The following is a 115343-nucleotide window of genomic DNA, read 5'->3' on the forward strand; positions in this document are numbered from 1 at the left end:
ACGATGGCCAGCTCGAACACCCGCCAGCTCTGCCAGGCCTCGTCCCACACGTCGCGCCGCGAGAACCTCGCTACCGCCTTCTGGCCACACGTGCCGCAATGCGGGGTGTGGCGTTCGATGCCGCAGTTGCGGCACAACGCCGCCTCGAAGTGCGCGTCGTCGAGCGGCGCATCGGTCTGCGCCAGCTGTATCGCACTCCCGCCCGGCACCAGGCCGCGCAGCATGTGACGCGTGGTGGCACGGATGCGCGCACGCAATGCGCGGCTCGAGTTCGGGATGTGGGCGGCATCGGCCATGCGGCCTCCGGGACTGGACACCGGGGATACGCGCCGACGTGGCCGTTCCTGACATGCGACGGCGATGAACACGCGTGCTGCAGCGGCCTTCCTTCCGCGTCAGGGAATCCCGCCGGTCCGCGTATCTCCCCTGCCACCATCACGGGAGAACCTCCATGCGCCTGCTTGCCGCCGTCTCGCTGACCTTGTTCTGCATTGCCGCGCATGCCGCCGATGCGCCCACGCCGCACCTGCTCGCCCCCGGCGTGCTGTCCACCGGCGACGACGAATGGGGATTCACGATGAGCCCGCAGGGCGATGCGCTGTGGTTCAACAAGGCCGACCGCGGGTATCGCGTGCAGGTGATCATGGAATCCACGAAGGACGCCGATGGCCGCTGGCAGGCACCGCAGGTGGCGGCGTTCTCCGGCCAGTACCGCGACATCGATCCGGCGATGAGTCCCGATGGCCGCACCCTGGTGTTCGCGTCCAACCGGCCCGTGCAGGCCGGTGGCGCGCGACGTCCGGATTTCGATTTGTGGCGGGTGGATCGCTTGCCGAGTGGCGGCTGGAGCGAGCCGCGCCACCTCGGCGATGCGGTCAACAGCAGCGGTTCGGAAACCAACAGTTCCATCGCGGCGGATGGCTCGCTCTACTTCGCGGCCTCCGGACGAGACGGCGTCCTCGGCCAGCGCGACCTGATGCGCGCGCGCGCCACGCCGGACGGCTATGCCCGCGCCGAACCCCTGCCCGCGCCGATCAACACCGACGCCGACGAATCCAACCACTGGATCGCGCCGGACCAAGGCTACCTGCTGTTCCTGTCGAACCGGCCCGGCGGCATCGGCGAAAACGACCTGTACATCAGCGTCCACGACGGCGACGGTTGGAGCGCGCCGCGCAATCTGGGTGCGCCGTTCAACCGACCCGGTGCCAGTGGCGTGTTCACGCCCTTCGTCGACGCGACCGGGGGCTGGCTGTACTTCGCGGAGCGCCGCAGCGCGATGGATCCGTTGCCGGACCGCCCGCTGTCGACCTCGGAACTCGACGCCTACCTGCGGAGCGCCGGCAACGGACAGGGCGATCTGTACGTGATGCCGTGGTCGGCGGAGGCGTATCGCTGAGCGTCACCCGCAAGGGCAACTCCGACGTACAGATTGACAACTGAGATTATCTGTATATATTCGCTATATACAGTTGCCCGGGCAGTGCATGCGCAGCGAATTGCTCCTCTCCCCGCATTCCAGCGTGCCGATGTACGCGCAGATCGTGGAGCAGATCATCGCCAAGGTGATGTCCGGTGCGTGGCAGGCCGGCAATCCGTTGCCGTCGATCCGCGAACTGGCCGCCAGCTGCCAGGTCAGCGTGATCACGGTGAAGCGCGCCTACCTGGAGCTGGAACGCTCGGGCGTGATCGTCACCCGCCACGGCAAGGGTTCGTTCGTCGCCGATGCGCTGGATGCCACCCGCGGTCTGGCCACCGCGGAATTCGACTCACAACTGCAGGGGCTGCTGGACGCGGCCGGAAAACTCGGACTGGGCCGCGACGATCTTCTCGACCGCGTCGGCGAAGCCTTCGACACATCGCAATCCATCACCACTTCGACCGACAAGGGAACACCGGCATGACTCCCGCCATCGCGCTGACCGGCGTGCGCAAACGCTACGACGACTTCGCCCTGCACGACATCGACCTCACGTTGCCGCGTGGCCAGGTGATGGGCCTGGTCGGCGTCAATGGCGCCGGCAAGTCCAGCTTGCTGCGCATGCTGATGGGACTTGTCCGTGCCGACGGCGGCGAGGTCGAGGTGCTCGGCCAACGCCTGCCCCAGGCGCAGGTCGCGGTGAAGCGGCAGATCGGCTACGCCTCCGACGACATGCGCCTGTACCGCGGGCAGACCCTGCGCTGGCACATGGATTTCATCCGCAGCGTGTATCCGGAGTGGGACGAGCCGTATGCACAGACCCTGCTCAAGCGCTTCGACCTGCGCCCGCAGCAGGCGCTGCGCGGGTTCTCGCACGGGCAACGGGTGAAAGCGCTGCTGCTGCTGATCTTCGCCCGTCACCCGCGGCTGTTGCTGCTCGATGAGCCGACCACCGGACTCGATCCGGTCGCGCGTGGCGAAGTGCTGGACGCCATCGCCGAGGTACTGCGCGACGAGGAACGCTCGATCCTGTTTTCCTCGCACAACACCGCCGACATCGAGCAGATCGCCGATTCGATCACCTTCCTGCACGCCGGCAAGGTCATCGCCTCGCGCGATAAGGAAACCTTCCTCGACAACTGGCGACGCATCGTCTGCCGCGGCGCGGTGACGGACGCGCTCCGCATGCTGCCCGGCATGGCATCGATCCGCGACAGCGCGCCGATGGTCGAACTCAAGACCGGCGCGTTCGACGATTCGACGTTGCCTGCCTTGCAGGCGCTGGGACTTTCGGTGGAATCGGAGGAACCGATGCCGCTGGAAGACATCTTCGTCACCACCGTGCGCGGGAGCCACAACGCATGAACGGGTTCGGTACAAACTGGTTTGCATCCGATGCCGCGATGGTCGGCAAGCTGATCGTCAAGGATTGGCAGGTCTACCAGAAGCAACTCGCCGGCTTCGTCGCCGGCCTGCTGCTCGCCCTGGGGCTGGTGGGCATGGGCACGCCGTTGCTGGCCGCTGCCGGTGCGCTGCTGTTGCTGGTGCTGCTGCTGGTGGTCGGTTCCTATGCCATCCAGTCCTCCGTGATGCTCGAACGCAAGGAGCAGACCCAGCCCTTCGTCATGAGCCTGCCGGTGACGCCGATGGACGTGTTCTGGGGCAAGCTGCTGGCCAACCTGGTGATCTTCCTGGTGCCGTTCCTGCTGGTCACCGGCGGTTTGTTGGCGCTGCTGCTGACCACGCCGCGGCCGGACGGTGCGGTGCCGTGGGTGGTCGTGGTGGCGCTGTTCATGCTGGCCCAATTCTGCGTCTCGCTGTGCGTGGTGATCGCGGTGGATTCCGAAGGCTGGAACGTGTTCGCGATGCTGGCGCTGATGACCCTGATCGGCCCCTTCCTGTATTGGGTCACCTGGATGCCGGGCATCCGCGAACACCTGCAGGGCGATGCCATCGTCTGGAGTCGGCAGGTGCTGGGCCTGATCGGCGGCGAACTGGCGGTAATCGCCATCGCGATCCTGATCGCCGGCGTGGTGCATGCACGCAAGACCTCGTTCCTCTGAGCGCAATGCGATGCAGACCGGCGACCGCATCCACCACATGGACAACCTGCGCGCGCTGGCGATGCTCGCCGGCGTGGTGTTCCATGCGGCGCTCGCCTACAGCCCGTTGATGCATCCGATCTGGCCGCTCGCCGATGCGGGCCACTCGATCCTGGTCGATGTCGTCGCGTGGTTCCTGCACCTGTTCCGGATGCCGCTGTTCTTCGTGGTCGCGGGCTTCTTCGCTGCCTTGCTGGTTGCACGTCGCGGGATGGCCGGCCTGTTCCGCAACCGCGGCGTGCGCGTATTGCTGCCGCTGCTGCTGTTCCTGCCGCTGGTGCTGATCAGCATGCATTGGCTGACGATGCAGGCCGTCGCCAACGTCGCCCATCCCTCGCCCGCCTTGGTGTGGATGCGTGATTGGATCGAACAACATGGTGCGCTCCCATCGCTGCCGGGTTGGGCGCATTTGTGGTTCCTGTTCTACCTGCTGCTGTTCACCGTGCTGGTGTGGGTTGCGTCCGCACTCGGACTGCGACGCCTCGGCGAACGCATCGCAACGCTTTCGCCGCTTGCATTGGTCCTGCTGTTTCCGTTGCCGCTGGGGGTCGCCTTGGCCGGCACCACCGCGCCATGGCCCGCGCCGGAATTCGTGCTGCCGTCGCTGTGGGCGATGGCGTTCTTCGGACTGTATTTCGCGCTGGGTTGCCAAATGTTCCAGCAACCGCGCATGCTCGATCACATGCGCCCGTTTTCTTGGCTTTTACTGATCGGCGCAGCGATGGCCTATGCCGTGTTGTTCCGGTTGACCGATGGTTTCGCGCTCACTCGCCCCACGACGTTTCGACACGCCATGCATGCCGCGCTGGAAGCGTATGCCGGCTTGTGGATGACGCTGTGGTGCATGCTCGCTGGCAAGCGCTGGTTGCAGCAACGCAACGCCACGATGCGTTGGCTCGCCGATGCTTCGTACTGGACCTACCTCGTCCACCTGCCGCTGCTGTTCGCGATCCAGTACCGGCTGCTGGATGTGCAACTGCATTGGGCTGCGAAGTTCGCGGTTGCGGTGCTGGTGACGTTTGCGGTGTCGTTGGCGAGTTATCAGTTGTTGGTCCGGCATACCGTGGCGGGAAGGTTGCTCAATGGGAATCCTGCCAAGATGCAGCAGCTGGATTGACGAAAACGAGGTCGCAGATGCCACTTCTCGTTCGCCCTTCGCAGATCCTTGTTTTCCTGACGATCACTGCGTCGGTGTTGCTCACGGCCTGCCGCGAACAACCAACAAACGTGGTCGACCGCCTATCGCATTCGCAACGCGTTCCCCGTGCGCCTTCGCACCCTGCAGTACCACGAGAAATTCCGTTGTGGCCGGAAGGCTCGCGCGTGTTGCAGGAAGGCATGCAGCGACTCACGGGCAAGGAACACGCGGTGACGCAACCGTCGCTGCTGCTTTATTCGCCTGGCGTCCGTTCTTCGGGAGCCGCCGTGCTGGTATTCCCGGGCGGCGGTTTCAAGGCACTGGCCATCGGCGAACACAGCACGCTAGGCCGCGATGGTGCCGATGCATGCAAATGGCTGACCGACGCGGGCGTCACCTGCATCCTCGTGAAGTATCGGGTGCCCAACACCGCCTGCAACTGGAATCGCGACACGCGCAGGCACGAGCAACCCGATGTGCCGATGGCCCTGCAGGATGCGCAACGGGCAATCTCCCTGGTTCGCCACCATGCGGCGGCATACGGCGTCGATCCCGGCAGGATCGGCGTCATGGGCTTCTCCGCCGGCGGCAACCTGGCGGTGCTGACCAGCACACGATTCGGCATCCGGGCCTACGCACCGATCGACGAGATCGACCAAGCGAGCAGCCGCCCCGACTTCGCGATCCCCGTCTACCCCGGGCACATGACGATGGAACACAAGAACAAGACGCCAAAGGACGTTGCCGCACGGGAATTGAATACCGACATCGTCATCTCGGCGCGGATACCGCCCACCCTGCTCATCCATGCCAAGGACGACACCGTCGATCCCGTGCATTACTCCGAGGTCTACGCGAGGGAGCTGAAGAAGGCCGGCGTGGACGTGACGCTCTACCTCTACGAAACCGGCGGCCACGCATTCGGCGTCAGCAAACAGGGCAAGGACACCGATCGCTGGATGGACGATGCTCTGGGTTGGATGAAGGGAAACAAGATCCTCTGATGCGCTCGCGCGCCCGAGGAATATTCCCTGCTACTGCGGCGGTGCTGCCAACTCCCGCGCACTGAGATAGCCATCGCGATTCGCGTCCTGCTTGCGGAAGCGTTCCGCAAGGCGCGTGCGGTGTTGTTCGCGGGTAAGGGGCTGGCCCTTGCCGCCGGGTTGCTCGGACGGTGAGAGCACGCCGTCGCGATCACGGTCCATGCCGTCGAAGGCGTAGGTCAGCCAGTCCTGGTATTCGACCAGCGAGACCTTGCCGTCGCCGTTCGCATCCATCTTCGACAGGTAGTCGCCGGTGCGTTGCACCTGCGCGTTGGCCAGCATCGGCAACGCGCAAGACAGCAAAAGAAAGGCAACGCGCGTCATCACGCAGGCAGCAACGCGTAGCCCTTCAGCCGCGCGGAATACTCCTGCAGCGCGCGCACGCCGCTGGCTTCGGCATCGGCGCACCAGGCCTGCAGGCGCTTGAGGCGTTCGCTGGCGTCGTGGCCGCGGCTTTCCAGCACGTCGGCCAGGCGCTTGCGGTGTTCGATCAGCGACTGGATGCGCGGGCGCTCGGCGACCCAGCGATCCAGCTGCTCGCGCGATTCCGGCGACAGCCAGCGGCCGTCGTCGACGATGCCCTTGCGCAGTTGCCGCGGCAGCATCGCGCGCAGTTTGGCGCCGCGGATCGCGGCTTCCTCGCGCAATGCCGGCATCAGTACCTTGCGCTGGTAGTCGGTCATTGCCTGGAAGCGGCAGGCCAGCAGCGCCCGGACGGTTTCGGTGTCCGGCATCGCGATGTTCGGGCGAATGTCCAGGCTCGGCGCGACACGCAGCACCTTGGCCAGGCGCACCGATTCCAGCAGCTTGATCGCAGCCCAACCGATGTCGAACTCCCACTTCCGCAGGGCGAACTTGGCCGACGACGGGAATGCATGGTGGTTGTTGTGCAGCTCCTCGCCGCCCACCCAGAACGCCCACGGAGTGAGGTTGGTCGCGGTGTCGGTGGTCTCGAAGTTGCGGTAGCCCACCAGTGGCCCAGGCCGTTGATCACACCGGCGGCCCAGAACGGGATCCACGCCATCTGGATCGCCCACGCGGCCACGCCCTTGGCACCGAACAGCACGAAGCTCGCCACCAGCAACAGGACCACGCCGAGCGTCGCGTGGCGGGTGTAGAGATTGCGCTCGATCCAGTCGTCCGGGCAGCCCTTGCCGTACTGCTCGATGCTGGCGCGGTCCAGGCGCGACTCGCGGTACATGTCCGCGCCCTTCCACAGCACGTTGCCGATGCCCTTGTGCATCGGGCTATGGGGATCCTCTTCGGTCTCGCACTTGGCGTGGTGCTTGCGATGGATCGCCGCCCACTCGCGGGTGATCATCGACGTGGTCAGCCAGCTCCAGAACCGGAAGAAGTGGGCGATGACCGGATGGAAATCGACACCGCGGTGCGCCTGGCTGCGATGCAGGTACAGGGTGACCGTGAAGATGGTGATCTGGGTGACCACAAGCAGGTAGGCGAGCATGGCCCACCAACCGAACTGCAACAGGCCACCGGAGAGGAATTCGAGGACGGACGCGGGCATCGCTGGCTCAGGGAATGTGCCGGAAGGACACGTGTGCATCATGCCATGCGATGGCTGACTCGCAGCCTCAGCCAGCAATGGCGGACGGTGCCAGCGCGGCCTGCTCGCGCAGCACCCGGTTGATGTCGTCGATGATCCGCTCCAGCGAGTCCTCGCCGTAGCCGCGGTGGTTGGCGGCGATCTTGCCGTCCAGGCCGATGATCCACAGATTGGGATAGGCACGGATGTCGTAACCCGCGGCGATCTTGCCGTCGCGGTCGCGGGTCATGGTGATGGTGAAGCCCTTCATCTGCCGCATCATCATCCGGTAGTCGTCGTTGCTGTCTTCGACATTGACCGCGATGACTTTCAACAGCTTGTCGCCGGCATGTTTCTGCAGCAAGTCGAGCTGCGGCAGTTCCTTGAGGCAGGGTCCGCACCACGAGGCCCAGAACGACACCACCACCACCTTGCCACGGTATTGCGCCAGGTCGACCAGGTCGCCCTTGCGGTCCTTGCCGAGCAAGGCGGGCGGCACGTCGCCCTTCTTCGGCCCGGCGCTGGCGGCCTTGGCAGGTTCGGCTGCTGGCAACGGCATCGCGCACATGGCGATGCTCAATCCGAGTGCGACGATCAGGTTGCGAAGGGTCAGGGACATGCAGGCGGCATCCGGGGGCGTGGCGCATAGTCTATGCACATCGCCCCGCTGGCCGATCCATGCCTGAACTACCCGAAGTCGAGACCACCCGCCGCGGCCTGCTGCCGCATGTCGCCGGCCGCTCCGTGGAGCATGTGCTGCTGCGCCGGCCCGACCTGCGCTGGCCGATCCCGCACGCGGTCGAAGACCTGCTGCCCGGGCAACGCATCGACGCGATCCGTCGTCGCGCCAAATACCTGTTGCTCGATACCGATGCCGGCAGCGCGCTGCTGCACTTGGGCATGTCCGGCAGCTTGCGGGTGTTGCCGTCGGACACGCCGGTGCGTGCGCACGATCATGTCGATATCGTCCTGGACTACGACCGCGTGCTGCGCTTCAACGACCCCCGCCGATTCGGTTGCCTGCTCTGGCAGTCGCCGGGCGAGCTGCATCCGTTGCTGGCGGGGCTCGGCCCGGAGCCGTTGTCGGACGACTTCGATGGCGACTTGCTGTTCGCATTGAGCCGCGGCCGCAGCGCGCCGGTGAAGGTATTTCTCATGGATCAGGCGGTGGTGGTCGGGGTGGGCAACATCTACGCGGCGGAAGCCTTGTTCATGGCCGGCATCTCGCCGCTGCGCGCCGCCGGCAAGGTTTCGCGCGAGCGCTATGCGGCACTCGCCGACGCCGTGAAGGCGATCCTGGCGCATGCCATCGCCCGCGGCGGCACCACCCTGCGCGACTTCATCAGCCCGGACGGCGCACCCGGTTATTTCGAGCAGGAGCTGTCCGTGTACGGACGTGGAGGTGAGCCGTGCCGACGCTGCGGGCGGCCGCTCAAGCAGGCGATGATCGGCCAGCGCGCCTCGGTCTGGTGCGGGCACTGCCAGCGCTGAGCGCCCCGGCCATGCCCGCGCATCATCGTCCTTTGGTTATAGTGCCGGCTCCCCCGAGTGCCCCTGTTGCCGCAATGACCGAAGCCGGTGAGATCACCGTCCTGCTCGATGCCGCGCGCGATGGCGACCGCGGCGCGCTGGATCGCGTGCTCGCTACCCTGTACCAGGAACTGCACACGATGGCGCGCCGGCAACTGGCCGGCCAGCAGGGCCACACCCTGGATGCCACGTCGCTGGTGCACGAGGCCTACCTGAAGCTGATCGGCCGCGGCACCGGCGCAGCGCAGTTCGACGACCGCGCGCATTTCTTCGCTTATGCGGCATCGGCGATGCGCTCGGTGGTGGTCGATTACGCGCGCCAGCGGCTGGCACAGAAGCGTGGTGGCGACCTGCACCGGGTCACCGACCTGCCCGAGGACATCGAGGGGGGACTGCGCCTTGACGATGACATGCTGGCGCTGGACACCGCGTTGACCCGGCTGACCTCGGTCGATCCGCGGCTGACCCACGTGGTCGAACTGCGCTATTTCGCCGGCCTGTCCGAACTGGAAATCGCCGCGCTGCTGAAGCGTTCCGAGCGCAGCGTGCGCCGCGACTGGCAGAAGGCGCGGATGTTCCTGCTTGCCTCCCTGCGGGACATGCCCGCCGCCTGAGGGCGGGACCGGGCATCGGTGCTGCGCGATGGACGCCGAACGCTGGCAACGCCTTTCGCCGCTGCTCGATGCCCTGCTCGAGTTGACGCCGGAACAACGCAGCGAACACCTGGCCGCCCTGCGCCGCGAGGATGCCGCGCTGGCCGACGAACTGGCGGGCTTGCTCGCCATGGAAGCGGACGACGAAGACTTCCTCAGCGAGCCGGTGGTAGAGCTGCCCACCGGCGCGCGTCCCGGCGCACGCATCGGCCCGTACCGGCTGGACCGGCTGATCGGCGAGGGCGGCATGGGCCAGGTCTGGCTGTCCGCGCGCGCCGACGGCCTGTACGAACGCAAGGTCGCGCTGAAGCTGCTGCGCCCCGGCTTGGCCGACCCCCGGCTGCGCCAGCGCTTCGATCGCGAGCGCGAAATCCTCGCCCGTTTCGCCCACCCGCACATCGCGCGGCTGCTGGATGCCGGCATCGACAAGGACGGGCAACCGTACCTGGCGCTGGAGTACGTGGAGGGCGAACCGCTCACCGACTACTGCCGCACCCGCCAGCTGGATATCGCCGCGCGGCTGGATCTTTTCCGCCAGGTCTGCGAAGCAGTCAGCCACGCGCACGCGAACCTGATCGTGCATCGCGACCTCAAGCCGTCGAACATCCTGGTCACCCCCGCGGGTCACGTACGCCTGCTCGATTTCGGTATCGCCAAATTGCTCGATGTCGATCCGCTGCCGGTCGAGCAGACTCGCACCGGCGTGCGCACCTTCACCCTGCACTACGCCGCGCCCGAACAGATCCGCGGCGAGCCGGTCACCACCATGACCGATGTGTATTCGCTCGGGGTGGTGTTGTACGAGCTGCTGACCGGCAGCAAGCCGTATCGGCTGAAGCGGCAGACCGACGCCGAGTGGGAAGAGGCGATCCTGGATGGCGAGCCGCTGAAGCCGTCGCAGGTGGCCGCGCGGGCGAGCGAAGCCTGCATCCGCCCGTACACGCCGCCACGGCTGGCGCGCGCGCTGTCCGGCGACCTCGACAACATCGTGCTGAAGGCGCTGCGCAAGCGTCCGGAGCAGCGATACGTCTCCGCCGAAGCGTTGTCGCAGGACCTGCTGAGTTACCTGCGCGGCCGGCCGGTGTCGGCGCGCGGCGAAGGCATGGCGTATCGCAGCCGCAAATATCTGCATCGGCATCGCTGGACGATCGGTGCGGCGACTGCCGTGCTGGCGGTGCTGTTCACCGCGCTGGGCGTGGTCGGCTGGCAGGCCCAGCGGGCGATGCGCGAGGCCGGCCGCGCGCAGGCGATGCAGGGCTTCGTAGCCGACCTGTTCGAGAGCGCCGGCACGTCTTCCGCGAGCGAACCGATCGACCTGCGCAAGCTGCTGGACATGGGCATCGTCCGTGGCGAGCGCAGCCTGGTCCGGCAACCGCAGGCACGCGCGGAACTTTACGGCGTGGTCGCGCGGCTGCGGCTTGGGCTGGGCGATTACCGCGAGGCCAACACCCTGCTCGACAAGCAGGAGATATTGCTGGCCAACCTGCCGGACGCGCCGGTGAGCCTGCGCCTGGAAGCGGCCACCCTGCGCGGCAATGCCTATCGCCAGCTGGGCAATCTGCCCGGTTGCCTGCAGGCGATGCAGCGCATGGAAGACGCGGCCCGGCGCGAGGAAGAGCGCCTGCCCCCGCAGGTCGCCGCGTTCTATTCGCAGCAGGGGCGCTGCCATCAGGAACTCGACCAGAGCACGCTGGCCAATCGCCTGTACATGCGCTCGCTGCAACTGCGCCGCAAGGAAGGCGACAACGTGGGGGTGGCCGAGAACCTGCTCGACATCGCCAAGATGCACGCAGCCGATGGCGCACCGGAAGCCGCAGTGCCGATCCTGGCCGATGCACTGGCGGACCTGCGACGCAAGGTCGGCGACCGCCACCCGCTGGTGATCGACATGCTGCGCAGCCTGTGCGCGCTCGATCGCGCGACCGACCAGCTGGACGATGCCGTGCGTCACTGCCGCGAGTCGCAGGCGCTGGCCGAAGACCTGCACGGCCGCGACCATCGCGCCAGCGTGGACGCCAACCGCCAGCTGGCCGCGCTGTACGTGGACCTGGGTCGCTTCAGCCAGGCCGAGTCGATCTTCCTGCAGACCTTCGGCTGGATGCGCACGCGCCTGGACCGCAACCATCCGGATCTGGCGCGCGCCTACAACAGCCTGGCGATCGTGGCCTGGGAACGCGGCGACATCGACCGCGCACTGGACCTCCAGCGACAGGCGGTAGCGGGCTGGAAGACCGGACGCAACGAGGGCATGACCTCCTACGGCGTGTTCAACCTGGCGATGATCCTGCACAGCGCCGGGCGCGACAGCGAGGCCTTGCCGGCGGTGCGCGAAGCGCGCGCGCTGCGGGCGAAACAGTTCGGCGACAGCCACGAACTGGTAGGCGACAGCGACCACTTGCTGGGCGAGATCCTGGCCGCGCTGGGCGAAAAAGAGGCCGCGCGCACGCGCTTGCAGCAGGCGGTGCGACTGACCCTGGCCGGCTACGGACCCGACCATTCGCACACCCGCCGCGCAGAAATCTCGCTGGCCCGGCTGCGCGCCAACGAAGGTGCGCCCGACGCACTGCTGCAACTCACCGCCTACGGCCAGGCCGGCAGCGGCGACATCGAACAGCGCAAGGCCGCGTGGCTGGCCCGCGCGTATGCCGCGGAGGTCGAGTGCAAAACCCAACCGATCGCGGCACGCGCCAGTCTGGATGCCGTACTCACCGAGATGCAGCTGGTCCTGCCCGAAGGCGGCGCCATCCCGCGCGAGATCGCCGCGATCCGCAAGGCATGCACCCTGTAGGAGCCACTGTCTGGATGGCCAGGGGAGGCTTGTGTGGGAGGGGCTTCAGCCCCGACAGAGCAAGGCATCGGGGCTGAAGCCCCTCCCACAAGAGCGGGTTCCGGCCGCGCCTACAGCGGCAGCGGCGTCTGCAGCGGCTCGATCGTGCCCTCGCCGCGCATCACCTTCTTGAACTCGGCGCGACTCACGGAGATGTAGCGCTCGTTGCCGCCGATCTCCACCTGCGGACCGTCCTGCAGCGCGCGACCCTGCGCATCGATGCGCACGTTCATCGTCGCCTTCTTGCCGCTGTGGCAGATCGTCTTGATCTCCTGCAGTTCGTCGGCCCAGGCCAGCAGGTACTGGCTGCCTTCGAACAACTCGCCACGGAAGTCGGTGCGCAGGCCATAGCAGAGCACCGGGATGCGCAACGCATCCACCATTTCGCTCAGCTGCCAGACCTGCGGCTTGGACAGGAACTGCGCCTCATCGACCAGCACGCAGTGCAACGGCCCGTGCGCGGCGATGTCGGCCTTGATGATGTGTTGCAGGTCGTCATTCCGCTCGAACGCGACGCCCTCCGCCTGCAACCCGATCCGCGACGCCACCGTTCCCGACCCGGCGCGGAAATCCAGCTTCGGCGTGAGGATCGCCACCCGCATCCCGCGCTCGCGGTAGTTGTGCGCGGACTGCAGCAGGGTGGTGGTCTTGCCGGCGTTCATCGCCGAAAAATAGAAATAGAGCTTGGCCATGACACGGATTTTACCCGCGCACAAGGCTGGCGAGGGCAGCGGGTGCGCCCGAGAATGGCGCCATGCAGCATCCCGCGTTACATGGCCTGAACCCCCCGCAGCGACAAGCCGTTTTGCACACCGAAGGCCCGTTGCTGGTACTCGCCGGCGCCGGCAGCGGCAAGACCCGGGTGATCATCGAGAAGATCGCGCACCTGATCCACAGCGGACGCTATCCGGCGAAACGCATCGCCGCGATCACCTTCACCAACAAGTCGGCGCGCGAGATGCGCGAGCGCGTGGCCAAGCGCATCCGTGGCGATGCCGCGCAGGAACTGACCGTCAGCACCTTCCATGCGCTCGGCCTGCGGATCCTGCAGATCGACCACGCCAAGCTGGGATTGCGTCGCGGCTTCTCGATCTTCGATGCCGACGATTCCGCTGGCCAGGTGAAGGACCTGCTCGGGCCCGGGACCAAGCCCGATGCGATCGAGGCGATGAAGCAATTGATCAGCCGCGCCAAGAACGCGGGCTTGTCGCCGGAACAGGCCGCCCAGGCCGCGCGCAGCGGTCGCGAACGCGAGGCCGCCGCGCTCTACGCGCGCTACCAGCAACGCCTGTCCGCGTTCAACGCGGTCGACTTCGACGACCTGATCCGGCTGCCGGTGCAGTTGCTGGAAACCGATGCCGATGCGGTCGCCGGCTGGCGCGAGCGCATCGGTTATCTCCTCGTCGACGAATGCCAGGACACCAACGACGCGCAGTACCGATTGCTGAAGGCGATCGCGGGCGATGCCGGCCAGTTCACCTGCGTGGGCGATGACGACCAGAGCATCTATGCGTGGCGTGGCGCGAATCCCGACAACCTGCTGGCGCTCGGCACCGACTATCCGGCATTGAAGATCGTCAAGCTGGAACAGAACTACCGTTGCAGCAATCGCGTATTGCGCGCGGCGAATGCGGTGATCGCCAACAACCCGCACGAACACCCGAAGACGCTGTGGAGCGATGCCGCCGACGGCGAGCGCATCCGCGTCTGGGAATGCCGCGACGCCGCCCACGAGGCCGACAAGGTCGCCGGCGAAATCCAGTTCGTTGCACAGAAGCACACCCCGCCGAACGGCGTGCCGCCGTGGAGCGAGTTCTGCATCCTGTTCCGCGGCAATTTCCAGAGCCGTGCGCTGGAAAAATCGCTGCAGCTGCTGCGCATTCCGTATCACCTCAGCGGCGGCACCGCCTTCCTCGACCGCGGCGAAGTGAAGGACGCGCTGGCGTGGTTGCGCCTGCTCGCCAATCCCGACGATGACGCCGCGTTCCTGCGCGCGGTGCAGTCGCCGAATCGCGGCGTCGGTGCGACCTCGCTGCAGCGTCTGGGCGAACTGGCCAACCACGCGCACCTGCCGCTGTCGCGCGCGGCGGATTCGATCACGTTGTCCAAGCAGTTGCCGGCGCGTGCGGCGAATGCGCTGCAGGGCTTTTCCGACATCCTCCGCGGCCTGCGCATCGACGCGCGCACGCTGCCGCCTGCCGAACTCGTCCGCAAGCTCAACGAACGCTCCGGCCTGCTCAACGCGCTGCGCGTACTGTGCAAGGACGAAGCGCAATTCCAGGCGCGCCGTCGCAACCTGGACGAACTGGCCGACTGGTTCGATGGCCCGAAGACCAGCGGCCCCGGTGAACTCGCCGCCGCGCTCGCCTTGCTCTCGCATGCCGACAAGGGCGATGCCGGCAACCAGGTGCGGCTGATGTCGATGCACGCGGCGAAGGGGCTGGAATTCCGCTTCGTCTTCATCATCGGCGTTGAAGACGGCAACCTGCCGCACGAGGCCAGCATCGAGGAAGGCCGCATCGACGAGGAACGCCGGCTGTTCTACGTCGGCATCACCCGCGCCAAGGACCAGCTGTGGCTGTCGCATGCGAAGGAAGCGCAGCGCTGGGGCGACAAGTTGCGGCTCAAGCCCAGCCGCTTCATCGACGAACTGCCGGCCGCGGAACTGCAGCGTGACGGTGCCGATCCGGTCGCCGACGCCGCGCACAAGGCGGAACGGCGCAGCGCCGGCTTCGCCAACATCCGCGCCCTGCTGGGCGAGTGAAGCCTGTCATCGGCCGCGGGTAAACTCGGCGCCTGCCGCAACCCCGGAGTTCGCCATGCGCCGCCTGATGCCGTTGGTCCTCGTCGCCGTCCTCGCCGCATGCGCGGGGCACGGGGTGCGTCCGCAAGCCGGGGTGGAATCGGATGTGCGCACAAGCCGCGATCTGTCGGACATCGCGCCCGTGCTGGCGGAAAACGGCAGGCGCCGTACCCTGCTGGTGCTGGACATCGACGACACGCTGCTGACCTCGACCCGGTTCTTCGGCAGCGACGCCTGGTACGACTGGCAGGACAAGGGGCTGGCGAAAGACGACCCGGCCAAGCTGCCCTGCCTGTTCGACATCATCTCGCTCAACTACGAAACAGGAAGCCAGCGCCCGACCCAGCCGGATGGTCCCGCCCTGGTGAATGCCCTGCAAGGGGACCGGATGCTGCTGACCTCGCGCAATCCGCTGTCCCGCGGCGGCACCCTGCGGACGCTGGACGATGCCGGCTACGCGCTGCCGCCCGCGCTGCCGAATGCGGCCAATGGCATCAGCTGGGATTTCCGCAAGGCGGACGGCGCCAGGATGTCCCGCGTGGTCTACGACCAGGGGCTGTTCATGACCACTGGCCAGGACAAGGGCCTGGTGCTGCTGGACCTGCTGCGCCGGCTTGGCCTGCGCTACGACCGCGTGGTGCTGGTGGACGACGGCCGCAAGAACATCGACAACATGCAGGCCGCGCTGCGCGATGCCGGCATCGACTATGTGGGCCTGCACTACCTCCGCGTGGACAAGACCGTGGACGAAGCGGATGCCAAGGCGGGATGGCAGGCGTGGCGACAGCTGCTCGCCACCACTTACCCGCAGCGCCTCGAAGCATTCGACAACAAGAAATGTGCTTATTGATCAATAATTTGTAGCAGTTCAATTAATCTATTGCATTAACTGTCGGGCAGCGGTAGCCTGCATCCATCCGGTCTCGACCGGAGCCATGCCACAACTGTTGTCCTCGGCAGGATGCCGAATTTGAAGGAGGCCCCCGGGCCTCCTTTTTTCTTGCCTGCACGATGGCCAGGCGCATTCCCGATCATCGGCCGCTCGCTTGCGCACGGCCGCCGCTGCCGCCGACACTCCGTCCACGCCATCCGCGGCCATCCCATGACGCAACCTTTCTTCGGTCGGCCTCTGTTTGTGCTTGGCATCAGCCTTGGCCTGGTGCTGTTGCCCGCGTGCGAGCGCACGAAGGACACCACCGGCCAGGCCATCGGCGTGGCCAAGGCGACCAGGATCGAAGCCGCCACACGCCCGGTCGATGCCGCCAACCTGCTGCGCGACCGGCTGCTGGCCCATGACGGTGCGGGCTTCGCCCGGCTGGCGGTCCCTGCCGAGCTACATGCGCGACTGGCCGCCGGCTGGAAGGACGGGCGCAGCCGCTGGCCGCTGGACGAGCTGCCGCTGGACGCCAAACTGCCGGGGATGCTGGCGAGCCTGCAGGCACCCGGCGCGGACAAGGCCTGGATGGCGACGTTCCGCCGCCAGTTCGCCGGCGCCGACCGCGACATCGACCAGGCGATCCGCACCCTGGCGGTGTTCGGCGGCGAGTACGTGCAGAACGACGGCGACTACACCCAGGAGGAACGCGCCCACATCGCCCAAACCATTGCTGCGCTGAGTGGATGGGGCCTGCAGGCACCCTTCGCGGAGAAGGCGCGGGCACAACACTTCTTCACTGCGCTGACCGCTGCCGCGCGGCGCAGCGGGATCGACGGCAAAGCCGGCCCGGCCGCGTTCTCCACGCTGGGCATGGAGCCCAGCCTGAAGCGGTTGTCGCCGTTCCTGGCCACCCTGCTCGCGCAACTGCGCCAGCAATACGGGCTGGACATCGACGCCAGCCTGCGTGCGCTGAAGGTGACCCTGCTGCAGCAGACCGGCGACACCGCCCGCCTGCGCCTGCAATACCCGCTGGCTGGCCGCGAGATCGACGCGGTGGTGCCGGCGGTGCGCATCGACGGTCGCTGGTACCTGGCCGATTTCGTCCAGCGCGCGGAGGCCAGCCTGACCGCCGAACCGGCCGAAGCGGGCGGTAAAAAACCCACTCCGCCATAATGGGCGCGATGGAAAGCCGCCCACCCCAGCCCAGCCAGGCCAGCCTGTTCGACGCACCGCCCGCCCCGGAGACCCCGTCGGAGGGTGCTGCACCGGCCATCGACAGCGGCGATACCGAGCCCACCGTCGAGGCCGATCCGCTGCCGTCGCTGCCGCTTCCCGGCTTCCTGGCCGAATCCGAGACCGAACCCGCGCCGGTCGCCGACGAAGCGCCCGCCGGCATCGGGGCAGACATCGAACCCGGCACTGCCAGCCTCGACATCGACCCCACGCCGCCAGCCGATGCCGCCGAACACGCCCAGCCCGACGCCGCGCCCACGCCTCCGCCACTGCGCCCGGCCAAGACCAAGCGGCCGCTGTGGGCGCGGATCCTCGGCCGCATCGTCGATCCCTGGCTGAAGCTGGACATCGAGCCCGGTGATCCCGAGCAGTTCCGGCAGTTCGATGACGGCCGCCCGGTCTGCTACGTGCTGGAGGACTACGGCCTGTCCAACGCGCTGATCCTCGAGCGTTCCTGCCGCGAGGCCGGCCTGCCCTCGCCGCTGCAGCCGATCCCCGGCGATCCGCTGGGCCGCAAGCGGTCCTACGTGGCACTGTCGCGGCGGCATGCGAATGCCCTGCTGTCGCTGGGGCTGGTGCCGGGGCCGGAACACAAGACCCATTCCGGTTCGCTGGCACGGCTGCTGGAGGCGCATCGCGCCAATCCAGCGCTGGACGTGCAGCTGGTGCCGGTGTCGATCTTCGTCGGCCAGGCACCGAACCGCAGCAGCGGCTGGTTCAGCGTGCTGTTCTCGGAGAACTGGGCGATCGTCGGCCGCTTCCGCCGCCTGCTGGCGATCCTGCTCAACGGTCGCGACACCCTGGTGCAGTTCGCGCCGCCGGTGTCGCTGCGCGGCATCGTCGCCGAGGACCTGCCGCCCGAACGCACCGTGCGCAAGCTGTCGCGGGTGCTGCGCACGCATTTCCGCCGCCTGCGCGAGGTCGTGGTCGGTCCCGACCTGTCGACCCGGCGCATGCTGGTCGACAAGGTGCTGGCCGCCGAACCGGTGCGCGAGGCGATCGCCGACCAGGCCCGGCGCGACAAGATCACGCCCGACGCCGCCTGGCAGAAAGCGCACGCCTATGCCTACGAGATCGCCGCCGACTATTCGCACACGGTGGTGCGCTCGGCCAGCTTCCTGCTGACCGGGGTCTGGAACCGGATTTACCGCGGCGTGCTGGTGCAGCACCTGGACGAACTCAAGGCCGCAGCGCCGGGCCACGAAATCGTCTACGTGCCATCGCACCGCAGCCACATGGACTACCTGCTGCTGAGCTACCTGCTCTACACGCACGGGGTGGTGCCGCCGCACATCTTCGCCGGCATCAACCTCAACCTGCCGGTGGTCGGCACCCTGTTGCGCAAGGGTGGCGCGTTCTTCGCACGCCGCAGCTTCCGCGGCAATGCGCTGTACGCGGCGGTGTTCCGCGAATACATGGCGCAGCTGATCGCCGGCGGTTACTCGATCGAGTACTTCATCGAAGGCGGGCGCTCGCGCACCGGCCGCCTGCTGCCGCCGAAGGGCGGGTCGCTGGCGATGACGGTGCGCGCCTACCTGCGCCAGCCGAGCCGGCCGGTGCTGTTCCAGCCGGTCTACATCGGCTACGAAAAATTGATGGAAGGCCGCAGCTACCTGGACGAGCTGACCGGCAAGCCGAAGGAAAAGGAATCGATCTGGCAGTTGCTGGGCGGCATTCCCAAGGTGCTGCGGACCAACTACGGCCAGGTGGTGGTGAACTTCGGCGAGCGCATCCGCCTGGACGAGTTGCTGGCCGAGCAGGCGCCTGACTGGAACGGCAAGCCGGTCGAGGAAGACGAGAAGCCGGGCTGGCTGGCCGACGCCGTCGACGCGCTGGCGCAGCGCATCCAGGTCAACGTCAACCGCGCCGCCGACGTCAATCCGATCAACCTGCTGGCGCTGGCGCTGCTGTCCACGCCCAAGCACGCGATGGGCGAAGCCGACCTGCTCGCCCAGATCGCGCTGTCGCAGACCCTGCTGCGCGAGGTGCCGTACGCGCCGCACGTCACCGTGACCCCGCACACGCCAACCCAGATCGTCGCCCACGGCGAGGAAATCGGCACCCTGATCCGCACCGCGCATCCGCTCGGCGACGTGCTCAGCGTGGACGACGAGAACGCGGTGCTGCTGAGCTACTTCCGCAACAACGTGCTGCACCTGTTCACCGCGCCGGCGTGGATCGCGGTGTGCTTCCTCAACAACCGGCGGATGTCGCGCGCGCAGCTGCAGCGGCTGGGCCGCACGCTATATCCGTTCCTGCAGGCGGAGCTGTTCCTGCCGTGGACCGAGGACGGCTTCGCCGAGCGCATCGACCGCACCATCGACATCCTGGTGCGCGAAGGCCTGCTGCAGCAGGTCAGCGACGAGGACGGCGGCATCCTTGCCCGCAACGTCGGCCAGACCGATGAGGTGTTCCGCCTGCGCGCGATCGGGCATGCGATGCAGCAGGCGTTCGAGCGTTACTACATCGCCATTTCGGTGCTGGTGAAGAACGGCCCCGGCACCCTCGGCGCCGGCGAACTGGAAAGCCTCTGCCAACTCGCGGCGCAACGGCTGTCGCTGCTGTACGCGCCGGCCGCGCCGGAGTTCTTCGACAAGGGCCTGTTCCGCGGCTTCATCCAGAAGCTGCGCGAACTGAAGCTGGTGTGGGCCGACGAGAACAGCAAGCTGGTCTTCGACGATCGCCTCAAGGCCTGGGCGAAAGACGCGCGAGTGGTGCTGGGTCGCGAACTGCGCCACACCATCGAACGGGTCAGCCCGAACAGCGGGCGCAGCACCGGAGAAATGCCGGCGTTGCCGGTGGGATAGACCATCGCTAAGCCGCGGGTGTCGCGAAGCGCTCGTCGGCCGCCGTACAAACGCGGTTGCGACCGCCGCGCTTTGCCTCGTACAGCATGCGGTCGGCCTGCATCAGCGTCTGCTGCAAGCCTGCGCCCTCGCGCGGAGAGGCACTGGCCACGCCGATGCTGACCGTCACCGACAGGCGACGCTCCCCGGAAGCGGCCTCCAGCGCTTGCACCGCCTCCCGCATGCGTTCGGCCAGGCGCGTGGCCGCGTCCGCATCGGCCCCCGTCAGCAGGACCGCGAATTCTTCGCCGCCTATCCTCGCCACCGCGCCCGGCGGGCCGTCGACGGCATCGGTCAGGGTACGCGCCACCCGTCGCAGGCACTCGTCCCCGGCGGTATGACCCAAGCGGTCATTGAGCGCCTTGAAGTGGTCGATGTCGACCATCATCAGCGCCACCGGCCCGCCATCGCGCGCCGCTTGCGCCCAGGCCAGCGTGGACATCTCCTCGAAACTGCGCCGGTTGGCGATGCCGGTCAGGTCGTCGAGCCGGGCAAGCTCGTGCAGGCGCCGCACCGCCGCCTCGGTGCGCACCAGCAGCAACGTGCTGCGGAAGCCGTAGCCGAACACGCCCAGCACGATGCCTGGCATGCCCACGCCCACAGCGCCCCTGGCCACCACCAGGGCCGACATCAGCAGCAGCATCACGGTCACCGCGAGCGGGCTGATGGCACGCGCGAATGGCGCCATCCGTGGCGCGCCGGGCCACATGGCCGGCAACCGCGGCGACAGCACCAGCAGGGTGAACAGCAGGAACGGCAAGCCGGGCAGCAACGGCGCCCACGCCATGACCGGAGCGGGCAGGTCGGATTCCAGGATGCGGTTGTAGGCGGCGGTGGTGGCGAGGCGCAGCAGCAGGAACGGGAACAGCACGCCGAAGAAGCGCCGCTCGCGGTCGTTCTCGGCGGCGGCCCGGCGCATCAGCGCCAGCAGTACCAGGAATCCGTTCTGCATGTCCGCCAGCAATACCGGGTCGACGTCGCCGAATTCCTCGCCAAAGGCGCGCAGCCGGATACCGCAGTACAGCGCGCCCAACGCCGCCACCAGCACCAGGTCGATGCTGCCCAGCACGGGATCGCGCCGTTCCAGGCCCACCAGACTGATCGCCAGCAGCAGCGGCAGGATCCCGAGCAGGTAGAGCACGCCGGCGATCGCCGGGAAAGGCACGTCCACGCCGGATAGCCGCTGCTGCAGGCCCATGGTGGCACCCAGCGCCCACAGACCCCAGGCTGCCACCAGCAGCCCCCAGCCGTGGCCTGGGGCCCAACCGTGCCGGCGCCCGCAGGCCACGGCGGCGACCACCGCCAGCAACGAAGCGGCGATATTCACCAAACTGGGAGCCCACCCGGTACCGGCCAGCACGGCGCCGGCTTGCAGCAGCAGGAGCGCGAGCGCGGCGATGCGCAGCGCTGCGTCCCGGCGTGAGCCCCTGTGCGCATGGATATCCATTTGGCCGCACCATACTGCGTCCTGCGCCGCGCTCACAGCCGTCGCCCGGGTCGCCGCGCAGGCCCGGTCACACCGCGCCCCTGCTGCGGCAGAAACTGCCGCAAGGTGCCAGCGCGGGCGACCGGCAGGGCTGTGGCTCCGCCGATCGCGATTCGCTCATCCCGTATCGCTCAGAGGGTTCCCCAGCACAGGCGCGCGCCGTTCTCGCGGATCGCGCAGCTGTGCTTGTCGCCGGCGGTGACCCGCACGAAGCGGCCGCCCGGCGCATTTGCCTGGCCGCTGGCGTTGCTGCCCCAGCAGGCCAGCTCGCCGCTGTCGCGGATCGCGCAGGCGTGCGAAGTGCCCGACGCCAGCGCCTTGAACGTACCGGTCGGCGGCAGCGTGCTCGCCATGCCGCCACCCCAGCAGGCCAGCTGGCCGTTCGATTTCAGGCCACAGCTGTGCTGCTCGCCGGCGCTGATCGCCAGCCAGCTGCCGGCGGGGACGCTGGTCGCGCTGGTCCCGGCGTAGCCCCAGCAGCTGGCGCTGCCGTTGTCGAAGATGCCGCAGCCGTGGAACGCACCCAGGTTGAGCTGGCGATACGTGCGCAGGAACGGTGGCAGCGCCGGCGTGGCCTGGCCATTGCCGTTGTTGCCCCAGCAGACCGGCACCCCGGTCGCCGCCAGCGCGCAGCCGCCGGCAGAACCGACGTCCATCGAAGCGAACGGCCCGGTCGGCGGCGTGGCGCGGTTGAGATCGTTGAACCCCCAGCACGACAGGCTGCCGGTCACGGCGCGCGCACAGCTGAAGGCGGCCCCCGCGCCGACATCGGCAAAGCTTCCGCCTGGCGGCGTGGATTCACCGCTGCCATTGCTGCCCGCGCAGACCAGCGTGCCATCGCCATCCAGGTCGCAATTGTGGGAGTACCCGGAGGCAACCGCGCCCATGCCGAAGGGGCCGCGCGGCGCATTGGTCTGGCCGTGGGTGTTGTCGCCCCAGCAGACGACGTTGCCGTTCTGGTTGAGTGCGCAGGTGTGGTTGAAGCCGCTCGCCATTGCGATGTAACGGTTCCCTTTCACCAGCGGCGGACTTGCCTGCCCGTAGGTGTTCACGCCGCCGCAGACCGCGGTTCCGTACTGGCTGATCGTGCAGGTATGCACGCCGCCAGCGGCCAGCGCGGTGGACACCTGGCTACCGGCGATGCTGGCGACCTGGCCATTGCCCCAGCACACGCCCACGCCGTTGGCGCGCAAGCCGCAGGTGTGCATGTAAACCGAAGAAATCGCAGTGAACGTCTCGCCGGCGGGTACGGACGATTCGCCCGCGAGGTTGCTTCCCCAGCACACGGCCACACCATCGGCGCGCAAGCCGCAGGCATGCGTATCGCCAGCCACCAGCGCAACGAAACGCACCTTGAGCGGCGGGGTGGCCTGCCCGTAATTGTTGCTACCCCAGCACATGGTCACGCCATCCGCTCGCAGACCGCACGTATGCTGACCGCCCGCCGCGATTGCAGCGAAGATTTCTCCTTGGGGAACCGCAGTCTGCCCTGCGCCGTTGCCACCCCAGCACACCGCCGCACCGTTGGATTGCAGTGCGCAGCTATGGCCATATCCCGTCGTCACGGCAGTGAAGTAGCCCCGCTTGGGTGCAGTCGTCTGGCCGGCCCAGTTGGCGCCCCAACACGCCACCGAGCCGTTGGTGCGCAAGGCGCACGAGTGGTAACCACCCGCCGCAAGCGCCACCACCCGCCCGTCCCCGTCCGGAATCGCCCCGGCGCTGGTCTGCGCCATCGCCCCGCCCGACCAGCTGCCGGCAATGCCCAGCAGAAGCCACAACAGGCCGGTGCCGGCCCACCCGATCGTCTTCGTCGCCATTGCCCCACCCCTTGCCGATGCCGACGCGATGCCGGCCACTCCACCTCTATCGAGATTCGGGAGCGAATGTGGTCACGGGGTCGGGACTTCGCGACGAGCCATCCGCGATCGCACCTGCGACGCTGCGCGTCAGGCGGGCTCGTCCGGGATCAGCGCGTTCTCGATCCAGGCAATCTGGTCCTTCAGCTGCAACTTGCGCTTCTTCAGGCGCTTGAGCGCCAGCTCGTCGGCCTGGATGTCGGCGGCCAGGCGTTCGATGGCGGTGTCCAGGTCGCGATGTTCCTGGCGCATCTCGACCACGCGTCGTGCCATGCGGGACAGTTCGGCGGGATCGCGCGGCTGGTTCATGCGCCGAGCATACCCCGACGCGATGCAGGCGGCAGCGGCATCCCCGCGCCGGTTAAAATGCCTGCCTGATGAATGCCGCCATCCCACTCCCGCTGGCCGAACCGCAACCGCTCGCGCGCACGTGCAAGCAGGATGCCGACAAGCTGGCCAGGCAGCTGCGCCGCCAGGTGGGCAAGGCGATCGCCGACTTCGGGATGATCGAGGACGGCGACAAGCTGATGGTCTGCCTGTCCGGCGGCAAGGACAGTTACGCGATGCTGGATGTGCTGCTGCAATTGCAGAAGAAGGCACCGATCGCATTCAGCATCACCGCGGTGAACCTCGACCAGAAACAACCCGGCTTCCCCGACCACGTGCTGCCGGACTACCTGCGTTCGATCGGCGTGGATTTCCACATCATCGAGCAGGACACCTATTCCGTCGTCAGCCGCGTCATTCCGGCAGGCAAGACCATGTGTTCGCTGTGCTCGCGATTGCGCCGCGGTGCGTTGTACGCGCATGCCGACCGGCACGGCTTCAGCAAGATCGCGCTGGGCCATCATCGCGATGACATCGTCAACACGTTCTTCCTCAACCTGTTTTTCCACGCGAAGTCGGGCGGCATGCCGCCGAAGCTGCTGTCCGACGACGGCAGACACGTGGTCATCCGCCCGCTGGCCTACGTGCGCGAAAGCGACATCGAGGCCTATGCCGAGGTGAAGCAGTTCCCGATCATTCCCTGCAACCTGTGCGGCTCGCAGGAAAACCTGCAGCGCGCGCAGGTGAAGAAGATGCTCGCGCAATGGGAACGCGATACCCCGGGCCGCATCGAAAACATCTCGCGCGCGCTGGGCAATGTATGTCCGTCGCAATTGAGCGACCCGAATTTGTTCGACTTCCCCTCGCTCGGCAAGCGCTGCGATGCCGCGCTGCCGGATGCGCATGCGTGGCTCGCGGGCGATGAGATGAAAATCGATTAACACTCGTCATCCCGGCGAAAGCCGGGATCCAGCCCGGTTCTTGTCTTCCTGGATGAAGGAAAGAACTGGATTCCGGCTTTCGCCGGAATGACGAGCAAAGCAACCCCACCCCAACCCTCCCCTGCTTTGCAAGGGAGGTGGCACAACCAGGATCCTTGATGTTCTTCCGCAATCTCACGCTGTTCCGTTTCCCGACGTCGCTCGACCTGTCCGACCTCGAACAACAACTGGCCGAATGCGCGCTCAAGCCGGTCGGTCCGCTGGAACTTTCATCGCGCGGCTTCGTGCCACCGTTCGGCCACCACGGCGATGCGCTGAGCCATGGCCTGCACGATGCGCTGTGGCTCACCGTGGGCGGTGAGGACAAACTGCTGCCCGGCGCGGTGGTCAACGACCTGCTGCAGAAGAAGCTGGCGGCGATCGAGGAACAGGAAGGCCGCAAGCCCGGCGGGCGCACGCGCAAGCGCCTGAAGGACGACCTGATCACCGAACTGCTGCCGCGCGCGTTCGTGCGGCCGGTGCGCAGCGATGCGCTGTTGGACACGTCGCTGGGCGTGATCGCGGTGGATACGTCATCGCGCAAGAACGCGGAATCGGTGGTCAGCGAAATCCGTCGCGCGCTGGGCAGTTTCCCGGCCTTGCCGGTGAATGCCGAAGTCGCGCCGCGCGCCATCCTGACCGGCTGGATCGCCGGCGACACCTTGCCGGAAGGATTGACGCTAGGCGACGAATGCGAACTGCGCGATCCCACCGACACCGGCGCGGTGGTCAAGGTGCAGCGCATGGATCTGTCGGGAGACGAGATCGCCAGGCACCTGGAATCCGGCAAGCAGGCGACGCGCCTGGCGCTGGTGCTGGACGACCACGTCAGCTTCGTGATCGGCGAAGACCTGGTGGTGCGCAAGTTCAAGTTGCTGGATGGCGCGGTGGATCAACTGGAATCCACCGAGCGCGACGACGTCACCGCAGAACTCGAGGCGCGCTTCGCATTGATGGCCGGCGAGTTCAAGCGCCTGTTCAACGTGCTGGAAAAAGCCTTCAAGCTCAGCAAGGCCGATGCCTGATTCCGCCGCTGGGATCGAGTCGTGCGGACGTACACTGGCGCGGCTTCGACCCTCAACCTGATCGGGACAACGACATGGGCAAGACACTGCTGGTAATCCTGCTTGGCGTGCTGGCCTGCGCCGGCGCGATGGCGCAGTCGCGCGGCGACTGGGTCCTCGGGCAATGGCAGGGCGGCGCTTACTGGTTCCCGGGCGTGGTGCAGGAACGCAACGGCGACAAGGTCACCATCCAATACGACGACGGCACCACCGAAACCGTGTCCTTGAAGCGCATCAAGTCCTACAACTGGGCGCTCGGCACGCGCGTGGAATGCCAGTGGTCGGGCGGCAGCGAGTGGTACTCCGGCAAGATCGCCGGGATGGCCAAGGACGGCAGCGAGATCGACGTCCTCTACGACGACGGCGATCGCGAACGCATCGCGACCGGCGGCTGCCGCTCCCGCTAGGACCTGCATGCAGTCTCTGTTGCGCCTGTTGCAGGCACACCGCACCGTTTCCAAGGCCTCTTCCGTCCAGCGCGACAGCATCGGCTTCGTGCTGGACGACGGCCGCCACGTCGATGTCCTGCGCGTGCGCGATCCGCGTGCGCGCAGGATCAAATTGTCGGTCGATGAACGCGGCGCGCGCCTGAGCTTGCCGCTGCGTGCCAGCCTGGTCGCCGGCGAACGCTTCCTGCACGAACATCGCGACTGGCTGGCCCTGCAGCTGGCCGCGCAGGGCGAACACGCCGGCGAAGGATTGCTGCGCGGCGTCACCGATGCGCTGCCGTTACGCGGCCAGGACGTGCCGCTGCGCTGGACCGGCGGACGGGCGCTGCGAATCGACATCGATGCCGACGCCGGCCTGTCGTTCGCCGCGCCGGTGACGGCCGGCGATGCCGGCATGCGCCGCGCACTGCGCGATTTCTACGAAGCACAGGGCCGCGCCGATGTCGGCCGCTGGTTGCCGGGTTATCTCGAAGACTTGCCGCGCGCGCCGCGGCGCATCGTGTTCAAGCGCACCTCGACCCAATGGGGTTCGCTGGCACCGGACGGCACGCTGTCGCTGGACTTGGCGCTGGTGCTGGCGCGGCCGTCCGCGTTCGAATACGTGCTGGTCCACGAGCTCTGCCACTTGCTGCATGCCGACCATTCGCGACGATTCTGGCGCGAGGTGGAAGCGCGATTCCCGGCATGGCGCGACGAACGCCACTATTTCCACGCCGAAGGCCGGCGATTGAAGGCGCGCCTGCGCGGCCTGCTGGCCGGTTGAGCCGCCCGCCTGCGTTGCCTCGGCAGGACAATCAAGGAAATCCGCCATGACCCACCCTGCCATCCGCCTGTCGATCACCGTCGCACTCACCGCCCTGCTCGTCGCGCCGGGCTGCAAGAAGGCGCAAGACGCCGCCGTGGAGACCGCGATCGAGCGCGCGACCGGTGCCAAGGTGGAAAAGGACGGCGACACGATGACCATCAAGACCGAGCAGGGCGAGGTCAAGGTCGCCACCGCCGAGGACGGAGGCACCGTGGCAATGCCCGCCGATTTCCCGAAGGATGTCTACCTGCCGGCCGACAACAAACTGGCCAGCGCGATGGACATGGCCGGCATGCAGATGCTCAACATGACCACCCCGCAGGAACTGGCCAGGGTCTCCGCCGACATCGAGAAGTCGATGCAGGGCCAGGGCTGGAAGCGCGAGATGGCGATGCAGGCCGGCGACGGCAGCACCCTGATGTACAGCAAGGACAATCGCCAGGTCGTCTACCAGATGCTCAAGGCCGACGAGGGCGGCACCCAGCTGGCCGTCCGCACCGGCACCAACAGTTGATCGCGCCCGCCAACCGCACTCCCTGACGCCGGTCGCAAGAGCGGCGTTTCAGTTCAGCAGGAAGAAATCGCCGATCGCCGCCGCCACTTCAGTCGGTTGCTGCATGTGCAGGTGGTGGCCACCGGCGATGACCTTCAACTCGCCGTTCGGCAACAAGCCGACGCGGCGGCGACGCAGGTCGTCCGGCAAATAGGGCTGCGCGGGATCGGCGAAAATCGCCAGGGTCGGGCATGCGATCCCGGCCACCAGGTCTTCCACCTGCGCTTCGGTCATCCGCACCATCGTCGGCAAGGTCAGCCGCGGATCGCTGCTCCACTCGTGGCCAACGGATTCGCCTTCCACGCGGACCTCGCGCAGGCCGCGTTCCACCAGCAGGCGCACCGATGTTTCATCCAGTCCGCTGCCCGGCACCAGACTGGCGTACTGGCGGGTGCGCACCGCGCTGTCGATGTCGGCGAACACGCGCAGACGCTTGTCCTTGAGCTTGCGATGCGCGACCACCGCATCGCGCATGCGCGCCACCGTGCGTTCGGGAGTCTCGGCCAGTGCGCCCAGTGCCTCGATGGCGACCAGCCGCTCGATCCGTTGCGGACAGGCGGCGGCGAGCATGCTGGCGATGCCGGCGCCCATCGAATGGCCGAGCAGGGCGAAACGTTCCCAGCCCAGCGCGTCGGCGACATCCAGTACCGCGTTCATCGCGCCGACGAACGAGTAGTCGGTGCCCGGCGGCAGGTGCGCGCTGCGCCCATGGCCCGGCTGGTCGATCGCGACCAGGTCGATGCCATGCAGGTGTTCCGCGAGCGGGACGAAACTGGCCGCGTTATCCAGCCAGCCGTGCAGGGCCAGCACCTTCGGCGCATCGAACTCGCCGGTGCGCAAGCCGCCGATGCGACCGAGCGGAATCTCGATGTCGAAGTCGCGCATCACGACCAACCTGCGTCGCCTTGCACCAATGTCGCCAACGCATCCGCATGTGCATCGCCGGCATTCAGGCACGGGATGTAGCGGAGCGTCTCGCCGCCGGCCGAGCGGAACGCATGCGCGTTCTCCACCGCAATTTCCTCCAGCGTCTCCAGGCAATCCACCGCGAAGCCCGGGCAAGCCACGTCGATCGTGCGCACGCCCTCGCGCCCAAGAGCTTCCAGCGTCTGCTGCGTGTACGGCTGCAACCAGCGTTCCTTGCCGAAGCGCGACTGGAAAGTCAGCAGGATGTCGCTGCGCGGGATGCCCAGCGCTTCGGCGATGGCAAGGGTACTGGCTTCGCACTGGGCCGCGTAGGGATCGCCGCCATCGACCAGCCGCTGCGGGATGCCGTGGAACGACAGCAGCAGGCGCCCGCCGCGACCATTCGCATCCCAGTGCGCACGGATCGAATCGGCCACCGCCGCGGCCCAACCGGCATCGCGGTGGTAGTCCTGCAGCATCGAAATCTGCAAGCCTTTTCCGTGTTTGGCGATGGCATCGGCGACGCTGGCGGTGGTCGTCGTCGAATATTGCGGATACAACGGCAACACGCGGACCGAGCGCACGCCTTCCGCACGCAGCGCATCCAGCGCGGCAGCGATCGACGGCTCGCCGTAGCGCATCGCATGCAGCACGCGCCAACCCGGCAAGCGCCTGCGCACGACGTCGGCCAGCGCCGCGGTATGCACCGCCAGCGGCGAGCCGCCGGGCAACCAGACCGACGCATATTTCAACGCGACCTTCGGGCTGCGCAGCGGCAGGATCACGAAGTGCAGCAGCGGGCACCACAGCCAGCGGGTGAGCTGGACCACGCGATGGTCGTGCAGGAATTCGGCCAGGTAGCGGCGCACCGCGGTGGCCGTCGGTGCATCCGGCGTGCCCAGGTTGACCAGCAGCAGCGCGGACGGCGATTCGGGAGCTTGATTCATCGCAACAGGATGACATGCGGATGCGACAAACTCCGCTGGCGACGGCCTCTCGCCAGGGGCACGCTGGTGGTCGGGTTCGGGAGCAGAGTGAGGCGCTGGACATGAGCGAACTTGTACTGGAACACCTGCGTGGCCTCAGGGCTGTCATCGACAGCATCAACGGCAAGGTCGATCAGCTGACGGTGCGCGTCGGTGGCATTGAGCAAGGCATCGCCGTCCTCCACCAGGACGTGTCCAACCTGCGCAGCATCGTCGCCGAACAGGGCATGCGGCTCGACCGCCTGACCGATCGCTTCGGGCGCATCGAACAACGGCTCGAACTGGCCGGCTGAGCCGATTTCTCCCGGCACGGTTCCTTGTCGGTTCATCGCGGCACGCCTAGCCTGAACGCCCCGCCACCGGAAGCCGCCCCATGCCGCGCACGCCCCGTCGCCTTGCCCTCGCCTTTGCGCTGACCATCGCCACCACGGGTGCCTTCGCCGGCGAACGCGAGGACGTCCGCGCCGGCGAGGCTGTGCGCGTGGTCGAGCAGATCCAGGCGATCCCGGAATCCGCCATTCCCGATCGCCTGCTCGATGAAGCAAAAGCGATCGTCGTCGTTCCCGACACCATCAAGGCCGGCTTCGTGTTCGGCGGCCGCCGCGGCCTGGGCCTGATGTCGGTGAAGACCGCCGACGGCACCTGGTCGAACCCGGTGTTCGTGAAACTGGCCGGCGCCAGCTTCGGCCTGCAGGCCGGCGTGCAGTCGGCCGACGTGATCCTGGTGTTCCGCAGCGAGCGCGGGCTGGACTCGATCGTCAACGGCAAGGTCACCCTGGGCGCCGATGCCGGCGTGGCCGCGGGGCCGGTGGGCCGCAACGCCGCCGCCGCCACCGATGGCCAGCTGAAGGCCGAGATCTGGTCGTGGTCGCGCGCACGCGGGCTGTTCGCCGGCATCGCTTTGGACGGCGCGGTGCTGTCGATCGACAACGGGGCCAACCGCAGCACCTACGGCGACGGCACCACCCCGCGCGCTGTATTCGAAGGTCGTGCGCCGCAGGCACCGTCCACCGCGATCGTGGCCTTCCGCGATGCACTGGAGGAAGCCACGGCCTCGGCCCGCCTGGCGCGCGGTGGCACGCCGGCACCGGTCGCCGCACCGGCGGAACCGGGCGCGGCCAGCGTGCAGCCGCTGTACAACGAAAACCCGGCCACCACCACGCCGCTGGATGCCGCACCCGCACCGCCGCCGGTCAAGCCCTGAGGCGATCGGCGTTAGAATCGCAATCCCCTCTTCCCGCAAAGGCACACCATGGGCAGTTTCAGCATCTGGCACTGGCTGATCGTGTTGGTGATCGTGCTGCTGGTGTTCGGCACCAAGCGCCTGACCTCCGGCGCGCGCGATGTCGGCAAGGCGGTGGACGAGTTCAAGAAAGGCATGCGCGGCGATGACGACAAGCCGGCTGCTCGGCTTGGGGGCGACAAGGCGTCGTCCGACAGCGAACAACGCGATCGCGACCGCGACGACGTCGCCCGCTAAGCCGCGTCGCGGCATCCGATGTTCGATTTCTCCTTCGGCGAGCTGATGGTCGTCGCCCTGGTGGCGCTGATCGTGCTGGGTCCCGAGCGCCTGCCCAAGGCCGCGCGCTTCACCGGCCTGTGGGTGCGGCGCGCGCGCGCGCAGTGGTATTCGGTGAAGTCCGAACTGGAGCAGGAACTGGCCAGCGACGAACTCAAGCGCAGCCTGCACGCCGGCCGCGAGGCGATGCGCGAGACCGAAAGCCACCTGCGCGATGTTGCCGGCGACATCGAGCGCAGCGCCTCGCCGACATCGACATCGACATCGACATCGACATCGACGACCGACGATCAAGCCCGCACCCCGGAACCACGCCGCGATGACTGATGCCGGCGACGACAGCGAACGCCCACTGATCGCGCACCTGCTGGAGCTGCGCACGCGCCTGCTGCGTGGCGTGGTCGGCTTGGTCGTGGTGTTGCTGTGCCTGCTGCCGTTCGCCAACAAGCTGTATGCGCTGCTGGCGCAGCCGCTGCTGGACAAGCTACCCAAGGGCGGCCAGCTGATCGCGACGCAAGTCGCCAGTCCGTTCTTCGCGCCGATGAAGCTGGCGTTCTTCGTGGCCCTGGTCGTGGCGATGCCGTGGCTGCTGTACCAGGCATGGGCCTTCGTGGCACCGGGCCTGTACCGTCGCGAAAAAAAGCTGGCGCTGCCGCTGCTGAGTTCCGCGTTGCTGCTGTTCTATTCCGGCTGCGCGTTCGCGTATTTCCTGGTGCTGCCGACGGTGTTCGGCTTCCTCGCCAGCGTGACCCCGGACGGGGTGGCGATGATGACCGATATCAGCAGTTATCTGGATTTCGTGCTGGTGCTGTTCCTCGCCTTCGGGCTGGCCTTCGAGCTGCCGGTGGCGCTGGTGATCCTGGTCCTGCTGGGCTGGGTCACGCCCGCGCAATTGCGCGAGGGCCGCGGTTACGCGGTGGTGGGGATCTTCGTCATCGCCGCGATCGTGACCCCGCCGGACGTGATTTCCCAGCTGATGCTGGCGATCCCGATGTGCCTGCTGTACGAGGCGGGGATCCTGGCGGCGCTGATGGTGGTGCCACGAGCGAATGCCGATGGCGCGCGCACCGACTGAGCGGCCGCTGGCGGGCCTGATGCCGCGCACCGTGGCATGGACGCTCGACGCCGCCTGCCTGCTGCCCCTGGTCGCCTTGCTGGGCAGCGCGCGGATGGCCGACGCCTTCGTCCGGGCACGGGTGGCGATGGACGCGCTATCGGCCGCCTTGCCGCGATTGCTGGAGCAGGCGATCGGCGGTGTACCCGATCCGATGACGCTGGCGCGTGTCTGGCTGACCGACCCTGCGTTGGCTGCCGCCAGCGCCACGCTGCACTCGGCGCTGTGGGATCTGCTGCTGACGCCGCTGCTGCTGTACATGCTGCTGGCCTGCGTGTGGACGGTCGGCTTCGAAGCCTCGTCCTGGCAGGCCACGCCGGGCAAGCGCGCGCTGGGCCTGACCGTGGTCGACCGCGACGGTCGCCGGCTGCGCAGCGGTGGCGCGCTGCTGCGTTTCCTTGCCGCCGGGCTGTCGTGGCTGACCCTCAACATCGGCCATGCGCTGGCCGGGTTCAAGCCTCACCTGGCCCTGCATGATCATGCGAGCGGCAGCCGCGTGCTGGCCGCGCGCGACCGGCCGCCCATGCCGGCATGGGCATGGGCTTGGCTGACGATACTGGGCGTGGCGTTCGTGATTGCGGCGACGTGGGGCTTCGTGTGGATGCAGGCCACCATGCAGGCGGCAATGCAGCACGTCCTCGGCGTGTGACTCAGGCCTCGAAGCCGTGCACCACCGGCGGGGCCGGTGGCAGCGACGACGCATCGCCGAAGGTGTCGCGCCAGGCCAAGTAAGCGGCACCTACCACCAGCACCAGCACCAGTGCAGCGAAGCCAAGCATCACCAGCATGCTCAGCGCACCGCCGACCGCAGCGTGGATCGCACTGCCCAGCATCCCCAACAGGGCGGCGACCAGGGCCACCACGACCGCCGCGACCACCAGCGCACCGACGAACATCACGCCGGCGAGCAGATTGGCACCGACGTTGCGCACCGCCGCGCGCAGGCTGTTGCGCAGCGCCTCACCGAGCTTGTTGCCGGAGAACAGCATCAGCGGGATCGAGAACAGCATCAGCGCGTAGCTGAAATAGTTGAAGGCCAGCTGCACCAGGAACAGCAGCCCCGCATTGGCCGGCTGCGGCATGGTCGGCTGGGTGCCACTCATCGCCTGCTGCATCGCCTGCAGGTAATCGCGCCAGTAATCGCTGCCGGCGATGCCGACCATCAGCACGCCACCGACCACGGTCATCGCGATCTGCACCAGTCCGAGCAGGGCCAGGCTGCGGCCCTGGGCGGTGCGCAGCGGCGCGAACACGTCGCGGGCGCGTACCGGCCGGCCGGCTTCGGCCTCGCGGACCACGTGCATCAGGCCGCCCAGCAGGATCGGCACCAGGAACATCACCAGCAGGGTCAGCGGGATCGCCACCGCCATCACCAGGCGCAGATCCGGTGCCTGACCCGCGGTCGCGCTGCCCGCGCCGACCATCACCGCCAGCACCAGCGCCATCAGCATCGCCGCCGTGTACAGCGCCAGGATCATCAGCATCGCGGCTCCGAACACCGCGCGCGGGTTCCTCCCGCCCAGGTCGATGGCCTGCTTGAACCAGGCAAGGCCCTGGCCGACCGGCAACGCGCGAATGTCCATGAGGATCCTCGGGAAGAGGCGCTCAGGATACCGGAGCGTGGTCCCGGCTCCGCGCGAATGCGACGAAACGACGCAGGATCCGGCGTGCCTGCGGTGCCGCATGCACCTCGCCGGCCAACTGTTTGCCGCAGCGGTTTTCGCGCGCCAACGCGTCATGCCGGGCGCGGATGTAGCCGCGCATGTGCCCGGCGCTGAACTCGGGATGGAATTGCACGCCCCATGCGGCCCGGCCCCAGCGAAAGGCGTGGCAGGCATCGTGGTCGTTGTGGGCCAGCACGATGGCGTCCGCTGGCGGTCGCAGCACGCTCTGCAGATGCGTGGCCTGCGCAGCGAACGGATCCGCCAGGCCGGCGAACAACGGATCCTCCTGCGCCGCCGGATGCAGGTGGATGCGCACCGTGCCCATCTCGCGCCCGGCCTCGTTGGCCCCGACCTCGCCACCCAGCGCATGTGCGATCAGCTGGTGGCCGTAGCAGATGCCCAGCAGCGGCAGGCCGGCATGGGCGGCATCGCGCAACCATTCCGCCGTGCGTTCGCTCCATGGATGGCGGTCGGGGACCATCGCCGCCGAGCCGGTGACGATCACCCCGGCAAACCCCTCGCGCGACGGCAGTTCATGCTCGTGCTCGACATCGACCACCACGGCGTCATCGCGATCCAGCCCGGCGGCGACGCGGATCCAGTGGGCAAAGCTGCCATGCCGACGCATCGAGGCGACGGGCTGGCCGGTTTCGATGATGAGAAAGGGCGTCGTGGTCATCGGCGGTCGGGTTGATGAAACCCTGCGATCAGAACGCCGCCGAGCGTGAGCGTCAACAGGCGCGGCGATCATTCGCGCGGCGGCAACACGGCGCGCACTTCCTCGATCGTGGTCAGCCCTTCGGCCACTTTTTCCAGGGCCGCCCGACGCAACGTGCGCATGCCCTCGGCACGTGCCCCGGCGCTGAAGCTGCCCAGGTTCATGTCGGCATGGAACAGGCGACGCAACGCGGGCGTGATCGGCAGCAACTCGTACAAACCGACGCGCCCCAGGTAGCCAGTGCGCCGGCATTCCAGACAGCCGACCGGCTCCTGCGGCTGCATGACCGCCGGCAACGCCTCGCCGGGTTCCAGCACGGCCGCCCAGTCGGCATCCTCGAGCGGCGGCGCGGGGCGCTTGCAATGCGCACACAGGGTGCGCACCAGGCGCTGCGCCAGCACGCCATTGAGCGTCGACGCCAGCAGGTAGTGCGGAACCCCGAGGTCCAGCAGGCGGGTGACCGCCGACGCCGCATCGTTGGTATGCAGGGTGGACAGCACCAGGTGGCCGGTGAGCGAGGCCTGCACCGCCATCTGCGCGGTGGCCAGGTCGCGGATCTCGCCGATCATGATGATGTCGGGATCCTGGCGCAGCAGGGTGCGCACGCCGGTGGCGAAGTCCAGGTCGATGTTGTGCTGCACCTGCATCTGGTTGAACTCCGGCGAGATCATCTCGATCGGATCCTCGACCGTGCAGACGTTCACGTCGGTGGTCGCCAGCCGCTTCAGCGTGGAATACAGGGTGGTGGTCTTGCCGGAGCCGGTCGGGCCGGTCACCAGCACGATCCCGTGCGGACGCTCGACCAGTTCCTTCCAGCCGGCGGCTTCGTCGTGACTGAAGCCCAGTTGTTCGATGCTGCGGAAGGCGACGTCGGGATCGAAGATGCGCATCACGCACTTCTCGCCGAACGCGGTCGGCATGGTGGACACGCGCATCTCGACCTCGCGCCCGCCCGGCGAGCGCGTCTTGACGCGCCCGTCCTGCGGACGCCGGCGTTCGCCCAGGTCCATCCGCGACAGCACCTTGATCCGGCTGGTCGCCGCGGTCATCACCGGCGGCGGCATCTCGAACACCTTGTGCAGCATGCCGTCGATGCGGAAGCGCACCCGCCCGACATCGCGGCGCGGTTCCATGTGGATGTCGCTGGCGCGCTGCTCGTGCGCGTACTGCAGCAGCCAGTCGACGATGTGGACGATGTGCTGGTCATCGGCGTTCACGTCGCCGGTGCGACCCAGTTCCACCAGTTGCTCGAAGCTGGGCAGGCTGCTGCCGACCCGCACGTTGCGCGCATCGTTGCGCGCGCCATGCACCGACTGGATCACGCCGAAGAACTGCATCGTGTAACGGTGCAGGTCGAGCGGACTGACCAGCACCACCTCGACCTCGCGGCGCGCCATGTGGCGGACGTCGCCGACCCACTCCAGCGCCAGCGGTTCGCTGGTCGCCACCAGCAGGCGCTGCGGTTCGACCGCCAGCGGCAGGATCCGATGGCGGCGCGCATACGCATGCGTCACCAGACTGGCCACCGATGACACATCGACACGCGTCGGGTCCACGTGCAGGTAGCGCATGCCCAGGCGGTCCGCCAGCCATTCGGTCAGCCGCTCCAGGCCGAGTTCGCCCGCGGGTGCCTTGCCCGCCTTCAGCTTGAGGTTGGCCAGCAACACCAGCGGATGGATGTTGCCGTCGTGGCGCAGCGTCTCTGCGGAAAAACGCAGGCGCTCGCTGTCGACGGGATCGACCATGCCATCGGCCAGCAGGGCCAGCGCCACCTGCTCGAACGCCAGGCGGCCGACCGGCAGCTCCGTCCTGACCACCTGGGAACCAGCATCGGCGCGGCTTTCCATCGGGATCCCCACAGGCAACGCGGTCAATCGCGGTGAGCGATACTTTAGACTGGCATGCCTGAACACGTTCGGCCCTCGGCGCATGCCCTCTCCCGTCGCGATCACGTTCCAGCAACTCATCCAGCGCCTCAACCTCTACTGGGCGGAACAGGGCTGCGTGCTGATCCAGCCGCTGGACCTGGAAGTCGGTGCGGGCACCTTCCATCCGGCCACCTTCCTGCGCGCGCTCGGCCCGGAGCCGTGGAACGCGGCCTACGTGCAGCCCTCGCGCCGGCCGACTGATGGTCGTTACGGCGAGAACCCCAACCGCCTGCAGCGCTACTACCAGTACCAGGTGGCGATGAAGCCGTCGCCGGACAACATCGTCGAGTTGTATTTCGATTCGCTGAAGGCGCTCGGCATCGACCCGCTGGTGCACGACCTGCGGCTGGTCGAGGACAACTGGGAATCGCCGACCCTCGGCGCCTGGGGTCTCGGCTGGGAGGTGTGGTTGAACGGGATGGAAGTCACCCAGTTCACCTACTTCCAGCAGGCCGGCGGTCTCGAATGCCGGCCGGTGCTCGGCGAGATCACCTACGGGCTCGAGCGCCTGTGCATGTACCTGCAGAACTGCGACAACGTGTATGACCTGGTCTGGACCTACGGGCCGGATGGCGCGCCGGTCACCTATGGCGATGTCTACCACCAGAACGAAGTCGAGCAGAGCGCGTACAACTTCGAGCACGCGAACGTCGCCGAGTTGTTCCATCGCTTCGATGCCTGCGAAGCCGAGGCGATGGTGCTGGTCGAAGCCGGCCTGCCGCTGCCGGCCTACGAACAGGTGACCAAGGCCAGCCACAGCTTCAACCTGCTCGATGCACGCCGCGCGATCAGCGTCACCGAGCGCCAGCGCTACATCCTGCGCGTGCGCAAGCTGTCGCAGGCGGTGGCGGAAAGTTATTTCGCCCAGCGCGAGAAGCTCGGTTTCCCGGGCCTGAAGAAGCACGCCGAAGCCGCATGATCCGGGTCGGCATATACGACTCCTCGTCCACGCGCCGGGTGGCGACCGCGATGGCGCCGATCGCCCGACGGGCATAGGATCGACCTGCGGAGTCGAGGGAGCAGCCCCCCGGGCTTGCCGGCTCCAGCGGGAGGCGAAGATGACAACAGTCGCAATGCGTGTCGCGGTGCTTGCCGCGATGCTCGGATCATGCTTGGGTGCCGCGCAGGCGCAGGACAAGGCACCGCGTTCGACCAGCACGCTGGTGGAGCGACTGGATCGCAACGGCAATGGTTGCGTCGACCTGGAAGAAGGCCGCAACTACGCCAGCCGGCGCTTCCATCGATTGGACAAGAACGCCGACGGCAAGCTCGATGCCGCCGAAATCCCTGCAGGCCAGCGCGACGGTGGCGACGACGGCGTGATTCCCCTGGAGGAATGGCAGGACGCCTACAGCCAGCGCTTCGCCCATCTCGACAGCAACGGCAACGGCTGCATGGAACAGACGGAAGTCGATGCCGGCCGCGCCGCGCACGCCAACGGAGGCCAATGACATGACCACCCATCGCGTCCATTTTCTCGCCGCGCTCGCCGGCTTGCTGCTGCTCGGTGCCGGCGGCACCGCCTCCGCGCAGAGCACGATCACCTGCGAATCGCGCAACGGCCAGTACCAGTCGTGTTCGGCCAATACCTCCGGCGGGGTCACCCTGTCGCGCCAGCTCAGCAGCCAGGGCTGCTGGCAGGGCGACACCTGGGGCTATGACCGCAACCGGGTCTGGGTCACCCGCGGCTGCCGCGCCGAGTTCCGGGTCGGCGGCACGTCATCCTCCGGCAACAACACCGGGGCCAAGGTTGCCGGCGCGCTGGTGCTGGGCGCGATCGTGGCCGCCGCCATCGCCAACAAGAACGACGATCGCGACGACCACTACGACAACGGCTACAACGATGGCTGGGGCAACGGCCGCGAGATCCGCTGCGAATCCAACGACGGTCGCTACACCCGCTGCGCCACGGTGGACCGCCGCCAGCACGTGGAGATCCGCCGCCAGCTCAGCAACCAGCAGTGCATCTACGGCCGCAACTGGGGCGTGGACGATCGCCAGTTGTGGGTCGACGACGGCTGCCGCGCGATCTTCGTGGCGTATTGAGCGCCGGCATCGGCGGTTCGGCGGGGTCGGTTAAAATGACCGACCTTGCCTCAACGCAGGGCAGCGCGCCGCAAGGCCGCTGCCTTTTTCGTTCCATCCCTGCCTGGATACCCGCGTGACTGCCTTGTCCCCGCTCCTGATCGAACTCGGCACCGAAGAACTTCCGGTCAAGGCCCTGCCCGGGCTGGCGCAATCCTTGTTCGATGGCGTGCTGGCCGCGCTGGAAAAACGCGGCGTCACCGTCGAGCGCGGCGACGCGAAGCCGCTGTATTCGCCGCGCCGGCTGGCGGTGTTGCTGCCGGGCGTGGCCAGCGAACAACCCGAGCAGACCTCGGAAGTGCTGGGCCCGTATCTCAACATTGCGCTGGATGCCGACGGCAGTCCGACCAAGGCCCTGCAGGGCTTCGCCGCCAAGGCCGGCGTTGAATGGACGCAGCTGCAGAAAACGTCCGATGCCAAGGGCGAACGCTTCGTGCATCGCGCAACCACACCGGGCGCACGCACGCTGGACTTGCTGCAGGCGGTGCTGGACGAAGCGATGGCCGGCATGCCGATCCCCAAGCCGATGCGCTGGGGCGCGCATGCCTACGGCTTCGCGCGGCCGCTGCACTGGCTGGTGGTGCTGCTCGGCGACGAGGTCGCGAATGTCGAGACGCTCGGCATTCGTGCCGGTCGCGAGACCCGTGGGCACCGTTTCCATCACCACGGCGATGTCGTGGTCGCGCAGCCGCTGGACTATGTCGAAACGTTGCGTGCGACCAAGGTGCTGGTCGACCCCCATGAACGCCGCGCGCGCATCATCGACGAAGTCGAAACCGCCGCGCGCGCGCTCGACGGCAATGCCCGCATCGATGCCGACAACCTGGCCCAGGTGAACTGCCTCAACGAGTGGCCGGTCGCGGTGACCTGCGCCTTCGAGCGCGACTTCCTGCAGGTGCCGCAGGAAGCCCTGGTGGAAACCATGCAGGCCAACCAGAAATTCTTCCCGGTGCTGGACGACAGCGGCCGCTTGACCGAGCACTTCATCGGCATCGCCAACATCGAATCGAAGGACGCGTCGGAAATCCGCAAGGGCTACGAACGCGTGATCCGGCCGCGCTTCGCCGATGCCAAGTTCTTCTTCGACGAGGACCTCAAGCAGGGCCTGGCGTCGATGGGCGAAGGCCTCAAGACCGTCACCTACCAGGCGAAGCTGGGCAGCGTGGCCGACAAGGTCCCGCGCGTGGCCGCGCTGGCGGAGGCAATTGCGCCGCAGGTCGGCGTGGATGCCGCACTGGCGCGCCGCGCCGCCGAACTCGCGAAGAACGACCTGCAGAGCCGCATGGTCAACGAGTTCCCGGAGCTGCAGGGCATCGCCGGCCGCTACTACGCGCAGCGCGCGGGCGAGCCGTCCGAGGTGTCGCTGGCCATCGACGAGGCCTACCAGCCGCGCTTCGCCGGCGACGATATCGCACTGTCCGGCGTCGGCAAGGTGCTCGCGATCGCCGAGCGCCTGGACACGCTGGCGGGCGGTTTCGCCGCGGGGCTGAAGCCAACCGGCAACAAGGATCCGTTTGCGTTGCGGCGCAATGCGCTGGGGTTGGCGCGGACGATCATCGAGAGTGGTTTCGACATCGATCTCAAGGCGCTTTTGGCCATGGCGAACGAATCGCTGACTGCAAAGAACGTGCAGGCCGATGCCGGCGAACTCTACGACTTCATCCTCGACCGTCTCCGCGGCTATTACACCGACAAGGGCGTGCCGACTTCGCACTTCAACGCCGTCGCCGAACTCAAGCCGACCTCGCTGTACGACTTCGACCGCCGCATCGACGCCATCGGCCTCTTCGCGCAACTGCCGGAGGCGGTCGCGCTGGCCGCCGCCAACAAGCGCATCGGCAATATCCTGAAGAAGGTCGAGGGCCAGATCCCCAACATCGAAGACCACACCCTGCTGTCCGAGCCCGCCGAACTCGCATTGGCCGAGGCGGTGGAAGCGGTCTACGGCGAAACCGGCCACGCGCTGTCGCATGGCGACTACGCGGATGTGCTGGTGCACCTGGCGCGGCTGCGCCCGCAGGTCGACGCCTTCTTCGACAACGTGATGGTCAACGTGGACGACGCGGCGATCCGCAACAACCGCCTGGCCCTGCTGAAGCGCCTGGCGGATCGCCTGGGCAGCGTGGCCGCGATCGAGCATCTGTCGGTCTGACGCCTGTCTCCCTCTCCCGCTGGCGGGAGAGGGCTGGGGTGAGGGTTAATCCCCCTTTGACGCCGCATCGGTATCCTGCCCCGATGACGCCCTCCCCCACGCGCCTGCTGTTCGCCCTTGCCTGTTGCCTGGCCACCGCGCCGGCGATGGCCGCCAAAGTCACCAAGGTCGAGGTCAAGGGCCTGGCCGACGCGGCGATGCAGGACAACGTACGCAGCGCGTTGTCGCTCAGCGACGAACTGGACAAGGACATCAGCGCGCGCCGGCTCAATTACCTGCTGCGCCAGGCCGAGGCCGAGACCCGCGAGGCGCTGGAACCGTTCGGCTACTACTCGCCGACCATCGTGATCCGCCGCAGCGACCGCGACCGCCCCGTCGGTGCCGGCAACGCGAACCGCGATGCGGCGAATGCCGATGCCAGCGACATCGCGACCAGTCCCGCGGTATCGGCCGATGCACCAGCGAGCACGGCGACGGACACCGCCACCGACACGCCATCGACTACGTCTGTTGTCGATGACAACGACGACGACCGCGACGCAACCACCACACCACGCAACCCCGCGCGCAATGGCAACGGCCGCAACAACGGACGCACGCTGGATGTCGTCATCGAGATCGACCTGGGCCAGCCGGTGCGGGTGCGCCGGCAGCAGGTCGGCGTGGAAGGCGCGGCGCAGGGCGACAAGACCGTGACCGAAGCGGTGGCCGCGTTCTTGCCGCGCCAGGGCGAGGTGCTCGACCATCAGCGCTACGAAGCCAGCAAGCGCACGATCGCCGCGTCGCTGCTGCGGCACGGCTATTTCGATGCCGCGTTCGCCGCGCACCGGGTCGAAGTCACCCGCGCCGACTTCGCCGCCGACATCGACCTGCGCTGGACCAGCGGCGAGCGTTTCCTGCTGGGTGCGGCGAGCTTCAAGCAGGAACCCAAGGCGGTCATCCGCGACTCGCTGCTGGCCAAGCTGGTCAACTGGGACGAGGGCGAACCCTATGACGAAGCCAAGGTGGAACGCCTGCGCCGCTCGCTGATCGCGCTGGATTATTTCGGCCTGGTCGAGGTCAGCCCCAAGCCGGAGGATGCGCAGGACAAGACCGTCCCGATCGAGGTCAACCTGACCCCGGCGCCACGCAGCATCTACACCATGGGCCTGAGCTACGGCACCCTCAGCGGTGCCGGCATCAGCGGCGGGGTGGAACGCCGCTACATCAACAGCCGCGGGCACAAGGTGCTGGCGCAGGTGGACTACGCCGACAAGCGCAAGTTCGCGACCCTGCAATACCGGGTGCCCGCGTTCGCCTGGCTGGACGGCTGGTACACGGTCAGCCTGCAGGCCGCCGACGAGCTCACCGACTACGTCAACAGCCGTCGCCTGGAACTGGTCGGCAGCCGCAGCGGCCAGTTCAACGACCACCTCACCCTGGTCGCCTCGCTGCACGTGCTGCGCGAACGCTGGGCCTACAACATCGCCGACGACGGCGGCGGCGCGCTGGCCCCGATCTCGGTGCGCTACGGCAGCTTCGTGTTCCCGCAGCTGCGCGCCGAATACGTGGATGTCGATGATCGCCTGGATCCGCGTCGCGGTGCCGGCGGCACGCTGACCCTGCGCGGCGGCAGCGGCGGCTCCGACGGCAAGGCGACGTTCTTGCAGCTGCATGCCAGCGCGCAGTGGTTCCACGGCTTCGATGCCGACAGCAAGCTGATCGTGCGTGGCGAAGCCGGCCATACCTTCACCGACGAACTGCTCGACCTGCCGACCAGCCTGCGCTTCTTCGCCGGCGGCGATCGCAGCGTGCGCGGTTACGGCTGGCACGAGATCGGCCCGAAGGTGGAGACCGACAACGGCTTCTACTACACCGGCGCGGCCAACGTGGTCACCGCCAGCGTGGAATACGAGCGCTACTTCAAGGGCCCGTGGGGTGCGGCGGTGTTCATCGACAGCGGCAGCGCCTTCGATGGCAGGAAACCCGACATGCATACCGGCGTCGGCATCGGCCTGCGCTGGCGTTCGCCGGTGGGACCGGTGCGCATCGACATCGCCCGCGGGCTGAAATCGCCGGACTCGCCGTTCACCCTGCACCTCAACATCGGGGCCAGCCTGTGAGCCTGCGCACGCGCTACCAGCGCTACCGCGCGTATGGACTGGATCCGTTGCCGGCCGATGCCAGCAAGGAACAACGCGAGGCACGCATCGCCGAACTGCGCACGCTGCGGCGCAAGCGCCAACGCAAGGTCGCGACCCGCAGCGGCATCGGCACCTTGCTGATCGTGGTGGCCGTCGCCGCGCTGGCGTACTGGCTGCTGATGACCATCGGCGGGCGCGACGTGCTGCTCCAGCAGATCGTGGCGCGCCTGCCTGCAGGCAGCGAACTCACCTGGAAGCAGGCGGAAGGCCCGGCATCGGGTCCGATGACATTGCGCGGCGTGCATTTCTCGATGCCGCGCCAGCGCGATCCCGATTGCGTGCCCACGCCGCAAGCGAGTTGCGCGATGGGCCGGATCGTGTTGGATGCCGACGTGGTCACCCTGGATCCGGCATTGCGTCCATTGCTCGGGCGCACCCTGCGGCTGGACGCACTGGACGTGCGCGGGGCAACGCTGGACCTGCCGCGCAGCGACACGCCGTTCGAGTTGCCGACCTGGCCGGACGTGCTGCCGCAGATCGAACCGCCGCTTGCGTTGCAGGCTGGCACGATCCGCATCGACGACTTCAACGTGATGCAGGAAGGCGAACCGCTGATCGCCATCCGCAGTGCACGCACCGGCCTGCATGCGGCATCCGGCCGGCTGCACGTGGAACGCTTGCGCATGGACAGCGACCGCGGCCAGTTCACCCTGCACGGCGATTACCTGCCGCGCGAGAACTACCGCAGCGACCTCATCGGCACCGCGGTCTTGCCCGCGCCCGCCGGACGTACTGCGCCGCGACTGGGGCTGGTGGCGAAGGGCGACCTCTCGCGCATGAGCGTGGCGGTGGCCGGCCGGCTGCCGGCACCCACGCAGGCCACGCTGACCTTGCGCGGCGACAAGGACGCGCCGCGGTGGCACGTCCGCGCGAAAAGCGATGCGCTCGACATCGGCCTGCTCACCGGCGCGGAACCCGGCACGCCGATGGCCTTGAATGTCGATGCAAACGGAACCGGCGGCAACGCCAACCTGCACGGCACCTTCAAGCAGGGCGATTTCAGCGCGACGATCCAGCCGTCGAAATTGAGCCTGGTCGAACGCAAGCTGCAGTTGCAACCGCTGGTCGTTGACCTGTTCGAGGGCCGCGTCACCGCGAATGGCATCGCCGACCTGCAGGATCCGAACGATGCCTCGCTGAAGTTCGGGGTCAACGCGCGCGGCCTGCAATGGACGAGCGCGGACGGCAAGACCGCGATCGGTGGTGACGCCGATTTCGGGGTTGCCGGCAAACCGCAGGCGTGGGAGTTGAAAGGCCAGGCGCGGCTGCAACGCGGCAACGAGCGCGCGATCGTGGACGTGACCGGCACCGGCAATCGCGACGGCATGCGCGTGGATGCGTTGCGCGCCAGCATGCCGCAGGGCCGGCTCGATGCCACCGGCAACATCGCGTGGACTCCCTCGGTGAAGTGGACCGCCAACGCCACCCTGGCCGGCTTCGATCCGGGCTACTTCGCCCCGGACTGGCCCGGTGCGATCAACGGCACGCTTGTCAGCACCGGCGAGTTGCGTGAAGGCAGCAAGGGCCTGCTCGCGCATGTCGATGCCGGCAAGCTCGGTGGCCAGTTGCGCAAGCGCGCGCTGTCCGGCCGCGCCACCGTCGACATCGATGGTGATGCCTATCGCGGCGACGTGGCGATCGGGCTGGGCAACAGCCGCATCGACGCCAAGGGCAGGATCGCCAACACCATCCAGGTCGATGCGAACCTGGCACCGCTGCATCTCGACGATCTGTTGCCCGACGGCAATGGCGTGCTGCGCGGCACGCTGAAACTGCGTGGCGCGCGCAATGCGCCCGACATCGACATCGACCTGGCCGGCGACAACATCGTGTTCGGCGACTATCGCGCCGAGCGTCTGCTCGCCAAGGGCAAGCTGCCCTGGAGTAGTGGCAATGGCCTGCTGCTGGTCGATGCGCAAGGCTTGCAGGCCGGCGTACCGCTCAGCAGCCTCCGCGCGAGTCTTCGCGGTGCGGTGGAACGCCTGCAGTTCGATGCCAACGCGCAAGGCGACATCGGCACGCTGGCGGTGCAGGGCAATGCGAACAAGCAGGGCGCACGCTGGCAAGGCACGCTCGCATCGCTGCAGTTCGCGCCACAACTCGGCGCGCGCTGGACGCTGCAGCAACCCACGCGATGGTCGTGGGATGGCCGCAACGGCACCTTGTCGCAGGCCTGCCTGCGTTCGGCCGATGGTGGCGACCTCTGCGCCAATGCGGACTGGCCGCGCCGCGGACTGGACCTGCAGGGCGAGCAACTGCCACTGGCGCTGGCCGTGCCCTATCTGCCGGAACGCAGCGACGGTCGCCCGTGGGCGCTCCACGGCAACGTTGACCTCACTGCGCAACTGCGTCCGCTCGGCAATGCCTGGCGCGGCACCGCGAAGGTGACCTCGGCGGCCGGTGGCGTGCGCAACCGCGCGCGCGCGCGCCGCGATCTGCTCAGCTATCGCGACCTGGTGCTGGATGCACAATTCGATCGGCAACGCATCAACGCCACCCTGGGCGCGGTGTTCGATGACGACGGCCGCATCGAGGCGCGCATCGCCACCGGTTGGGACGAATACGCGCCGCTGGATGGCGCGCTGAAAATCAACACCGACGAACTGACCTGGATGGAATTGCTGTCGCCGGACATCGTCGAGCCGACCGGCAAGCTGGATGCCGACCTGCGCCTGTCCGGCACCCGCGCCGCGCCGCTGATCGGCGGCAATGGACGCCTGCAGCAATTCGCCACCGAGCTGCCATCGCTCGGCATCGCCCTGCAGGACGGCGACATCCGCATGGACGCGCAGGCCGACGGCAGCGCGCGCATCGCCGGCAGCGTGCGCTCCGGCGAAGGCACGCTGACGGTGGACGGCGAGCTCGACTGGCGCAGCCAGGACACCCCGTTGCTGCTCAACATCCGCGGCAAGGACGTCCTGCTGGCCGACACCCGCCAGGTTCGCGCGATCGCCGCACCCGACCTGGTCGTGCGCTACCGCGCCGGCCAGCCGTTGCAGGTCACCGGCACCATCACCGTGCCGGAAGCCGACATCCACCTGGAGCGCTTGGACATGGGCGTGAGTCCGTCGCCGGACGTGGTGGTGCTGGACCCAGTGGATCCGAAGACCGCCTCGGCACCGCTGTCGTTGCAGCTCGACCTCACCCTGGCGATGGGCGATGCAGTGAAGATCGACGGCTACGGCATGCAGGGCACGCTGGGCGGCAGCCTGCGCGTGCTGCAGCAACCCGGCCGCGACATGCGCGCCACCGGTACCCTGGAAGTCGCGGGTCGTTACCGCGCCTACGGCCAGAACCTGACGATCACCCGCGGCACCCTGCTGTGGGCGAATTCGGAGGTCGCCAACCCGCGTTTGATCGTGCGTGCGGAACGCGAGATCGGCAGCGTCACCGCCGGCATCAAGGTCGATGGCGATGCCTCCGCGCCGCAAGTCGCGGTGTACTCCAACCCGGCGATGAGCGAGTCCGAAGCGCTCGCCTATCTCACCCTGGGCCGGCCGCTCAACAACCTGACCGGTGCCGAGGCCAACCAGCTCAGCGCCAGCAAGGCCGCGCTCAACGCCGGTACCGGCCTGCTCGCCGCGGAATTCGGCGCGCGCATCGGCCTGGACGATGCCGGCGTGACCGAATCGCGCGCGCTCGGTGCCGACGTGCTGACCGTCGGCAAGTACCTGTCGCCGAAGTTGTACGTCGGCTACGGCGTGTCCCTGCTCGGCACCGGCCAGGTGCTGATGCTGAAATATCTGCTGCGCAAGGGCTTCGACATCCAGATCGAGTCGAGCACGCTGGAGAACCGCGCGTCGGTGAATTGGCGCAAGGAAAAATAGCACCGCGCGGATGCGCCATTCCGGCCAATCCCGCCTGTGCGAAACTCCGACGCAACGCCAGCATGCCGCGGAAGCTTCGATGGATCCCGCCTCGCACGACGCACCGGTCACCCAGTTGCTCGCCCGGGCGCGCGCCGGCGATGCGCAGGCGCTGGGCGAGGCATATTCCGCGGTGTACGACGAACTCAAGCGCGCCGCCCGGTCGCAGCTGCGACGCATGCGCGATGCCTTCGAGACCACCGCCCTGGTCCACGAGGCTTACCTGAAGCTCGCCGGGGGCGCGCAGCTCGCCGCGGTCGATCGCAGCCATCTGCTGGCGCTGTCCGCTCGCGCGATGCGCCAGGTGCTGGTCGACGATGCGCGTGCGCGCAAGGCCGACAAGCGCGGCGGTGGCCAGGATGCGCTGACCCTGACCGCGCGGATCGACGCCGGAGAACGCGCGATGGTCGACGTGCTGGCACTGGACGAATTGCTGGGCTCGCTGCATGCGCTGGACGAGCGCGCCGCGCAGATCGTCGAACTGCGTTACTTCGGCGGCTATTCGGAAGTGGAGATCGCGGAGATGCTCGGCATCAGCGACCGCACCCTGCGCCGCGACTGGCGCAAGGCGCGCGCCTTCCTGCTGGCGGAGATGTCGCCGTGAGCGAGCTGGAGCAGGGGCGGCGCGCGCTGGCGATCTTCGACGCGGTCGCCGAACTCGATCCGGCGCAACGCGCGAACGCGCTCGACGCGATGTGCGCAGGCGACGACGCACTGCGCGCACGGGTGCAGGCCCTGCTCGATGCCGATGCCCACGCGACCGAGCCCTTCGCCGGCGATGCGTCCGCATGGAGTAGCGCGCTCGCCAACGAACATGCCGATGCCGACCATGCGATCGGTCGTTCGATCGGCGCCTGGAAGGTCGTCGGCACCATCGGCCGCGGCGGCATGGGCGCGGTGCATGCGGTCGAACGCAGCGACGGCGCGTACACGCAACAGGCCGCGCTCAAGCTGATCCGCGCCGGCGCCGATTCGCCCGCCGCGCGCGAGCGCTTCCTGCGCGAACGGCAGATCCTGGCCGGCCTGCAGCACCCCAACATCGCCACCCTGCTCGATGGCGGCATCAGCGCGGATCGCGAGCCGTATTTCGTGATGGAACGCGTCGATGGCGAACCCATCGACCGCTGGTGCGACGCGCGCGGCCTTGGCCTGCGCGAACGCGTGGTGCTGTTCCTGCAGGTGCTGGACGCCGTGCGTTATGCGCATCGCAACCTGGTGGTGCATCGCGACCTCAAGCCGTCGAACCTGCTGGTCGATGGCGACGGCCGGGTCAAGCTGCTCGACTTCGGCATCGCCAAGCAACTCGAGAATACCGACGTCACCGCGACCCATGATCGCGCGTTGACCTTCGAATACGCCTCGCCGGAACAGCTGCACGATGCGCCGATCACCACTGCCACCGATCTCTGGCAACTCGGCGTGGTCCTGCATCGGCTGCTCTCGGGTTCGCATCCGTTCGGGCTGACCCGCGACACACCGGTGGCGAAGCAATTGCAGCAACTGGAGCGCGAACCGGAGCCGCTGACCCGCTCCGCCGCGCAGGCCAGCGCCGAACAGGCCGCGCTGCGCGGCGGCATGAGCCCGGCCTCGTTGTCGCGCGCGTTGCGCGGCAACCTGGCGGAGATCGTGCAGGCCTGCCTTCGCCGCGATCCGGACGATCGCTATGCATCGGCCGATGCGTTGGTGAACGATCTCAAGGCCTGGCTGGACGATCGCCCGATCAGTGCGGTGCCGCTGTCGCGTGGCGCTCGCGGAGCGTTGTGGCTGCGTCGCAATCGCGTGCTCGCCGCGTCCATCGCCGCCGTCGCGATTGCATTGCTTGCAGGCACCGGCATTGCGCTGTGGCAGGCAAGCGAGGCACGCGATCAGGCGCGGATTGCGCAGCGCGAGAGCGCGAATTCGCGTGCTTCGCTTTCGTTCCTGGCCGATACCCTGGCCGGTGCCGCGCCCGACCAGACCCTGGACAGCAAATTCAGCCTGCGTCATCTGCTGGTGCATGCGCGCAAGCAACTGGATGCGCGCGATGCCACCATGGAACCGGCCGTGCGTCGCCCCATCCAGCGCGTTCTGGGAACGCTGTACGGCATGATGGGAGACGCGGAAGCGTCCAGAATCCTGCTGGAGGCGGGCCTCAAGGACGCGCAACCACGCAGCCGCGACGAAGCCATCGCACTGGCGGATGACTACGCCAATTATTCCGCCGTACTGGGCGCTCTCGAACAGGGAACGCAGAGCCTTGCCGCCGCAGAGCGTGCCGCCGGATTGCGCAAGCGATTCGCAGCGGACGACCCGAAGCAGCAAGTCATCGCTTATTCGGAACTGGCGTATGCGTATTTCCGCACCGGCGACCTGGCAAAGGCCGAGGCGACCTGGATGCAGGGCATTGCCCTTGCCAAGACCTTGCGCGACCCGCCCGTGGACGAGGTCCTGGTGCTCTACAACCAGCTCAGCATCAAGCTCAGCCTGGGCGGCGAAGGCCCGCGCGGGTTGCAGCTCGCCAAGGAAGGCCTGGCGTTTGCCGATCGACATGGCGTGCCTGCGATTTCTCCGCAGCGCATGCCGCTGCTGCGCGCACTGTCCGATGCGCAAGCCATTACCGGCGACGCGACGGCTGCAGAAAAAAGCATTCGCCAGGCCATCGCGATCCACGAAAAAACCATCGACGAGGACAACGCCAGCCTGGGCACCGCCTACAACAGCCTGGGACTGGTGTTGATCGATCTCGGCAACTACCGTCAGGCCACCGAGGCGATGCTGCGCGCCAATGCGCTGCAGGACCAGAAGGGCATGATGGAAATCGCCATCCTGACCAACAATCTCGCCGATGCGTATGCCAATTCCGGCGACTACGCGCGTGCCGCGAGCTTGTTCCAGCAAGCCATCGACGGCATCGGCAAGGCCGACATCGGCGGGATGGACTCGCTGCGCAGGAAAATCCAGGTGCGCCAGGCGCGAACCGCGGGTCTTGCCGGCGCGCACGCGCAGGCCTGGAACCGCCTGCTTGCGTTGCGCGAACAGACCGGCGATGCCGATGGGCGGGAATCCCTGGAATACGCCTATGTGTCCCTGCAACTCGCCCAGATGGCGCGACTCAGGCGCGATCCGGGGGGCGGCGCGCCCGTCGTGCAGGAAGCCAGGACACTGTTCACCAAACTGCTCCCGGACACGCATCCGTTCTTCGCCCATCTCCTGCGCTACGACGCCAGCTTTGCGCAGATGCGCGGCGACCTGCCCATTGCCGAACGCAACCAGCGCGCCGCGATCGCACGGTTGATGAAGTCACCCAACCAGTCATCGCTCGCCATCGCCAATGCGGAGTTGGCGGCCATCCGCGTGGCGCGCGGCGACAAGGACGAGGCGCGCGCCTTGTTGGCGAAGGCGCTGCCTGTCTTGCGTGAGTCGGTCCTGCCCCAGGAGATCAATCGCGTCGATGCCGAGGCGCTGGCAACGACGCTGCTCTGATCGGCACGGTCATTCCGGGCATCGCGCCTGATCCCGCACGGCTGACGAAAAAGGCGATGCCGGCGCGCGGCCTCAGCGGGCGATGCGCGCGCCCTGCAGGTCGGCAGCGCCGTCCACGACATCGGTCCACGCCAGCCACGCGCCACCGGCATCCACCGCCAGCCGCGGCGTGCCGCTGGCATGGCCGCGCGCACTCAGCTTCGCCACTTCGATCAACTGCAAGCGCTTCGACAGATCCGGCGTGTAGCGCGCCAGCATCAGCGACTGGCCCTTCGCGTCCTCGCGCAACCACGCCACCCACGCCTGCTGTTCGTCGATGGCGACATCGACCTGTCCGCGCACCGCAGCACCCGTGTCGACCGCCAGCGGTGCCGCGAATGCATCGCCTGCGTTGGTGCTGCGGGCGATGCGCACCACCGGCGTGCCGCCCGCCTCGGTGTACCACGCGACCACGGCGTCATTGCCGCGCGCAGCGATGGCCGGGCCGTTGACCGGGCAGGCCTCGATCTTCCAGCCATCTGCATGCACCGGGATCGGTTTGCTCCATGCGCCGTCGTCCTGCAGGCGCGCGACCACGATGTCGCGCACCTCGTCATCGCCGCGGTCGCGCCACGCGAGCAATGGACCACGGTCGGTCATTGCGACATCGGTCTGGCAGCAATCGCAGGCGCGTGCATCGACCAAGGCGTCGGCACCGCGCGCCAGGTCCATGTCGAAGCCGTTCGCACGCAGCTGCATGGCACCGGTGCCGTGATGCGCGGCGTCTTTCTGTTCTCCGTCCGCCGGCATGTGCTGTTCACGGCCATCCAGCCAGGCGATGCCGATGGCATCCGCCCCACGCGGCCACAGCGCGGCGAAACCGTGCTCGCTGTCGGTGGTGTCGTCGTTGACCCGGGTGATCTGGTTCCAGGTCATGCCGCCGTCACGCGAGCGCGCCAGCGCCACGTCATAGGCAGACGGACTGGCGGCACTCGCCTGCAGCCACTGCACCCACAACGCGCCGTCCGCGGTCGCCAGCATGTGCGGCGTGTCCGCCCAGTTGGCCACCAGCGACTGGCCGACCGCGATCGTGCGCGGCTGGCTTTGCCAACCACCGGCCACGGTGTACGAGGCGAACTGCAACACGTTGCGGCGCCCTTGCTGGCGGTTGAGCCAGCTGATCAGCACGCGGCCATCCGGCGCGACGCGCAGGTCCGGCGCCATCGACCCGGGCTGCGCCGGCAGCACCCAGTCCTGCACAGAGTAATCGCCGTTGCCGGGCCTCGCGACGGATGGCGCGTCATCGCCCTTGCAGGCGGCGAGCGTGGCGATGCTGAAGAAGAGAGCGAGTGCGATGCGCGTTTTGATCGGTGTTTTCATGGACGAAGGATACGCCGGTGTCCTGGTCGAAGAGGTCGGGGTGCCGGGCATTCGCTTTGCGGCTCGAAATGCCGCTGCGCGAACACCCGGCACCCCGACCTCTTCGACTTGCTCGCGTTGATCAGGCCGCGCGCTCGCGACGCTGACGTTCCAGGTGCACCAGCAACAGCGAAATCGCCGCCGGCGTCATCCCGGGAATGCGCTGCGCCTGGCCCACGGTCTGCGGACGCACGCGCTGCAGTTTCTGCGATGCTTCCGCCGACAGGCCATGCACCTGCGCGTAATCGAACGCGTCAGGGATCGCGGTGGTTTCGTTGCGTTGCTGGCGTGCGATCTCGTCGCGCTGGCGGTTGAGGTAACCGGCGTACTTGGTTTCGATCTCGACCTGCTCGGCCACTTTCGGATCGTCCACTCCCGGTCCGAGCAGCGGGACCCGCATCAGCGTGGGGTAATCCAGTTCCGGGCGACGCAGCAAGTCGAGCGCACTGCTCTCGCGGCTGACCTCGATGCCGATGCTGCTGGCCAGCGACGCACCCAATGCATTGTTCGGTGCGGCCCAGAGTGCACCGAGGCGCACCGTTTCGGCGATCACCGCCTCCCGCTTGCGCGAGAAGTTTTCCCAGCGCGCATCATCGACCAGGCCCAGCTCGCGTCCGGTCGGCGTGAGCCGCACGTCGGCATTGTCCTCGCGCAGCTGCAGCCGGTATTCGGCGCGGCTGGTGAACATGCGATACGGCTCGGTGGTGCCCTGGGTGATCAGGTCGTCGACCAGCACGCCGAGGTAGGCCTCGTCGCGACGTGGCGACCACGCATCCTTCTGCTGCACGAAACGGGCCGCGTTGACGCCTGCCAGCAGGCCCTGCGCGGCGGCTTCCTCGTAGCCGGTGGTGCCGTTGATCTGGCCGGCGAAGAACAGCCCGGCGACCGCCTTGGTTTCCAGCGAACCCTTCAATCCACGCGGATCGAAGTAGTCGTATTCGATCGCGTAACCGGGCCGGGTGATGTGCGCCTGCTCGAAGCCGGTGATCGAACGCACCAGGTCCAGTTGCACGTCGAACGGCAGCGAGGTGCTGATCCCGTTCGGGTAGATCTCGGTGACGGTCAGGCCTTCCGGCTCGACGAAGATCTGATGGCTGGCCTTGTCGGCGAAGCGCACCACCTTGTCCTCGATGCTCGGGCAATAACGCGGGCCCACGCCCTCGATCTGCCCGGAATACAGCGGGCTGCGATGCAGCGCATCGCGGATCAGCTGGTGCGTGTGTTCGCTGGTGTGGGTGATCCAGCAACTCAGCTGGCGCGGATGGTCGGCGATGCTGCCCATGAACGACATCACCGGACGCGGATCGTCACCCGGCTGCTCGACCATCTTCGAATAGTCCAGCGTGCGCCCGTCGATGCGTGGCGGTGTACCGGTCTTCAGCCGGTCGATGACGAAGGGGCGCTCGCGCAGCTTCGCCGCCAGCGTGGTCGCCGGCGGATCGCCCATGCGGCCCGCGGCGTACTGGGTTTCGCCGATGTGGATCTTGCCGGCCAGGAACGTACCGGCGGTCAGCACCACCGCGGGCGCGTCGAAACGCAGGCCGGTGTTGGTGATCGCGCCGCGCACGGCATCGTTGTCGATCACCAGATCGTCAACGGCGGCCTGGAACACGGTGAGGTTCTGCTGGTGCTCCACCGCGGTGCGGATGAAGCTGCGATACAGCGCGCGATCGGCCTGGCAACGCGTCGCCCGCACCGCCGGGCCTTTCGAAGCATTCAATGTTCGCCACTGGATGCCGGCGGCATCCGCGGCTTTCGCCATGACGCCGCCGAGCGCATCGATTTCCTTGACCAGGTGGCCCTTGCCGATGCCGCCGATCGCCGGGTTGCAGCTCATCGCGCCCACGGTGTCGATGTTGTGGCTGAGCAGCAACGTGCGCGCGCCGGCGCGTGCGGATGCCAGCGCGGCCTCGGTGCCGGCATGGCCGCCGCCGATCACGATGACATCGAAGGTGTGGAAGGGATTATTCATTGCGACGGGATTCTAGGCGTGCGCCTGCCGATTCGCTGTGTTGGCGTGCATGACCGACTTGGCACGGTTCCTGCATTTACCCTTTCAGCACCCGGCGTGGCACGCCGAAACGCGATGAACCGGACTGAACAGGGGCCGGTTCCTGCGCACGACGGGGACGCTACGGGGGCCGGATGTCGGGGGACATCCGGCCCTCACTTTTTTCCGTCGGGGATCAGGCGCAACACAGCCTGCGGAAGAAGTGCCGGCGCCTGCAAGACAGACGGAACAGGGGGGATCCGGGTGGTCCCACAGGTCGCCGGCGGTGGCTAGAGTAGCGTGATCGGGTCGCAGAGTGACGCGGTTCGTCAACCTTACGACCAATTGCGGTTCAGGCTGTGCGCGGTGTCACGCTTTGACATCGCTCACTCGCGAGCCGACGGATGGACACTCCGAGTCCGCGCCCGCTCGCCCGCTCCACCACCACCACGCACCATCCCCGCCGGGCGCGATTCGCTGCGCTCGCGCATCACCGGTGCCGCTGGACGCGCGGGCGGCGGCGAGCGCTGCACCATCGGCCGCGCATCGGGCGGACCAAGGCGGCGCGGTCGCGAGGGCTCGTCATCGCCACGCTCATGGATGCGGCCGATGTCGCGCCAAGGCGGCCGCTTGCCGGGACGTTGCCCGCCATGCGCCGGCGGTGGACCCTGGTGATCGCCGTCATGGTCGCCGTCATGTCCGCCGTGACCCGGGCCATGCGGGGGACGCGGACGCGGAACATGCCCATGCGGATAACCGGAATACGGCCTGCCGTAATACCCGTAGGGATAGCCGTACAGCGGGCGACCGAAGATGTCGAGGTAAAAGCCCCGGCCGAAGCCATAGCTGCCAATGCCGCCGTAGCCGTAACTGCCGTAGTAGCGATAGTCGACGCTTGGCTGGCCGTAGTAATAGTCGCCGTTGCCGCCGCGGTAGCTGTAACCGGTCGCGCAACCGGCCAGCGTCGCGATGGCCAATGCGGGAAGCAGGAATTTGCGGATCATGGTGGTTCCCCTTGGATGCTTTTGCAGCTTCCCGCCGTCGCTTTGAATCCGTGCTTAATTTCGCCGCCTGCCTGCATCGAACGCTGAACCGTTCAGCGACAAGCGCCTGCGCTAGCATCCTCGCATGAACCCGCACGCCCCCACTCCCTGTTTCGATGATGTGCTCGCCGCCGCCGCGCGCATCGCTCCGCATGCGCATGTCACCCCCGTGCTGCGCTCGCGCGCGCTGGATGCGCTCAGCGGCGCTGGACTCACCTTCAAGGCCGAACACCTGCAGCGCATCGGCGCGTTCAAGTTCCGCGGCGCCTGCAATGCGGTGTGGTCGCTGGCCGACGACATCGCCGCGCGGGGCGTGGTGACGCACTCGTCCGGCAATCACGGTGCCGCGCTCGCACGGGCGGCGCGCGGTCGCGGCATCCCCTGTCACGTGGTGGTACCGGACGGCGCAGTGCGCGCCAAGCTGGCCGCGATCGAACATTACGGCGCGATGCTTCACCATTGCGCGCCGACCATCGCCGCGCGCGAGGCGCTCTGCGCGCAATTGCAAGCCGCCACCAGCGCAACATCGGTGCATCCCTACACCGACCCGCGCGTGATCGCCGGCCAAGGCACTGCTGCACTGGAGCTGCTGACCACGCATGCGGATCTGGATGCATTGGTGGTGCCACTCGGTGGTGGCGGCTTGGCCGCAGGCACAGCACTGGCGATGCGCGCGCTCGCACCACGCTGCCGGCTCTACCTGGCCGAACCCATCGGTGCCGCAGATGGCGCGCGTTCGTTCGCGAAGGGCGAACTCGACCACGATTTCGTTCCGGACACGATCTGCGATGGCCTGCGCGGCACCTTGGGCGCAATCAATTTCGACATCCTGCGCACTGCCAATGCGCAGGTGTTGACCGTCGACGATGTGCAGGTCGTGGCGGCGATGCGCCTGCTGTGGACGCGCACGAAACAGCTGGTCGAACCTTCGTCCGCGACGGCGCTGGCCGCGGTCTTGGCGAACCGTGCATTGTTCGAAGGGCGACGCGTCGGCATCATTCTTTCCGGCGGCAACGTCGACCTCGATGCACTGCCCGCCTTGTTCGCAACCGCCACGGAAGCGCAGCCATGAAAATCGACGGCACCCGCGCGCACGATCGCGCCACCGAAATCGTCCTCGCCTACTACGCCGCGTTCAATCGCGGCGACTGGGCCGGCATGCAGGCGTTGCTGGCCGAGGATGTCGCCCACGACCTCAACCAGGGCCCGCGCGAAACCGGCAAGCCGGCATTCGCCGCGTTCCAGCAGCGGATGGCGCGTTGTTACCGCGAGCAGCTGCGCGACGTGATCGTGATGGCATCACCGGACGGTGCGCGCGCCGCCGCCGAGTACGTGGTGCATGGCGAATTCCTGGTCGCCGATGACGGACTGCCGCCTGCGAACGGGCAGGCGTACGTGCTGCCCGGTGGCGCGTTCTTCGAGATCCGCGATGGACTGATCGCGCGCGTCACCAATTACTACAATCTGGAAGATTGGCTCGTTCAAGTGCGCTGAGATTCAAGCCAAAGACACTGAATCCCTGCCTTCGCAGGGATGACGAGCGTAAAAGCAGAGCTGCATGAGACTTCTCTAGCTGCCACGATCCGTCTGCAGCGCATCCGCCTCGCGCGCGCTGCGTCGCGCATCGTGCGCCACGATCCACGCGAACAGGACGATGCCGGCGACCACCAACGCCGCGCCCGCCAGCGCCTGCCCGCGTGGCCAGGCTTCGCCGAGGAATGCCACGCCCAACAGCATCGCGAAGATCACTTCCGCGGCCTGCATCGCTTCCGCCGCACCGAGTGCAGTCGCGTTGTCGCGGACCATGCCGGTGGCCTGGAAGAACAGGATGGTCGCGATCACGCCGGCACTGATCGCCACGCCCAGCGCCAGCCACAACTGCGATGAAGACGGTGGTCCCGCCTGCAGCCACGCCCACGCCGCCAGCGCCAGCCACGCCGGCTGGCTGGCCAGGGTCAGGCCGAATACGCGCTGGGTCGCGTTGAGTTCCACGCCCGTGCGCTCCAGGTGCAGCAGCAATCCGCGATTGCCCAAGGGATACGCGAACGCGCTGGCGACCACGCACAGCAATGCGATCCAACCCTTGGCGTCGAGCGCACCTTGTGCGTGGCCAAACTGCATCAGCAGCACGCCGGCGATGATCAGCACGCCGACACCCAACGCCGCGCGCGGGATGCGTGCGCGCACGTCGTCGTAGAGCAGTGGCGCGCACAACATGCCGGCCACCACCGTCGTCTGGAAACTCGCGGCGATCAGCCACGACGGCCCGCTGGCTGCCGCATAGCTCAGCAACATGTAGAACAGCACGAACCCGATCCCGCTCCACAGCACCCATGCCCCGGCGCGGCACGCATCGACTTGGCGACCGGCGGGATGCCGCCCTGCCACGGCATCAGCGGCAACAGCAGCGGCAGCACGAACAGGTAGCGCAGCGACGCAGTCCACGCCCAATGCCCGCCATCGACGGCGGCGGCGCGATTCAACACATAGGTTGCGGTGAAGAACAGCGCCGACAGCAGGGACAGCGCGATCGCCAGCAGCGCGCGCCGTTGCGCGGTCATCCGCGCCGCCGGATCGGGATCCGCGACAGCGGGATCGAGGCCACGTCGACATCGCCCTCGCGCAGCGGCGTGCCGGCCTCCGGCGCCCAGGCCATCGCGCTGATGGTTTCCCAGGTGGCCGGCAATCCCTGCGCATCGCGATGCATTTCGTAGGCATTCGCCGCTGCCGCGAAGCGCGAACGCCCGGTCAGCGTGTGCCGGCGCGAGGCCAACGCATTCGTCGCACCGATCGCACGCAATTCGCGCATCAACGATGCCAGTTCCGGGTAATGCGTGGTCTCTTCCTCGCGATCCAGCACCGGCTGGCGAAAGCCGGCACGCACCAGCGCATCGCCGAAACCGGCGATGTCGGCGAACGGACTGACATGCGGCGGCGGCGCCTGTCCTGAGCCTGGCGAAGGATCGGCATGGGCGAAGGCATCGCGCAGTTCCCACAAGGTTTCCGGGCCGAAGGTGGACACCAGCAGCAAGCCATTGGGCTTCAGCGCCCGACGGAAGCCGGCGAACAGCGCATCGAGATCCTCGACCCATTGCACGCACAGGTTGGAGAACAGCACGTCCACCGACGCCTCCGCCAACGGCAGCGCGCGTGCATCCGCGCAGACCTGCGCCGGCACCCGCGCGAACGGGTTGGAGAGGCGTTTGGCGCTCAGCAGCGGCGCACGCCTGGATGTCGCACGCGCCTGCTGCAGCATCGGCAGCGCGAGGTCGAGCGACACGACCTGCGCCTTCGGCCAGCGTTTCTGCATCGCGATGCTGGCGCGGCCGGTGCCGCAGCCGAGATCGAGTACGCGCTGCGGCGGCTCGCGATTCAACGCGGGATCGTCAAGGTAATCGAGCGATTCCAGCAGTCGCGCTTCAACCGCATGCTGCAGCTGCGCCGCAGCGTCATAGCTGGCGGCCGAGCGCGAGAACGCGCGCCGGACTTGCCTGGCATCGAACAAGGGAGTGCTCATGGATGCTCATGCTCGTCATCCCGACGAACGCCGGTATCCAGCTCTGGATTCTTCGATGAAAAACAAACAGCCGGATCCCGGCGTTCGTCGGGATGACGAGCAAGGAACTCCAGCAGCGCAGCCGCGACCTCATCCGCATGCGTCAGGAACGGCGCATGCCCGGCATGCTCGACCTGCACGTAGCGCGCATTCGGCGTAATGCTCGCGGCTTCACGCATCGCCCGCGGATTCACCAGTTTGTCGCGCCGCCCGCCGACCCACAGGCTCGGCACGCGCAATCCCGGCAATGCGTCGCGCAGATCGCTGGTTTCCAGCAACTGCAAACCTTCCGCCAGCACACGTGGCGAAGGCTCGCCATGAGCCAGCACGGCGTCGCGCAGCATGCGCAATTCCTCGCGCATGTGATCGGAACCGAACGCCTCCAGTGCGATGAAACGATCCACCGTGGCGCGCCAGTCGCCGCGCAGTCCCTCGGCGAATCCGCGGAACACTTCGACCGGCATGCCATGTGGCCAATCGTCGGCGACCACGAATTTCGGCGTGGCACAGAGCATCGCCAATGCAGGAATCCGCTCGGGACATTTCGACGACGCCCGCAGCGCGATCAATCCACCCAGGGACCAGCCGCACCATGGCGCGTCGGGCACAGCATCGAGCACGGCATTCGTGCAGGCGTCGAGGGTCAACGGCACCCCGCAGTCGCGATTGTGGCCATGGCCGGGCAGGTCGACGACATGCAGAGTATGTTGTTCGCGCAACGCCTCCACCAACGGCGCGAACAGACCGCCATGCATCGCCCAGCCATGCAGCAACACCAGCGGCGGGCGCGCCTGCCCTGAGCCTGTCGAACGGCCGAAGATGTCGACATGCAGGCTCATGCGGTCACCGCGTCGCATGCGCGCGAGAGCGCATCCAGCAGGCCGTCGACCTGTCGTGCGTCGTGCGCGGCGCTCAAGGTGATCCGCAAACGCGCGCTGCCTTCCGGCACGGTGGGCGGTCGGATCGCGGCCACCCAGTAGCCTTGTGCTTCCAGTGCTTCTGACATCGCCAGCGCATCGGCATCGCGACCGACCAGCAACGGCTGGATCGGCGTATCGGAGGCCAGCAATGCAAGTCCGCGTGCCTGCGCACCTGTTTTCAATCGTTCGATGTTGATGCGCAGGCACTCGCGCAAGTCGTCGCCTGCCTGCGCGATGCGCACCGCTGCGCGCGTGGCCGCGGCCTGCGCAGGCGGCAGCGCGGTGGTGTAGAGATAGGGTCGCGCGGCCTCGGCGAGATGCGCGATGAGGTCGGCATCGCCGACGACTGCCGCGCCCGCGCTGCCCAGCGCCTTGCCGAACGTGACCAGACGCAAGGGCACGTCATCCGCGTCGAGACCCGCGGCATCGATGCTGCCGCGACCGACGTTGCCGAGCACGCCAACGGCATGTGCATCGTCGATGTACAACGTCGCCTGTCGGTCGCGCGCGATGGCGGCGAGTGCACGCAGCGGTGCGACATCGCCATCCATCGAGAACACGCCGTCGCTGGCGAGCAGCGCGGCACCGTCGGGATGCGCGGCAAGCTGGCGTTCGGCGGCGTCGGCATCGTTGTGTGGATAGCGCTTCAACGTGCAGCCGGCGAGCCGAGCGGCATCGATCAGCGATGCATGGTTGAGCTTGTCCTGCACGCAGACGTCGCCCGCGCCCAGCAACGCCTGCACCACCGCGAGATTGGCCATGTAGCCGCTGCCGAACAGCAATGCACGCGGGGCTTGCAACCAGTCGGCGAGTTCCGCTTCCAGCGCGGAATGCTGCGCGCCATGCCCGCACACGAGATGCGAGCCCGTACTGCCCGCGCCTTCGTCGGCCGCATCGCGCATGGCGGCGATCATGTGCGGATGCTGCGACAGGCAGAGGTAGTCGTTGCTGCAGAAATTCAGCAGTTCGCGACCATCGACGACGCAACGCACGCCGTCGCGTCGCGTGACCATGCGGATGCGACGACGCCGATGCGCGGCCTCGCGCTGCGCGCGCAGTGCCAGCACGCGCTCGCTCAACGACTCCCGCGACATCGCTCAGGCTGCTTCGGTGATGCCGGCGTGCACCGTGGTCGTGCACGCGTCGATGCTGTCGTCCTTCGCGTTCTCCACCTGCATCGGTCGCAAGCCGAGCCGCGCGAACAACGCCATGTCGCGCTCGGTGTCGGGGTTGCCGGTGGTCAGCAGTTTCTCGCCGTAGAAGATCGAGTTGGCGCCGGCGGCGAAGCACAGCGCCTGCAATTCGTCGCTCATGCTTTCGCGGCCGGCGGACAGCCGCACCATCGAGGCCGGCATCAGGATGCGGGCGACCGCGATGCTGCGCACGAACTCGAGCGGATCGAGCTCGGTGGTGCCATGCAGGGGCGTGCCTTCGACCTGCACCAGCCGGTTGATCGGCACCGAATCCGGATGCGCGGGCAGGTTCGTCAGCGTCTGCAGCAGGCCAGCACGCTGGCGGCGCGATTCGCCCATGCCGACGATGCCGCCGCAGCAGGTCTTCATGCCGGCGTCGCGCACGTGCGCCAGGGTGTCGAAGCGATCCTGCATCTCGCGGGTGTGGATGATGTCGCCGTAGAACTCGGGGGCGGTATCGATATTGTGGTTGTAGTAGTCGAGGCCAGCGCTCTTCAACGCCTGCGCCTGTTCGCCGGAGAGCATGCCCAGCGTCGCGCAGGTTTCCAGGCCGAGCGCCTTCACCTCGCGGATCATCGCCGCGACCTTCGGCACATCGCGATCCTTCGGCGAACGCCAGGCCGCGCCCATGCAGAAGCGCGAGGCGCCGGCGGCCTTCGCCTGCTTCGCCTTCGCCACCACGTCCTCGGTGGCCATCAGTTTCGTGGCGTCGACGCCGGTGTGGTAACGCGCCGCCTGCGGGCAATAACCGCAGTCCTCGGGGCAGCCGCCGGTCTTCACCGAGAGCAAGGTGCTGACCTGCACCTCGGCCGGATCGAAATGCTGCCGATGCGCGCTGCCGGCGCGATGCAGCAGTTCGGTGAACGGCAGGTCGAACAGGGCTTCGACCTCGTTGCGCGACCAGTCGTGGCGGACGGGAAATTTGCCGATGGGAGCAACACTGATGGCAGGCATGGGGATTCCCTGACAGACACGCTTGGACAAGGCCGGCAGTCTGGAATGCATGGCCGGCACCGTCAACCAATCATTCCCCGGAAAAGTTGACGGCTGCCTGGCCGCCCCCGCGCCCTGGCTGTTCGCCCTGCGCTGCATGGTCTGCGGCGAACCCGCCGCGCGCGGCCGCGATCTCTGCATTCCCTGCCACATCGCGCTGCCGTGGCAAGGCCCGGCCTGCCGACGCTGCGCCTTGCCGCTTCCGCAACCGGGCGAGTGCGGACACTGCCTGCAATCGCCGCCACCGCTGGGCGAAGTGCATGCAGTGTTCGATTACGCCTTCCCGGTCGACCGCCTGCTACCGCGGCTCAAGTTCCATCGTGATTTCGCCGCGGGGCGGGTGTTGACGCAGTGCATGGCGGATCGAATGGCGGCCTTGCCACTCCCCGATGCCGTCATCCCGATCCCGCTGCATCGCGCCCGCCTGCGTGGTCGGGGTTACGACCAGGCGCTGGAACTGGCCCGTCCGCTGGCGCGTGCGCTGGGCATCCCGTTGCTCGAACACGCGCTGGCCCGGCGCAAGACCACGCGTGCGCAATCGCGGCTGGACGCGAACGCCCGCCAGCGCAACCTGCGCGATGCGTTCCATGTCGATGCCAAGAGACCGCTGCCGGCGCATGTCGTGCTGGTCGATGACGTGATGACTACCGGCGCGACCCTGCATGCGGCGGCACGCGTCCTGCACCAGGCCGGCGTGCAGCGTATCGATGGATGGGTCTGTGCGCGGGTGGCGTGACCCGTTTTCAGGCGACAACAGCGGTGCTGCGCATGGCGAAATCCGTGGCAATGCCGGCGAACACCGCCATCCCCACCCAGTGGTTGTGCAGGAACGCACGGAAGCAGGCCTCGCGTTCGCGACCGCGGGCGATGCCGAACTGGTACGCGACCAGCAGCATGGCAACGCCCAAGCCTCCCCAGTAATACGTGCCCATGCCGTCGTCGCGTCCGACCAGGGCCAGGGCGGCGAACATGCAGACATACAGCACGCCCTGCGCGACCAGGTCCATGTCGCCGAACAGGATCGCGGTCGACTTCGCGCCCATGCGCAGGTCGTCGTCGCGATCGACCATCGCATACCAGGTGTCGTAGGCGGTGGCCCAGAAGATATTGGCCACGTACAGCACCCACGCGATCGGTGGCACGTCGCCGGTGAGCGCGGCAAACGCCATCGGAATGCCCCAGCCGAAGGCCATGCCCAGGTAGACCTGCGGCAGGTAGGTGTAGCGCTTCAGGTACGGATAACTGGCGGCCAGCAACACGCCGACCACGCTCATGTAGACGGTCAACCGGTTCAACGTGAGCACCAGCGCGAAAGCGACCAGCATCAGCACGGCGAACACCGCCAGCGCTTCGCGGCCGGATACCGCCCCGGTCGCCAGCGGGCGTTGCCTGGTGCGCTCGACATTCGGGTCGAGCCAGCGATCGGCGTAGTCGTTGATCACGCAACCTGCGGATCGGGTCAGCCAGACCCCCAGCGAGAACACCAGCAGCGGCCAGAGTGGCGGCATGCCCTTGGCCGCGATCCAGAGTCCCCACCACGTCGGCCACAGCAGCAGCAGCCAGCCGATCGGGCGATCGCCACGCACCAGCGCCCAGTACTGGCGCAAGCGCTCACGCCATTCTGGCTCGGCACCGGGACGCTGGGCGAAGTCGCGCTCGTCTGGCATGGGCACTGCGGGAAATTGGCGCGCCCGGAGGGGTGAACCGTCGCGCTTGCAAGCCACTGGCTTGCGCGACGGCGAACGCCCGAGCGCTCAGCGCGAGGGCAGGGGAATCCCGACCTCGTTGCAACATGATCTATGGCGCGCCCGGAGGGATTCGAACCCCCGACCAATGGCTTCGGAAGCCACTACTCTATCCGGCTGAGCTACGGGCGCATGGCGTGCGGTGATCGCCGCGGACGCGCATTCTCGCACGGTTGCACCGGAGCGTCATCGGCAAACGAATCGGCCCGCTTGCGCGGGCCGTCCGTTCACGCGATGGCGCTGCGCGCGATCAGTTGACGCTGACTGCGCTCCACGCCGCAGCGACCGCGTTGTACTGGGTGGAACCGGCACCGTACAGGTCGGTCGCGGCACTCAAGGTCGCCGCGCGGGCTTGGGCGTAGTTGGTGCTGGTCGTCATGTACACGGTCAGCGCGCGATACCAGATCTTGCCGGCCGCCGAACGACCAATCCCGACCAGGCTGGTATTGCCGTTGCAGACAATGGAAGACGCACTGAGGTTGGCCCAGCTACCAGCGCCGAACCCGGCCGGAACCACCGCACCTTCTGCCAACAGATAGAAGAAGTGGTTGCCGATGCCGGAACCACCGTGCACCTCGAACGTCGGCGTGGTCGCCGGGTCGTAGCAATCCTGCGAGTAGCCGTTGTCCAGGCTGGGCTTGAACATGTAGCGAATGGCCTGCGACATGTTGGCATTGTTGAGGAACAGTTCCTCGCCGATCACGTAGTCGCCCGGGTCGTTGGCATTGTTCGCGTAATACTCGACCAAGGTGCCGAAGATGTCCGAGGTGGCCTCGTTCAGCGAACCGGACTCGCCGCTGTAGATCAGGTCGGCGGAACGGCTGGTAACGCCGTGCGACATTTCATGGCCGGCGATGTCCAGGGCGACCAGCGGCAGGATGGTGGCACCATTGTCGCCGTCACCGAAGGTCATGCAGAAGCAGCCGTCGCTCCAGCTGGCATTGGCGTAGTTGCGGCCGTAATGCACGCGGCTGATCGCGCCCACGCCGTCGTTGCCGATGCCGTTGCGACCATGGATGTTCTTGAAGTAATCCCAGGTGGTGGCCACGCCGTAATGGGCGTCGGCGGCAGCGGTCTGCGCATTGCCGACCAGGAAGTTGCCCCAGACGTTGGTGGTACCGGTGAACACCGCACCCATGCCGGCGGTCTTCATCGACATGTTGTGGGTCTTGCCGCCACCGCGGGTCGAATCCACCAACTGGAAGCTGGTGCCGCACTTGGTGGTGTTCAGCACCACGGTGCCGGAGGTGAGGCTCTTGCCGCTGCCGACGGCGGCGGTCGCTCCGCTGCAGCTGCTGCCGCCCGGACCGGGCTTGGCGGTGTGGACCTCGTCCCACTGGTCGAGGATGCGGCCACTGCGCGCGTCGACGAAGTAGTGCATCTCGGTTTCGGTCTGGTCGGCCTTGATGCCCTTGAACACGACTTCATGGGCCAGCACGGGGCTGGTGCCGCGGGCAAAGACCACCAGGCGCGAGGTCGGCGCACCGAAGAACTTGCTGCCAAAGCGTGCACCCGCCTCGACAATCGCTTCGTCGCTGCTGACGAGTGCGGTCAGGCTCGGACGCGAGGCGCTCTTCAGGCTCTGGCTGACATTGCGGAGCTGGCCGTTGCGCGAATGCATCACGAAGTCGCCGCCGATCACCGGCAGGCCACGGAAGCTGCGCTGGAAGCGCACGTGCTCGGTGCCGTCGGCATCGACGACCGCGTCGCGCGCGGCGAACACGTCGCCATTCGCAGCACGGATGGCGCTGGCGCCGTTCGCGCCCAGCAGCACGTTCGCACGGCTGATGGCGGCGGACTTCAGGTTGCCGGCAGCCTCGGCGGGGATCGCCGCAAGGGCGAGGCCGGAAGCGATGGCGAGGCTCAACAAACTCATCTGGGCTTTCATGGCGCGTTCTCCGTGGTGATCAGGTCCGGCCGTTTCCGTGCCGGGGAATGGATGGTGCAGGCCGGGTGCCGGCGGTACGGCGTGTCCCGGAAACGGCGGCAGGCGCGCGCAATGGCGTTGGCGCCTGCAGCATCGCGTCTTCGAAATAGGACACGCGCAGCTGCAGGCCACGCGGCGAATAGCCGATGAAGGTGGCATCGAATGCCGGCTCATGCGCCTTGGTATACGCCGCGACGAGCTTGGAGTTCTCCAGTTCGAGCAGGATGCCAAGGCTTTCCGGCTGCGACTGCTGTGTGGTGTAGTCCTGCAGGGCGCGCTTGGAGGCGGCAAAGAACGGCTGCACCTGATGCTTGCCGCGCATGGATTCGGCGAAGTACTGCCTGTAGTAGTACATCGGTTGTCGCAGGCGCGGCAGCACCTTGATCACCGCCGTGGACACGCCGCAGATCGCCCCGGCTTCGTCACGCCCAAGGCAAACCGCCTGTTCAGCGCGGGCCTTGGCCATGGCCGGGTTGGCGATGGCCTTGTTCTGCTGCCAGAACACCGCGAGCTCCTCAAGCAGCTCGGGAGTCATCTGCTGCCAGACCGGGACTATCTCGATCTTCACTTGGTTGCGGCCTTGGCGGCATCCGGCGCAAGCGTCTGCACCAGTTTCACGTATTCGCCGAACGCCAGCTTGCCGTCGCGGTCGAGATCGAACACCGACATTTGTGGCGCGTTCTTGCCGGCCTGCCTGACCAGCATCAGGCTGCCGTACTCGGCCGGGTCAATCGCATTGTTCTTGTTGGCGTCCACCGTGGCGAACTGCTGGCGCAGGCGCGCCTGGGTCTCGGTGACGCGCTGCACCTGCTGCCAACCCATGCGGAACTCGACCAGCGACAGGTTGCCGTTGCCATCCTTGTCCCAGGCCTTGAACGCCTCCGCAGCCGGGTCTTGTGCCTGGCGCGCCTGGGCCGGCTGCGCGGGTTTCGCCGGTGCCGACTGCGCAGCGGCCTGCTGCGCGCCGAGCAGCAGGATGCCGCCGGCGAGCACCATCATCGTGCCGCGGATCATCTTCATGCGGCGCTCGCCTCCGCGGCAGGCAGGTCGGACTCGAAGGTGATCAGGTCGCGAATCTCGGCGGTACGCAGGCCGATCATCATCGGGTTCTTCACGTTCGGCAGGAACGCGATGTCGAAGATCTCGCTGATGTCGCCTTCGAAGCGGATCCAGTTCAGCACGTCGCCATTCGTCAGCGAGATGATCTGCACGCCACACCATGGCTCGGCGTCGCGCTTCTTCAGTTCATCGTCCAGTTGCAGGCCTTCGAAGCGCTGGTTGCGCGGCTTCGACAGGCCCACTGCGGCGACGTTTCCGATGATCGACAGCCCGCGCGCGAAGCCCGGCACCGAGGCATGCGGCACGAAGGCCTTCTTCTCGAAATCGACCCAGCCCAGATGGCCGGTGCCGGCATTCAGCACCCACAGCTTGCCGTTGTGCCAGCGCGGCGAGTGCGGCATCGACAGGCCTTCGCAGACGATCTCGTCGGTCTGCACGTCGATCACCACGCCACCGTCCTGCCGACGATCACGCCAGCCATCGACGCTGTCGCTCTTGCAGACGGCGGTGACGTACTTCGGCTCGCCATCGACCATCGCCAGGCCGTTCAGGTGGCACCTGTCTTCGGGCGCCAGCTTGCTGATGAACGCCGGCTTCCAGATCGCCTTGAAGCTGTGGGTCTGGCTGAGTTCGGACAGGCAGGAGTACTTCGTGTTGACGAAGACGACCTTGCCGTTCTTGCGGATGCCGAGTTCGTGGATGTCCAGGTCGCCGATGGTCTGGGCGTTGCGCGGGACATAGCACTTGTCGAATTGGCCGTGGATCATCTCGTTCGGGCGCAACACGTTCTCGAAGCGCCAGAGCTGGTACAGGCCGCCCAGGTAGATGCGCTGGGCATTGCCGACCACGCCCATGGCGCGCTCGAAGATACGCTCGAAGAACGACACGCGGCCCTTCTGGTCGCTGCCGACCAGGTAGATCCGGCCGGTCTGGTAGGAGGTGATCGCCAGCGACAGCTTGTGCTGCGACAGCCAGCCCGCCAACCCGCGCGAGCAGGACTTCTCGACCTTGAGCTTGGTGATGTCGAGCGGCTTCTTCTGCTCGCCGGTGGCCGGCGCCGGCGCATCGGCCGATACCGTATCCAGACCAGTTTCCAGCTCCGGCTTGTCCTGGTGTCCCTGGACCTGTGGCTCTTCCTGCTTGTTCTCGTTCGTCACGTGCATCCCGACTGCTGACCTGCAAAACGACGGGCCCGAATCCGGGCCCGTCCCATCAAACCATTACCAGGCGAAGCGGATGTTGGCCTGCCCGCTGACCGCGCTCTTGAAGGCACCGCCATCGGTCCAGTTGGCACCGAGGGTGAAGCCCCAGCCACCGGCCTGCAGGCCCAAGCCGAGTTCCGCCATGGAGCTCGTGCCCTTGGTGCTGGTGGCACCGAAGAAGTTTGTGCCCACGGTGTAGTTCATCTCGCCATCGAACTCGCGGATCGCGTTGATCGAGCCGTACGGCGTCCAGCGCAGGTTGCCGGAGGTGAAGGTCTTGTTGAGCTCCACGCCTACCCGGCCACGCTCCGAGACGCCGCCGTGGCCCTCGAAGGTCGCGCGGTCGAACGCAATTGCCCGGATGTCTTCCACTTCGGTCCGCGTGTACTGCACCTGCGGGACGATGTTGAAGCCGCCCACAGCCCACTCGTAACCCGCTTCCAGGCTCTTCGACGAGGTGTGCGCACGGGTTTGCAGCAGGCCGGCGATCGAGGTCGATTCCACGTCCACCGCCATCTGGCGATGGGTCAGGTCGACATAGAAGCCCTGCGGCACGTACCAGGTCGCGTACGCACCCCAGGTCATGCCGTCCATGCGGTTCTGGCCGACGCCCCCACCGGTCAGGCGCTGGCGGCTGTCCGCCGTGCCCAGCACCACACCCGCGTGGAAGTTGCCGAACAGATTGGCGTTGACGCCGACCTCGCGACCCCAACTCGCCTGGTCATAGGCGAAATTGCCGCCCTGACCGAAGTTGGCTGCCACATGCGCCTGGTTGACATCGCCTTCGCTGGTGTAGACGCGGACGAAGGCGCTCATCACCTTGCCGGCATCGCCATAGGGGTTCACGCCCAGGCGCTGGCGGAAAGTGCCGACCTGATCGTTGAGGAAGCCGGCCGCACCCGAGGCCACCGAGGCCGCCAGCGAACCGCTGTCGCTCAGGCCGGCCACGTCGACGTTGATTGAGAACACGTCGGCTGCGGTGTTGGCGGCATTGATCTGGCTGCTGATAGTGAGGTCGAGGTCCAGGAAGTTCGCCGGGCTGTAGCCGACTACCTGCCCAGCGACGAAGTTGGACGCTGCGGAGGTGCCGCTCACGCGCGCGAACACCGCGGAGCTTTGCGCCGTGGTCGGCAAGCCCGGGAACAGCACGTTGACTGTCTGCACTGCATTGGCGGCAACATTGCCGGTGACCACCAACTGGTCGGCGGTACTGGTCAGCAGATTGACGTCGATGTTCAACGCACCATTGCCTGCCAGCGTGCCGGTCAGGTTCAGGGTGTCATTGGCCGCGTTATCGATCAGGTCGATCGCGTTGACGTTGGTCAGAGTGCCGCCGGCACCGACGTCTACCGCGCTGTTGCCCAACGCCTTGAGAATGCCCGCGTTGGTGAAGGCATTGGTGCCCGCCCCCATCGTCACCGTGCCGCCGGTCAGGCGGAAGGTACCGAAGTTGGTGATGGTGTCGTTGCCCTCTTCCGTCGCGATGGTGCCGCCGACCACGTCGATGAGGCCGGTGCTGGCGTTGGCCAGGGTGTCATTGCCGTCACCGAAGCTGATCGTGCCGCCGGTGCCGGTCCGCACGGTGCCGGCATTGGCCAAGGTGTCGTCACCGGCACCGAAGGTAATCGCGCCACTCAGGATGTCGACCAGACCACCGCTCAGGTTGTTGAGGGTGTCGTTGCCGTCTCCGAAATCGGTGCTCATGGTGCCGCCGGAGCTCCACACGCCACCGCTGCGGTTGTTGAACACGTCGTTGCCGCCGTACAGGGCCAGCGCGCCGGTAATGCGGCCGCTGTTGTTGATGGTGTCGACGGCATCGCTGCCCATCACCGCGAACGCATAGCCTTCGTCGCCACTTGCACCAATCACGCCGGACGCCGCGTTATTGAGGGTGGAAGTGCCATACAGCGACTGCATCAGGACGCCTGCGGCCAGCCCACCCGGCGCGGCGCTGGCTCCGACTGTGCCCCCGTTGTTGACGATCACATCGCCGTAGGCACCTGCATAAATACCGTAGGCGCCGATGTAGCCATTCGCCTGGATCGATCCGCTGTTGGACACCGTGGTGTCGCCCATCGCGGCGTACCCGCTGACGCCGATCGCGATGCCGTATTCGGAATCGGCGGTCACGTGGCCGGCGTTGGCGACGACGACATCACCGAACACGAGCTCATCATCGACAATGATCCCAGGGCCGCTATAGGCCTGGATGCCGACGGCGCCGCCGAGGAGGCCTTCCACCGCGATGTCGCCGGCATTCGTCACCGTGACGTTGCCGTACTCGGAGCGGCCTTCGATGCCGATCGTGACATACAGCGAGTACGCCTCGATCTCGCTGCTTGCAGTAGTGCTGACCGTGGTGCCGTAGAGCGAGCGCGCCGCGATGCCGGTGGCGGTGTAGTAGCCGAGCGCATTGATGCTGCCTGAATTGCTGACTTGCGCGTACTCGCCATTCGCCAACACACCGTAGGCGTAGTCGCCGATGTAACCGTTCACGCCCTCGACGCTGGCGTCGATGTCGCCGCCGTTGTTGACCGCCGCGGTGCCGTAGTCGGCGCGGGCGAACACGCCCACGGCCACATTGCCCCCGAGATCACTTCGATGGAGCCGGTGTTGGTGACGTTGACGTCGCCCAGGCCCGCGCGGCCGAAGATACCGGCGGACTGGCCGTAGGCATAACCGCTGATGGTGCCGTCGTTGGTGACGTTCACGTCGCCGTTGTTGGCGTAGCCGAATACGCCCCAGCCACGGCCGCTGTACGAGTAGAACCCGATCTCGCCGCCATCCGCATTGGTGACCGACACGTCGCCGGTGCCGGCGGTGGCGTAGATGCCGAACGCGTACTTGGCACCGTTCGCGTACATGGAGCCGCTGTTGTCGACGGTCGTGTCGCCGAAGCTGCGCGCATCGATGCCAGTCGCCCAGTAGCCGCTGACGGCATTGATGTCGCCGCTGTTGTCTGCCATCGCGTCGCCATTGCCGGCGAACGCCACGATGCCGCTGGCCGCGTAGTACTTCTGCGCCGAGTTCTCGACATTGATGTCGCCGCTGTTGGTCACGCTGGCGTTGCCGGCGAAGGACAGCGCGGTAGCGCCGTTGGCGATACCGCCAGAGTAGACCTCGATCGAGCCGCTATTGTCGGCCGCGCCGTCGTCATCGGCCGACACCACGATGCCATAGGCACCGTAGCCGTACTTCTGGTTCTGCAAGACGCTGATATTGCCGCTGTTGTCGACGCTGGCGGTGCCGCCGTAGCCGCCCGAGGTCGCCGCGATGCCGCTGGCACCGAAGATGCCGTCCGCGGTGATGTCGCCGCTGTTGGTCACCGCAACGTGCGCGCCCTCACCATTGCCGGAGGCATTGATGCCGGTCGCGACCTGGGTGCCATAGAAGTAGTAGTAGCCCGTGTCCGCGTTGTAGCTGGTGTTGTAGCCCGAACCGGCGACGATATCGCCACTGTTGGTGACGTTGATGTCCCCGCTCGACTGCACCTCGATGCCGGTGACATAACCTGCGTCGACCGTGATGTTGCCGCTGTTGGTGAGGTCGACCCCGCCTTCGCCGCCGGTCGCATAGATGCCAAACGCCTGTACGCCAGGCGCGTAGCCGATGGGACCGTAGTAATCCTGGACCTGCAGGAAGCCCGGGGCAGCGACGGTGATGTCGCCAGAGTTGCTGACGGTCGCGCTGTCCGCGCCCTGCGCCTCGATGCCGGCCGCCCAAGTGTAGCCATAGACCTCGATCGCGCCGGAGTTGGTCACGTCGACGTTGGCGCCGGAGGCGAAGATGCCATCGGCCAGACCGTAATACGAAACTGCTTCAATGGCACCGCTGTTGTCGATGCTGACGTCGCCGGCGATCGAATAGCCGTAGATGCCGATCGCATCGCCGCCCAGCGAGCCGGCATAGATGTCGCCGCTGTTGTCGATGGCCACATCGCCGTAGGCATAGGTGTTGATGCCCTTGGCGCCGAGGTAAAAACCGGCGGCATCGATGTCGCTGGCGTTGCCCACCGTCACGTCGCCATACGAGGATCGCGCGTCGATGCCGTACGCCGTGCCCATCGCGAAGACGTCGATGCTGCCGCCTGTATTGTTCACCGTCGTGCCGTAATACGAGTTCGCCACGATGCCGGCCACGGCGTAATAGCCGGTCGCCTCGATGTTGCCGGAGTTGCTCACTTCGGCGTAGTTGCCGCGGGCGATGATGCCGTAGGCCACATCGCCGTAGAAACCGTTCACGCCAATCACGCTGGCGTAGATGTCGCCACTGTTGTCGACGGTCGCGGTGCCATAGTCGGCACGCGCGAAGATGCCCACTGCCGCGTCGCCGCCGGTGATCACCGAGATCGCACCGCTGCTGGTGACAGTCACGTCACCTTCCTGCGCAAGGCCGAATACACCCGCCGACTGCCCGTAGGCATAGCCTTCGATCACGCCATCGTTGGCAATGTTCACATCGCCAGTGGCGGCGATGGCCAGCACGCCGAAGCCGGTGCCCGAGTAGGAGTAGAAGCCAATCTCGCCGCCATCGGCATTGGTCACCGCCACGTCGCCGCCCGACGACTGCGCGTACACGCCGTAGGCGTACTTGCCGTTCGCGTACAGCGAGCCACTGTTGGTGACCGTCGCGCCCTGCTGGCCCTGCGCGTCCACCGCGCGGGTCGAGGAATAGAGAATGCCGGCCGAGTAGGCGGACACGTCGCCGCTGTTGTCCACGCTGGCGCTGCCGTTGCCGGCGAAAACCGTGATGCCGGTCGCGTTGTAGTACTTGCTGCCGGTCGTGGTGACATCGATGTCGCCCGAGTTGGTCACGCTGGCGTCGCCGGCGAACGACAACACGATCTCGCCGTAGGCCGCGCCGCCGGACACCACCTGGATGTTGCCGCTGTTGTCGATCGAGCCGTCGCCATCCGCCGACACCGCGATGCCATAGGCACCATAGCCGGCATTGTTGTATTGCGAGACCGCGATGTCGCCGCTGTTCTCCACGCTGGCGGTGCCGCCATAGCCGCCCGAGGTCGCCGCGATGCCGGTGGCACCGAAGATCGCATCGGCAGTGATGTCGCCGCTGTTGCTCACCGCAACGTGTGCGCCTTCGCCATTGCTGGTCGCATTGATGCCGGTCGCGACCTGGGTGCCGTTGTAGTAGACGTAGACCGCCTGGATCGGGTCGTAGTAATAGACCTGATCGATGGTCAGGCCACTTCCCGCCACGATGTCGCCGCTGTTGGTCACCGCGATGTCGCCGCCGGACTGCACCTCGATGCCGGTGACGTAGCCGCCCTGCACCTCGATGTTGCCGCTGTTGTCGACCGTCGCACCGCCCTCACCAGCCGTCGCATAGATGCCGAAGGCGTCACCGCCCGGCGTGTAAGCGAACACGCCGCCGGCCTGGTACAGGTATGAGTAGACATACCCCTGATAGAAGCCGGATGCCGTCGCCGTAATGTCGCCACTATTGGTCACGGAGACCGAATCGGCACCCTGTGCCTCGATGCCCGCCGACCACGTGTAGCCGTAAGTCTCGATCGCCCCGGAATTGGCCACGTCGACGTTCGCACCCGACGCGAAGATGCCATCGGCCAAGCCGTAGGCGGAGTACGCGAAGATGTCGGCACCATTGTCGATGGAGACGTCGCCTTCGAGCGCATATCCGTAAATGCCGATGCCGTTGCCGGAGTAGGTGGCGGCGGTCAGGTCGGCACCCGGCTGGTTGGTGATGTCGACGTTGCCGTACACGCTGTAGCCGCTGATGGCGGTGGCGCCGTAGAAGCCGTACTCGGCGATCGGGTCGGCGTTGTCGATCACCACGTCACCGTCCTCGGCCACGCTGATCATGGTCGGGACCACTGCGGTCGACACAGCGGCGGACATGCCCGAAGCAACCGTGGTCAGGTCGAACACCGGGGCAAAATCGAGCGCGGCGCGCTCGACCTGCAGGACCTGTGCTTGCACCGGCGGCAACTTGTGCCCGGCTGCGAAGGCACCGCCACTGGCGCCAAGCGCCAGGGCCATCGCCGAAACGGCCAGCGCCGAGCGCACGGCACGAGTCATGGGAGCCAGCTTGATGGTGCGGCTGCGCTTCGTCTTCGCCGACTCGCTCACGTTCCGGATATTGCTCATTTGACCCCCAAGGTCGATAGCTGAATTTGTATGCCGCGGCTGCCCGGCAGAAGGGAAAGCGCGCCATGCCGCCATGGATCGCGGCACCTACTTACCTGCGCTGGATTCCCACCGGAAGAGAGCCCCACGCACGCCCATTTCCCGGCACACAAAGGACTCTTTCAGCTCCTAGTTATCGCCACCACGCCATTTCGTGTCAATAGAAACTTTGACATCGGACACGCTTGGCCTTGGCTGAATGCGGGGACTGCCATCCTGGCCAAGCCTCAGTGAAGAAGGGGCTCGATCCCGCTCGCCAAAGACCGCAACTCGACCGCGCCGGCAGTCCTCGGAGGCCGGGAGACGGGCAATCTCGCGCTGCACGGGCTGTTCTGGGATAATCCGCGGTTTGGCGGCTTCGGCCGGACTCCGGACCCAGGTGGATCGTGCGCAACTACGACCTTGAATTCCTCAAGCGCTTCTCGTTGGTCCTCGCCTTTCTGGCGCTGGTCACCTTGGGCCTGATCCTGTTCGCCTACTACCTGAACACCAAGGTGGTGCATACGCAGGATCCGGCGATCCAGCAACGCCTGCTGGCACGGATCGCCCCGGTGGGCGACGTCTATGCCGGCGCGACCGGTGCTGCCGCGCAGGCCGCGGCCGCGGCCGCCGCGCAGGCATCGTTGCTCGCCAACATCCCGTTCGATGGCCGCACCGACGGTGCCGAGATCTTCAACAACAGCACCTGCACCGGCTGCCATACCGCCGGCATCGGCGGCGCGCCGAAGCTGGATGCGGCCGGGATCGGCGCGCGTCTGGCCGAACAGGGCATCGATACCCTGGTCACCCAGGCCATCAACGGTTTCACCGGCAGCGCCGGGGTGATGCCGGCCAAGGGCGGCAACCCGGCCCTGACTGACGAGCAGATCAAGGCCACCGTGGAATGGATGGTGGCGCAGAGCAAGTAAGCGCCGAGCCGAGCCGCGCGAACGCCGCCTGCGGGCGGCGTTCGCGTTTCCGGGGCACGGGTTTCGCGGGCTGTCTTCGGCGTTTCACCGTTCCTCCGGCATCATGGCTGCATGAGCGAATCCCCTGCCGCCCCGGCCAGCGCCGACGAGGCCTTGCTGATCACCGGACCCGCCGGCCGCATCGAAGCCGCTTTCGACCTGCCCGAGACCGACACCACGCCACAGCCGGTGCTGGCGATCGTCTGCCACCCGCTGCCCACCGAGGGCGGCAGCATGCACAACAAGGTGGTGACGATGGCCGCGCGCGCATTGCGCGAATCCGGCATCGCCACCCTGCGCTTCAACTTCCGCGGTGTGGGCCAGTCCGAAGGCAGCTTCGACGATGGCCGCGGCGAACTGGACGACCTGCGCGCGGTCGCCGCGTGGGCGCGCGCCGCGCATCCGGACAAGACGCTGTGGCTGGCCGGCTTCAGCTTCGGTGCGTGGGTGGCGCTGCGCGGCGCGGTCGAACTGGGCGCGGGCGCACTGATCTTGATCGCCCCGCCGGTCGGGCGCGGCTGGTCGTTCGACGACGTCGCCATCCCCGCCATCCCGTGGCTGGTCATCCAGGGCGAGGCCGACGAAATCGTGGACGCCGGCGCGGTGTTCGACTGGGTCGCCAGGCTGCCGCGCCCGCCCGTGCTGGTGAAGATGCCGGACACCAGCCATTTCTTCCACCGCAAGCTGATCGACCTGCGCGGCGCGGTGAAGCACGGCGTGCGCGAATGGCTGCCGGTGCCGCCTGCCGCATGAGCGATGCCACGCTTCCCTCGCGCCGCTATGCCGATGGCGTGGCCCGCGGCGACTGGCAGCACGACCCGGCGCAGCAACCGGCCTTGCTTGCGCTGGATCGCATCCACGCCGCGCTGCAGGTGCCGGTGCCGACCCGCGGCGTGTTCCAGCGGCTGTTCGGCAATGCCCCTCCGCCCGCACCGCAGGGCCTGTACCTGTGGGGCGGCGTGGGCCGCGGCAAGACCTTCCTGATCGACCTGTTCTTCGCCGGCCTGCCGTTCCCGGAGAAGCGCCGTACCCATTTCCACCGTTTCATGCGCGACGTCCACCAGCGCCTGCGCGACCACGCCGGCGAGCGCGACCCGCTGGTGGCGATCGCCCGCGAATGGCGGCGCTCGGTGCGGGTGCTGGTACTGGACGAATTCTTCGTCAGCGACATCGGCGACGCGATGTTGCTGGGGCGCCTGCTGGATCGGATGTTCGCCGAGGGGATCGTGCTGGTGACCAGCTCCAATGCTGCGCCGACCGACCTCTACAAGGACGGCCTGCAGCGCGCGCGCTTCCTGCCGGCGATCGCGCTGATCGAGCAGCACTGCAATGTGGTCGAACTGGTCAGCGACACCGACTACCGGCTGCGCGCGCTGACCCGCTCGCCGGTGTACCGCACGCCGCTGGACGCGGGCTCGGATACTTGGCTGCAGCAGCGCTGGCGCGAACTCGGCGGCGACGACGGCCATGTGGATGCCGGCATCGTCATCGACGGCCGGCGCATCCCGGTCCGCGCGCGCAGCAAGGGCCTGTGCTGGTTCGACTTCGCAGCACTGTGCGAAGGCCCGCGCGGGAATGCCGACTACATCGAGGTCGCCCGCGAATTCCATACCGTGCTGATCGCCGGCATCCCGCGCATGGACGCCAGCCGCGACGATGCAGCGCGCCGCTTCGTCCACCTGGTCGACGAACTGTACGACCGCCACGTCAACCTGGTCTGCACCGCCGAAGCCGCGCCGATGGACCTGTACGCCGGCGAGCGCCTGATTGCGGCGTTCGAGCGCACCGCGTCACGGCTGGTGGAGATGCAGTCCACGGCTTATCTCGCCCATGAACATGGCACCTGAACCGGCCATGCCGGCGCCGGAACTCCCCTAGAATCCCACCCCTTGCTCCGATCCAGAGGCCTTCCATGACGTCCACGCTCCGCATCGCCGGATCCGCCCTGCTCCTGCTGGCCCTGGTCGCCTGCAACCGCCAGGGGCCCGAAGTCCCCAAGGCCGTCGACGACAACAAGACGGTGCAGGACCAAGGCGACGGCGTCCAGTCGGTCATGGTCTCCCCGGACGCGGCCAAGGTCGGGGCCGAGGTGGACGGAAGAGGCGAGATCATCACCGAAGTGCGCACGTTCGAGGTCGGGCAAAAGGTCTATATCTCCGTACCTGCGAAGTTCGGTCGCAAGAGCGGCGACAAGCTGGAGATTTTCTGGTTCCACGATGGGCGTTCACGCCATGAAGAGCTGAAACCGATGTCAGGTGCCTTCGCCGTCTTCGAACACATTCCGGCAGAGGCGGGTACCTACAATGTCGAAGTCGACGCCAATGGCCAGCCGATCGCGCTGGTTCAGTTCGAAGTGAAGTAAGCGCGGTCGCTGCGTCGTGGGCGACATCGACCACTCCCCGCTCGGCCGCGAGGTCGCCTACCCGCGGCACTACGACGCCAGCCTGCTCTACCCGATCCCGCGCCGGCTCGGCCGCGAGGCGATCGGGGTGGCCGCGCCACTGCCGTTCATCGGCCACGATCGCTGGAATGCCTACGAGTTGTCGTGGCTCGATGCGGGCGGCAAGCCGCGCGTCGCCACCGCGACCCTGCAGGTGCCGGCGGACTCGCCGCACCTGGTCGAATCCAAGTCGCTCAAGCTCTACCTGAATTCATTCAACGCCAGCCGCTTCACCGATGCGGAGGCGGTACGCGCGCGGATCGAGGCGGATCTCACCGAGGCCGCGGGCGCGCCGGTGGCGATGATCTTCGGCCTGCCGCCGTTTGAAGACGCGATCGATGGCGAAAGCATCGACGGGCTCGACATCGCCATCGATGCATACGACGCGCCTGATGCCGCCTTGCTGGTCGCCGATGCTGCAGAGGTGGTCGAGGAAACCCTCGCCAGCGCCTTGCTGAAGTCGAATTGCCCGGTCACCGGGCAACCGGACTGGGCCGATGTGACCTTGCGTTACCGCGGCCCGCGGATCGACCGCGCCGGCCTGCTGCGTTACCTGGTCGGGTTCCGCGACCATGCCGAGTTCCACGAGCAATGCGTCGAGCGCATCTTCGTGGACGTGCTGGCGCGTTGCGCACCGCAATGGCTGTCGGTGGAGGCGCGCTACACCCGCCGCGGCGGATTGGACATCAATCCCTGGCGGGCGAGCGCGGGCATCGCCGCACCGGTCGCGCTGCGCACCCTGCGCCAGTAGCTGCAGCGCGCGACAGCGCGGGCATCGCGATATTTCCTTAACGGCTGGCGTGTCAGCGTGCCCTGCCCGAATCCGGGAAGGAGCCACGCATGAGCAACGACAAGAAACCCGATTTTTCCAATGTGCAGGGCGGCGTGCAGAGCACCGAACAGGTCAAGCCCGATTTTTCCAATGTCGAATCGAAGGTGGCTTCGACCGAGGACATCACCGGCGGCGAAGGCGGTGGCGGCAGTACCGGCCAACAGACCTACACCGTCGAGAAGGGCGACAACCTGTCCACCATCGCCAAGCAGTTCTACGGCCGGCAGGACTGGAAGCGCATCTATGACGCCAACCGCGACCAGCTGGACAACCCGGACCGGATCAAGCCGGGCCAGGTGTTGAAGATCCCGCAGGACGACGCGCAGGACTGATCGCCACGCGCGGCCAGTCGCACCCTCTTTCCACACGCTACCAAAGGAATTCCCATGAAGCCCAATCGCCTCCAGATGGCCATGCTCGCCGCGATGATCGGCAGTGCCGCCCTCGTCGGCTGCAAGAAGAAGGAAGAACCGGCCGCGTTGCCGCCGGTCGCGACCGAACCCGCACCGACCGCCCCGGCACCCGCACCGATGGCTGCCACCGCATCGGTCAGCGCGGTCGACTTGGGCAACGCGGTCGGCGCCGACATGCGCGTCACCGCGCCGATGTCCAGCTTTGCGCCCAAGGACACCATCTACGCCGCGGTCAGCACCGCCACCAGCGACCCGGCCGCCACCGTGCCCGGCAAGCTGGGCGTGAAGTGGACCCACGTGGACAGCAGCCAGACCGTGCACGAGGAAAGCCGCGACATCGCCTTTGCCGGCAGCGGCGTGACCGACTTCCAGATCAGCAAGCCGGACGGCTGGCCGACCGGCAAGTACAAGGTCGAAGTCTCGCTGGACGGCAGCGTGGTGCAGACCCGCGAGTTCGACGTCAAGTGACGCAAGCGCGCCCACGCGCAACGCGCGTGGGCCTTGGCGCGCATGTCATCCCCGCGCAGGCGGGGTGCAGCACTTGACGTTGGCGAAGGGCCCGGGCGACCGGGCCCTTTCGTTTCTGTCGCGGCTGGACTGTCCCGGACAGGATCGGTGGACAAGGCGGATGCTTTGCCCGTTGCGACGCGAAGCCCGACAATGGCGGCTTCGCCGTGACCGCCGAGCCGCCATGACCGCCCAGATCCTGTACACGCTCACCGACGAGGCTCCCTACCTCGCCACCGCTTCGTTCCTGCCGATCGTGCAGGCCTACGCGCGCACCGCCGGCGTGGACGTGGAGACCCGCGACATTTCGCTGGCCGCGCGCATCGTCGCCCAGTTCAACGACCTGCTGCCGGAAGCCCAGCGCAACAGCGACGACCTGCGCGAACTCGGCGAACTGGCGAAGACGCCCGAAGCTAACATCATCAAGCTGCCGAACATCAGCGCCTCGGTGCCGCAGCTCAAGGCCGCGATCACCGAGCTTCAGGCGCACGGCTACGCGCTGCCGGATTACCCGGACGAGCCGCAGGGCGAGCGCGAGAAGGACATCAAGGCGCGCTACGCCAAGGCGATGGGCAGCGCGGTCAACCCGGTCCTGCGCGAGGGCAATTCCGACCGCCGCGCGCCGAAGGCGGTGAAGGCCTACGCACGGAAGCATCCGCACCGCATGGGCAAGTGGACGCGGGCCTCGAAGTCGCACGTCGCGCACATGGAGGACGGCGACTTCTACGGCAGCGAACAGTCCTACACGATGGTCAATGCCGGCAGCCTGCGCATCGAGTTCACCAGCGCCACCGGCAGCGTGTTCCCGCTGCGCGGCCCGTTGGCGGTGCGCGCCGGCGAGATGATCGACGCGTCGGTGATGAGCGCCGCGGCGCTGGCGGCCTTCATCGACGCACAGATCGACGATGCGAAGGCGAAGGGCGTGCTGTTCTCGCTGCACCTCAAGGCGACCATGATGAAGGTCAGCGATCCGATCATCTTCGGCATCGCGGTCTCGCGCTTCTACGCACCGGTGCTGGAAAAGCACCCGCGGACGATGGCGGAGATCGGCTTCGACCCCAACAACGGCATCGGCGACCTCTACGCCAAGCTGGGCCAGCTGCCGGAGGCGCAACGCGCCGGGATCGAGGCCGACCTCGCCGCGCTGTACGCGCAGCGTCCGGGCCTGGCGATGGTGAATTCCGACAAGGGCATCACCAACCTGCACGTGCCCAGCGACGTGATCGTGGATGCCTCGATGCCGGCGATGATCCGCGACAGCGGCGGCATGTGGAACGCGGCCGGCGAGCTGCAGGACGCCAAGGCGGTGATCCCCGACCGCAACTATGCAGGCATCTACCAGGCGGTGATCGACGACTGCCGCGAGCACGGCGCGCTCGACCCGGCGACGATGGGCAGCGTGCCCAACGTTGGCCTGATGGCGCAGGCCGCCGAGGAATACGGCAGCCACGACAAGACCTTCAAGATCAGCGGCGACGGCACCGTGCGGGTGATCGACGAACACGGCACCGTGCTGCTGCAGCATCCGGTCAAGGCCGGCGACATCTGGCGCATGTGCCAGACCAAGGACGCGCCGATCCGCGACTGGGTGAAGCTCGCCGTGACCCGCGCGCGCCTCTCCGGCACACCGGTGGTGTTCTGGCTGGATCCGCGCCGCGACCACGACCGCGGCCTGACCGCCAAGGTCGCCATGTACCTCAACGAGCACGACACCAGCGGCCTGGACATCAGCATCATGAGCCCGATCCGGGCGATGCGGCATTCGCTCAAGCGCATCCGTGCCGGCCAGGACACCATCGCCGCCACCGGCAACGTGCTGCGCGACTACCTCACCGACCTGTTCCCGATCATGGAGCTGGGCACCAGCGCGAAGATGCTGTCGATCGTGCCGCTGATGAACGGCGGCGGCCTGTTCGAGACCGGCGCCGGCGGCAGCGCGCCCAAGCACGTGCAGCAGTACGTCGAAGAGGATTACCTGCGCTGGGATTCGCTGGGCGAATTCCTGGCGCTGGCGGCCTCGTTCGAGCACCTCGCCAACACCACCGGCAATGCGCGCGCGCAGGTGCTGGCCGATGCGCTGGACGTGGCGAACGGCAAGTTCCTGGACAACGACAAGTCGCCGGGCCGCAAGCTGGGCACGATCGACAACCGCGGCAGCCATTTCTACATCGCGCTGTACTGGGCGCAGGCGCTGGCCGAGCAGACCACCGACCCCGAGCTTGCGGCGAAGTTCGCGTCGCTGGCGCAGGCACTGACCGATGGCGAAGCGAAGATCGTCGAGGAACTGATCGCCGTGCAGGGCAAGCCGGTCGACATCGGCGGCTACTACCAGCCGGACTTCGCCAAGCTGTCCGCGGCGATGCGTCCCAGCGCGACGCTCAATGCCGCACTGGCCACGCTGGCTGGCTGAGTCCGCCTGCCATGCGGTTCCCGCGAAGCCCGGCAGATGCCGGGCTTCGCGTTTCACGGCCGTCGACGACCCTGCCGCGCTACCCTTGCCGTCTTCGCCAACGGGAACTCCGCCATGACTCGCACCCACGTCGCCCTGCTCGCCAGCGGCCTCGCACTCGCCCTTGCAGGCTGCGCATCGACCACCGCGGCTTCCACGGACAGCACTGCGGCCTCGACCGCGCAGGCCGATGCCGCACTCGCTGCCGCGATCGCCGACAGCGCGCGCGACCCGAAGAACATGGCCCGCGATGCGTACCGGCATCCGCGCGAGACCCTGGCGTTCTTCCAGGTGCGACCGGACGCCACGATCATCGAAATCAGCCCGAGCGCCGGCTGGTACAGCGAGATCCTGGCCCCGTACCTGCGCAACGGTGGGCGCTACGTCGCGGCCACGGGCGCGGCACCCGCCGACAGCGGCGGCGGCAAGCGCAATGCCGCGCTGCAGGCGAAGTTCGGGGCAGCGCCGACGCGCTACGACCGCGTGCAATGGCTGGAGTACGACGGCAAGGCACCGGTGCTCGGTGCCGCGGGTTCGGCCGATGTCGTGTTGACCTTCCGCAACGTGCACAACTGGGTCGCGGGCGGCAGCGCCGATGCCTACTTCCAGGCATTCTTCGCGGCGCTCAAGCCGGGCGGCGTGCTCGGTGTGGTCGAGCATCGGGCCAAGCCCGGCACCGACCTCGACACGATGAAGAAGTCCGGCTACCTCACCGAAGCCCTGGTGATCGACCACGCCACTCGCGCCGGCTTCGTGCTGGACGCGCGCAGCGAGGTCAATGCCAATCCGAAGGACAGCGCCGACCATCCGAACGGCGTGTGGACGCTGCCACCGACCAACCGCCACGACGCCGGCGATGCGGCGAAGTACGCGGCCATCGGCGAAAGCGACCGGATGACGCTGCGGTTCCGCAAGCCCGCCCGCTAGCAAACACGCGCACCGCGCATTCCAAGCCGCGCGCGCGGCCGACAGCGGCGAATGACGATGCTTTTTCAACCCGCTTGCCAGCCGTGCTGATCGCGTTCAACAAACCATACGGCGTGCTCTGCCAGTTCACTGACGATGCCCATGGACGGGCGAGTGCCGCGCGCGCAGGACGCGCAGAAGCGGCCCGTAGCACGCCACCGCGGCCCACGCTGGCCGGCTTCGGCCTGCCGGCCGGGGTGTATCCGGCGGGCCGGCTGGATTTCGATTCCGAAGGCCTGCTCCTGCTGACCGACGACGGCCGGCTCGCCCACCGGCTGACCGATCCCCGGCACAAACAACCCAAGACCTATCGGGTGCAGGTCGAGGGCGATCCGGGCGAATCGCAGTTGCAGGCGCTGCGCGACGGCGTGCAGCTCAACGACGGCCTGACCCTGCCTGCGCAGGCGCGCCGCATCGACACCCCGACGCTGTGGCCGCGCGACCCGCCGGTGCGTTTTCGCAAAACCGTGCCCGATGCCTGGCTGGAACTCGTCATTCACGAAGGCCGCAATCGGCAGGTGCGGCGGATGACTGCGGCGGTAGGCCTGCCGACCCTGCGGCTGGTCCGGGTGGCCGCAGGCGGGCATCTGCTTGGCGAACTCGCACCCGGACATTGGCGGGAAATCCCTGCCCGCAGACGCGAAGACTGAATGCTTCAGCTTTGTCCGATCGTCGGGCTATGCCGATGTGAAGGGGTTTGTTAACGTCGCGCTCCGCCACGTCGGCGTGAAGGAAATTCCTTTCGGATGCCGCATCAGATTCCAAGGACAGGCCGGATCCTGGTCGTTGACGACCAGTCCGCCAACGTGCGCGTGGTCAGTGCACTGCTCGCACGCCATGGCTATGCCGTCACCGCCGCCAGCAGTGGCAAGGACGCGCTGCAGGCCGCTACCGGCGAGATCCCGGACCTGTTGCTGCTGGACATGATGATGCCGGGCATGGACGGCTTCGAACTGCTGGCCGCCCTGCGCGAGCTGCCCGGTTTCCGCCAAGTGCCCACGGTGTTCCTGACCGCCGCGCAGGATCGCGACCTGTTGCTGCGCGCGTTCGAGGCCGGCGCGGTCGACTACGTCACCAAGCCCTTCATGCCGGAGGAACTGCTGGCGCGGGTCAACGCACACATCGGCCTCAAGCTCACCCGCGACCGCCTGGAGCGGGTCGCGCATGAGCGCCAGGAACTGGTGAACCTGGTCGCGCACGACCTCAAGAACCCGCTCAGCAGTGTGTTGTTCGCCACCGAGATGCTGTTGCTGCCGGACTGCAAGCCGGAACGCGTGTCGCGCTACATCGAGATCATCGATGGCAGCAGCCGCGATGCGCTGGGCTACATCCGCACTTATCTGGAAGGCCAGGAACGCGCCGCCGGTGCCATGGCCACGGCTGCCCAGCCGCCGAGCAGCTGGTTGCGCGACACGCTTGATTGGCTGGCCACGCGCTACGAACTGCAACTCGATGCGAAGGGCCTGCGCCTGCGCATCAGCCCGCTGGAAAGAGACGCCTGCGTGGCGATCGACGGGCTGGTGCTGCGGCAGGTCGCGGAAAACCTGGTGACCAACGCACTGAAATACGCGCGCGATGGTGGCGAGCTGGAACTGCTTGCGCGACCCGGTGCCCCCGGTTTCTGGCAACTGGTGGCGCAGGATCGCGGACCCGGGATTCCGACCTCTCGCCAGCGCGAACTGTTCAAGCCATTTCAGCGATTGACCGAAGTGGATCCGGCCGATGGCATGTCCAGCGGCCTCGGCCTGTCGCTGGCCAAGCAGATCATCATCAATGCCGGTGGCCAGCTCTGGTACGAGGACCGCGAAGGCGGCGGTGCGCGCTTCGTGATCGAACTGCCCGAAGCGAACTGCACCACCGCCACGACCGCCGGCTGATCAGTCGGCGGCTGCAGTCGACTCGGCGCGCTTGCGGCGGGTACGCGTCGAACCGTTGCCACGCTTGGCCTCGACCCGGGTCGCACTGCCTTCGATCGGCTCGCCGGCGGCCTGCTTCTTCGCACGCTGGCGAGCGGCCAGCCACAACAAGCCAGCGCCGGCAATCGCGGCACCCGCCAGCACCGGGTTGCGACGCACGAACTTGCCGGCGATCCGGGTGCCGGTACGGACTGCGCCCAGCGCTGCGCCGGTTTCGACCCATTGCATCGCCTTGCCCGGCACGGCTTTGCGGATGCCCGTGCCCAGTTCGCCGATCAGTTCCAGCGCGCGATCCTGCGCATTGCCCAGCTTGCTCATGGTGGTGCCTCGGGTGGAATGGAGTGGGGATGCAAAGTCTCTTCAGCGCGGTGTTCATGGCGCGTGAGCGGCGATGCGGGCGATTCAGCTGATTGCGCAATCCCGGCGACTGTTGCTCGTCATCCCGGCGTTCGCCGGAATGACGGCAAAGGAACAAAACTGGTCACGTACCGCGCGGCTTCGCCCGATGCGTCGCAGCGGCATTCCACGGATCGTTCGGCCACGGATGCCGCGGATAGCGGCCCTTCATTTCTTTCCTGACCTCGGGATAGGTGCGTTCCCAGAACCCGGCCAGGTCCTGGGTCACCTGCAACGGTCGCCCACCGGGCGAGAGCAGATGGATCGTCAGCGGCACTCGCCCATCGACGATGCGCGGGGTCTGCGCCAGGCCGAACAGTTCCTGCAGCTTCACCGCCAGCACCGGCGAGGCCGGCTCGCCGTGGTCGTCGAGCGCGTACGCGATCGCGCGCTGCATGCCGGACGGCACATCGATCCGCGTCGGTGCGAGTTGGTCGATGCGCTGGCGCAGGCTCCAGTCGACGGCGGATTTCAACGCATCGGCGAGCGCTGATTCGTCGAGCGCATCCAGCCGGGTCTTGCCGGCGAAGGCCGGCATCAACCACGTGTCGAGCGAGGCCAATAGCGCGGCATCCGACAGGTCCGGCAATCCCAGTTCCGGCATCCACGCGCGCAGGCACTGCACGCGCACCCGCCATTGCGACAACGACTCGCTCCACGGCAGCGCCGACAGGCCGAGGTCGCGCACGGCGTCGGTCAGGGCGCGCGCCGCCCGCGCCGGATCCACGCGCCCGGCCGGTTTGCTGGACAGCACGATGCCGTCGAAACGGGCGATGCGTTCGCTGGCCAGGGCGCGACGGGTTGCATCCCAGCGCACTTCGTCGCCTTCGCGGAAATGCGCGGCGAAGGCCTGTCGCAGATGACGTTCGTCGACCGGTGCCGCACGCAGCAGCAACGCGTCTTTCGCCTCGAAACGCAGTTCGCTGGCGACCAGCCACGGCTCGCCGTAAACGGCGGAATCGTCGAACAGTTTCGCCATCCGTCCGTTCGCCAGCAGGTAGCGCTTCGGATCCTGCGGATGCTGTTTCGCGATGCGGTCGGGGAAGGCATGCGCGAGCAAGTCGCCGAGGTCATGCGCCGGCACATTCGCGGGTGGCTGCGCGTTGCAACGCAGGCGGCGACGCCATTGTTTCGATGCCGCATCGATCGCGGCCAGCGCCGAACGATTCGCATCGGCACCGACGCGGCCGTTGCGGAACGCGGCCAGTGCCTGCCAGCGGTCGGCCAATGCATCGCTGCGGCTGCGCAACGGATCGCGCGCTTCGATCAATGCGGCGAGGTCGCAAGCCAGTGCGATGCGGGATGGCTCGTTCGAGGCCAGCAACATCGCCGCCAGTCGCGGATGCGTGCCCAGCGCGAGCATGCGGCGACCGCGTGGGGTGATCGCATTGCCGGCATCGAGCGCATCCAGCCGTTGCAGCAGGTCGCGCGCCGCGGCCACCGCGCCTTGCGGAGGTGCGTCGACGAAGCGCAGGGCATCGCTGCCCCAGGCCGCGAGTTCCAGCGCGAGCGAAGCCAACTCGACCTGCGCGATTTCCGGGCGTCGCTGCGGCTCCAGCCGTTGCGACTGCGGCCACAGCCGATATGCGAAGCCGTCGGCAACGCGACCGGCACGACCAACGCGCTGGTCGGCGGACGCCTGCGAAATCGACACGACATCCAAGCGCGCGAAGCCGCTGTTGGGATCGAAGCGCGGCTCGCGTGCGAGGCCGCTGTCGATCACCACGCGCACGCCCGGCAGAGTCACGCTGGACTCGGCGACATTGGTCGCCAGCACCACGCGGCGGCGGCCATCGGCGGCGGGTTGCAGCACGCGGGTCTGTTGTTCGATCGGCAGCTCGCCGTGCAGCGCGAGGACTTCGATCGCATCCACCGCCGCTGCCCGGTGCGGGGGAATTGTTTTCCCCTCAGTCGGGGCATCCTGCCCCGATTCGGGCGCGCGCCCTCCATGGCGCGCTTGTCGCAACTCCCCCGGGGCAGACATCGGCTGCATGCCGGCCAACGCGGCATCGACGCGCGCGATCTCGCGTTGCCCCGGCAGGAATACCAGCAGGTCACCGGGATGAGTCGCCAGCGCGTGCTCGATCGCGCGCTTCGCCTGGTGCTCGATGGCTTCCTCACGACGCGCGGGAAAGTGCGCGACTTCGACCGGATAGCTGCGGCCGGCGCTGCTCAGGCGTGGCGCATCGAGGAACTGCGCGAGGCGCTCGCCATCCAGCGTCGCCGACATCACCACGATGCGCAGGTCTTCGCGCAGGCCGAATTGCACGTCGAGCGCGAGCGCAAGGCCGAGGTCGCCGGCGAGGTGGCGCTCGTGGAATTCGTCGAACAGGATCGCACCGACGCCTTCGAGCATCGGATCGTCCTGCAGCATGCGGGTGAGGATGCCTTCGGTGACCACGATGATCCGCGTGTCCGCACCGACCTTGTTCTCGAAACGGATCCGGTAGCCAACGGTCTCGCCGACCACCTCTCCGAGTTGTTTCGCCATGAAACCGGCTGCGGCGCGCGCGGCGACGCGGCGCGGTTCCAGCATCACGATCTTGCGGCCGCCGAGCCAATTGGCATCGAGCAAGGCCAATGGCACCTGGGTGGTCTTGCCCGCACCCGGCGGCGCTTCCAGCACCAGCCGCGGATGGATCTGCAGCGATGCACGGATCTCCGGCAGCAAGGATTGGATCGGGAAACCGATTTCAGGCATGCCACTAGGCTACCCGCCCGCGACCACGGTGCACTGCGGTATGACTTTCGTCACATTTCCGGGGCAAGATCGCGCCACTTTTGACGAGAGTGCCCGCCGTGCAGCCACGCCTTTCCCGCTTCCGCGCCGTCCTGCCCTGCCTGACAGTGGCTCTTGCGCTCGTCGCCGCGCCTGCCTCGGCCGATGTCTTCATCAACGAGATCCACTACGACGATGCGACCTCGTCCGGCGACACCGGCGAACGCATCGAGATCGTGGCTACTGCCGGCGAGACCCTGAGCGCGTATCGGATCTACCTCTACAACGGCTCCACGCCGTCGGCCGCTGTGACCTACGACAACGACCTGGTGCCCGCCGGCAGCCTGGCGTCCTGCGGCGCGCAGGTGCGCATCGCGACCGTCAGCTATCCGAGCAACGGCATCCAGAACGGATCGAACGACGGCATCGCCCTGGTCAATCCGGCCGGCCAGGTGGTGCAGTTCATCAGCTACGAGGGTGTGATCAAGGCCAGCAACGGGCCGGCCGCGGGGCGCACCAGCGTGAACCTGCCGGTGTCCGAATCCGGCTCCGATCCGGCCGGGCGTTCGCTGCGGCTTGCGGGCACCGGCACGACCTACGCCAACTTCAGCTGGCAGGCTGCGGCCACGGCGAGCTTTGGCGGCTGCAACGCCGGCCAGACCTTCGCCGCACCGAATCCGCCGCCGGTGGTGACCTCGACCACGCCGGTATCCGGTGCCACCGATTTCCCCGCCGCGGGCAATCTGGCGGTCGGTTTCAGCGAATCCGTGAGCCTGGCCAGCGGTGCCTTCACCTTGGCCTGCGCGACTTCCGGCAACGTCGCGCTCACCCACGCCAGCAGTGGCTCCAGCTTCGCCATCAGCACCAACACCGCGCTGCACGGCGGCGAGACCTGCACGCTGGGCGTGGTCGCGAGCAAGGTCACCGATGCAGGCGGTGCCAAGCCCGTCGCCAACACCACGGTGTCGTTCACCGTCGCCGCCGCCGGCCCGACCGGCTACTACGGCCAGGTCAACACCAGCAGCCCGTCGCAATTGCGCTGCTCGCTGCACGCGACCATCAAGGGTCATACCGCCTATCCCTACAGCGGCGGCACCACCAACACCTGGACGATCCTGGAGATCGCCGACGAAGACCCGAACAACAGCGGACGCATCCTCGACGCCTACCGCAATCGCAGCTACGCCAAGGTCACCGACCGCGCCGGCAGCGGCACCGGCTTGCGCTACAACCGCGAGCACACCTGGCCGAACTCGCTGGGCTTCGGCTCCGCCAGCGGCAACCTCGGCCTGCCGTACGCGCCGTACACCGACACCCACATGCTCTACCTGACCGACGCGACCTGGAACGCGGACCGCGGCAACAAGCCGTATGCGGATTGCACCACTGGCTGCGGCGAGCGCATCACCGAGGCCAACAACGGCAGCGGTGGCGGCAGCGGCGTTTATCCGGGCAACTCCAACTGGGTGAAGACGCCGGACGGCAATGCCGGCTCGTTCCAGGTCTGGGGCAAGCGCAAGGGCGACATGGCCCGCGCGATCCTGTACATGGCGATCCGCTACGAAGGCGGCGTGGATCCGAACACCGGGCAGTCCGAGCCCGACCTCGAGCTGACCAACGACCGCAGCAAGATCGTGATCACCTCGGCATCGCCGGCCTACATGGGCCTGCTGTCCACGCTGCTGGCCTGGCACAGCGCGGATCCGCCGGACGCCGCCGAGCGCGAGCGCAACGAAGTGATCTTCAGCTTCCAGGGCAACCGCAACCCATTCATCGACCACCCGGAATGGGCGACGAACGCGCTGTTCACCTCGACCAAGCCGGCGACCTGCCAGTTGAACTAAACCCGTCGCGGCAACAACACCGACCGCGAGACCGCCATGTATTCGCGTAGCCGCATGTAGCGGCGCAGCTGTCCGGCCAGTCGGCTTGCATGCCGACTGGCGTTCGTGGGCTCGCAGCGGTGCTGCTCGAATTCCCCACTCACCCCGCCGGTAGGCGCGGGCGGGAGTCGCAAGCCGTCCGCTAAAATCGCCGCATGCATCTGATCGACATCGGCGCCAACCTCACCCACGACAGTTTCGACCGCGACCGCGACACGGTGCTGCAGCGCGCCCGCGATGCCGGCGTGACCCGGATGATCATCACCGGTGCTTCGCGCGAGCATTCGCCGAAGGCGCTTGCACTGGCGCAGACGCATCCCGGCACGCTGTTCGCCACCGCCGGCGTGCATCCGCACCACGCGGTCGAATACACCGAAGAATGCGATGCCGAGATGCGCGCGCTGCATGCGCATCCGGAAGTCGTCGCGGTCGGCGAATGCGGGCTGGATTTCTTCCGCGATTTCTCGCCGCGCCCGGCGCAGCGCAAGGCCTTCGAGCGGCAATTGCAGATCGCCGTGGAGACGCAGAAGCCGCTGTTCCTGCACCAGCGCGACGCCCATGCCGACTTCATGGCGATGATGAAGAACTTCGACGGCAAGCTCGGACCGGCGGTGGTGCACTGCTTCACCGGCACCCGCGAGGAACTGTTCGACTGCCTCGACAACGACTGGCACATCGGCATCACCGGCTGGTTGTGCGACGAACGCCGTGGCCAGCACCTGCGCGAGATCGTCGGCAACATCCCGGCGCATCGGCTGATGGTGGAAACCGACGCGCCCTACCTGCTGCCGCGCACGTTGAAACCGATGCCGAAGGACCGCCGCAACGAGCCGGCGTTCCTGCCGCACATCGTCGAGGAACTGGCGCGCGATCGCGGCGAAGACGTGGCGACGACTGCAGCGGCGACCACATTGGCCGCCGCCGCGTTTTTCCGATTACCCGAAGCCTGAGCCGGATACGCAAACCCCCGGCCAGGACCGGGCGTTTGCCGTCTGCAGGCAGCTGCGCTTATTTCGCAGGTGGTGGCAGCGGACCTTCCGCGACCATGATGCCGCCGTCATCGTTGCGGGCATGGACCACCACCCAGATCGCCTTGTCGGCGTGGCGGATCACGTAGGTATCGGCGTCCGCGTCGTACCAGTACGCATCGCGGATGCGATCGAACTCCTGGCGGAAATCGCTCAGCGCCTTTTCGTTCGCTTCGTACACGGTTTCGTCGTAACTGCGCTCGCTTATGCGGACGCCACCCAGTGCTTCGATCGCCTGCTGCAGGTTCTTGCGCACCTCGAACTTGGAGAACGTCTTGCCGTCGTCGCTGCGGATCGAATCGCTGAAGGTCTTGCCCTCGAGCCAGAGCAATTGCCCGCCGGTCCACAGCGGCACGCGAGCCAGGTCCTTGCTCTGGGCGGCCAGATCCTTGTTGCCGAAGTGGTAACCGGCCGGCAGCGCGACGTACGGCCACGCCGGCTGCGGCTTGTCGCTGACCGGGATGCGGTTGATGTCGAAGACGGTGACGGCGGGTGCCACGGGTGTGGCCTCGGGAGCCGGCGTGGGTGTCGCGGGCGCTTCAGCCGGTGCCTGTGCCGCATCCGCTGCGGGCGGTGTCTCGACGGCAGGCGTTTCCCCTGGCTTGCATCCAACCAGCAGGACCATCGCCACGCATGACGCCAATACAGTCTTGGTCACCATCACTGTTTCGTACTCCAGATTCGGGGGAGCGCGGAGTTTAGCCAATGGATGTTCCATGCCACGTCCACGGCCAAGGCGCGCCGAGGCGTTCGTCCCGGTGCACCCGCAGTTAATGAACTGAGCGGTTCACATACAGGCTAGACTGCGCGCCTCCCCCGTTGCCGGATCGCGCATGCGCCGCATCGCCCGCCCGCTTGTCCTCGGTCTCGCCCTTGGCGTCGCCGTCATCGCCACCGCCTGCAGCAAGAAAGAGGAAGCAACCGCCAAGCCGGTCGCAGCCTTCGCGGTCAGCGTGGCGCGCGTGCAGGCGCAGGACATTCCGCGCAGCGTGCTGGTGTCCGGACCGGTCTCCGCGTGGGAAGAGATGCAGCTCGGCGTCGAAGTCAGTGGCCTGCGCGTCACCAGCCTGCTGGTCGATGTCGGCCAGGCCGTGCGCAAGGGCGAACTGCTGCTGCAACTCGATCACCGCAGCCTGGACGCCGAACTTGCACAAGCCGACGCCGCCTTGCGCGAAGCCGAAGCCGGTGCCTCGCTGGCGCGCTCGCAACTCGCGCGCGGCGAACTGCTGGTGAAGGACAAGTACATCAGCGCGACGCAGCTGGACGAGTTGCGCGCCGGCCGCGTAAAGGGTGATGCGCGCGTCGGCACCGCGCGGGCGATGCGCGATACCGCCGCCCTGCGCCGCAGCTTCGCCGACCTGCGCGCACCCGATGCCGGCGTCATCTCCAAGCGGCTGGTGCAACCGGGGCAAGTGGTGGCATCGGGCAGCGAACTGCTGCGGCTGATCCGCCAGGGTCGCCTGGAATGGCGCGCCGAACTCGCCGAAGCCGAACTCGGTCGGGTCAAGCCCGGCGACCGCATCCAGCTGACGACGCGCGACGGCAAGGCGGTCGTCGGCCAGGTGCGCGCGGTCAGTCCCGGCGTCGATGCAAGCACCCGCACCGGCACCGTCTACGCTGACCTGCCCGACCCACAAGGCCTGCAGCCCGGTACCTACCTGCAAGGGCGCATCGACACCGGCATCGGCCAGGGCCTGACCGTGCCCGCCGCCACCGTGGTCCAGCGCGACGGCCATCCGAACGTGTTCACCGTCGACGCCAAGGGCATCGCCCATCGCGTGCGCATCCGCACCGGCGGCATCGCCAACGGCCAGGTCGAAGTGCTCGAGGGCCTGAAGGCCGGCGATGCGGTGGTCGAACAGGGCGCCGGATTCCTCGGCGACGGCGACAGCGTGCGCATCGTCGAGGCCACCCCGGCCACCACGCCATGAGCGGCGGCGGCAGCCTGTCCACTTGGGGGATCCGCAACCCGGTCCCCGCGATGATGCTGTTCTTCGTGCTGTGCGTGGCCGGCCTGTGGGGTTTCCACCAGTTGCCGGTCGCGCGCTTCCCGGACATCGCGTTCCCGATGACCACGGTCACCATCACCCAGCCCGGCGCGTCGCCGTCGCAGCTGGAAACCGAGGTCACCCGCAAGGTCGAGGACTCGGTGGCGACGCTGGACAACGTCAAGCGCGTCACCTCCACCGTGGTCGAAGGCAGCTCGACCACCGCCATCGAGTTCAACCTCGAGGCGGACATCATGACCGCGCTGAACGACACCAAGGACGCGGTGACGCGGATCCGGATGAACCTGCCGCAGGACATCCAGGAACCGATCATCGCCAAGGTCGAGATCGGCGGGTCGCTGCTGACCTATGCGGTGAGTGCGCCGGGCATGGCGCCGGACGAACTGTCGTGGTTCGTCGATCGCCACGTGATGCGCGCGCTGTACGGCGTGGAAGGCGTGGCCGCGATCAATCGCATCGGCGGCGTCGAGCGGCAGGTGCGGGTGGACCTGGATCCGCAGGCGCTGCAGGCGCAGGGCGTGACCGCCGGCGAGATCAGCCAGCAACTGGCCGCGACCCAGGTCGAGCGCCCGGGCGGCAAGGCCGAACTGGATGGTGGCCAGCAGACCGTGCGCACGATCGGCACCATCGCCGATGCGCAGGCGCTGCGCGACTACAGCATCGCCCTCGGCAATGGCCGGGACGTGCGGCTGTCCGCGCTCGCCACGATCACCGACGGCGCCGCCGATCCGACCCAGCTCGCCTTGCTGGATGGCAAGCCGGTGGTCGGCTTCTCGCTGGCGCGCAGCCGCGGCGCCGACGAACTCAAGGTCCGCGACGGCATCAAGGCCGCGCTCGACGCGCTGGAGAAGCAGCATCCCGGAACGAGCTACCGGCTGGTCACCGACATGTCGGAAGAAACCCAGCGTTCCTACTCGTCGTCGATGACGATGCTGGTCGAAGGCGCGCTGCTGGCGCTGGCCGTGGTGTTCTGGTTCCTGCGCGACTGGCGCGCGACTTGGGTCAGCGCGATCGCGTTGCCGCTGTCGATCATCCCCACCTTCGCGGTGATGCAGTGGTTCGGCTTCAGCCTCAACATCATCACGTTGCTGGCGTTGAGCGTGGTGGTCGGCATCCTGGTCGATGATGCGATCGTCGAGATCGAGAACATCGTCCGCCACCTCGGCATGGGCAAGAAACCGCTGGATGCCGCGCGCGATGCCGCCGACGAAATCGGCACCGCGGTGATCGCGACCTCGGTGACATTGGCGGCGGTGTTCGTGCCGGTCGCGTTCATGCCCGGTATTCCCGGCAAGTTCTTCCGCGAGTTCGGCTGGACCGCCGCGACCGCGGTGATGTTCTCGCTGCTGGTGGCGCGCCTGCTCACGCCGATGATGGCCGCCCGCCTGCTCAAGCCGCAGCCCGAGCATCCCGCCGACAGCAAGTTCATGACCCGCTACCTGGGCTGGGTCGATACCGCCTTGCACAATCGCTGGAAGACGCTCGGCGTCGCCACCCTGCTGTTCTTCGGCTCGCTGGCACTGATCCCGTTCATCCCGACGACCTTCATCCCGGTCTCCGACCAGGGCCGCAGCATGTTGTCGATCGAACTGCCGCCGGGCACGCCGATCGAGGACACCGCGCGCGTCTCCGAACAGGCGCGCACGCTGCTTGGGAAAATCCCGGAGCTCAAGCAGGTATTCACCCAGATCGGCAGCGTTCCCGACCTCGGCGATCCCGGCAAGAGCGGCGGCGCCGATGCGCGCAAGGCGGTGATGACGCTGGACTGGGGTCCGGAGCACGACCGCGACCGCAGCCAGAAGCAGCTGGAACAGGTGGTGCGCGATGCACTGGCCGACCTGCCCGGCGTGCGCACCAGCTTCCTCAGCAGCGAGCCCGGCGAGCAACTCGCACTGGTCCTGGCCGGCGACGATCCGGCGACGCTGGATGCCGCCGCCAGTGCGCTGGAACGCGACCTGCGCAAGATCAGCGGACTCGGCAGCGTGTCGTCGTCGGCATCGTTGTTGCGTCCGGAGCTGCAGATCCTGCCGGACCCGGCGCGCGCCGCCGATCTCGGCGTCTCCACCGCCGCGATCGCCGAGGCCGCGCGCGTCGCCACCGCCGGTGATTACACCCAGCGCCTCGCCAAGCTCAACCTGCCCGACCGGCAGATCCCGATCCGCGTCGGCTTCGACCGCGAGACCCTGCGCGACCCGGCCACGCTCGGCCAGCTGCGCGTGCAGGGCCGCAGCGCGCCGGTGCCGCTGGACGCGGTCGCCGACATCGTCGAGGGCAGCGGACCATCGGTGATCAGCCGCTACAAGCGCCAGCGCAACATCACCCTGAGCGCCGAACTCAACGGTCGCCCGCTCGGTGACGTGATGCAGGAAATCGAGGCGCTGCCGTCGGTGAAGAACGTGCCGCCCGGGGTGTCTTTCATCAACACCGGCGACGCCGAGATCTTCGTCGAGCTCTTCGTCGGCTTCGTGCTGGCGATGATCGCCGGCATCCTCTGCATCTACATGGTGCTGTTGTTGCTGTTCAAGCACCCGATGCAGCCGCTGACCATCCTCACCGCGATCCCGCTGTGCGCGGGTGGCGCGTTCGGCGCGTTGCTGGTGACCCAGAACGCGTTGTCGCTGCCGGCATTGATCGGCCTGCTGATGCTGATCGGCATCGCCACCAAGAACTCGATCCTGCTGGTCGATTACGCAGTGATGGCGGAGGACGTGCACGGCATGAGCCAGCACGATGCGCTGGTCGATGCCTGCCACAAGCGCGCGCGGCCGGTGGTGATGACCACGATCGCGATGGGCGCCGGCATGTTGCCGCTCGCGCTCGGGTTCTCCGGCGACGCCAGCTTCCGCGCACCGATGGCGTGGGCAGTGATCGGCGGCCTGATCACCTCCACCGCGCTCAGCCTGATCGTGATCCCGGCGGCCTACACGGTGCTGCACGACATCGGCGACTGGTTCGTGCTCAGGTTCTCGCGCAAGCGCGCCCCGGGCGACGTAGCCAGCGTGCACTGAGCTCGCCGAAGACCAGGAAACTCCCTAGGCGTCTGGCCAGACCAGCGAGCGATGCAGGTTGGCGCCGGCCCACGCGCCATCGCCCACGGCCAGCGACAGCGAATGCGGGATGCGCGCGGTGTCGCCGCAGGCGAATACGCCGGGCACGCTGGTTTCCTTCGCGTCGTTGGTCTGCACCTGCGTGCCCATCGGCGTTTCCATCAGCAGGCATCCCATCGCTTCGGCCAGCGGGGTCGCCGGCGCGTTCTTCGGCGCGGTGAACAAGCCGGCGAACGCCAGTCGCCTGCCGTCGGCCAGCACCACGTCCGCGTGCCCGTCGATGGCGGCGATGGGCGTGCGCTCGATGGCGACGCCGCGCGCCTGCAAGTCCCGCGATGCGACATCGTCCAGCTCGATCGCTTCGTTGAGGAAGAACGTGACCGTGCCCCACTCCGGCAGCAGTTGCGCCTGGTGCACCGACATCGGGTACGCGGCGATGACCCCGATGCGTCCCTGGTCCAGCTCGTAGCCGTGGCAGTACGGGCAATGGAACACGCTGCGTCCCCAGCGTTCCTGCAAGCCGGGAATCGCGGGTAGCGCGTCCAGCACGCCGGTCGCCAGCAACAGGCGACGCGCGGCGAACGCACCGGAGTCCGCGGTGCGCACGACGAACGCATCGCGGGTTCCGGAGGCGGCGATCACCACGTCGTCCCGCCACGCCAGCGTGGGATAGGCCTGCAGTTGCGCTCGCGATTTGCTGGCGATCACCGCGGGATCGACGCCGTCCTGCGACAGGAAGCCATGCGCGAGGGTTGCGTTGCGGTTGCGTCGGCGTCCTGCATCGATGATGAGCACGCTACGCCGCGCGCGCACCAGTTGCAGGGCGGCCGCCATCCCGGCGTAACTGCCGCCGATCACGATCACGTCGTGGGTCATTTCGGTTTTCTCTTGCGATGGCGCGCGTGGCGTTGCGCGAAGTCGGCCGCAAGCTGGCCCAGGGTCACCGTCTCGAACCGGCGCATGAGCAGGGCCTCGGCGTCGGCGAAGGCACTGTCCAATGCTGCGTTGACGGCTTGCTCGACCAGGCAATCCGGGTGCTCGCTGCGGTTGCCGACCGCGAACAGCGCCGGTTCGCCCAGCGCCTCATGCAATTGCCGCAGGGTGACCTTGGACAGGTCGGTGGCGATGCGCCAGCCGCCGCCAGGTCCGCGATCGGCGGCCACCAGGCCGGCATCGCGCAGCAGGCCCATCGTCCGCCTCACCACGACCGGATGGGTGGTCATGCACTGCGCCAGGGTGTCGGAGGTCATCGGGCCGTCCGCCTCCGCCATGTGCAGAAGGGCGTGCAGGACCGAAGAGAGTTTGCCGTCGCGTTTCATGTAACAAACGATGTTACGTTATGGCCACGATGTCAATCCCCGGAGATGCCGTGTCCTCGTTTTCCGATCCCAACGCGGTGGCGCGCTACGCCGAGAATCTCGTCCGCCAGGTCCCCGCCGTGCATACGCTGCATCAGCTCGCGGGCCTGCTCCTGCGCGAACGCGTTCCCGCGGATGGTCGCGTGCTGGCGCTCGGCGCAGGTGGCGGCATGGAGCTCAAGGCATTCGCCGATGCCAACCCGGGCTGGCGCCTGCTCGGCGTGGATCCGTCACCGGAGATGCTGGATCTTGCGGTGCGTACGCTGGGGGCCCTGGCACCACGTGTCGAACTGATCCGCGGCTATGTCGACGACGCCCCGGACACGCTGTTCGATGGCGCCACCTGCCTGCTCACCCTGCACTTCCTGTCGCGCGACGAGCGCCTGCACACATTGCGCGAACTGAAGCGCCGGTTGAAACCGGGCGCGCCGCTGGTCATCGCCCATCACAGCGTCCCGGACGACATCGACGAAAAACTCGCGTGGTTCCGCAGGCACGCGGCATTCGTCGCGTCGAACGGCGTGCCGGCCGCGGATGCACAGGCGAATGCATTGGCTATCGCCAACCGCCTGCCCACCCTGTCGCCGGAGGCAGAAGTGGAATTGCTGCTGCAGGCCGGCTTCACCCGGCCGAGCCTGTTCTATGCCGCGTTCACGTTCCGGGGATGGGTCGCCTTCGCCTGAAAACGCGGCGCCGTTTCCAGGCAGAAGCGGCCTCGCCACCCACCGACGACGACGCAGCTCATTTGGCGCAGAGGCGATACTCGAAGGGAATCTTCATATCCTTGCCATCGCGGCCCGGCCCGGCGATGTAGGCGCGGAGTCCGTCGCCGTCGCGTCGGTATTCGATCCGGTTGGGAAAATCGTGGGCGCTGTTCTCGAAGCGGATCCAGCCATCGCCGCGCGCGGCCTGCGTGAACACCGTGGCCGGCACGCCATTCGGCTGCACATGGAACTGCGCGATGCCGGCATCGGACACGATGCGCATGTACTCGAACGACTCCACGGCAGTGCCGCTCACCGTGCGCGACATGCCCAGCAAGGCACCGCCGGCTTCCGGCAACCACACCTCGTCGACTTGCCGGCCCGCATCGCCGCCGCACCAGTGCCCGGCCAGCCAGTCCAGTGTTGGCTCGGCGCTCATGGCCTGACCGGACCCCAGCGCCAGACACGCGCCCAATACCGCCGTTGCATGTCGCATGACCGTCTCCCGTATGAGTGACGCGCAACGTACGGCGCGCATCGCGGCGGTTCTTGTAAAAACACGCAGCGCCCTGTCTGATGCGGCGCATGGACTATGTGGAACATGCGCCACCCGCGGACCTGCAGCGACACCTGCAGTGCCTGTGGATCCTGCGCGACGACGCACCCGGCGATGCCATCCAGGTCATCTACCCGGATGGTCGTTGCGAACTGCTGGCCGAGCTCGGCGTGCCCTTGCGATTCCACGGCGAAAACGGCGAGATCCGCGCCGATCAGGCATTGGCGTTCGCCGGCCAGCAACTCGGGCCGATCCGCCTGCAGGCGACCGGCGCGGTGCACTGCATCGGCGTGCGACTCACTGCCACCAGCAGCGGATTGATCGCAGGCGCGCAGTTGCCGGCCCTGCGCGACCGAGCGCCGGACCTGCGCACGCTGGACGAAGCGTTCGCGATGCAATTCCACGCAGCCGCGAAAGCTTGCGTCGATGTCAATTCCGCAGAGCCGCTATGGACGTTGATGCGCCTGCGTTGCGCCGCATTCGCAGCGGATCCGCTGGTCGAACGCGCGGTCGAAACACTCGATGCAACGGACGGCGACCTGCGCATCGCCGCGCTGGCAAATGAGCTTGGCTGCAGCCTGCGCACCTTGCAGGCGCGCTTCCTGGCCGCGGTCGGGATGACGCCGAAGGAATACGCACGCGTGCGTCGCCTGCAGGCCTTGCTGCGCACGCTGGACAGCGAACGCAGCGCCATCGCCGATGCGGCAGCACGCCATGGCTTCAACGACCAGGCGCACGCCACCCACGACCTGCTGCGCTGGACCGGCACCACGCCTGCACGGCTGGTGCGCGCGCTGCGGGCCGATCCCGATGGTGGCGATGCGCTGCGCCTCGCCGCCGCCTTCGTGCGCGGTCGCCATTCGACGCAGTAACGATCGCCCGGACGAAGTCCCTGCGCTCAGTGGTGCCCGTGCCCGCCTTCGCCTTGCTCGGCCATGCCGCGCACCTTGAACGCCACCGGCAAACGACCAGCATCGCGGAACACCAGCGTGGCCTGCAGCTGTTCGCCAGCGACGGCGTGGCGCACGGGCTCGATGAACATTGCATGGTCGGCACCCGGCTTCAGCACCACGGTCTGGCCCGCGGGAATCGGCACGCCATCGACGCGCTGGCGCATGCGCATCACCCCGTTGTCGTGACGCATCTCGTGGAGTTCGACGCGCTTGGCGCTCGCGCTCTCGATGCGGAGCAACTGGTCGTCGCGATCGCCCTTGTTCTGGATGGTCACGAAACCGGCCGCGACCGACGCCGTAGGCGGCGTTTCCCGCGACCAGGGCACCGACACGACGAGGTTGCCGATGCGCTGGTGGTCCTGCTGCGCACAAGCGGCGAGCAGGAAAAAGGACAGGCAAAGCAGGATCGATTTCATCGTTCGGACTCCGGGAATGCAGTTCATGCGGGTTTCCTCGTGTGTTGTGCGAATCGCGCCCATGCGGTTTCCGCGAGCCACAGCAACGCCGCGGACAAGGCGAGCAACGGAAGCAGCAGGAATCCGGCCAGCGCGAGCACGCGCAACCACCATGGCCAGAACCGCCGCGCGACAGGTGGCACGCCCAGCGAATGCACGGGCTTGCGTCGCCACCATGCCATCGTGCCGGTGACGCACAGCCACCCGAGCGCCAGGGCGAATGCCGTATTGACCCAGCGACCGGAGCGCCCGAAGTAGTCGGCTTCGTGCAGCTTCACCCCGGTGGCCACCGTCTTCGCCATCAACGGGAAATTCGACCAGCCGGCATCGTCGATCACTCTGGCATCGGCGCGATCGAGCAACAGGTAACGCTCGTCGGAGGCGTTCGCCGCCACGCTGCGCAGCGACACCGCCGAGCCGGGCGGACCGTCGACCATATAGAACATCAGGTCGCCGGCCATGCCGCGCGCGCGGGCCTGTTCCAGCATCTGCTGCAGGCTGCCCGCCTCGGTGGCGGCCCCACCGGCGAACACCGGCGCGAAACCCGCCGCGCGTGGGCCCTGCTGGCCCAGCGCCTGTTGCACCGGCACCAGCACCTGGTTGCCCCAGAAGCTGGTCCATGGCAACGCGGTGAACAGGAACAGCACGATCAGCAGCGAACACCACACCGCCACGCAGGCATGCAGGTCGCGCCAGAAAGTCCAACGCCCGCTGCGCAGGCGCGGCAGCAATGCCCGCCAGCCGCGCCCATCGCGCGGCCACCAGAGGTAAAGGCCGCTCAGCACCATCACGATGGTCCAGCACGCGCCCAGTTCCAGCAGCCAGCTGCCGGCATCGCCCAGCGGCCAGCCGCCGTGCAGGCTGCGCGTCCAGCCCACCGGCCACGCCGCACCTTCCAGGCTGCCCAGCACGACCCCGCGATGGGGATCCACGAACACCGCCAGCGGCAAGCCATTCGCTGCGGAGAATGTGACCTGGGTGCTGCGCGCCGGATCCGCCGGCAGCAACACGTTCGCCACCTTCGCGCCGGGCTGGAAATCGCGCGCGGCCCGGACCAGCATATCGAGGGACACCTGTTGCGGTGCCGGCTCGACAAAGCGCAGGTCCGGATGGCGCTGGTCGACCCAGGCTTCCGACCACAGGTACAGGGTGCCGGTGGCCGACTGCCAGAGCACGAACGGAATCACCAGCAGCGCGGCGAGGAAGTGCCAGCGCCAGGCCCGGCGGCGCATGTCACCCGAAATACCCGCGGTCACCAGCGCCACCGCAGCCCGGCGTAGACCGAGCGCGGTTCGCCGGCCTGCAGGATGGCCGAGCCCGCGGACGCGCGATCCAGCACGCTGAAGACGCCGACGTATTCCTCGTCGAGCAGGTTGCGGACCTCACCGAACACTTCCCAACGCTCGCGCTCGAAGCCGACGCGCAACCCGAGGAGTTGGTAGGAACCGACGCGGTAGGTATTGCTGAAATCCGCGTAACGCGCACCGACCACGTCGAAGGTCGGGCCGGCGAAGAAACCCTTGTCGTTGCGATACATGACTTCACCGCGGATGGCGTGGCGCGGCGCCGCCGGCAGGCGGTTGTTGGCGTACGCCGCGTCGTCGTCGAACGAGAAGGCGTTGTAGGTCGCGCTCACCAGCGGCTCGATGCGATGGCCGCCGCCCAGCGGGATGCTCGCGCCCAGCAATGCCTCGATGCCGGCATGCACGGTGCGGTCGACGTTGGTGGACAGGCTGGTGCCGGGCGCTGCGATGTTGTCGATCGACAGGATCTCGTCGTGGATCCGCGCGTAGTACAGAGATGCATCCCACTGCCAGCGGATCGCATCGGTCGGCCCGATGGTGTTGCCGCGCACGCCGATCTCGGCCGCGCTGCCGTGCATCGCATCGAGGGTGGCATCGCCGCCGCGCACGTCGTCCTGCAGCTCGAACGTGGTCGGCGCTTCATGCAGGCGGCTGACGCTGGCGAAGGCTTCGCTGGCCGGGGTCAGCGCGCGGATCACGCCGATGCGCGGATTGAACGCGGCATAGTCGGCCTTCGGATTGCGCAGCACGCCGCTGGCGACATCGGTGTTGCGGACATCGCGGCCGGTGATCACGCCCTGCGCGCCGTACACCAATGTCCACGCGGGCGCGATCTTCCAGCGGTCGACCAGGAACACCTCCACACTGTCCGAGCGGTTGTCGACGATCGTGCGCAGGCCGTTGCGCTGGCCGCCATCGTTGCGATGCAGGCCGCCGGTTTCATGCGTGTTGGCAATGTTGAGGCCGGCCAGCACATCGTGGTCGCCGAACTTCGCGTTGTAGCGGAACATGCCGCCCAGGTGCGCTGCTGGGTGTTCTTCAGCAGGCTGAAGACTTCCACCGGCGGCATCGGGCCGGGGCCGTCGAAGTCGACCATGATCTTGTCGACGATCGGGTGATAGAGGTCCTGTCGCTCATGCGACAGGCCGAACTCGACGCGGTTGCCCGACGCCAGGTTCCACGTGCCCTTCGCCGCCAACCGATCGGTCTTCACGTTCAACTGGAAATTGCCGCTGATCGCGGAGGCCTGCGCCTGGTACGGATCCTGCTCGAACTGCGCGCGGGTCAACGGACCGGCGAGTTCCTCGTCGCTGTCCACGTGGGTGGCAAACAGGCGCAACTCGAACGCATCGCTGACCTGCCAGCCGCCGTTCGCGTACAGCCCCGCGCGTTCCTGCCGGCTGTGGTCGCGATAGCCGTCGCGACGCAGGTGATCCAACGTCACCTGGCCATCCAGCGTGCCGGACACGCCGCCAACGGTGGCGCGTGCGTTGCGCTGGCCATGGCTGCCGACACCGAAAAACAGCTGCATCGGCGCGCTGTTGCGCGCAGTCGGCGAGACAAAATCGATCGCGCCGCCAAGATTGCTTGCGCCATAGGTGAGCGCATTCGCGCCGCGGGCGACGATCGCATGACGCGCCGCCAGCGGATCGAGGAAGCGGTTGTGGTTGTTGCCGTCGGCGGTGGTCACCGGCAGGCCGTCCTGGAACAGCTTGATGCCGTTGCTGTCGTAGTTGGTGGCATCCAGGTTGGATCCGCGGCTGGAGATGAAGATGGCATCGCCGCCGGTGCCGCTCTGGGTGAAGACGCCGGGCACATAGCGCAGCGCATCGGCCATGTTGCTGACCGCGCGCTGCTGGAAAGTTTCGCCATCGATGACGGTGACGCCGCCGGGGGTCAGCGCGCGCTCGGCCTGGACGGCGTCCTTGTCCGCGCGCACTTCGACCTTGCCGAGCGTCGTGACTTGGGGATCGGCTTCATTGGACGGTGGATCACCAGCGAATGCGGTGAGTGGGGAAGACAGCGCGGCGAGTACGGCAACGGACAGGCACGACGAACGCATCGCCGTGCGGGAAGGAATGGACATGTTGGCTCCAAAGCACAAGAACGCGACACGACGGTCGCGTGGGAAGGCGTGGCTTGTGGTTCAGAGCGGGAGCGGGGGTCCCTGTGCGCCGAGTCCGCGCAGGTTGCGCAGCGTGCGCCGTGCAACGATTCGATGCCGGAACAGCGGCGCGACCGGCGCCAGCGCCAGCAGCCCGCAAAGCAGCAACAGCAGCAACGGCAGTGGGGTGACCAGGCTGCAGTAGCCGCAGGCATCGCCGGGTTCGTGCGGATGCGGGGCGGGATGTTCATCGCCAGCGAATCCAGTCGCGTCATCGCCCAGGAAAGAGGCGAGGGACTGGACCTGCAGGCCCGCCGTGGTGCACATCTGCAGCAGGCGCAGCACCGGGCCATTCGGATCCGCGCCGCTGGCAAGAGTCCGGCTGATGGTCGGCGCAAGCGCCATCAGCAACATGGCCGCAAGGGCCAGTCGCACCATCAGTGGTCCAAAGGCACGGGAGCGCATCACCGACGGCATTCTACGGGAGCACCCGGCAGCACACGCAGGCCGCCGCGAACCAACGCCGTCAGCTGCGCATCCCGGTGCCGCGCTTGAGCAGCCACAGCGCCAGCGCGCCGAGCCCGCCGACGAAGCCCAACATCAGCGCATACGCCGTCCACATCGACACGTCGCTGACCCCGAGCAGGCCGTAGCGGAACGCGTTGACCATGTAGAAGATCGGGTTGGCGTGGGTCGCGGCCTCGGCCCAGTCGGGCAGCAGCTTCACCGAATAGAACACGCCGCCCAGATACGTCAGCGGGGTGAGGATGAAGGTCGGGACGATGGCGACGTCGTCGAACTTCTTCGCGTACACCGCATTGATGAAGCCGGCCAGCGAGAAGATCACCGCGCCCAGCAGCACCGAACTCACCATCACCAGCGGATGCGGCACGCGCACCTTGGTGAACAGCATCGCGATGCCCAGCACGATCGCGCCGACCATCACCCCGCGCAGCACTGCGCCGCCCACGTAACCGAGCAGGATCACCCAGTTCGGCATCGGGCTGACCAGCAGTTCCTCGATGTGGCGGCCGAACTTGGCACCGAAGAAACTCGAACTGATGTTGCCGTAGCTGTTCTGGATCACGCTCATCATCACCAGGCCGGGGACGATGAAGTCCATGTACTTGAGCCCATCCATTTCCCTGATCTGCGAGCCGATCAGCTTGCCGAAGATCAGGAAGTACAGGGTCATGGTGATCGCCGGCGGCATCAGGGTCTGGCCCCAGATGCGCAGGATGCGCATGACCTCGCGGCGAACTACGGTGCCCAGCGCGACCAGGTTCTTGCGCGCGTTGGTCTGGGTCATCCCGGCGCTCATGCCGGCCGCTCCTGCGCATCCTGCGCGTGCGGCGTCAGGGCATCCGTGTCCGTCACTTCCGGCTTTCCGGTGAGCCGCACGAACAGTTCCTCCAGCCGGTTCGACTTGGTGCGCATCGAGCGCACGCGGATGCCGGCGGCGGCGAACGCGGCGAACACGCGGTTGAGGTCCATCGCGCGCGGCATGTCCATGTCCAGGGTGTGGCCGTCGCTGGCGACCAGCGCGGTGCCCTCGATCACCGGCAATTGCGCCGGCAGTTCGCCGTCGATGTCGAAGATGAAACCTTCGACGTCGAGCTTGGCCAGCAGGCTGCGCATCGGGCCCTCGGTGACGATCCGCCCGTGGTCGATGATCGCGAGGTTGCGGCAGAGGTTCTCCGCTTCCTCCAGGTAATGCGTGGTCAGGATGATCGTGGTGCCGGCGGCGTTGATCGCCTTGAGCGTCTGCCACATGCCGCGGCGGATCTCGATGTCCACGCCGGCGGTGGGCTCGTCCAGGATCAGCAGGCGTGGCCGGGTCATCATCGCGCGGGCGATCATCAGCCGCCGCTTCATGCCGCCGGACAGCGTGCGGCTCATCTTGTCGGCCTTGTCCCACAGCTGCGCGTTTTTCAGCTCCTCTTCGGCGCGCAGCAGCGCCTGCGCGCGCGGGATCCCGTAGAAACCCGCGTAGTTCACGCAGATGTCCAGCGGCTTCTCGAACATGTTGAAGTTGAGTTCCTGCGGGACCAGGCCGATCAGGCGCATCGCGCCATCACGATCCTTGTCGATGCTGGTGCCGAAGATCTCGACCGTGCCGCTGCTCTTGTTGACCAGCGAACTGACGATGCCGATCAGGCTGGACTTGCCGGCGCCGTTGGGGCCGAGCAAGGCGTAGAAATCGCCGGGCGCGACGTCCAGCGAGACGCCCTTCAGGGCTTCCACGCCGTTGTCGTAGGTCTTGCGCAGGTCGCTGACGCGCAGCGCCGGCACGGTGTCTGTCTGCATCAATGGCTCCGCCGCCTGCAAGCCGCAGTGCGGTGCAGGGAATGCAAGGTTTTGGGTGCGGTTAGTATAGGCGGCCCGATGCAACCACGGCCGCCACGCTGTGTTGCATCCACTGCCCAGGACGTCGCTTGGCCATCACGCATTTCCCGTTGAAGCTGGTGTCGCGGCGTATGGTCGCCCCGACCGTCGCCCACCTGTCGTTCCTGCGCGATGACGGCCTGCCGCTGGACTACATCCCCGGCCAGTTCATCCAGGTCCACTTCGCCTATGCCGATGGCAGCGCGGCGCGCCGCAGCTATTCGCTGGCGACGATCCACGACCATGCGCTGGGACCGGGCGACCTGGTCGACATCGCGGTCAGCTACGTGGCTGGGGGGCCGCCACTGCGTTGTTCGAGGGCCTGCCGATCGGTGGGACGGTCGACGCCAGCGGCCCGTTCGGCCGCTTCTGCCTGCTGCCGAACGACGCCAACCGCCGCTACCTGCTGATCGGCACCGGCACCGGGATCACCCCGTATCGCGCGATGTTGCCGCTGCTGGCGTCGCTGATCGAATCGCGCGGCATCGAGGTGGTGCTCTTGCAAGGCGCGCGCACGCCGGAGGAGTTGCTGTACGGGGACGAGTTCCGCGCTTTCGCCAACGCGCATCCGGCGTTCCGTTTCATCCCCTGCTTTTCGCGGGAACTGCCCGCGTCGGATTCGCCGCAGGCGCACGCGGACGTGCGCCACGGCTATGTGCAGAACATCCTGGCGGAGATCGCGCCGGACCCGGCCAGCGACATCGCCTACCTGTGCGGCAATCCGAACATGGTCGATGCCTGCTTCGAGGCGCTGAAGGAACACGGCCTGCCAATCCCGCAGATCCGCCGCGAGAAGTACGTCAGCAACAAGTGACCGCAGGATGCGGTCATCCCGTGCAGGCCATGGATGGCCGATGGCACGGCATCCAGCGCGATCACATGTTCAAAGGCTGGATATTCGGCTGTCGCCGAAATAGAGCACTGCCGGCGTACACCGGGATGACGAGCCGATCGCTGTAAAGGACGCTTGACAAGCGCTTCATCGCCGCCGTATCGTTGTGTCAAGCGTCCTTGACACAACGGAGTACGACGATGGACCAACCGCAGAACCTGAAGCGCGCAGGCATGGCATTCCTCGGCGCGGGGATCGCCTGCTTCGTCACCACACTGGTCGCCGGCCAGTACGCCTTCCTGGGCGTGGGTTCGGCCTTCATCGGGGTGGGCGTCGTCTTCCTTGGCAAGTCCCGCCAGGCTGGCTGACCCGATGACCATGCGTCGCTTCATGTGGATCTTCGCGGCGATCGGGCTGGGCGCGCTCGCCCTGGCCGGCGCCGGCCACTTCCTGCTGGCCTGGCCGGACGGCGTGGTCGGCATGTGGACGGGGATCGGTGCCGGCTACCTGCTGGGCGCCGCGATGTTCCTGCTGATGCCGCGATGGTGGCGCTCGCATTGCGACGACATGTATGCGCAGGCGGCGGGGCGCCGCTACCTGGCCGCGCTGTGGCCGGCGATGGTGGTCTATTCGCTGACCCTGTTCGCCTCGATCTACCTGATCCGGCGGGGCATCGAATCGGTGCCGCTGCGCGCGGTCGTCGCCGTGCTGCCGGTGCTGCCGATCGGCTGGGTGATGCTCGCCGCGCTGCGCTACCTGCGCGAGGTCGACGAACTCCAGCGCAGGATCGAGACCGAGGCGATCGGCGCCGCCAGCCTGCTGGTCTCCCTCCTCTACTTCGCCGGCGGCATGCTGCAGAAGGCGGCGATCTTCGACGTGGATGCCGGCATCGCCATGATCTGGGTGTTCCCGTTGCTGTGCGGCACCTACGGGATCGCCAAGATGATCCTCACCCGGCGCTACCTGTGAGCGGCGTGCTTGCCCGCTACTGCCAGAGCCTGAGCCCGGCGCTGCGGCGTTACTACCGCGCCTCGTTGCTGCCGTGCCTGGTGTTCCTGGCCTTGGCCGCGTGGCACGAGTGGGCCGCGCGATATGGCGCGCTCGCACTGCCTTGGCGCTTCTCGTTCGCGCTGGCACCCGTGCTGGCCATGGCCTGGATGTTCGCCGCCTACCTGCGCTTCCTGCGCGACTGCGACGAGCTGGAACGGCGCATCGAGCTGGGCGCGCTGGCCTGGTCCGCCGGCATCACCTTGCAGGCGTCGATGGCGGCCCTGTTCCTGCTCGATGCCGGCCTGGTCGCGTGGTCCGGCCGGCACGTGGCCGCGTCGCTTGGCCTGCTGCTGGTCGTCAGCTATGCCCTCATCCGCGGCTGGCTGCACCGCAGGTACGCATGAACAACCGCATGCGCGAACTGCGCGAGGCGCAGGGCTGGTCACAGGGCGAGCTGGCCGAACGGCTGGAGGTCTCGCGGCAGACCATCAACGCGCTGGAAACCGGCAAGTACGACCCGTCGCTGCCGCTGGCCTTCCGCATCGCGCGGTTGTTCGGCCACTCGATCGAATCCCTCTTCATCCCCGAGGACTGATGCATGCATCCCGCAGGAGATTCACCATGACCACCCGTCCCCTCATGCTGGCGCTGGCGATCGCCGCTTCGCTGGCCGCTGGCTGCTCGCAACAGGCTGCGCCCAAACCCGCCGAAGAGGGCACCCTGCGCACGCTGGGCAGCCTGCAGTTCAAACCGTGCTCGCTGGCCTCGCCCTCGCCGCACGGGCAACCGCTGGAAGCGCAGTGCACCACCCTTGCCGTACCGGAGGACCGCAGCACGCCCGGCGGACGCACGATCGCGCTCAACATCGCCTGGATCCCGCCCCGCAACACCAGCGATCCAGCGGGCGATCCGGTGTTCTTCCTGGCCGGCGGCCCCGGCCAGGCTGCGGTGGCCACGTTCCCGATGCTGGCACCGGCGTTCAAGGACGTGATGAAGGATCGCGGCATCGTGCTGGTCGACCAGCGCGGCACCGGCAAGTCCAATCCGCTCAACTGCAAGTCCGAAGACGGTGAGGGATCCTCCACCGATCCGGCGGCGGCGCGCGCCTGGATCGAGGGCTGCATCGCCGAGCTCTCCGGCAAGGCGGACCTGCGCCGCTACACCACCACCGACGCGGTGGCCGACCTGGACGCAGTGCGCAAGGCGATCGGTGCCGACGCCATCAACCTGGTCGGGGTCAGCTACGGCACCCGCATGGCGCAGCAGTACGCGCTGCGGCATCCGCAGCACGTGCGCACGATCACCCTGGATTCGCCGGTACCGAACACCCTGGGCCTGGGCAACATCTTCGCCGGCAATCTGGACAGCGCGCTGCAGGCGCAATTCACCCTGTGCAAGGAAAACCCGGCCTGCAAGCAGCGCATGGGCGATCCGCGCGCCGAGCTGCAGGCCGTGCTGACCCGCCTGCGCGCCAACCCGGTGCCGGTCACCTATCGCGATGGCAGCACTGGCGAGGAACTCACCGAGACCTTGACCGCCGACCACGTGGCCGGGCTGGTGCGCATGTATGCCTACATGCCGGCGGTGGGCGCACTGCTGCCGCAGCTGATCCGCGAGGCCAGCCAGGGCCGCTACGCCAATCTGATGGCGCTGGCCAAGATGATGCAGAGCGACATGCAGGAATCGATGGCGATGGGCATGCAGATGTCGGTGATCTGCACCGAGGACGCCGCCAGCATGGTGGTGCGCGACGAAGACGCCGACACCGTGCTCGGCAACCGCATGGTCGAGGCGATGGCCGCGATGTGCGAGGCCTGGCCCAAGGGCGACAAGCCGGCCGACTTCAACACCGCGCTCAAGGGCGACCTGCCGGTGCTGGTGCTGACCGGCGAATTCGACCCGGTGACCCCGCCGAAGTACGGCGAGGAAGTGGCCAAGGGCTTGCCGAAGTCGCGCTGGCTGGACCTGAAGGGCCAGGGCCACAACGTGATCGGGGCCGGCTGCATGCCCAAGCTGTTCGCCCAGTTCATCGAACAGGCCGATGCCAAGGCGCTGGACGCCAAGTGCCTGGACAAGCTGGCCTACGTGCCGCCGTTCACCTCGTACAACGGCTGGGAGCCGTGATGCGCGCGGCACTCCAGATGACCGCGCCCCTCCAGAGCGCGCCCCCGCAGACAAGGACCCACCCATGATCGTTGCAGAACACCTGCGCAAGACCTTCCCCGGCAAGGGCAAGAAGGCCGCGCCCGTCATCGCCGTGGATGACGTCAGCTTCACCGCCCACGACGGCCAGATCACCGGCCTGCTTGGCCCCAACGGCGCCGGCAAGACCACCACCATGCGCATGCTCTACACGCTGATGCAGCCGGAGGCCGGCCGCGTGCTGGTGGACGGCATCGACGTCGGCCGCGACGCCAATGCGGTGCGCCGCAGCCTGGGCGTGCTGCCCGACGCGCGCGGCGTCTACAAGCGCCTGACCGCACGCGAGAACATCGCCTACTTCGGCGAGCTGCATGGCCTGAGCGCGGCGCAGGTTGCCGAGCGCACGCGCACCCTGGCCGAAGCGCTGCAGATGGAAGACGTGCTGGATCGCCAGTGCGAGGGGTTCAGCCAAGGCCAGCGCACCAAGACCGCGATCGCGCGCGCGCTGGTGCACGACCCCAGGAACGTGATCCTGGACGAGCCCACCAACGGCCTGGACGTGATGACCACCCGCGGCCTGCGCGACTTCCTCAAGCAGCTGCGCGCGGAGGGACGCTGCGTGATCTTCTCCAGCCACATCATGCAGGAGGTCGCCGCGCTCTGCGACCGCATCGTGATCATCGCCAATGGCCGGGTGATGGCCGAAGGCACGCCGGAGGAACTGCGCGCCAAGGCCGGCATCGACAATCTCGAGGACGCCTTCGTGCGCCTCATCGGCAGCGAAGAGGGCCTGCACGCATGAACATCGATTTCCGCAGCACGCTGGTGGTGATGCGCAAGGAATTGCGCGACTTCTACCGCGACCGCCGCACCTTCCTGATGACCCTGCTGCTGTCGCCCATCCTGTTCCCGGCGATCATGCTGGGCATGTTCAAGCTGATGGAGAACCGCGCCAGCACCCAGCTGGAGAAGGACATGACGATCCCGGTTGCGGGCAGCGAACATGCCCCCAACCTGATCGCGCACCTGGCCAGCCACGGCATCGCCGCGCGCAGGGCCAGCGAGGCGCAGGTGGAACAGGCGGTGCGCAGCCAGCAGGATGATGTCGGCCTAGTGATCGACCCGGACTTCGGCAAGGATTGGCACGCCGGCATCCCGGCCAAGGTCGAGCTGGTCACCGACACCACCCGCCGCAACGCCGACGTCCCGGTCAAGCGGGTGGAGGCCACCCTGCAGCAGTACAGCCAGACCCTGGGCGCATTGCGCATGCTGGCGCGCGGGATCAATCCGGTCGTGGCCGCACCGGTCGGGGTGGGCACCCGTGACCTGGCCACCCCGAAGCCAAGCGCGGGATCATGCTGTCGGCGATGCTGCCGATCCTGCTGCTGATCTCGGCGTTCCTGGGCGGCATCCACCTGGCGATGGACACCACCGCCGGCGAGCGCGAACGGCAGTCTCTGGAACCGTTGCTGGCCACCCCGGCGGCACGCGGTGCCATCGTCAGCGGCAAGATGCTGGCGGCGGTGGTGATCGGCTTCGCCTCGCTGTTGCTGATCCTGCTGGCGTTGAAAGGCAGCGCATCGCTGGCGACCGGGATGGGAAGGATGCTGGACGTGAGCCTGCCGGCGATCGCCAAGCTGCTGTTCATCCTGCTGCCGCTGGTGGTCATCGGCACCGGCCTTATCACCTTCGTGGCAGCCGGCGCCAAGAGCATGAAGGAAGCGCAGAGCCACGTGATGTGGATGATGATGCTGCCGATGATCCCGACCTATGCGCTGATGGCCTCGCCGCTGAAGGACACCGACCTGTGGCAGTACGCGGTGCCGTTCCTGTCGCAGAACCAGCTGGTGCAGAAGGTCACCCGCGGCGAGTCCCCGGATGCGCAGCAATGGGCGGTGTACCTGGGTTGCGCGCTGGCACTGGCCGCCGTGCTGTGGCTGGCGGCGGTGTGGCGCTACCGGCAGGAGAAGCTGGCCATCTCGGCCTGATCGAAGCATGACGGGGGTCGACGCGCACAGCGTCGATCCCGATCGGCCCGCCATGAAAAAGCCCGGCAAACGCCGGGCTTTTTCGTTGCGCGATGACAGTTCCGGTTACTGCTGGAACGAGATCGTGCGGCGGGTGGTGGTGGCTTCGGCCACCGGCTGGAAGCGCCAGCGCTTCACGGCGGCGGTCGCCTCGCGCTCGAACTCGCGCTGGTACTGGCGCGGCGCATCCGAACCGACCACGCGCACATTGCCCACGCTGCCGTCGCTGGCCACGGTGAACTCCACCTGCACCGTGCCGGTAGCACCGGCGCGTTGCGCGGCCTGCGGATAGCGCGGGCCCGGCTGGGCGATCGCGCGCAGTTCCGAAGACGCCGCAGGCCGTGCCGGTTGCGCAGCCGGTTGCGCCGCCGCCGCGGCCTGTCGCTGCTGTTCGGCGGCCGCCGCTCGCTGGCGCTCGGCTTCGGCAACGCGTTGGCGCTCGGCTTCGGCGGCGGCGGCTGCAGACTGCGCAGCCGGTTGCGTCGCCGCCGGTTGCGTTGCTGCCGACGCTGCCTGCTGGCGTGCCTGTTCCTGCTGCTTGCGCTGATCTTCCTCGCGCTGCTTGAGCAGATCCGCCTGCCGCTTGGCTTCTTCCTCGGCGGTCAGCTTCTGGTTTTCCGCACGCTGCAGGGCTGCGGTCTCGCTGCTGGTGATTGCGGTCTTCAGGCGGGCCAGCGCCGGATGCTGGGCATCGGCCTTCTCGATCAACGCCGACAGGCGCTTGGCCTCGGCATAGTCCTCGCGGGCGATGCCCTGCTCGGTGGCGATCACGGTCATCGGCAGCAGGTCGGTCAGCGCGCTGGACGCCCCCGCGTCCGCCGGTGCCTTGTCGCGCAGGGCCAGGTAGTACTCCATCGCGTTATTGCCGGCCGGCGCATACAGCCGGTTCTCGCCATAGGCTTTGGAGGCTTCGCTGCGGAGCTGGTCCGGATCCATCGCATTGACCGAGGCCGACACCACCGAGGCCGCCGTCGGTGCCGGTGCGACCTGGCCCGCGGCCGGGGCCGCGGCATCGGCATCGGTCGCCGCATCCTTCTTGCATGCGCCCAGCGCACACGTGATCGCCACGGCCAGCGCCAGCGGCGCAAGACCGCGACGCAAATTCTTCATTGCAGACATCGTGTTACTCCCCTTGTGATGCACGACGCACCTGACGATAGCACGCGGCAGCAAGGGTCATTTGTCAAGGGGATTCAAGCGTTTGCCGTCATTTCCCGATGCAGAATGCTGCAAAAATGTGACCAAGTAGCGCATCCGCGCCCACCCGCCCGCCGATCCCGCCCAAGCTGTCGTGCGCCTGCGCCAGCGCCTCGGCTGCCAGTTCCAGTCGTTCCTGGCCCAACTCCGCTGCGGCTGCGTCCAGCTGCCCGGCCGCTGCGGCCAGCGCCTGGACGTGGCGGGCACGTGCGCTGAAGGTGCCCTCGCTGACCTTGCCCGCCCCGGACAGGGCCAGCAGGCGCTGGTGCAGCGCCTCCAATCCCAGCCCACTGCGCGCCGACACCGCCAGCGCGTCGTCGCCCAGCTTCGGCAGCATCGGCAAAAGGTCGGCCTTGTTGTGCAGCCACAAGCACCGCGGTACCCCGGCGACCTCGTCCGCCACCGCGATGCGGCCGGCCTCGGGGTCGCGCGCATCCAGCACCACCAGGGCCAGGTCGGCGCGCTGCAGTTCGGCGCGGGCGCGGCGGATGCCTTCGGCCTCGATCGGGTCGAAGGCCTCGCGCAGGCCGGCGGTGTCGACCAGGGTCAACTCGACCCCGTCGATGCGGATCGCCTCCTGCAGCAGGTCGCGGGTGGTACCGGGGAGTTCGGTGACGATCGCCCGGTCGTTGCCGGCCAGCGCATTGAGCAGCGAACTCTTGCCGGCATTCGGCGGACCGACCAGGACCACGTGCAGGCCATCGCGCAGGCTGCGGCCCCGGTCGGCCTCGTGGCGCAGCTGCGCCAGCGATTGGATCGCGGCTTGCAGGCCATCGCGCAATTCGGGGCCACCGAGGGTGTCCAGCGATTCATCGGCGAAGTCGATCGCCGCCTCCACGTGGACGCGGATCGCCAGCACCTGCGCCATCAGCATCTCGACCCGACGCGAGAACACGCCATCCAGCGAACGGCGGGCCGCGCGCGCCGCACGTTCGTCGCCGGCGGCGATCAGGTCGGCAATCGCCTCGGCCTGGGACAGGTCGAGCTTGCCGTTGAGGAAGGCGCGCTGGCTGAACTCGCCGGCCGCGGCCTGGCGCGCACCCAGGGCGATGCAGCGCGCGACCAGCTGGCGCAGCAGCACCGGGCTGCCATGCCCCTGCAGTTCGACCACATCCTCGCCGGTGAAACTCGAGGGCGCACGAAAATGCAGGGCGATGCCGTCATCGATCACCTCGCCGTCGGCATCGGTGAAGCGCGCATAGGCGGCGACGCGTGGCTTCAACACGCGTCCGCTGATGGCGTGTGCGATGTCCCGCGCCTGCGGCCCCGACAACCGCACGATGCCGACCCCACCGGCACCCGCGGCGGTGGCGATCGCGACGATGGTGTCGGTGTTCGCATTCATTGCACGACCCTCGCAACCCGCCAGGTGGCATGCGGCGGGTCGGTACGCAGGACCATCGGCGACACGGATGTCGCCGATGAGCCTACATGGATGTATTCACGGCGTGTCCTGCGAACCGACCCGCTGCGTGCCGCCGTCGGCCGAGCAGCCTGCTGCGTCAGGCCTTCGCCGGTTCCTCGGCATAACGCTTGGTATTCCACCACTGCTGGGCCATGCCCAGCGCGCCGTTGGTCACCCAGTACAGGACCAGGCCGGCCGGGAAGAACGCAAACATCACCGCCATCACCAGCGGCATCATCTGCATCATCTTCTTCTGCATCGGGTCCATGCCGACCATCGGCGTCATCTTCTGGGTCAGCCACATGACCGCGCCGTTGACGATCGGCAGGATGAAGAACGGGTCGCGCGCGGTGAGATCGTTGACCCAGCCCATGATCCACGGTGCCTGGCGCAGTTCCACGCCTTCCAGCAACACGTAGTAGAGCGCCAGGAATACCGGCATCTGGATCAGGATCGGCAGGCAGCCGCCGGCCGGGTTGATCTTCTCCTTCTTGTACAGCTCCAGCATCGCCATCTGGAACTTCTGCTTGTCGTCGCCGTAGCGCTCCTTGAGCTGCTCGATGCGCGGCTGGAACTTGCGCATCTTGGCCATCGACTTGTATTGCGCGGCGGACAGCGGGTACAGCAACAACTTGATGACGACCACCAGCAGCACGATCGCCCAGCCCCAGTTATGGGTGAGCTTGTGCAGCTGGGTGAGCAGCCAGTGGATCGGCTTGGACAGCACGGTGAAGATGCCGTAGTCCATCGCCAGTTCCAGGCCCGGGGCGACCACCTTCAGCTGATCGGCCAGCTTCGGACCGACCCAGAGGGTGGCATCGCTGCTGAAGCGCTGGCCGGGTGCGAGGGTGATCTGCGGGCCGCGGGCGGCAATGCTGTAGAGGTTGCCGCGGGTGGAAAGCGAGTAAATCGCGCCCTGGTCCTTCTGCGGCACCCACGCACCGAGGAAATAGTGCTGGGACAGACCGACCCAGCCACCGGTGACCTGGCGGTCCAGCGGACCGTCATCGGCGTAGTCCGGGTATTTGCGCTTCTCGTACTTCTCTTCCGGACTCCACCAGGCCGCGCCGTTGAGGCTGAACGCCTCCGGGTTGGTCATGCCGCTCTTGACCAGCGGTGGCACCCGCTCCAGCTTGCGCTCGATGTCGCCGGTCCAGGTGCCGGTGCCGGCGTTCACCAGCTCGTCGCGCACGCGCAAGGCATAGCCGCCGCGCGGCAGGGTGAAAATACGACGCAATTGCACGCCCGCAGGCGAGGTCGCGACGAAGCGCGCCTCCACCGCCTGCGCGCCGTCGGCCAGCACGATGTCGCGAGCGGTCCCGTCCGGCTGCAGCAACAGTTCGTGGCCATCGTTGCCGCGCCATGTGCTGTGCGCAGCGAAATGGCGGGCCGGGTCGGCATCGAACAGCACCACCGGCGGGCTGCCGGCCGCGCGGGTCTGCGGATAGTCCAGCAATTCGGCGCGGGTCAGGTCGCGGCCGTTGAGTTCCAGCGCCAGCACGTCGTTGCGCAAGCGCACGATCGGCAGCGCGGGCGCAGCCACCGGTGATGGTGCGGGTGCGGCACCAGGCAGGCTGGCGACCGGAATGCCTGGCGTGGCGCTACCGGCGACCTGGGTTGCGGTCGGAATTGCCGGGGCCGGCGCGGCGGCCGCATCGCGTTCCTTGCCCCATTCCATCCACAACAGGGTGGCCACCATCAGCCAGGCAAGGATCAGGAAGGTACGGGTCTGGGTCATCGGACAGGCTGGCTCACGCCACGCTCAACGCGGGGCTTGGTCGGAGGAAGGAGCGGGGATCGCGGGCGGCATTGTGCCGGCCGGGGACGGGGGCGGCAACGCGCCGGCACGCTGCAGCAGGCGTGCGAAGGCCTCGCGCAGCGCAACGCCATCGGCTTGCGCGGCACCGCCGCGGGCGACCACCACGTACGCGCCGCCGGGCAGGCGACCGCGCAGATGGCGGAAAGCCTCGCGCAGGTTGCGCTTGATGCGGTTGCGGCCGACCGCGTGCGGATCGACCCTGCGCGAGACCGCCAGGCCAAGCCGGGCAGGCGCGTCGTCGGCCAGCCAATG

102 protein-coding genes, 1 tRNA gene and 4 pseudogenes (2 of these 107 cut by a window edge) are annotated in these 115343 nt (G+C 67.5%); 60 read left to right on the top strand and 47 right to left on the bottom strand.

Going from position 1 to position 115343, the window contains the following annotated elements:
* Positions 1-296, bottom strand: partial view of a DUF3667 domain-containing protein gene (locus tag H9L16_RS04685; protein ID WP_187553400.1) — the 5' portion only. It extends 595 nt beyond the left edge of the window; 296 of the gene's 891 nt are visible here — the first part of the coding sequence; the start codon lies at positions 294-296; its stop codon lies beyond the left edge, outside the window.
* A 155-nt stretch (positions 297-451) separates the two neighbouring features.
* Between H9L16_RS04685 and H9L16_RS04690 the strand changes: the two genes are divergently transcribed.
* The 6 genes from H9L16_RS04690 (at position 452) to H9L16_RS04715 (ending at position 5664) form a co-directional block, all read left to right on the top strand.
* Entirely contained in the window at positions 452-1399 is a 948-nt protein-coding gene (locus tag H9L16_RS04690; RefSeq protein ID WP_187553401.1) for a TolB family protein, read from the top strand.
* A gap of 88 nt (positions 1400-1487) precedes the next feature.
* The gene (locus H9L16_RS04695; RefSeq protein WP_223158175.1) at positions 1488-1904 is read left to right on the top strand and encodes a GntR family transcriptional regulator; all 417 of its coding nucleotides are present in this window, start codon (positions 1488-1490) and stop codon (positions 1902-1904) included.
* Positions 1901-2785: an ABC transporter ATP-binding protein gene (locus H9L16_RS04700; RefSeq protein WP_187553402.1), complete on the top strand. Its 885-nt coding sequence runs from the start codon at positions 1901-1903 to the stop codon at positions 2783-2785. Before H9L16_RS04695 ends, H9L16_RS04700 begins: the two co-directional genes overlap by 4 nt.
* Positions 2782-3483 (top strand): ABC-2 transporter permease, encoded by a 702-nt coding sequence (locus H9L16_RS04705; RefSeq protein WP_187553403.1) that lies wholly within the window; start codon positions 2782-2784, stop codon positions 3481-3483. The genes H9L16_RS04700 and H9L16_RS04705 overlap by 4 nt, the downstream gene beginning before the upstream one ends.
* Positions 3484-3493: 10 nt before the next feature.
* Positions 3494-4639, top strand: a complete 1146-nt coding sequence (locus tag H9L16_RS04710) for an acyltransferase family protein (RefSeq protein ID WP_187553404.1) — start codon at positions 3494-3496, stop codon at positions 4637-4639.
* Positions 4640-4860: 221 nt separating this feature from the next.
* Positions 4861-5664: an alpha/beta hydrolase gene (locus tag H9L16_RS04715; protein WP_187553405.1), complete on the top strand. Its 804-nt coding sequence runs from the start codon at positions 4861-4863 to the stop codon at positions 5662-5664.
* Positions 5665-5694: 30 nt separating this feature from the next.
* On the opposite strand, the gene H9L16_RS04720 is transcribed toward H9L16_RS04715, so the two are convergent.
* The 3 genes and pseudogenes from H9L16_RS04720 to H9L16_RS04730 form a co-directional block, all read right to left on the bottom strand.
* On the bottom strand, positions 5695-6027 hold the full coding sequence (locus tag H9L16_RS04720; protein WP_187553406.1) for an EF-hand domain-containing protein: 333 nt from the start codon (positions 6025-6027) through the stop codon (positions 5695-5697).
* Positions 6027-7228, bottom strand: a pseudogene (locus H9L16_RS04725) (DesA family fatty acid desaturase). The gene H9L16_RS04720 and the pseudogene H9L16_RS04725 overlap by 1 nt, the downstream one beginning before the upstream one ends.
* 67 nt (positions 7229-7295) lie before the next feature.
* Positions 7296-7865, bottom strand: coding sequence for a TlpA family protein disulfide reductase (locus H9L16_RS04730; RefSeq protein WP_187553407.1), 570 nt, complete (start codon positions 7863-7865; stop codon positions 7296-7298).
* Between the two features lie 59 nt (positions 7866-7924).
* On the opposite strand from H9L16_RS04730, the gene mutM reads away from it, so the two are divergent.
* The 3 genes from mutM to H9L16_RS04745 all read left to right on the top strand — a co-directional run bounded on the left by mutM (position 7925) and on the right by H9L16_RS04745 (position 12217).
* Entirely contained in the window at positions 7925-8737 is an 813-nt protein-coding gene (gene mutM / locus H9L16_RS04735) for a bifunctional DNA-formamidopyrimidine glycosylase/DNA-(apurinic or apyrimidinic site) lyase (protein WP_187553408.1), read from the top strand.
* Positions 8738-8811: 74 nt separating this feature from the next.
* Complete coding sequence (locus H9L16_RS04740) at positions 8812-9390, top strand: ECF-type sigma factor (protein WP_187553409.1); 579 nt, start codon at positions 8812-8814, stop codon at positions 9388-9390.
* 28 nt (positions 9391-9418) lie between these two features.
* Positions 9419-12217: a serine/threonine-protein kinase gene (locus H9L16_RS04745; protein WP_187553410.1), complete on the top strand. Its 2799-nt coding sequence runs from the start codon at positions 9419-9421 to the stop codon at positions 12215-12217.
* Positions 12218-12327: 110 nt separating this feature from the next.
* On the opposite strand, the gene H9L16_RS04750 is transcribed toward H9L16_RS04745, so the two are convergent.
* Positions 12328-12948, bottom strand: a complete 621-nt coding sequence (locus tag H9L16_RS04750) for a thymidine kinase (RefSeq protein WP_187553411.1) — start codon at positions 12946-12948, stop codon at positions 12328-12330.
* Positions 12949-13010: 62 nt separating this feature from the next.
* Between H9L16_RS04750 and H9L16_RS04755 the strand changes: the two genes are divergently transcribed.
* From H9L16_RS04755 to plsB, 4 genes are all read left to right on the top strand, one after another.
* Positions 13011-15020 (top strand): UvrD-helicase domain-containing protein, encoded by a 2010-nt coding sequence (locus H9L16_RS04755; RefSeq protein ID WP_187553412.1) that lies wholly within the window; start codon positions 13011-13013, stop codon positions 15018-15020.
* Between the two features lie 55 nt (positions 15021-15075).
* Positions 15076-15909 (top strand): DUF2608 domain-containing protein, encoded by an 834-nt coding sequence (locus tag H9L16_RS04760; RefSeq protein ID WP_187553413.1) that lies wholly within the window; start codon positions 15076-15078, stop codon positions 15907-15909.
* A 285-nt stretch (positions 15910-16194) separates the two neighbouring features.
* A complete protein-coding gene (locus H9L16_RS04765; RefSeq protein WP_187553414.1) occupies positions 16195-17109 on the top strand; it encodes a hypothetical protein in 915 nt (304 codons plus the stop codon).
* Between the two features lie 8 nt (positions 17110-17117).
* On the top strand, positions 17118-19976 hold the full coding sequence (gene plsB, locus H9L16_RS04770) for a glycerol-3-phosphate 1-O-acyltransferase PlsB (protein ID WP_229796545.1): 2859 nt from the start codon (positions 17118-17120) through the stop codon (positions 19974-19976).
* A 7-nt stretch (positions 19977-19983) separates the two neighbouring features.
* Here the strand turns inward: plsB and H9L16_RS04775 are convergent, their stop codons facing one another.
* The 3 genes from H9L16_RS04775 to H9L16_RS04785 form a co-directional block, all read right to left on the bottom strand.
* Positions 19984-21462: a GGDEF domain-containing protein gene (locus H9L16_RS04775; RefSeq protein ID WP_187553415.1), complete on the bottom strand. Its 1479-nt coding sequence runs from the start codon at positions 21460-21462 to the stop codon at positions 19984-19986.
* 170 nt (positions 21463-21632) lie between these two features.
* A complete protein-coding gene (locus H9L16_RS04780) occupies positions 21633-23318 on the bottom strand; it encodes an RCC1 domain-containing protein (RefSeq protein ID WP_187553416.1) in 1686 nt (561 codons plus the stop codon).
* A gap of 129 nt (positions 23319-23447) precedes the next feature.
* Entirely contained in the window at positions 23448-23666 is a 219-nt protein-coding gene (locus H9L16_RS04785) for a YdcH family protein (protein WP_187553417.1), read from the bottom strand.
* A 68-nt stretch (positions 23667-23734) separates the two neighbouring features.
* Here H9L16_RS04785 and ttcA point away from each other — a divergent pair, with 68 nt between their 5' ends.
* From ttcA to H9L16_RS04810, 5 genes are all read left to right on the top strand, one after another.
* Entirely contained in the window at positions 23735-24625 is an 891-nt protein-coding gene (ttcA, locus tag H9L16_RS04790) for a tRNA 2-thiocytidine(32) synthetase TtcA (protein WP_187553418.1), read from the top strand.
* 158 nt (positions 24626-24783) lie between these two features.
* Complete coding sequence (locus tag H9L16_RS04795) at positions 24784-25689, top strand: recombination-associated protein RdgC (RefSeq protein WP_187553419.1); 906 nt, start codon at positions 24784-24786, stop codon at positions 25687-25689.
* Positions 25690-25763: 74 nt separating this feature from the next.
* Positions 25764-26135 (top strand): tudor domain-containing protein, encoded by a 372-nt coding sequence (locus tag H9L16_RS04800; RefSeq protein WP_187553420.1) that lies wholly within the window; start codon positions 25764-25766, stop codon positions 26133-26135.
* A 7-nt stretch (positions 26136-26142) separates the two neighbouring features.
* Positions 26143-26940: a YgjP family zinc-dependent metalloprotease gene (locus H9L16_RS04805; RefSeq protein ID WP_187553421.1), complete on the top strand. Its 798-nt coding sequence runs from the start codon at positions 26143-26145 to the stop codon at positions 26938-26940.
* 46 nt (positions 26941-26986) lie between these two features.
* Positions 26987-27496, top strand: coding sequence for a hypothetical protein (locus H9L16_RS04810; protein WP_187553422.1), 510 nt, complete (start codon positions 26987-26989; stop codon positions 27494-27496).
* Between the two features lie 48 nt (positions 27497-27544).
* On the opposite strand, the gene H9L16_RS04815 is transcribed toward H9L16_RS04810, so the two are convergent.
* Both H9L16_RS04815 and hemH read right to left on the bottom strand, forming a co-directional pair.
* A complete protein-coding gene (locus H9L16_RS04815) occupies positions 27545-28420 on the bottom strand; it encodes an alpha/beta fold hydrolase (protein ID WP_187553423.1) in 876 nt (291 codons plus the stop codon).
* Positions 28420-29388, bottom strand: coding sequence for a ferrochelatase (gene hemH / locus H9L16_RS04820; protein ID WP_187553424.1), 969 nt, complete (start codon positions 29386-29388; stop codon positions 28420-28422). Before hemH ends, H9L16_RS04815 begins: the two co-directional genes overlap by 1 nt.
* Before the next feature lie 101 nt (positions 29389-29489).
* On the opposite strand from hemH, the gene H9L16_RS04825 reads away from it, so the two are divergent.
* From H9L16_RS04825 to H9L16_RS04850, 6 genes are all read left to right on the top strand, one after another.
* Positions 29490-29720, top strand: a complete 231-nt coding sequence (locus H9L16_RS04825; protein ID WP_187553425.1) for a hypothetical protein — start codon at positions 29490-29492, stop codon at positions 29718-29720.
* Positions 29721-29800: 80 nt separating this feature from the next.
* Positions 29801-30631 (top strand): lipid-binding SYLF domain-containing protein, encoded by an 831-nt coding sequence (locus H9L16_RS04830; RefSeq protein WP_187553426.1) that lies wholly within the window; start codon positions 29801-29803, stop codon positions 30629-30631.
* A 48-nt stretch (positions 30632-30679) separates the two neighbouring features.
* Positions 30680-30907: a Sec-independent protein translocase subunit TatA gene (gene tatA, locus H9L16_RS04835; protein WP_187553427.1), complete on the top strand. Its 228-nt coding sequence runs from the start codon at positions 30680-30682 to the stop codon at positions 30905-30907.
* Positions 30908-30925: 18 nt separating this feature from the next.
* Complete coding sequence (gene tatB / locus H9L16_RS04840) at positions 30926-31273, top strand: Sec-independent protein translocase protein TatB (protein ID WP_187553428.1); 348 nt, start codon at positions 30926-30928, stop codon at positions 31271-31273.
* On the top strand, positions 31266-32021 hold the full coding sequence (tatC, locus tag H9L16_RS04845; RefSeq protein ID WP_187553429.1) for a twin-arginine translocase subunit TatC: 756 nt from the start codon (positions 31266-31268) through the stop codon (positions 32019-32021). Before tatB ends, tatC begins: the two co-directional genes overlap by 8 nt.
* Complete coding sequence (locus H9L16_RS04850; RefSeq protein WP_187553430.1) at positions 32002-32709, top strand: RDD family protein; 708 nt, start codon at positions 32002-32004, stop codon at positions 32707-32709. Before tatC ends, H9L16_RS04850 begins: the two co-directional genes overlap by 20 nt.
* A 1-nt stretch (position 32710) precedes the next feature.
* Here the strand turns inward: H9L16_RS04850 and H9L16_RS04855 are convergent, their stop codons facing one another.
* The 3 genes from H9L16_RS04855 to H9L16_RS04865 all read right to left on the bottom strand — a co-directional run bounded on the left by H9L16_RS04855 (position 32711) and on the right by H9L16_RS04865 (position 36289).
* Positions 32711-33643 carry a BPSS1780 family membrane protein gene (locus tag H9L16_RS04855; protein WP_187553431.1) on the bottom strand — a complete coding sequence of 311 codons (933 nt, stop codon included), beginning with the start codon at positions 33641-33643 and terminating at the stop codon, positions 32711-32713.
* A gap of 22 nt (positions 33644-33665) precedes the next feature.
* Positions 33666-34403, bottom strand: a complete 738-nt coding sequence (locus H9L16_RS04860; protein ID WP_187553432.1) for a glutamine amidotransferase — start codon at positions 34401-34403, stop codon at positions 33666-33668.
* Positions 34404-34471: 68 nt separating this feature from the next.
* Positions 34472-36289, bottom strand: coding sequence for a GspE/PulE family protein (locus tag H9L16_RS04865; RefSeq protein WP_187553433.1), 1818 nt, complete (start codon positions 36287-36289; stop codon positions 34472-34474).
* 82 nt (positions 36290-36371) lie between these two features.
* Between H9L16_RS04865 and glyQ the strand changes: the two genes are divergently transcribed.
* From glyQ to H9L16_RS04905, 8 genes are all read left to right on the top strand, one after another.
* Positions 36372-37289: a glycine--tRNA ligase subunit alpha gene (gene glyQ, locus H9L16_RS04870; RefSeq protein WP_187553434.1), complete on the top strand. Its 918-nt coding sequence runs from the start codon at positions 36372-36374 to the stop codon at positions 37287-37289.
* Positions 37290-37428: 139 nt separating this feature from the next.
* A complete protein-coding gene (locus H9L16_RS04875) occupies positions 37429-37821 on the top strand; it encodes an EF-hand domain-containing protein (protein WP_187553435.1) in 393 nt (130 codons plus the stop codon).
* Between the two features lies 1 nt (position 37822).
* Positions 37823-38416 (top strand): DUF3011 domain-containing protein, encoded by a 594-nt coding sequence (locus tag H9L16_RS04880; protein WP_187553436.1) that lies wholly within the window; start codon positions 37823-37825, stop codon positions 38414-38416.
* A 115-nt stretch (positions 38417-38531) separates the two neighbouring features.
* Positions 38532-40607 carry a glycine--tRNA ligase subunit beta gene (gene glyS / locus H9L16_RS04885; RefSeq protein WP_187553437.1) on the top strand — a complete coding sequence of 692 codons (2076 nt, stop codon included), beginning with the start codon at positions 38532-38534 and terminating at the stop codon, positions 40605-40607.
* Between the two features lie 83 nt (positions 40608-40690).
* Positions 40691-42709 (top strand): autotransporter assembly complex protein TamA, encoded by a 2019-nt coding sequence (locus H9L16_RS04890; RefSeq protein WP_187553438.1) that lies wholly within the window; start codon positions 40691-40693, stop codon positions 42707-42709.
* A complete protein-coding gene (locus H9L16_RS04895) occupies positions 42706-46617 on the top strand; it encodes a translocation/assembly module TamB domain-containing protein (protein WP_229796546.1) in 3912 nt (1303 codons plus the stop codon). The genes H9L16_RS04890 and H9L16_RS04895 overlap by 4 nt, the downstream gene beginning before the upstream one ends.
* 79 nt (positions 46618-46696) lie before the next feature.
* Entirely contained in the window at positions 46697-47260 is a 564-nt protein-coding gene (locus tag H9L16_RS04900) for an ECF-type sigma factor (RefSeq protein WP_187553439.1), read from the top strand.
* Positions 47257-50118 (top strand): serine/threonine-protein kinase, encoded by a 2862-nt coding sequence (locus tag H9L16_RS04905; RefSeq protein WP_187553440.1) that lies wholly within the window; start codon positions 47257-47259, stop codon positions 50116-50118. The genes H9L16_RS04900 and H9L16_RS04905 overlap by 4 nt, the downstream gene beginning before the upstream one ends.
* Before the next feature lie 72 nt (positions 50119-50190).
* On the opposite strand, the gene H9L16_RS04910 is transcribed toward H9L16_RS04905, so the two are convergent.
* The 3 genes from H9L16_RS04910 to H9L16_RS04920 all read right to left on the bottom strand — a co-directional run bounded on the left by H9L16_RS04910 (position 50191) and on the right by H9L16_RS04920 (position 54510).
* The gene (locus H9L16_RS04910; protein WP_187553441.1) at positions 50191-51477 is read right to left on the bottom strand and encodes a hypothetical protein; all 1287 of its coding nucleotides are present in this window, start codon (positions 51475-51477) and stop codon (positions 50191-50193) included.
* Between the two features lie 121 nt (positions 51478-51598).
* Positions 51599-53488, bottom strand: a complete 1890-nt coding sequence (gene mnmG, locus H9L16_RS04915; RefSeq protein WP_187553442.1) for a tRNA uridine-5-carboxymethylaminomethyl(34) synthesis enzyme MnmG — start codon at positions 53486-53488, stop codon at positions 51599-51601.
* Between the two features lie 404 nt (positions 53489-53892).
* Complete coding sequence (locus H9L16_RS04920; RefSeq protein ID WP_187553443.1) at positions 53893-54510, bottom strand: hypothetical protein; 618 nt, start codon at positions 54508-54510, stop codon at positions 53893-53895.
* A gap of 124 nt (positions 54511-54634) precedes the next feature.
* Between H9L16_RS04920 and H9L16_RS04925 the strand changes: the two genes are divergently transcribed.
* A complete protein-coding gene (locus H9L16_RS04925) occupies positions 54635-55621 on the top strand; it encodes a pyridoxal-phosphate dependent enzyme (protein ID WP_187553444.1) in 987 nt (328 codons plus the stop codon).
* A complete protein-coding gene (locus tag H9L16_RS04930; RefSeq protein WP_187553445.1) occupies positions 55618-56043 on the top strand; it encodes a ketosteroid isomerase-related protein in 426 nt (141 codons plus the stop codon). The genes H9L16_RS04925 and H9L16_RS04930 overlap by 4 nt, the downstream gene beginning before the upstream one ends.
* A 75-nt stretch (positions 56044-56118) precedes the next feature.
* On the opposite strand, the gene H9L16_RS04935 is transcribed toward H9L16_RS04930, so the two are convergent.
* From H9L16_RS04935 to bioB, 6 genes are read right to left on the bottom strand one after another with little or no spacing between them, the layout of a single operon-like run.
* Positions 56119-56856 carry a multidrug resistance efflux transporter family protein gene (locus tag H9L16_RS04935; RefSeq protein WP_187553446.1) on the bottom strand — a complete coding sequence of 246 codons (738 nt, stop codon included), beginning with the start codon at positions 56854-56856 and terminating at the stop codon, positions 56119-56121.
* A complete protein-coding gene (locus H9L16_RS04940) occupies positions 56835-57110 on the bottom strand; it encodes a hypothetical protein (protein ID WP_187553447.1) in 276 nt (91 codons plus the stop codon). Before H9L16_RS04940 ends, H9L16_RS04935 begins: the two co-directional genes overlap by 22 nt.
* Complete coding sequence (gene bioC / locus H9L16_RS04945) at positions 57107-58066, bottom strand: malonyl-ACP O-methyltransferase BioC (protein WP_187553448.1); 960 nt, start codon at positions 58064-58066, stop codon at positions 57107-57109. The genes H9L16_RS04940 and bioC overlap by 4 nt, the downstream gene beginning before the upstream one ends.
* Positions 58063-58938 carry a pimeloyl-ACP methyl ester esterase BioH gene (bioH, locus tag H9L16_RS04950; protein WP_425507255.1) on the bottom strand — a complete coding sequence of 292 codons (876 nt, stop codon included), beginning with the start codon at positions 58936-58938 and terminating at the stop codon, positions 58063-58065. Before bioH ends, bioC begins: the two co-directional genes overlap by 4 nt.
* A 2-nt stretch (positions 58939-58940) precedes the next feature.
* The gene (gene bioF, locus H9L16_RS04955) at positions 58941-60119 is read right to left on the bottom strand and encodes an 8-amino-7-oxononanoate synthase (protein ID WP_187553450.1); all 1179 of its coding nucleotides are present in this window, start codon (positions 60117-60119) and stop codon (positions 58941-58943) included.
* A 3-nt stretch (positions 60120-60122) separates the two neighbouring features.
* Positions 60123-61172 (bottom strand): biotin synthase BioB, encoded by a 1050-nt coding sequence (gene bioB, locus H9L16_RS04960; RefSeq protein ID WP_187553451.1) that lies wholly within the window; start codon positions 61170-61172, stop codon positions 60123-60125.
* 136 nt (positions 61173-61308) lie between these two features.
* On the opposite strand from bioB, the gene H9L16_RS04965 reads away from it, so the two are divergent.
* Positions 61309-61947 (top strand): ComFC family protein, encoded by a 639-nt coding sequence (locus H9L16_RS04965; protein ID WP_229796584.1) that lies wholly within the window; start codon positions 61309-61311, stop codon positions 61945-61947.
* A 7-nt stretch (positions 61948-61954) separates the two neighbouring features.
* On the opposite strand, the gene ubiA is transcribed toward H9L16_RS04965, so the two are convergent.
* The 8 genes from ubiA to H9L16_RS05005 form a co-directional block, all read right to left on the bottom strand.
* Positions 61955-62878 carry a 4-hydroxybenzoate octaprenyltransferase gene (gene ubiA / locus H9L16_RS04970; RefSeq protein WP_187553453.1) on the bottom strand — a complete coding sequence of 308 codons (924 nt, stop codon included), beginning with the start codon at positions 62876-62878 and terminating at the stop codon, positions 61955-61957.
* Between the two features lie 133 nt (positions 62879-63011).
* Positions 63012-63088: transfer RNA gene (locus tag H9L16_RS04975), tRNA-Arg, on the bottom strand.
* A 118-nt stretch (positions 63089-63206) separates the two neighbouring features.
* Positions 63207-64844, bottom strand: coding sequence for a M4 family metallopeptidase (locus H9L16_RS04980; protein WP_187553454.1), 1638 nt, complete (start codon positions 64842-64844; stop codon positions 63207-63209).
* 19 nt (positions 64845-64863) lie between these two features.
* Entirely contained in the window at positions 64864-65451 is a 588-nt protein-coding gene (locus H9L16_RS04985; protein ID WP_187553455.1) for a hypothetical protein, read from the bottom strand.
* On the bottom strand, positions 65448-65903 hold the full coding sequence (locus H9L16_RS04990) for an EF-hand domain-containing protein (protein WP_187553456.1): 456 nt from the start codon (positions 65901-65903) through the stop codon (positions 65448-65450). The genes H9L16_RS04985 and H9L16_RS04990 overlap by 4 nt, the downstream gene beginning before the upstream one ends.
* Positions 65900-67105: a TIGR03032 family protein gene (locus H9L16_RS04995; protein ID WP_187553457.1), complete on the bottom strand. Its 1206-nt coding sequence runs from the start codon at positions 67103-67105 to the stop codon at positions 65900-65902. Before H9L16_RS04995 ends, H9L16_RS04990 begins: the two co-directional genes overlap by 4 nt.
* Before the next feature lie 57 nt (positions 67106-67162).
* On the bottom strand, positions 67163-69718 hold the full coding sequence (locus tag H9L16_RS05000) for an autotransporter outer membrane beta-barrel domain-containing protein (RefSeq protein WP_187553458.1): 2556 nt from the start codon (positions 69716-69718) through the stop codon (positions 67163-67165).
* The gene (locus H9L16_RS05005; RefSeq protein WP_187553459.1) at positions 69637-73269 is read right to left on the bottom strand and encodes a beta strand repeat-containing protein; all 3633 of its coding nucleotides are present in this window, start codon (positions 73267-73269) and stop codon (positions 69637-69639) included. Before H9L16_RS05005 ends, H9L16_RS05000 begins: the two co-directional genes overlap by 82 nt.
* Before the next feature lie 425 nt (positions 73270-73694).
* Here H9L16_RS05005 and H9L16_RS05010 point away from each other — a divergent pair, with 425 nt between their 5' ends.
* The 11 genes from H9L16_RS05010 to H9L16_RS05060 all read left to right on the top strand — a co-directional run bounded on the left by H9L16_RS05010 (position 73695) and on the right by H9L16_RS05060 (position 83739).
* A complete protein-coding gene (locus tag H9L16_RS05010) occupies positions 73695-74216 on the top strand; it encodes a c-type cytochrome (protein WP_187553460.1) in 522 nt (173 codons plus the stop codon).
* Positions 74217-74327: 111 nt separating this feature from the next.
* Positions 74328-75008 carry an alpha/beta hydrolase gene (locus tag H9L16_RS05015; protein ID WP_187553461.1) on the top strand — a complete coding sequence of 227 codons (681 nt, stop codon included), beginning with the start codon at positions 74328-74330 and terminating at the stop codon, positions 75006-75008.
* The gene (zapE, locus tag H9L16_RS05020) at positions 75005-76102 is read left to right on the top strand and encodes a cell division protein ZapE (RefSeq protein WP_187553462.1); all 1098 of its coding nucleotides are present in this window, start codon (positions 75005-75007) and stop codon (positions 76100-76102) included. Before H9L16_RS05015 ends, zapE begins: the two co-directional genes overlap by 4 nt.
* A 65-nt stretch (positions 76103-76167) precedes the next feature.
* Positions 76168-76617 (top strand): hypothetical protein, encoded by a 450-nt coding sequence (locus tag H9L16_RS05025; protein WP_187553463.1) that lies wholly within the window; start codon positions 76168-76170, stop codon positions 76615-76617.
* A 16-nt stretch (positions 76618-76633) separates the two neighbouring features.
* Positions 76634-77446, top strand: coding sequence for an NADPH-dependent 7-cyano-7-deazaguanine reductase QueF (gene queF / locus H9L16_RS05030; protein WP_187553464.1), 813 nt, complete (start codon positions 76634-76636; stop codon positions 77444-77446).
* A gap of 89 nt (positions 77447-77535) precedes the next feature.
* Positions 77536-77859: a LysM peptidoglycan-binding domain-containing protein gene (locus tag H9L16_RS05035; protein ID WP_187553465.1), complete on the top strand. Its 324-nt coding sequence runs from the start codon at positions 77536-77538 to the stop codon at positions 77857-77859.
* A 54-nt stretch (positions 77860-77913) separates the two neighbouring features.
* Positions 77914-78408: a hypothetical protein gene (locus H9L16_RS05040; RefSeq protein WP_187553466.1), complete on the top strand. Its 495-nt coding sequence runs from the start codon at positions 77914-77916 to the stop codon at positions 78406-78408.
* A 223-nt stretch (positions 78409-78631) separates the two neighbouring features.
* Positions 78632-80857 carry an NADP-dependent isocitrate dehydrogenase gene (locus H9L16_RS05045; protein WP_229796548.1) on the top strand — a complete coding sequence of 742 codons (2226 nt, stop codon included), beginning with the start codon at positions 78632-78634 and terminating at the stop codon, positions 80855-80857.
* Between the two features lie 114 nt (positions 80858-80971).
* Positions 80972-81823 carry a class I SAM-dependent methyltransferase gene (locus tag H9L16_RS05050; protein WP_187553468.1) on the top strand — a complete coding sequence of 284 codons (852 nt, stop codon included), beginning with the start codon at positions 80972-80974 and terminating at the stop codon, positions 81821-81823.
* An 83-nt stretch (positions 81824-81906) separates the two neighbouring features.
* Positions 81907-82512 (top strand): pseudouridine synthase, encoded by a 606-nt coding sequence (locus H9L16_RS05055; RefSeq protein WP_187554057.1) that lies wholly within the window; start codon positions 81907-81909, stop codon positions 82510-82512.
* Positions 82513-82608: 96 nt separating this feature from the next.
* Positions 82609-83739: a hybrid sensor histidine kinase/response regulator gene (locus tag H9L16_RS05060; protein ID WP_187553469.1), complete on the top strand. Its 1131-nt coding sequence runs from the start codon at positions 82609-82611 to the stop codon at positions 83737-83739.
* Here H9L16_RS05060 and H9L16_RS05065 read toward each other — a convergent pair whose 3' ends face one another.
* Both H9L16_RS05065 and hrpB read right to left on the bottom strand, forming a co-directional pair.
* Positions 83740-84096 (bottom strand): hypothetical protein, encoded by a 357-nt coding sequence (locus tag H9L16_RS05065; RefSeq protein WP_187553470.1) that lies wholly within the window; start codon positions 84094-84096, stop codon positions 83740-83742. It abuts the gene before it with no gap.
* 163 nt (positions 84097-84259) lie between these two features.
* Positions 84260-86875, bottom strand: a complete 2616-nt coding sequence (hrpB, locus tag H9L16_RS05070) for an ATP-dependent helicase HrpB (protein ID WP_187553471.1) — start codon at positions 86873-86875, stop codon at positions 84260-84262.
* A gap of 98 nt (positions 86876-86973) precedes the next feature.
* On the opposite strand from hrpB, the gene H9L16_RS05075 reads away from it, so the two are divergent.
* Both H9L16_RS05075 and H9L16_RS05080 read left to right on the top strand, forming a co-directional pair.
* Positions 86974-88737 (top strand): endonuclease, encoded by a 1764-nt coding sequence (locus H9L16_RS05075; RefSeq protein ID WP_187553472.1) that lies wholly within the window; start codon positions 86974-86976, stop codon positions 88735-88737.
* A gap of 194 nt (positions 88738-88931) precedes the next feature.
* Positions 88932-89726 carry a TatD family hydrolase gene (locus H9L16_RS05080; RefSeq protein ID WP_187553473.1) on the top strand — a complete coding sequence of 265 codons (795 nt, stop codon included), beginning with the start codon at positions 88932-88934 and terminating at the stop codon, positions 89724-89726.
* Positions 89727-89784: 58 nt separating this feature from the next.
* Here H9L16_RS05080 and H9L16_RS05085 read toward each other — a convergent pair whose 3' ends face one another.
* A complete protein-coding gene (locus H9L16_RS05085) occupies positions 89785-90462 on the bottom strand; it encodes a hypothetical protein (protein WP_187553474.1) in 678 nt (225 codons plus the stop codon).
* 175 nt (positions 90463-90637) lie between these two features.
* On the opposite strand from H9L16_RS05085, the gene H9L16_RS05090 reads away from it, so the two are divergent.
* Together H9L16_RS05090 and H9L16_RS05095 are read left to right on the top strand one after the other, a co-directional pair.
* Positions 90638-91735, top strand: a complete 1098-nt coding sequence (locus H9L16_RS05090) for an efflux RND transporter periplasmic adaptor subunit (protein ID WP_187553475.1) — start codon at positions 90638-90640, stop codon at positions 91733-91735.
* On the top strand, positions 91732-94821 hold the full coding sequence (locus H9L16_RS05095) for an efflux RND transporter permease subunit (RefSeq protein WP_187553476.1): 3090 nt from the start codon (positions 91732-91734) through the stop codon (positions 94819-94821). Before H9L16_RS05090 ends, H9L16_RS05095 begins: the two co-directional genes overlap by 4 nt.
* A gap of 24 nt (positions 94822-94845) precedes the next feature.
* Here H9L16_RS05095 and H9L16_RS05100 read toward each other — a convergent pair whose 3' ends face one another.
* A complete protein-coding gene (locus H9L16_RS05100; protein ID WP_187553477.1) occupies positions 94846-95736 on the bottom strand; it encodes an NAD(P)/FAD-dependent oxidoreductase in 891 nt (296 codons plus the stop codon).
* Positions 95733-96179 (bottom strand): Rrf2 family transcriptional regulator, encoded by a 447-nt coding sequence (locus H9L16_RS05105; RefSeq protein WP_187553478.1) that lies wholly within the window; start codon positions 96177-96179, stop codon positions 95733-95735. The genes H9L16_RS05100 and H9L16_RS05105 overlap by 4 nt, the downstream gene beginning before the upstream one ends.
* Positions 96180-96229: 50 nt before the next feature.
* On the opposite strand from H9L16_RS05105, the gene H9L16_RS05110 reads away from it, so the two are divergent.
* The gene (locus tag H9L16_RS05110; protein ID WP_187553479.1) at positions 96230-96901 is read left to right on the top strand and encodes a class I SAM-dependent methyltransferase; all 672 of its coding nucleotides are present in this window, start codon (positions 96230-96232) and stop codon (positions 96899-96901) included.
* Between the two features lie 58 nt (positions 96902-96959).
* Here H9L16_RS05110 and H9L16_RS05115 read toward each other — a convergent pair whose 3' ends face one another.
* Positions 96960-97418 carry a DUF6265 family protein gene (locus H9L16_RS05115; protein ID WP_187553480.1) on the bottom strand — a complete coding sequence of 153 codons (459 nt, stop codon included), beginning with the start codon at positions 97416-97418 and terminating at the stop codon, positions 96960-96962.
* Positions 97419-97498: 80 nt separating this feature from the next.
* Here H9L16_RS05115 and H9L16_RS05120 point away from each other — a divergent pair, with 80 nt between their 5' ends.
* Positions 97499-98350, top strand: a complete 852-nt coding sequence (locus H9L16_RS05120; protein WP_233449409.1) for a helix-turn-helix domain-containing protein — start codon at positions 97499-97501, stop codon at positions 98348-98350.
* A 26-nt stretch (positions 98351-98376) separates the two neighbouring features.
* Here H9L16_RS05120 and H9L16_RS05125 read toward each other — a convergent pair whose 3' ends face one another.
* The 7 genes and pseudogenes from H9L16_RS05125 to H9L16_RS05155 all read right to left on the bottom strand — a co-directional run bounded on the left by H9L16_RS05125 (position 98377) and on the right by H9L16_RS05155 (position 104601).
* Positions 98377-98847 (bottom strand): copper chaperone PCu(A)C, encoded by a 471-nt coding sequence (locus H9L16_RS05125; RefSeq protein ID WP_187553481.1) that lies wholly within the window; start codon positions 98845-98847, stop codon positions 98377-98379.
* 23 nt (positions 98848-98870) lie between these two features.
* On the bottom strand, positions 98871-100118 hold the full coding sequence (locus H9L16_RS05130; RefSeq protein ID WP_187553482.1) for a PepSY-associated TM helix domain-containing protein: 1248 nt from the start codon (positions 100116-100118) through the stop codon (positions 98871-98873).
* 20 nt (positions 100119-100138) lie between these two features.
* Positions 100139-101200 carry a TonB-dependent receptor gene (locus H9L16_RS05135; protein WP_233449410.1) on the bottom strand — a complete coding sequence of 354 codons (1062 nt, stop codon included), beginning with the start codon at positions 101198-101200 and terminating at the stop codon, positions 100139-100141.
* Between the two features lie 620 nt (positions 101201-101820).
* A pseudogene (locus H9L16_RS16380) lies at positions 101821-102276 on the bottom strand (TonB-dependent receptor plug domain-containing protein); the annotation flags it as partial.
* 60 nt (positions 102277-102336) lie between these two features.
* Positions 102337-102732: a DUF2946 family protein gene (locus H9L16_RS05145; RefSeq protein WP_187553484.1), complete on the bottom strand. Its 396-nt coding sequence runs from the start codon at positions 102730-102732 to the stop codon at positions 102337-102339.
* A gap of 88 nt (positions 102733-102820) precedes the next feature.
* Positions 102821-103615 carry an ABC transporter permease gene (locus H9L16_RS05150; RefSeq protein ID WP_229796549.1) on the bottom strand — a complete coding sequence of 265 codons (795 nt, stop codon included), beginning with the start codon at positions 103613-103615 and terminating at the stop codon, positions 102821-102823.
* Positions 103612-104601, bottom strand: a complete 990-nt coding sequence (locus H9L16_RS05155; protein WP_187553485.1) for an ABC transporter ATP-binding protein — start codon at positions 104599-104601, stop codon at positions 103612-103614. The genes H9L16_RS05150 and H9L16_RS05155 overlap by 4 nt, the downstream gene beginning before the upstream one ends.
* 170 nt (positions 104602-104771) lie before the next feature.
* Between H9L16_RS05155 and H9L16_RS05160 the strand changes: the two are divergent.
* The 8 genes and pseudogenes from H9L16_RS05160 (at position 104772) to H9L16_RS05195 (ending at position 110631) form a co-directional block, all read left to right on the top strand.
* A pseudogene (locus tag H9L16_RS05160) lies at positions 104772-105493 on the top strand (FAD-binding oxidoreductase).
* A 218-nt stretch (positions 105494-105711) separates the two neighbouring features.
* Positions 105712-105879 carry a hypothetical protein gene (locus H9L16_RS05165; protein WP_187553486.1) on the top strand — a complete coding sequence of 56 codons (168 nt, stop codon included), beginning with the start codon at positions 105712-105714 and terminating at the stop codon, positions 105877-105879.
* Between the two features lie 4 nt (positions 105880-105883).
* Entirely contained in the window at positions 105884-106480 is a 597-nt protein-coding gene (locus H9L16_RS05170) for a hypothetical protein (RefSeq protein WP_187553487.1), read from the top strand.
* Positions 106477-106905 (top strand): hypothetical protein, encoded by a 429-nt coding sequence (locus H9L16_RS05175; RefSeq protein WP_187553488.1) that lies wholly within the window; start codon positions 106477-106479, stop codon positions 106903-106905. Before H9L16_RS05170 ends, H9L16_RS05175 begins: the two co-directional genes overlap by 4 nt.
* On the top strand, positions 106902-107096 hold the full coding sequence (locus H9L16_RS05180) for a helix-turn-helix transcriptional regulator (RefSeq protein ID WP_187553489.1): 195 nt from the start codon (positions 106902-106904) through the stop codon (positions 107094-107096). Before H9L16_RS05175 ends, H9L16_RS05180 begins: the two co-directional genes overlap by 4 nt.
* A gap of 26 nt (positions 107097-107122) precedes the next feature.
* Positions 107123-108625 (top strand): alpha/beta fold hydrolase, encoded by a 1503-nt coding sequence (locus tag H9L16_RS05185; RefSeq protein ID WP_187553490.1) that lies wholly within the window; start codon positions 107123-107125, stop codon positions 108623-108625.
* Positions 108626-108689: 64 nt separating this feature from the next.
* A complete protein-coding gene (locus H9L16_RS05190) occupies positions 108690-109445 on the top strand; it encodes an ABC transporter ATP-binding protein (protein ID WP_187553491.1) in 756 nt (251 codons plus the stop codon).
* Positions 109442-110631: pseudogene (locus H9L16_RS05195) on the top strand (ABC transporter permease). Before H9L16_RS05190 ends, H9L16_RS05195 begins: the two are co-directional and overlap by 4 nt.
* A gap of 105 nt (positions 110632-110736) precedes the next feature.
* Here the strand turns inward: H9L16_RS05195 and H9L16_RS05200 are convergent.
* From H9L16_RS05200 to rnpA, 4 genes are all read right to left on the bottom strand, one after another.
* A complete protein-coding gene (locus tag H9L16_RS05200; RefSeq protein ID WP_229796550.1) occupies positions 110737-111780 on the bottom strand; it encodes an energy transducer TonB in 1044 nt (347 codons plus the stop codon).
* A gap of 97 nt (positions 111781-111877) precedes the next feature.
* Positions 111878-113212: a tRNA uridine-5-carboxymethylaminomethyl(34) synthesis GTPase MnmE gene (gene mnmE, locus H9L16_RS05205; RefSeq protein ID WP_187553493.1), complete on the bottom strand. Its 1335-nt coding sequence runs from the start codon at positions 113210-113212 to the stop codon at positions 111878-111880.
* Positions 113213-113369: 157 nt separating this feature from the next.
* Positions 113370-115010, bottom strand: coding sequence for a membrane protein insertase YidC (gene yidC, locus H9L16_RS05210; protein WP_187553494.1), 1641 nt, complete (start codon positions 115008-115010; stop codon positions 113370-113372).
* 24 nt (positions 115011-115034) lie between these two features.
* Positions 115035-115343, bottom strand: partial view of a ribonuclease P protein component gene (gene rnpA, locus H9L16_RS05215; RefSeq protein ID WP_187554060.1) — the 3' portion only. It continues 147 nt past the right edge of the window; the window shows 309 of its 456 coding nt (coding positions 148-456); the start codon falls outside the window, past its right edge — the gene reads right to left on this strand; the stop codon is at positions 115035-115037.

Origin of the sequence: Thermomonas carbonis, from assembly GCF_014396975.1 — a bacterium.
Lineage (GTDB): Bacteria > Pseudomonadota > Gammaproteobacteria > Xanthomonadales > Xanthomonadaceae > Thermomonas > Thermomonas carbonis.

Bases quoted from the DNA above. Each gene is read 5' to 3' on its own strand.
- H9L16_RS04690 (WP_187553401.1), top strand. From the start codon at position 452: ATGCGCCTGCTTGCCGCCGTCTCGCTGACCTTGTTCTGCATTGCCGCG.
- H9L16_RS04695 (WP_223158175.1), top strand. From the start codon at position 1,488: ATGCGCAGCGAATTGCTCCTCTCCCCGCATTCCAGCGTGCCGATGTAC.
- H9L16_RS04700 (WP_187553402.1), top strand. From the start codon at position 1,901: ATGACTCCCGCCATCGCGCTGACCGGCGTGCGCAAACGCTACGACGAC.
- H9L16_RS04705 (WP_187553403.1), top strand. From the start codon at position 2,782: ATGAACGGGTTCGGTACAAACTGGTTTGCATCCGATGCCGCGATGGTC.
- H9L16_RS04710 (WP_187553404.1), top strand. From the start codon at position 3,494: ATGCAGACCGGCGACCGCATCCACCACATGGACAACCTGCGCGCGCTG.
- H9L16_RS04715 (WP_187553405.1), top strand. From the start codon at position 4,861: ATGCAGCGACTCACGGGCAAGGAACACGCGGTGACGCAACCGTCGCTG.
- H9L16_RS04720 (WP_187553406.1), bottom strand. From the start codon at position 6,027: ATGACGCGCGTTGCCTTTCTTTTGCTGTCTTGCGCGTTGCCGATGCTG.
- H9L16_RS04730 (WP_187553407.1), bottom strand. From the start codon at position 7,865: ATGTCCCTGACCCTTCGCAACCTGATCGTCGCACTCGGATTGAGCATC.
- mutM (WP_187553408.1), top strand. From the start codon at position 7,925: ATGCCTGAACTACCCGAAGTCGAGACCACCCGCCGCGGCCTGCTGCCG.
- H9L16_RS04740 (WP_187553409.1), top strand. From the start codon at position 8,812: ATGACCGAAGCCGGTGAGATCACCGTCCTGCTCGATGCCGCGCGCGAT.
- H9L16_RS04745 (WP_187553410.1), top strand. From the start codon at position 9,419: ATGGACGCCGAACGCTGGCAACGCCTTTCGCCGCTGCTCGATGCCCTG.
- H9L16_RS04750 (WP_187553411.1), bottom strand. From the start codon at position 12,948: ATGGCCAAGCTCTATTTCTATTTTTCGGCGATGAACGCCGGCAAGACC.
- H9L16_RS04755 (WP_187553412.1), top strand. From the start codon at position 13,011: ATGCAGCATCCCGCGTTACATGGCCTGAACCCCCCGCAGCGACAAGCC.
- H9L16_RS04760 (WP_187553413.1), top strand. From the start codon at position 15,076: ATGCGCCGCCTGATGCCGTTGGTCCTCGTCGCCGTCCTCGCCGCATGC.
- plsB (WP_229796545.1), top strand. From the start codon at position 17,118: ATGGAAAGCCGCCCACCCCAGCCCAGCCAGGCCAGCCTGTTCGACGCA.
- H9L16_RS04775 (WP_187553415.1), bottom strand. From the start codon at position 21,462: ATGGATATCCATGCGCACAGGGGCTCACGCCGGGACGCAGCGCTGCGC.
- H9L16_RS04780 (WP_187553416.1), bottom strand. From the start codon at position 23,318: ATGGCGACGAAGACGATCGGGTGGGCCGGCACCGGCCTGTTGTGGCTT.
- H9L16_RS04785 (WP_187553417.1), bottom strand. From the start codon at position 23,666: ATGAACCAGCCGCGCGATCCCGCCGAACTGTCCCGCATGGCACGACGC.
- ttcA (WP_187553418.1), top strand. From the start codon at position 23,735: ATGAATGCCGCCATCCCACTCCCGCTGGCCGAACCGCAACCGCTCGCG.
- H9L16_RS04795 (WP_187553419.1), top strand. From the start codon at position 24,784: ATGTTCTTCCGCAATCTCACGCTGTTCCGTTTCCCGACGTCGCTCGAC.
- H9L16_RS04800 (WP_187553420.1), top strand. From the start codon at position 25,764: ATGGGCAAGACACTGCTGGTAATCCTGCTTGGCGTGCTGGCCTGCGCC.
- H9L16_RS04805 (WP_187553421.1), top strand. From the start codon at position 26,143: ATGCAGTCTCTGTTGCGCCTGTTGCAGGCACACCGCACCGTTTCCAAG.
- H9L16_RS04810 (WP_187553422.1), top strand. From the start codon at position 26,987: ATGACCCACCCTGCCATCCGCCTGTCGATCACCGTCGCACTCACCGCC.
- H9L16_RS04815 (WP_187553423.1), bottom strand. From the start codon at position 28,420: ATGCGCGACTTCGACATCGAGATTCCGCTCGGTCGCATCGGCGGCTTG.
- hemH (WP_187553424.1), bottom strand. From the start codon at position 29,388: ATGAATCAAGCTCCCGAATCGCCGTCCGCGCTGCTGCTGGTCAACCTG.
- H9L16_RS04825 (WP_187553425.1), top strand. From the start codon at position 29,490: ATGAGCGAACTTGTACTGGAACACCTGCGTGGCCTCAGGGCTGTCATC.
- H9L16_RS04830 (WP_187553426.1), top strand. From the start codon at position 29,801: ATGCCGCGCACGCCCCGTCGCCTTGCCCTCGCCTTTGCGCTGACCATC.
- tatA (WP_187553427.1), top strand. From the start codon at position 30,680: ATGGGCAGTTTCAGCATCTGGCACTGGCTGATCGTGTTGGTGATCGTG.
- tatB (WP_187553428.1), top strand. From the start codon at position 30,926: ATGTTCGATTTCTCCTTCGGCGAGCTGATGGTCGTCGCCCTGGTGGCG.
- tatC (WP_187553429.1), top strand. From the start codon at position 31,266: ATGACTGATGCCGGCGACGACAGCGAACGCCCACTGATCGCGCACCTG.
- H9L16_RS04850 (WP_187553430.1), top strand. From the start codon at position 32,002: ATGGCGCGCGCACCGACTGAGCGGCCGCTGGCGGGCCTGATGCCGCGC.
- H9L16_RS04855 (WP_187553431.1), bottom strand. From the start codon at position 33,643: ATGGACATTCGCGCGTTGCCGGTCGGCCAGGGCCTTGCCTGGTTCAAG.
- H9L16_RS04860 (WP_187553432.1), bottom strand. From the start codon at position 34,403: ATGACCACGACGCCCTTTCTCATCATCGAAACCGGCCAGCCCGTCGCC.
- H9L16_RS04865 (WP_187553433.1), bottom strand. From the start codon at position 36,289: ATGGAAAGCCGCGCCGATGCTGGTTCCCAGGTGGTCAGGACGGAGCTG.
- glyQ (WP_187553434.1), top strand. From the start codon at position 36,372: ATGCCCTCTCCCGTCGCGATCACGTTCCAGCAACTCATCCAGCGCCTC.
- H9L16_RS04875 (WP_187553435.1), top strand. From the start codon at position 37,429: ATGACAACAGTCGCAATGCGTGTCGCGGTGCTTGCCGCGATGCTCGGA.
- H9L16_RS04880 (WP_187553436.1), top strand. From the start codon at position 37,823: ATGACCACCCATCGCGTCCATTTTCTCGCCGCGCTCGCCGGCTTGCTG.
- H9L16_RS04890 (WP_187553438.1), top strand. From the start codon at position 40,691: ATGACGCCCTCCCCCACGCGCCTGCTGTTCGCCCTTGCCTGTTGCCTG.
- H9L16_RS04900 (WP_187553439.1), top strand. From the start codon at position 46,697: ATGGATCCCGCCTCGCACGACGCACCGGTCACCCAGTTGCTCGCCCGG.
- H9L16_RS04910 (WP_187553441.1), bottom strand. From the start codon at position 51,477: ATGAAAACACCGATCAAAACGCGCATCGCACTCGCTCTCTTCTTCAGC.
- mnmG (WP_187553442.1), bottom strand. From the start codon at position 53,488: ATGAATAATCCCTTCCACACCTTCGATGTCATCGTGATCGGCGGCGGC.
- H9L16_RS04920 (WP_187553443.1), bottom strand. From the start codon at position 54,510: ATGATCCGCAAATTCCTGCTTCCCGCATTGGCCATCGCGACGCTGGCC.
- H9L16_RS04925 (WP_187553444.1), top strand. From the start codon at position 54,635: ATGAACCCGCACGCCCCCACTCCCTGTTTCGATGATGTGCTCGCCGCC.
- H9L16_RS04930 (WP_187553445.1), top strand. From the start codon at position 55,618: ATGAAAATCGACGGCACCCGCGCGCACGATCGCGCCACCGAAATCGTC.
- H9L16_RS04940 (WP_187553447.1), bottom strand. From the start codon at position 57,110: ATGACCGCGCAACGGCGCGCGCTGCTGGCGATCGCGCTGTCCCTGCTG.
- bioC (WP_187553448.1), bottom strand. From the start codon at position 58,066: ATGAGCACTCCCTTGTTCGATGCCAGGCAAGTCCGGCGCGCGTTCTCG.
- bioF (WP_187553450.1), bottom strand. From the start codon at position 60,119: ATGTCGCGGGAGTCGTTGAGCGAGCGCGTGCTGGCACTGCGCGCGCAG.
- bioB (WP_187553451.1), bottom strand. From the start codon at position 61,172: ATGCCTGCCATCAGTGTTGCTCCCATCGGCAAATTTCCCGTCCGCCAC.
- H9L16_RS04965 (WP_229796584.1), top strand. From the start codon at position 61,309: ATGGTCTGCGGCGAACCCGCCGCGCGCGGCCGCGATCTCTGCATTCCC.
- ubiA (WP_187553453.1), bottom strand. From the start codon at position 62,878: ATGCCAGACGAGCGCGACTTCGCCCAGCGTCCCGGTGCCGAGCCAGAA.
- H9L16_RS04980 (WP_187553454.1), bottom strand. From the start codon at position 64,844: ATGAAAGCCCAGATGAGTTTGTTGAGCCTCGCCATCGCTTCCGGCCTC.
- H9L16_RS04990 (WP_187553456.1), bottom strand. From the start codon at position 65,903: ATGAAGATGATCCGCGGCACGATGATGGTGCTCGCCGGCGGCATCCTG.
- H9L16_RS04995 (WP_187553457.1), bottom strand. From the start codon at position 67,105: ATGCACGTGACGAACGAGAACAAGCAGGAAGAGCCACAGGTCCAGGGA.
- H9L16_RS05005 (WP_187553459.1), bottom strand. From the start codon at position 73,269: ATGAGCAATATCCGGAACGTGAGCGAGTCGGCGAAGACGAAGCGCAGC.
- H9L16_RS05015 (WP_187553461.1), top strand. From the start codon at position 74,328: ATGAGCGAATCCCCTGCCGCCCCGGCCAGCGCCGACGAGGCCTTGCTG.
- zapE (WP_187553462.1), top strand. From the start codon at position 75,005: ATGAGCGATGCCACGCTTCCCTCGCGCCGCTATGCCGATGGCGTGGCC.
- H9L16_RS05025 (WP_187553463.1), top strand. From the start codon at position 76,168: ATGACGTCCACGCTCCGCATCGCCGGATCCGCCCTGCTCCTGCTGGCC.
- H9L16_RS05035 (WP_187553465.1), top strand. From the start codon at position 77,536: ATGAGCAACGACAAGAAACCCGATTTTTCCAATGTGCAGGGCGGCGTG.
- H9L16_RS05040 (WP_187553466.1), top strand. From the start codon at position 77,914: ATGAAGCCCAATCGCCTCCAGATGGCCATGCTCGCCGCGATGATCGGC.
- H9L16_RS05045 (WP_229796548.1), top strand. From the start codon at position 78,632: ATGACCGCCCAGATCCTGTACACGCTCACCGACGAGGCTCCCTACCTC.
- H9L16_RS05050 (WP_187553468.1), top strand. From the start codon at position 80,972: ATGACTCGCACCCACGTCGCCCTGCTCGCCAGCGGCCTCGCACTCGCC.
- H9L16_RS05060 (WP_187553469.1), top strand. From the start codon at position 82,609: ATGCCGCATCAGATTCCAAGGACAGGCCGGATCCTGGTCGTTGACGAC.
- H9L16_RS05065 (WP_187553470.1), bottom strand. From the start codon at position 84,096: ATGAGCAAGCTGGGCAATGCGCAGGATCGCGCGCTGGAACTGATCGGC.
- hrpB (WP_187553471.1), bottom strand. From the start codon at position 86,875: ATGCCTGAAATCGGTTTCCCGATCCAATCCTTGCTGCCGGAGATCCGT.
- H9L16_RS05080 (WP_187553473.1), top strand. From the start codon at position 88,932: ATGCATCTGATCGACATCGGCGCCAACCTCACCCACGACAGTTTCGAC.
- H9L16_RS05090 (WP_187553475.1), top strand. From the start codon at position 90,638: ATGCGCCGCATCGCCCGCCCGCTTGTCCTCGGTCTCGCCCTTGGCGTC.
- H9L16_RS05095 (WP_187553476.1), top strand. From the start codon at position 91,732: ATGAGCGGCGGCGGCAGCCTGTCCACTTGGGGGATCCGCAACCCGGTC.
- H9L16_RS05100 (WP_187553477.1), bottom strand. From the start codon at position 95,736: ATGACCCACGACGTGATCGTGATCGGCGGCAGTTACGCCGGGATGGCG.
- H9L16_RS05105 (WP_187553478.1), bottom strand. From the start codon at position 96,179: ATGAAACGCGACGGCAAACTCTCTTCGGTCCTGCACGCCCTTCTGCAC.
- H9L16_RS05115 (WP_187553480.1), bottom strand. From the start codon at position 97,418: ATGCGACATGCAACGGCGGTATTGGGCGCGTGTCTGGCGCTGGGGTCC.
- H9L16_RS05120 (WP_233449409.1), top strand. From the start codon at position 97,499: ATGCGGCGCATGGACTATGTGGAACATGCGCCACCCGCGGACCTGCAG.
- H9L16_RS05125 (WP_187553481.1), bottom strand. From the start codon at position 98,847: ATGAAATCGATCCTGCTTTGCCTGTCCTTTTTCCTGCTCGCCGCTTGT.
- H9L16_RS05130 (WP_187553482.1), bottom strand. From the start codon at position 100,118: ATGCGCCGCCGGGCCTGGCGCTGGCACTTCCTCGCCGCGCTGCTGGTG.
- H9L16_RS05135 (WP_233449410.1), bottom strand. From the start codon at position 101,200: ATGTTCCGCTACAACGCGAAGTTCGGCGACCACGATGTGCTGGCCGGC.
- H9L16_RS05145 (WP_187553484.1), bottom strand. From the start codon at position 102,732: ATGGTGCGACTGGCCCTTGCGGCCATGTTGCTGATGGCGCTTGCGCCG.
- H9L16_RS05150 (WP_229796549.1), bottom strand. From the start codon at position 103,615: ATGAGCGCCGGGATGACCCAGACCAACGCGCGCAAGAACCTGGTCGCG.
- H9L16_RS05155 (WP_187553485.1), bottom strand. From the start codon at position 104,601: ATGCAGACAGACACCGTGCCGGCGCTGCGCGTCAGCGACCTGCGCAAG.
- H9L16_RS05165 (WP_187553486.1), top strand. From the start codon at position 105,712: ATGGACCAACCGCAGAACCTGAAGCGCGCAGGCATGGCATTCCTCGGC.
- H9L16_RS05170 (WP_187553487.1), top strand. From the start codon at position 105,884: ATGACCATGCGTCGCTTCATGTGGATCTTCGCGGCGATCGGGCTGGGC.
- H9L16_RS05180 (WP_187553489.1), top strand. From the start codon at position 106,902: ATGAACAACCGCATGCGCGAACTGCGCGAGGCGCAGGGCTGGTCACAG.
- H9L16_RS05185 (WP_187553490.1), top strand. From the start codon at position 107,123: ATGACCACCCGTCCCCTCATGCTGGCGCTGGCGATCGCCGCTTCGCTG.
- H9L16_RS05190 (WP_187553491.1), top strand. From the start codon at position 108,690: ATGATCGTTGCAGAACACCTGCGCAAGACCTTCCCCGGCAAGGGCAAG.
- H9L16_RS05200 (WP_229796550.1), bottom strand. From the start codon at position 111,780: ATGAAGAATTTGCGTCGCGGTCTTGCGCCGCTGGCGCTGGCCGTGGCG.
- mnmE (WP_187553493.1), bottom strand. From the start codon at position 113,212: ATGAATGCGAACACCGACACCATCGTCGCGATCGCCACCGCCGCGGGT.
- yidC (WP_187553494.1), bottom strand. From the start codon at position 115,010: ATGACCCAGACCCGTACCTTCCTGATCCTTGCCTGGCTGATGGTGGCC.